This window comes from Jiangella endophytica, from assembly GCF_003427025.1.
GTDB lineage: Bacteria > Actinomycetota > Actinomycetes > Jiangellales > Jiangellaceae > Jiangella > Jiangella endophytica.
The window spans coordinates 226,912-337,396 of the sequence record NZ_QVAI01000006.1; the positions used below are offsets into that span (position 1 = coordinate 226,912).

The following is a 110,485-nucleotide window of genomic DNA, read 5'->3' on the forward strand; positions in this document are numbered from 1 at the left end:
CGACGTGGGTGCCGTCGAGGTCGGCCATCGCGTCGTTCATGAGGTTCTGCAGCCAGTCGCGGACCGCGTCGACGCCCTCGATCGCCTCGCCGTGCTCGTCGAGGTGGCGCATGACGGCGAGCGGCGTGTGGCCGGGCAGGACGGCGTCGGCGGCCTGCTTCATCTCGTCGCCGATGCGGTGGAACTCCGACCAGCCGTAGGCGTAGGCGTCCTCGAGGTCGAGGTCGGCGCCGGTCCACCGGCGGGCCAGCGCCGCGTAGCGTTCGCGGCCGACGCCGTCGGGCGTGCCCTCGGCGGCCGGGCGGTAGGTCGTCGCCAGGTAGTCGCGCAGCTCGGCCAGGCCGGCGGTGGCCTGCGCGGCCGCTGCGGTCAACTCGCCGCGCTGCGGCTCCGGCCCGCCGCCGGCGAACGTGGTGTACCAGTCCGTCGACAGCCAGGTACCGAGCTGCTCGACGACGGCGTCGACCTGGCGCGGCGCGGCGTACTTGCCCTGCCGGTCGCCCTCCTCGAGCGCGGCGCGGTACCCGCGGGCGGCGCCGGGGACGTTGCGCAGCCGGCGGCCGATGACCGCCCAGTCGTCGTCGGTCGCGGTGGGCATGATCTGGAAGATCGACCGCAGCGACTGCACCGGCGTGAGGATGTTGCTGAGATCGCGCAGTCCCTCGCCGGCGTCGTGCACGGCCAGCGCCGCCGTCAGCCGCTCGCGCAGCAGCCGGGCCGCACGGCGCTCCTGCGCCGGCAGGCCGCCGTCGGCCGCGGCCGCCCGCTCCGCGGCATCGAGCTCGGCCAGCGTGGCGCGGGCGGCGCCGGCCTCGGCCTGCTGACCCTCCGGCGACAGATCGGGCATCGTGTCGACGCCGGGCCGGATGCCGAGCGCCGTCCCGACGGTCGGGTCGAGGTCGGCGATGGTCTCGACGTAACGGTCGGCGATCTTCCGGGGCGTGTCGGCGTCGTCGTGAGGCACCGGCCCATCATGCCTCGCGTGCCGTCACGCCGTGCGGCAGCCCCGCGGGTCAGCCCGTGACGACGGTTGGTCGCCGGCCGCGAGGGCTGACGTCGGTCTCCGATGTGGGCGTGTCGCCGCGCAGCTGGGCGGCCGCGCCGGGCACCGGCTCGGCGGGGTCGGCGCCGGTGGCGACGATGCGGTTGGCGGCGTCGACGTGCACCACGCGCGGCTCGAGCCGCCGCGCCTCGGCGTCGTCGACCAGGCCGTAGCTGATCAGGATGACGAGGTCGCCGGGCTGCACGAGCCGGGCGGCGGCGCCGTTGATGCCGATGACGCCGGACCCGCGCGGACCGGGGATGACGTATGTGGTGAGGCGGGCGCCGTTGGTGATGTCGACGATGTCGACCTGCTCACCGGGCAGGAGGTCGGCGGCGTCGAGGAGGTCTTCGTCGACGGTGACCGATCCCACGTAGTGCAGGTCGGCCTGCGTGACGGTGGCGCGGTGGATCTTGCCCTTCATCATGGTGCGGAACACGGGTTCACTCCTGGTCTCGCTCGCTCGATGCGGCCGGGGGGCCGTCACCGTCGGCGTGGCCGTCGGGTCGGGGTGCCGACTGCTGCCGGTACCTCGCCATCCATTGTTCTGGAACATCGGTCTTGCGTGCCAATCGAGCCCGCTCGGCCTGTTCCTCGGCGATGGCGCGGGCCTCGTCGGGCAGCCGGTGCGCGATGACCGCGTCGACCGGGCCGGGCGTGGTGTCGATGTGCACGGACGCCAGCCCGAGCCGGCGCTGCACCGGTCCCTGCACGATGCGCACGCTCTGCGTCTTCGCGTGCGGGACGGTGGTGAGGTTGCGGTAGAGCACGCCCTCACGCACGACGACGACGTGGTCGTCGACGCCGTAGGCCAGCTTCTTCCAGCCGAACGGCCGCAACCAGCGGGCCGGCCGCGGGGCGTGCGTCAACGGCACGGACAACGGGTCCGAACCCGGCAACACGTGCCGCAACACCTCGGCCGCCTCCTCGTACGTCGCCACCGGAAGCAGCGTTGACGTCCGCTGGCTGTCGTCGGACGACTCGCCGCTGTACCCCGCGACGTCGACGTCCAGCCGCACCCAGCCCTTCCCTCTCCACAACAACGGCTGGCGCATGGCTACTCCCTGCACCCGGCCGGGCGGGACGGTCTGGTGCTGGGTGTCGAGCAGGCCCTTGCGGATGCGGTAGCCGTCGGGCGACTCGGCCAGGACGAACGCGAAGTTGCGGCCCAGCTGCGCCCACAGCGCGGCGCCGATGGCGATGACGCCGGGCAGCATGGACGACAGCACCCCGACGGTGACGTCGCTGTCGCGGTAGAACAGGAACGCGATGCCGATGCCGGCGATGAACACGACGCCGGTGATGAACGCGCCCGACAGCACCGTCGACCACACGAGCCGGTCCAGCGGCACCTGGTGCACGACCCGCTCCGGCGCCTCCGGCGTGTCTGCGTCGATGCCGGCGGCCCGGGCCAGCAGCTCGGCCCGCAGCCGCACCGCGTCGTCGACGGCCAGGTACTGCAGCGGCGCCTCGGCCTTGCCGCCGCCGGCCACCTCCAGCCGCAGCTCGGAGACGCCGAGCATCCGCCCGGCCAGCGGCCGGTTGATGTCGACGGCCTGCAGGCGGTCCAGCCGGACCCGGCGCGAGCGGCGGTTCAGCATGCCGGAGTCGATGCGCAGCGCGTCGCCGTCGAAGCCGTACCGGGTGAACCACCAGGACAGCAGCCCGGCGATCATGCCGACGACGGCGAACGCCAGGACCGTGAGGCCGAACCGGCCCATCTCGCCGGAGCGCAGCGCGTCCTGCCCGCCGATGCCGATGGCCAGCGCCAGGAAGCCCCAGCCGCGCAGCAGCGGGGTCAGCGGGTGCAGGCGGCGGAAGTGCTCCGGTGTCGGGTCGACCCGGGCGGCCTTCGTGCCACCGGCCTCGCTTCCCGGCGTGGTGGTCACAGACCGGCCGCCTGGGCCTCACCCAGCGCCGACAACCGGTCGCGCAGCCGCGCAGCCTCGGCGGCCGGCAGGCCGGGGATCTTCGCGTCGGTGGCCGGCGAGGCGGTGTGCAGCTGGACGGTGGCCAGCCCGTACCGCCGCTCGAGCGGCCCCGACGCGACATCGACGAACTGCATGCGGCCGTACGGCACCACCGTCAGCCGGCGGTACATGACGCCATGGGTGACCAGCAGGTCGTCCAGCCGCTCGGCGTAGCCCCAGGCGCGCCAGTTGCGCGGGATCAGCCACAGCCCCCAGACCAGCGCGATCAGTCCCGCGCCTACGGCGATGAACACGGCCGGCGGCCCGAAGATCAGCCCCAGCACCACGCCGACGACGGTGGTGAGGACGATGACGGTGATCAGCAGCACCAGCCGGCGCAGGTCGACGAGCTTGCGCGACACCTGCTGCCAGGCCTCGCCGGGTGGCGCGAAGAGCTCCTCCTGGTCCACGGCGTCGAGGCTACCCCGCCTGGTCGCGACCGGCGCCGACGCTCGCTGCCGACACGGCCGGCGCGGGCCGCCGAGTGCGTTTCGGGCCGACCGTCGCCTCGACGTCACCGGCCGCCGCAGGCCGGCGCGGGCCGGCGCGGGCGGCCGAGTGGGTTTCTGGACGTTGGCCTGGCGTGTGACCGTTGGCCGTCCCCCTGCTGCCCATTCTCTTAGCCGCGTGGCCGCGCCTCAAGCGGACCTGCTGGGCGCTTCGCGCCGACGATGACCGCTTGACCCGCGGCCGTGCGGCCAAGAACTGGCAGCTATCAGGGGGACGGGGCGAATCTGGGCACAGCTCAGGCCCCGCAGCCGACGCCACCCTCCAACCGGCGACAGTGAGCCGGCCTCCGGCGACCGTCGCCTCGACCCCTGTCCGCCGCCGTGGGCCGGCGGACAGCGGTGATCATCAACCATCGCGTACTTCACCAGGCGTTCTCCCGCTCCACCAGGCATGCATGCCTCGCAGAGCGAACACAGTCCTAGGTAAGGCCCCCGATTCGCCGGGAAATCTCACCCAGTGGATGCCACACGCGCGACGACAGCCACGGCCCAGCGCCCTGGACCCACGGCCCCACGGCGCCACGGCCCCACTGCGCCACGGCGCCACGGCCCCACTGCGCCACGGCCCCACGGCCCCACGGCCCCACGGCCCCAGGAGCGTCGTCGGCGGTCGGGGCCACCGTTCCTGGGCCGGCTGACCAGGTCGGTGCAGCTCACGCGATCCGCCGGGCCACCTCAGTGCGCCAGGCCCTCGGGGCACCTGGGCGGCTGGTTGGTTCGGTCCGCCCGGACGGGCCGGGCGCACCGTGCTTCGAGTCTGCGCCGTTCGCCGTTTCGCGCCGTTTCACAGCTGCGTGTTGGCACACCACCTCGCCGACCTGCAGGACGACGACGCCGTCCGGGACGTCGCTGACACGTCGAAAGCGGATCCTGGATCGCGGGGTCCCAGCCGGAAACAGGAACGGTGTCCGCGAACGCGAGGGGAACCTGATCAGGGCGAGCGCCTGCGCTCAGCCGTACGCCGGCGGAACCAGTTCGCCGGCCGCCACCGCGACGCCGAGGGTGTTGCCGGGCGGCGCCAGCGGGCACGTCCACGCGGGGTCGTAGGCGCAGGACGGGTTGTAGGCGAAGTTGAGGTCGACGACGAGCGCGTCGTGGACCGAACCGCCGAGGTCGGCACCCTTGACGGTGTCGAGCAGATAGCGCCCGCCGCCGTAGGTGGCGCGGCCGGCGCCGGCGTCCTTGATCGGCACGAACACCCCGCCGCCGTAGGAGTCGAGCCACCAGACGTCGAGGTCGCCGATGGGTAGGTGCAGCCGCCCGGCCAGCTCGAACGGCACGATGCCGTCGGTGGCCGTCGGCACCTCGATCCGCTGCGGCTCGACGTCGGGGTCGACCGGCAGCACGAAGCGCAGGTCTGGGTCGTACGGCGCGTGCCGCAGCCCCGCGTACCCGTCGCGCGCCTCGGGCGGGACGGGTGACGCGGGATGGCTGCGGACCAGCTCGTCGCGGCCGGCGGCCCAGATCTCGTGGGCCCGCGCCGGGTCCGTCTCGCTCTCGGCCCGCACGCGGGCGTAGAGCGCGTGGACCCGGCGCCGCCAGTCGAGGACGTCGAGCGCGCTGATCGAGGTCAGAGCAGCCCCTTCTCCTCGAGGTACGCCTGCGCGACGTCGGCGGCCTGCTGCCGCTCGGCGTCGACCTGGGCGTTCAGCGTCGCGAGGTCCTCGGTGGTGAGCACCTCGGCCAGCTGGTTGAGCACCTCGGCGATGGCGGGGTCGCCCGCGCTCTCGGTGTTGACGACCGGCACGAGGTTGTCGGCGGCCTGCAGGCCCTTGTCGTCCTCGAGGGTCACCAGGTCGAACTGGTCGAGCGTGCCGTCGGTGGTGCCGACCAGGCCGAGCTGCGCGTCGCCCCGCTGGACCGCCTGCTTGGTCTCGCTGGTGCTGAACCCGGTGGCCAGCGGCGGGTCGACGATGTCGAGGCCGTAGACCGACTCGAGGCCCGGCTCGCAGAACGGGCGGTCGGGGCACTCCTCGACCGCGGCCAGCGTGATGGGCTGGCCCAGCGCCGCGAGGTCGGACAGCGTGGTCAGGTTGTTCTGCTGGGCGAACTCCTTGGTGACGGCGAACGCGTTCTGGCTGGCGGCCTGGGCGGGGTCGAGGATGGTCAGCCCGCGCTCCTCGGCCAGCGGCCGGGCGGCGTCGACCGTCTCCTGCGCGTCGGACGTGGCGATGGGCGCGTTGGACGCGGCGTCAGGCCCGTTGATGGCGCCGTTGAGGAACTCGGCGAACGTGGCCAGGTACTCGGGCACGACGTCGATCTCGCCGCTCTCGAGCGCCGGCTCGTAGATCTCGCGGGCGTCGACGGACTGGATGTCGACGTTGTAGCCGGCGTTCTCGAGCAGCGCCGCGTACATCTCCTGCATGATCACCATCTCGGTGAAGTTGGCGCCGCCGACGGTGAGGTCGCCCCCACCGCTGGCGGTGGCCGTCGAGTCGCCGCCACCGTCCTCGAACGGGTCGTCGTCGCCGCCGCACGCCGTCAGCGACAGCGCCAGGCCGGCCGCGGCCGCCAGAACGGCCGCTCGTCTCCGCATGGTCATGACAATCACCGGTGTCACCTTCTGTGTCCCGTGCCGGGCATCGGCCCCAGCACGCGTGTCCGGCGAGCACCTTCACAGCGCCCGCGTGTGTACCCAGTCAACTACGCGCCACTGACAACCTCGTCCTGGACCAGCGGCATTCCCCGATCACGATCGGGTCTCGACCGGCGCCGCCGCGCCCGGCGCATGGGGTCGACGGCGCGCTGCAGCCACGCCATCAGGCCCTCGACCACCAGCGCGAGCAGGCAGACGATGATCGCTCCGCCGATCAGTTCCGGTACGTCCTGACGGCCGAAGCCGCTGGTGATGATGCGGCCCAGACCTGGTCCGGAGATGACCGCCGCGAGGGTCGCGGTGGCCACGATCTGCACGGTCGCCAGCCGGATGCCACCCATGATGAGCGGGATGGCGAGCGGCAGCTCGACGCCGCGCAGCAACTGCGGGCCGCTCATGCCCATGCCGCGGGCCGCCTCGACGGCGTCGCGGTCGACCTCGCGCATGCCCACGTAGGCGTTGGTGAGGATCGGCGGGATGCCGAACAGCACCAGCGCGATGATCGTCGTCCAGTACGACAGCCCCAGCGGCGTCATGTAGAGCAGCGCGAGAATGGCGAACGTCGGCACCGCGCGGCCGACGTTGCTGATGTTGATGGCGAGCGTGCCGCCGCGGCCGAGGTGCCCGAGCCACAGCCCGATCGGCAGCGCGATGAGGCAGGCGAGCAACACCGACACCGCGCTGATCCACACGTGCTCGACGAGCCGGGCGCCGACCCCCGTCGGGCCGGCCCAGTTCTCTGCGTCGAGCAGCCAGGTCAGGCCGTCGAGCAGCCCGTTCATGCGGTCACCGTCCGTCGCCAGGGCGTGAGCCAGCGTTGCAGGCCGAGCAGCAGCGCGTCGGCGATCAGCGCCAGCACCACGCAGAGCACCGACGCCGTGAGCACCTCGGCGTGGAAGTTGCTGCTCAGGCCGCGGTTGATGAGGTTGCCCAGACCACCGTGGTTGACGATCATGCCGATCGTCGTCAGCGCCACCGTCGACACCGTCGCCACGCGCAGCGCCGCGAAGATCGACGGCATCGCCAGCGGCAGTTCCACCTGGCGCAGCAGCCGCAGGCCGTCGTAGCCCATGCCGACCGCCGCCTCACGGACGTCGGCGGGCACCGCGTCGAGGCCGGTCAGGATGCCGCGGACCAGGATCGTCAGCGAGTACAGCACCAGTCCGACGACCACCGTGCTGGTCGAGATGCCGGTGAAGGGCAGCAGCAGCGAGAACATCGCCAGCGACGGCAGCGTGTACAACGCCGTCGAGGTGCCGAGGATCGCGCCGCGCAGCCAGCGGACCCGGCGCGCGACGACGGCCAGCACCAGGGCGACGACGAATCCGATGACCACCGAGATCACGGTGATGGTGACGTGCTGGACGAGCGCGTCGGTGATGTCGTCGCGGCGGGTCCTGAGGTACTCACCACACACCCAGTCGTTGCGCACGAGACAGTTGTCGGTCAGGGTTGCGGTATGAACGGGCCCGGAGAGCGCCATTCCGTTGACGCTACCGAAGAACCGATGATTCGTCTCGACCGCGTCTCCAAGAGGTACCCCGACGGCACCGTCGCGGTGCAGGAGCTGACCCTCGAGGTCGGGCGCGGCGAGCTGGTCGTCCTCGTCGGGCCGTCGGGCTGCGGCAAGACCACCACCATGAAGATGGTCAACCGCCTGGTCGAGCCGACCGGCGGGCGCATCGTGGTCGACGGCGTCGACGTCACCGACGCCGACCCGGTCGCGCTGCGCCGCGGCATCGGCTACGTCATCCAGAACGTCGGGCTCTTCCCGCACCGCACCATCGAAGAGAACATCGCCGTCGTGCCCGAGCTGGTCGGCTGGAAGCGCTCGCGCCGCCACGAGCGGGCCCGCGAGCTGATGGAGCTGGTCGGACTGGACCCCGCGGTGCACGGCAAGCGGTACCCGCACGAGCTCTCCGGCGGCCAGCGGCAGCGCGTCGGCGTGGCCCGGGCGCTCGCCGTCGACCCGCCGGTCCTGCTGATGGACGAGCCGTTCAGCGCCGTCGACCCCGTGGTCCGGTCGCAGCTGCAGGACGAGTTCCTGCGGCTGCAGGACGACGTCCGCAAGACCATCCTGTTCGTCACGCACGACATCGAGGAGGCGGTCCGGCTGGGCGACCGCATCGCGGTGTTCAAGCAGGGCGGCCTGCTCGAGCAGTACGACACGCCGGCGGCCATCCTCGGCGCGCCGGAGACGGACTTCGTGGCCGATTTCGTCGGCGCCGACCGCGGCCTCAAGCGGCTCTCCGTCACCGCCATCACGCCGGCCGACCTCGAGCACCCGCCGGTGGTCCGCGTCGACGACGAGCTCGCCGCGGCCAATGTCGCGCTCGGCGACGATCGCTGGGGCGTCGTGCTCGACGGCGAGGGCGGGCTGGCCGGCTGGGTCGGCCACGACATGCTGACCGGCTCCGGAAAGGTCCGCGAGCGCGCGCGGCGCATGGAGGCGTGGGTGCAGCTCGACGACACCCTCAAGGTGGCGTTCGCGGAGATGCTGCAGTGGAACGCCGGCTGGATCGCCGTTCTGGACGACGACGACCACTACGTGGGCGTGCTGACCCCGGCGACGCTGCATGCGGCGCTACGGCGGTCGGTGGAGGCCGAGGCGAAGGACGTCGCCCGGGCCGAGGTGGTGCTCGAGACGGTGCAGAACGCCTGACCGTCCGGGAGGCACTCCCTAGGCGCTGCGCTCCTGGCGCTGCACCGGAGCGGACTTCTTGTGGTCGGCCTCGGGCAGGAGGTCGGTGTTCTTGTCCTCCCACTTGATGAGGTCGACCACCGTCGGCGCCTCGGAGAGGTCCGGCCACAGGTCGTTCCACTCAGCACCCTCGGCCAGCCGAGCCAGCTCGACGCTCGGGGTGGAGGCGCCGGGACGGGCGCTGCGGGCGGCCGCGATCTCGGCCTCCAGCAGGTCCAGCTTGGACCGCATGACGTCGATGCGCTCGGACGCGACGTCGAGCAGGCCGACCATGTGGTCGGTGAACTCGCGGTGCTCGTCGGAATAGCGGGCGTGCGCCTCGGAGTACTCCGCCGCCTGCTCGGCGCGGACCGTGGCCACCTCGATGCGCAGCCGGCGCTCGAGCCGGAGCACGAACGCCCCCAGGACCGCCGCCCCGACGGCGCCCACGGCGGCCGCGATGCGCGGCCAAGGCCCGTCGAGGACCAGGGCGGCTGCCGTCAGCGCGATGGCCGCCGCGGGCGCGGCGACGGCGAGCAGACGGACAGCGGTGAGACGACGGCGGTGACGGACGGAGGCCATGGGCGTCACCGTACCTTCTTGTACGGCGCGAATCGGACTTCACACGCCGCGCCACACCGGGAACTTCAGTCCCGCGTTCACCAGCGTTCCTGTCGTCGGTCGCGGCCGGCGACGCCCGGCGGTCCGGGTGATCTCGGGACGCGAAGCCGGGGTGTCACCTGGGCTACGGTTCCGGCATGCCGAGCCTTCTCGTCAACGGGGTCGACCTCGCCTACGACGACGCCGGGTCCGGGCCCGCCGTCGTGTTCTCGCACGCCGGGCTGACCGACCGCCGACTGTGGGACCACCAGTTCGCCGCGCTCGCCGAGCGGCATCGGGTGGTCCGTTACGACTGGCGCGGCCACGGCGAGTCCGGCGCCGCCGCCGGGGAGTTCGCCCACCACGCCGACCTGCTGGCGCTGCTGGACGCGCTGGGCATCGAGCGGGCGGCCCTGGTCGGCTGCTCGATGGGCGGCGCCTACTCCGTCGACGTCGCGCTGGCGGCGCCGGAGCGGGTGACGGCACTCGCGCTGATCGCATCCGGACTGTCCGGGCACGAGTGGCCGCCCGAGATGGGCGCGCTGGCCCGCGAACTGGTCCTCGCCGCGGTCCCGGCCGACCGGCTGCAGCAGTACCGCGAGCACACCGCCACGCACATCGACCCGGCGGACGTCGCGGCGATGGCCGAGGCGCAGCTGCGCCTCACCGCCGTCGGGCCGGGGCGCGAGCCGTCCGATCTGGACCCGGACGTGTGGGAGCACATGGTGCGTATGTGCCGCCTGGTGTTCGAGCGCGAGTGGTCCGCGCCGGCGCACACCGAACTGGCCGCCGACCCGCCGGCGAAGGCGCGGCTGCACGAGATCGCGGTGCCGGCACTGGTCGTCAACGGCCTGGCCGACCTGTCGTACATCCAGGACGTATCCGGCCTGCTCGCCGACGGGATCCCCGGCGCGCGGCGGGTCGACCTCGACGACACCGGCCATCTGCCGCCGGTGGAGCGGCCGGCCGAGGTGACGAGGTTGCTGACGGAGTTCCTGGCCACCCGCACCCCGTAGTCGCCGGGTCTCGCGGGTGGTCTGCCGCCGGGAGAAACTCAGGTGCCCCCGCCCGCGCCGCCTGGGTAGGGTCGGGTGGTGCCCGAGCTGACGCCGCTGCACGCCGGCCACGCCCCGGCGGTCCTGGCCTTCGAGCTGGCGAACCGCGCCTACTTCGCCGCCTCGATCCCCGACCGCGGCGACGAGTACTTCGACCGGTTCACCGACCGGTTCGACGCTCTGCTGGCCGAGCAGCAGGCCGGTATCTGCGCCTTCCACGTGCTCGTCGCCGACGACGGCTCGGTGCTGGGGAGGTTCAACCTGGTCGACATCGAGGACGGCGCAGCGGAACTCGGCTACCGGGTCGCCCAGCACGTCGCCGGCCGCGGCGTGGCGACCGCGACCGTCCGCGAGCTGTGCGGGCTGGCGGCGTCGCGGCATGGGCTGCGCACCCTGCGGGCCGCCGCCGCCCTCGGCAATGCCGCGTCCCGGAAGGTGCTGACCAACGCCGGGTTCGTCCCGGCCGGACCGGCCGACCCGGCGCACCTCGGCGGCAAGCCGGGCACCTGGTACCAGCGCGACCTGGTGCCCGAGCTCTAGAACTAGGCGGGGTGGGCGCCGTTCTCCTCGTCGGACGGGGGCGGGACCTCGCCGGCACGTTCCAGCCGGACGGCCGCCACCGTCAGCACCACCGAGGCCACGACGACGATGGCGGAGAGGATGGCGCGGTTGCGGCCCATCGGGGAGTCGAGCAGGCTCAGGGCCAGCAGCCCGAGCCCGGCGTAGACGCCGACGAGCAGGGCGCCGAAGTAGGCCGACGCCTTGGCGAGGGCCACCGAGCGGGCCACCCGCAGCGCGTCGATACGGCTGTCGAAGCGCCGCTCGGTGATCCAGCCACGCACCGCCCTGGCTCCGGCGAACATGCCGAGGGCCAGGAACAACAGCAGCAACGGCAGCACCCACGGAACCGGCGGGAGCGCGCCCGACGCGGCGTCGACGATGCGGCCGATCGACCAGCCGATCGGGACCGCCACCAGGGCGACCCAGATCAGCGAGCCGATCCTCGTTCGCTGCACGGTTGCCGCGACTCGGGCGTCAGGCCGGGATCTCGAGCGCTTCGTCCAGCCGGCGCACGCCGGTGGCGTCGACGGCGGAGCTCAGCTCGACGACGCGGCCCAGTCCGGGCACGGAGAAGTCGGGGTCGATGTCGGCCCACGGGATGAGCACGAACGCCCGCTCGGCCAGCCGCGGGTGCGGCACGTGCAGGTCTTCGTCGTCGGAGGTGACGTCGCCGACCGCGAGCACGTCGATGTCGAGCGTGCGCGGGCCGTTGGGGACGTCGCGGGTGCGGCCGTAGGCGGCCTCGGTGGACTGCGAACGCTCCATCAGCGAGCGCGGCGACAACGTGGTGTCGACGACCAGGACGGCGTTGAGGAACTTCGGCGAGCCCTCCGGGGTGTCCACCGGCTCGGACTCGTAGACGGGCGACACCGCCACCGGCACGATCTCGGACGAGTCGGTGAGGGTGTCGACGGCCGCCTGGAGGAACTCGAGGCGATCGCCGAGATTGCTGCCCAGCGCGAACGCCGTGCGCCGCAGCGGGCGCAGATCACCCGTCAGGGTGTCGGCGTCGACGACGTTGGGGTTGGGGACATTGGTCACGTTCGGGCCCTTCGGATCGTCACGGTCACGTCGTCGAACGGCACCGTCACCGGCGCCTCCGGCTTGTGCACGGTCACTTCCGCTGCCTCCACCCTGGAATCGTCCAGGCAGAGGTCGGCGATGCGCTGGGCGAGTGTCTCGACCAGCCGGACCGGCTCCCCCGAAACGAGGCCGACCACCCGCTCAGCAAGACTGCCATAGTCCACGGTGTCGGTCAGGTCGTCGCTTTCGGCTGCCGCACGGGTATCGACGCTCAGCGCGACGTCGACGCGGAACAGCTGGCCGTTCTCCCGTTCATGGGCGAACCAGCCATGTCGTCCGCGCGCGGTCAGGCCACGCAGCTCGATGCGGTCAGTCACCCGATGACCCTAGCCCCCGCACCGGGTCGTCGTGCACCTGGACCGGGTGGGATTGGCCACGACGGCTCACCCTTGCGCGAGCCGTGCGGCCACCCGCACCGCGTCGAGCGTCGCGGGGACGGTGTGCACGCGGACGCACCAGGCGCCGGCCAGCGCGATGGTCGTCGACAAGGCGTCGGTGGCGGCGTCGCGGCCGGCCGGCGGGCGGCGTTCGCCGGTCCGCGGATCGGCCAGCAACTCGCCCAGGAACGTCTTGCGGGACGCGGCGACGAGCAGCGGCAGCTCCAGCGCGTGCAGCTCGGCCAGCCGGGCCAGCAGCGTCCAGTTGTGGTCCCAGGTCTTGGCGAATCCGAGCCCCGGGTCGACGGCGATGTGTTCGGGCCGCACCCCGGCGGCCAGGGCGGCGTCGACCCGCGGCCGCAGCTCGGCGAGCACGTCGGCGACGACGTCGGCGTAGACGGTTTGTTCCTGCATGTGGTCGGAGTGGCCGCGCCAGTGCATCAGGACCACCGGCACGTCCGCGTCGGCGACGACGCGCAGCATGTCGGGGTCGGCCAGCCCGCCGGAGACGTCGTTGACCAGCCGCGCGCCGGCCTCGAGCGCGGGCGCGGCCACCTCGGCGCGCATGGTGTCGACGGAGACGACGGCGCCCGCGGCGGCCAGTTCGCGGATGACCGGCAGCACCCGGCGGCGCTCCTCGTCGGGCGACGGCCGCTCGGCGCCGGGGCGGGTGGACTCGCCGCCGACGTCGACGAGGTCGGCGCCCTGCTCGATCAGCTGCAGTCCGTGCTCGATCGCGTCGCCGGGCTCGTACCAGAAGCCGCCGTCGGAGAAGGAGTCGGGCGTGACGTTCACGACGCCCATGACGAGGGAGCGCGGCGGTCGCGGCAGCCCCGCGACATAGCGCACCGGGCGGCCGTCGCTCATCGGCGCTGCAACGCGATGTCGGTGCGGTAGTGGCTGCCGTCGAGCGCGATGTGCCCGGCCGCCTCGTACGCCCGGGCTCGTGCCTCGTCGATGTCCGTACCCACGGCCGTGACCGACAGGACCCGGCCGCCGCTGGACACCACGCTGCCGTCCGGGCCCAGCCGGGTGCCGGCGTGCAGCACCTCGACGCCCTTGACGGCGGCCGCCTCGGCCAGTCCGCCGATGGGGTCGCCGGTGCGCGGCGCGGCCGGGTAACCGTGCGCCGCGATGACGACGGTGACCGCGGCGCCGTCCTGCCACACCGGCTCGGGATGCTGCGCCAGCGTGCCCGTCGCCGCTGCCCGCAGCAGCCCGCCCAGACCGGACCGCAGGCGGGCCAGCACGGCCTGCGTCTCGGGGTCGCCGAACCGGGCGTTGAACTCGACCACCCGCACGCCGCGGGAGGTCAGCGCCAGCCCGGCGTACAGCAGCCCGGCGAACGGGGTGCCGCGGCGCAGCATCTCGTCGATGGTCGGCTGGACGACACGTTCCATGACGTCGGCGACCAGGCCCTCGGGCGCCCACGGCAGCGGCGTGTAGGCGCCCATGCCGCCGGTGTTGGGACCCGCGTCGCCGTCGTAGGCGCGCTTGAAGTCCTGGGCCGGGGTCAGCGGCACCGCCACGCGGCCGTCGGTCACGCAGAACAGCGACACCTCGGGGCCGTCGAGGAACTCCTCGATGACCACGCGGCCGCAGGCCTCGGCGTGCGCCAGCGCGGCCTCGCGGTCGTCGGTGACGACGACGCCCTTCCCGGCGGCGAGGCCGTCGTCCTTGACGACGTACGGCGCGCCGAAGCGGTCCAGCGCGGCCTCGGCCTCGGCGCGGGTCTCGCAGACGACGGCCATGGCGGTGGGCACCCCGGCCGCGGCCATGATCTCCTTCGCGAAGGCCTTCGACCCCTCCAGCTTCGCCGCCCGCCCGGACGGCCCGAAGCAGGCGATGCCACGCGCCTTGACGGCGTCGGCGACGCCCGCGACCAGCGGCACCTCCGGGCCCACCACGACGAGGTCGGCGTCGAGCCGGGCGGCGAGGTCGGCCACCGCTTCCGGCTGGTCGGCGACGACGGAGTGGACGGCGGCGTCCGCGGCGATGCCGGCGTTGCCCGGCGCGGCGTGCACCTCGGAGACCTCGGGGTCGCGCAGCAGGCAACGCACCAGGGAGTGCTCGCGGGCCCCGGAACCGATGACGAGTACCTTCACGGACGCCGACCCTATCGGGCCAGTCGTGCCGCCACCTCCAGTGTCCGCGTCTGGTCCTTGTCCGGGCCCACCGGCAGCACCTGCAGCTCGTCCACGCCGGCGTCGGCGAGAGCGCGGAACGCCCGGTGGACGGCCTCCTCGTCGCCGGCGATCACCGTCTCGGCCGGCGTCCGCACGCCCTCGCGGTCCAGCTGGGTGCGGTAGCTCGGTAGCTCCCCGGCGATGCCGAAGTGCCGCTGCACCCAGTCACGAGCGCCGTCCGGGTCGTCCGTCACCGCGACGCACACCCCGGCGACGACGTCCGGCCGCGTCCCCCGGCCCGCGTCGTCCGACGCGGCGGTGAGCGTCGGGACGACGTGCTCGCCGATCGACCGCGGGCCGGCCCACGTGGTGACGACGCCGTCGGCCAGCTCGGCGGCCACCCGCAGCATGGCCGGGCCGAGCGCCGCCAGCAGGACCGGCGGCGGCTCCGCGCCGGCGGCAGTGACCTGCCCGTTCACCGTCACCAGGTCGCCGGAGTACGTGACCGGCTCGCCGCGCAGCAGCGGCCCCAGCGCGGTCAGGTACTCGCGGGTGTGCCGGGCCGGCCGGTCGTACGACAGGCCGTACTGGCCTTCGACGATCGGCGCGTGGCTCGGGCCGACACCCAGCACCAGCCGCCCGCCCACCGCCGCCTGCGCCGTCACCGCCTGGGCGGCCAGCGCCAGCGGGTGTCGCGGGTGGGTCCGGACGACGGCGGTGCCCAGCCGCACCCCCGGCACCGCGGGGCCGATCGCCGTCAGCAACGTCAGCGGATCCCAGCCGGACCGCTCCCCCAGCCACACCGTCTCGTATCCGGCCGCCACCGCGGCCCGGGCCCGTTCCGCCACGGCCGCGACGCTCACGCCGTCGTCGTCGATCCACACTCCGACTCGCAGGTTGTCCATGCCTGTGAGTCAAGCCGCCGGAACAGCCCGGACCAAGGGCCGGTTGTGCTGTGCAGCGATCACGCCCGGTGATCGGTGCCGGGAGGTCGAGCGTGGAGCTGCGCCAACTCAGGTACTTCGTGACGGTCGCCGAGGAGCTCCACTTCGGCCGCGCGGCCGTCCGGCTGCACATCGTCCAGCCGGCGGTGAGCCAGCAGATCGGCCGGCTGGAACGGGAGTTCGGCGTCCGGTTGTTCGACCGCTCGTCGCGCCGGGTCCGGCTGACCGACGACGGCCGCCGGCTGCTGGAGCACGCCCGGCGGGTGCTGGCCGCGGCCGCGGAGACGACGGCGGTGGCCGCGGAACTGGCCGGACGGTCCGACGTGTTGCGGCTGGGTGCGGGCGCCGGGCTGGAGCGGCGGGTCGAGCGCGGGCTGGCGGCGCTCCGGGCGGACCGCCCCGAGCTCGCGGTGGAGTTCGCCGACGGCCCGGTGAGCACCCATCTCGACGCACTGCGCCGGGGCGAGCTGCACGCCGTCCTGGTCCGCGGCGCCGTCGCGAGCGACGACGACCTGGTCGCCACCCAGGCATGGTGCGACGAGGTCGTCGCGGCGCTCCCGGCGGGCCACCCGCGGGCCGGCGCCGAGACCGTCCGCGTCACCGATCTCGCCGGTCACCCGGCCCGGCTGCCCGCGCCGCAGTGCGACGGGCCGTTCCACCGGCTGCTGGTCGGTTCCGGGGTGCGGCCGCTGCCGGACCGGCCCGCGGGGACCGTCGAGCGGACCCTGCTGGAGCTGGCCGGAACCGCCGACCAGTGGGCCCCGGTCCCTGCCGGCGGACCGGCGCCACCGGCCGGTGTGCGCACCCTGCGGTTCGACCCTCCGCTGCCGCTGCCGGGCGTCGTCGTGACGCCGGCGCGGACGCCCGCGGACTGCCGGGCCGGGCTGGTGGCGGCCTTCGGCGGGCCCGACATCATCGACTACGGTGGACGCTGATGAGCGAACGATGGATCGACCTCGTCGGCGCGGTCAACGTCCGCGACCTCGGCGGGCTGCCCACCACCGACGGCGGCGTCACTCGGTTCGGCCAGGTGCTGCGCTCCGACAACCTGCAGGACCTCATCGACGACGACATCGGCCGGCTCACCGGCGAGCACGGCCTGCGCGACGTCGTCGACCTGCGCACGACCTACGAGGTCACGTCCGAGGGGCCGGGCCCGCTGACCCGCGTCCCCGAGGTCACCGTCCACCACCTGTCGCTGTATCCCGAGGTCGGCACCACCACCGACGTCGAGGCCGACAGCGTGCTGCCGTGGACCGGCAAGAGCGGCGACGACGCCATCTGGGTGAACGCCGGCGTCTATTACACGAACTATCTGCGCCACCGGCCCGGCAACGTGGTGGCGGCGCTGCGCACCATGACGACGTCCGGCGGCGCCACCCTGGTGCACTGCGCGGCGGGCAAGGACCGCACCGGCGTCGTGTGCGCGCTCGCCCTCGCCGTCGTCGGGGTCGACCGGCAGTCCGTCGTCGACGACTACGTCCAGACCGGCGAGCGCGTCGACGCCATCATGAGCCGCCTCAGGGCCACGGCCACGTACGCCGCCGACCTCGAGCACCGGTCCAACGACAGCAACATGCCTCGTGCGGAGTCGATGCACACGTTCCTCGACTTCGTCGACACCGAGTTCGGCGGCCCCGCGGGCTGGCTGCAGCAGCACGGCTGGACCGCCGACGACACCGTCGCGCTCCGCGCCCGCCTCGTCGGCTGAGCTCAGTGGGCGGCCAGCGCCGCCTCCAGCCGCGTCCGCATGCCCGGCCACTCCTCGCGCACGATCGAGTAGTAGACGGTGTCGCGCCAGCTGCCGTCCGGGCGTCGGACATGGTGGCGCAACACGCCCTCACGCACCGCGCCGAGCCGCTCGATCGCGCGCTGCGACCGGACGTTGAGGTGATCGGTCTTCAGCGCGACCCGCTCCAGCCCCAGCGTCTCGAACGCGTGCCCGATGACCAGCAGCTTCGTCGCGGTGTTGACCTCGGTGCGCCACCACGCCGGCCCGATCCACGTGGCGCCCACCTCGACCCGCCGGTTCGCCGGGTCGATGTCCAGGTAGGACGTCGACCCGACCACCCGGCCGTCGGCGCGGCGCCGGATCGCCCACGCCACGACGTCGCCGCGGGCGGCCGCCGCCAGGGCCCGGTCCAGCCCGCCGGCCAGTCCGTCCGGGCCGATGCGCCACAGCGACAGCCAGCGGAACAGCTCGTCCGGCTCGGACACTGCGGCGTCCAGCCCGGCCAGGTGCGCGGACGACAGCGGCTCCAGCTCGATCCAGGTGTTGGTCAACGGCAGGGGAGCGATGGTGGTCACCGGTTCATCATCGCCGACTTGCCAGCCGTGGTCGTCGCCCACCAGGGTGGTGGCCGAGCCGCCGAGAAGGGACCCACCGCGTGATCATCCGGCCGTACGAGCCCGGCGACACCGACGCGCTCTACGACATCTGCCTGCGCACCGGCGACAACGGCGGCGACGCCACGGACCAGTTCGCCGACCCGCGGCTGCTCGGCGAGATCTTCGTCGGCCCCTATCTGCGGTACGAGCCTGATCTGGCGTTCGTCATCGACGACGGCGGGCCGGCCGGCTACGTGCTGGGCGTGCGCGACACCGCGGCGTTCGAGCGGGTCTGCGAACGGGAGTGGTGGCCGCCGCTGCGGGAGAAGTACCCGCCCGGCTCGTTCCCGGCCGGCTCCCGCGACGCCTACTACGTCGAGCGGCTGCACGAGTCGCGCACAGCCGACCCCGCGATCGTCGCGGACCACCCCGCTCACCTGCACATCGACCTGCTGCCGCGGGCGCAGGGCCGAGGCATGGGCCGGGCGCTCATGGAGCGGCTACTGGAGGCGCTGTACGTCGCCGGCGCGCCCGCCGTCCATCTGGGCGTCGGCGCGGCCAACACCCGCGCCATCGCCTTCTACGAGCGCCTGGGTTTCCGGACGCTGCGGCAGTCGCCGAACGGCCGCACGATGGGCCGTCCGACGACCTGAGCGTTCCGCGTCAGCGCACGAGGTCGCGGATCGCGACGATCTGCTCCCGGCCCGGCCCGACACCGACGGCCGAGATGGGCGCCTTGCACATGTCCTCGACGGCCTCGAGGTAGCGGCGGGCGGCCGGCGGCAGGTCGGACAGCGTGCGGGCGCCGGTGATGTCGTCGTCCCAGCCCTCGAAGTACTCGAAGATCGGCACGGCGTGGTGGAACTCCGTCTGTGTCATGGGCATCTCGTCGTGCCGGACGCCGTCGATGTCATAGGCGACGCAGACCGGCACCGGGTCGTACCCCGTCAGCACGTCGAGCTTGGTGACGACGAGATCGGTGGTGCCGTTGATGCGGGTGGAGTAGCGGCCGATGACGGTGTCGAGCCAGCCACAGCGCCGCGGCCGCCCCGTCGTCGTGCCGAACTCGCCGCCCGCCTTGCGCAGGCGGTCACCGTCGGCGCCGAAGAGCTCCGTGGGGAACGGGCCCTCGCCGACGCGGGTGGTGTAGGCCTTGAGCACCGCGATGACGCCGTCGATGCGTGTCGGCGGGATGCCCGAGCCGGTGCTGGCGCCGCCCGCCGTCGCGTTCGACGAGGTGACGAACGGGTAGGTGCCGTGGTCGACGTCGAGCAGGGTGGCCTGGCCGGCCTCCATGATGACGACCCTGCCCTCGGTGAGCGCCTGGTCGAGCAGCAGCGCGGTGTCGGTGACCATGGGTCGCAGCCGGTCGGCGTAGCCCAGGAGCTCGTCGGCCACCTCGTCGACGCTGGCCGCGCGTCGGTTGTAGACCTTCACCAGCAGCTGGTTCTTCTGCTCCAGCGCGCCCTCGACCTTCTGCCGCAGGATCTTCTCGTCGAAGAGGTCCTGCACCCGCAGCCCGACCCGCGACATCTTGTCCGCGTAGGTGGGGCCGATGCCGCGCCCGGTGGTGCCGATCTTCCGCTTGCCGAGGAAGCGCTCGGTCACCTTGTCGAGGGTGCGGTTGTAGGACGGGATCAGGTGCGCGTTGGCGCTCACGACCAGCTTCGAGGTGTCGACGCCGCGGGCCTCGAGCCCGTCGAGCTCCTCGAACAGCACGCCGAGGTCGATGACGACGCCGTTGCCGATGACCGGCGTCACGCTCGGTGTCAGGATCCCCGACGGCAGCAGGTGCAGCGCGTAGGTCTCGCCGTCGATGACGACGGTGTGGCCGGCGTTGTTGCCGCCGTTGAACTTCACGACGTAGTCGACCTGGCTGCCGATGAGGTCGGTGGCCTTGCCTTTGCCTTCGTCGCCCCACTGGGCGCCGACGAGCACGATGGCGGGCATTGCTGGAGCATCCCCCTTGGCTGGACGGACCTGAACGCGCGCGGGAACCGCCGTTGACGTGACGGATCCCGCGCCGCGCTCAGCGGAGCGTGTCGGCGGCCTCTTCGCTGGAGTCGCGCAGGAACTGGGCGCACCGGGTGGCCTCGTCGGTCTCGCCGATGGCTTCGGCGGCCCGGCCCAGCGCGTTCAGCGAACGCAGGAACCCGCGGTTCGGCTCGTGCGCCCACGGAACCGGCCCCTGGCCACGCCAGCCGGCCCGCCGCAGCTGATCGAGTCCGCGGTGGTAGCCGGTGCGCGCGTAGGCATAGGACGTCACCGCGTCTCCCGCTGAGAACGCGCGGTCGGCGAGGTCGGCCCAGGCCGCCGAGTAGGCGGGATGCGACGCCGCAACCGTGGCGGCGTCGACACCTGACGCCAGGGCCTCGCGGGCCTCCGGCTCGTCGGGCAGCAGCGTCTCGGGCGGGCCGGACAGCAGGTTCTCGCCCGGCATCAGCGAATCTTCTGACCGGCCGACCGCAGCTGCTGGCTCGCCTCGACGACGCGCGCGGACAGCCCGGCCTCGGCCAGCTTGCCCCAGGCGCGCGGGTCGTAGGCCTTCTTGTTGCCGACCTCGCCGTCGATCTTCAGCACGCCGTCGTAGTTGGTGAACATGTGCGACACGACGGGACGCGTGAAGGCGTACTGGGTGTCGGTGTCGATGTTCATCTTGATGACGCCGTAGTCGACGGCCGCGCCGATCTCCTCGGCGGTGGAGCCGGAGCCGCCGTGGAAGACGAGGTCGAACGGCTTGTCCTTGCCGTAGCGCTCGCCGACCGCCTGCTGGATGTCGCGCAGGATCTCAGGGCGCAGCTTGACGTTGCCCGGCTTGTAGACGCCGTGCACGTTGCCGAACGTCAGCGCGACGATGTAGCGGCCGCGCTCGCCCAGGCCGAGTGCCTCGGCGGTGGCCAGGCCGTCCTCGACGGTGGTGTAGAGCTTCTCGTTGATCTCGTGGGCGACGCCGTCCTCCTCGCCGCCGACGACACCGACCTCGATCTCGAGGATGGTCCTGGCCTCGGCGGCCAGCGCCAGCAGCTCCTCGGCGACCTTGAGGTTCTGGTCGAGCGGCACCGCGGAGCCGTCCCACATGTGCGAGTTGAACAGCGGCGCGCCGCCGTTCTTCACCCGCGTGGTGGACAGCTCCAGCAGCGGCTTCACCCAGTGCTCGACGGCGTCGAGCGGCGCGTGGTCGGTGTGCAGCGCGATCTGGACGTCGTAGCTCTGAGCGACCTCGTACGCGAACGCCGAGAACGCGACGGCGCCGCGGACGCGGTCCTTGACCGTCGGCCCGGAGATGTACTCGGCACCCCCGGTGGAGATCTGGATGATGCCGTCGCTCTCGGCTTCGGCGAACCCGCGGATCGCCGCGTTGATCGTCTGCGACGACGTCACGTTGATGGCGGGATAGGCGAACGAGCCGGCCTTGGCCCGGTCGATCATCTCGGCGTAGACCTCGGGAGTGGCGATGGGCATAGACGCTCCGTTCCGGTCGGACGGCAGTACCCAGCCGCCCGGGCTCAGCCCCACGTCTACGGGGGGCACGCATGTCAGGCCCAGTATTCACCGTAACCGGTTGGTAACGCGAAACCGTCCGTACCTGCGCCGCGCACGGCATGCTCCCTGGGCCGGCCGATAGGCTGAGGGCCGCACTACCCACGACCTCAGCAGAGGAGACGCCGTGCCCGAGCGCACCGCAGTCGTCGCAAGCAAGGCCGGTCTGCACGCCCGGCCCGCCGCGGTCTTCGTCAAGGCCGCCGCGGAACAGCCCACCAAGGTGTCGATCCGCAAACCCGACGGAGATCCGGTCGACGCGTCCAGCATCCTGTCGATCATGACGCTCGGGGTCGAGCAGGGCGACCAGGTGATTCTGTCCGCCGAGGGCGAGAAGGCCGACGCTGCCCTCGACACCCTCGTCGCGCTGCTGGAACGCGATCTCGACGAGTAGCCGGTGGCTCCCGGGTCTCGGCCGTAGCGAGCTGGGCCTCGCCCGGTAGGCCAGGAGCCCGGAACACCCTCGCGACGACGCTGCAGGTGGCCTGTCCACCTGCAGCGTCGCTGTTTATCGGTGCTTGTGGTCCCGGACATTACTCGGTTATCCTACAAATCAACGCCATGCTGGGAGGAGTTCACGTGGCTCAGGGGGACCAACTCACGCGACTGACGGCGCTGCCGCGCCCGCCGAGCCTGCACGAATCCGTGCAGACGGCGCTGCGCGACTACATCCTCACCAACGGACTGCGCGCCGGCGACGGCCTACCGGCCGAGGGCGCGCTGGCCCAGCAGCTCGGCGTCAGCCGCAACTCCGTCCGCGAGGCGGTCAAGGGGCTGGTGTCCCTCGGCATCCTCGAGACCCGGCGAGGCAGCGGCGTGTTCGTCAAGGACTTCTCGCTGTCCCTGCTCATCGACAACCTCCCGTTCAACCTGCTCTTCGACCTCAGCGAGCTCGACGACCTGCTCGAGGTGCGCCGCGCCGTCGAGAACGACCTCATCGAGCGGGCAGTCCGCAACATGACCGACCGCACCCGGTCCGAGCTCGAGCAGATCCTCAGCGAGATGAAGGAGAAGTCCGACCGCGGCGCCGACGTCCTCGACGAGGACCGCCGGTTCCACCGGACGTTGTTCGCCGACGCCGGCAACGCGGTCGCGCTCAAGCTGCTCGACGCGTTCTGGCTGACGATGAGCCGTGCGGTCGCGCAGCGCGCCGAGATCGCCGACGACCGCCCGTCCAACACCTACCGGCAGCACGACGCCATCTATCGGGCCGTGCTCGGTGGCGACGTCGCGGCCGTGCTCGACGCTCTGTCCGACCACTACGACCCGATCCTGAGCCGCCTGGACCGCACCAAGCCGCTCTAGAACCACCCGCACCCTTCCCGGGCGCCGACCCGTCGTGGTCCGCGCTCGGCTTCGCCCTGCTCTCTTCCGTTCGCATCGATGCATTCGAGGAGTGGCCATGTCCGTGTCGCCGATGACCCGACGTTCATTGCTGGGGGCCGCCGGAGCGGGAGCGGTGGGAGTGGCGGCCGCCGGTCCCACCGTCGCCGCCGACCCCTCGGGCGCCGAGGCGGAGACGGTGTCGTCGCGGGCGGTGGCCGAACAGCGGCTGGTCAACGGGCGGGTGCGAGCATTGCGCACCTGCGGCTACGCCGAGGCCGGCGACGGCGGTGGTGCGCTCTACCGGCGGCTCGACGCGGCGCCGGACGAGCCGGAGCGCTGGCACCTGCGCACCCGCGACGGCTCGTGGTGGGAACTGGCCGACGACGTCGTCTCGGTGAAGGCGCTCGGCGCGGTCGGTGACTACGACCTGTCGACCGGCGCCGGGACGGACGACACCCTCGCGCTGCAGGCGGCGGCGCGGCGCGGCGGCACGGTGTACGTGCCGGGGGTGGACGGCGCCTATCTCACCACCGACTCGATCAGCCTGCTCACCGACGGCACGCACTGGTTCGGCGACGGGCTGCGCTCGCGCATCACGCTGGTGTCGGGGTCGGGTGGGGCGGGTGAGCTGCTGGGCATCCACGGCTCCGCGCCGTCCACCCCCGCCGGGCCGCCGCAACGCTACGTGCAGGGTGTGCGGGTCAGCGGGCTGCACCTCGACACCAGCGACGGATCGAACGACAACGGGCTGGGCGGCTCGTTCTGCCGCGACGTGCAGCTGGACAACCTCTACTTCTCCCGCGTCGGGCGCAAGGCGCTGACGTTCCAGTACCACTGCGCGAACATCCGCTGCCGCGACGTGACGGTGTACGAGGCTGCCACCGAGCCCCGGTCGACGTTCGCCGTCATCAGCATCGAGGGCCAGACCGCCGGCGTCGACCTCAGCTACTACCCCGGCGGCACGACGAGCACCGAGGACCTCGGCGGCGCGGACGTCCACGACATCACGTTCAGCGACATCACGTGCCACTCGACCGGCTACAACTACGTGGTCGTCTCCAACGCGCACCGGATCCGCATGGAGAACCTCGCGCTCGGCGACACCGGCGGCGCCGGGTCGTTCATCATCTTCACCCGCAAGGTTTGGGACAGCCACGTCCGTGGCGTGCGCGGCGGCGACACGGCGCGGCGCTTCCTCGAGATCGGCGAGCTGGCCGACTCGTGCACGTTCGAGGACTTCCGGTTCGGCGCCACCACCGGCACCGGCGCCGACGGCCGGGCGATCCGCATCGGGGGCACCCGCATCCGCCTCTCCGACGGCTCGTTCCGGCACGGCAACGCGACGCCGCCGGAGGCGATCCAGGTGGCCGGCGCCGACGCGACGATCACCGGCCTGCACGTCACCGAGTGTGCGTCGCAGTACGTGCTGAACGCGCCGCCGGCCGGGGTCCGGCTCAAGGTCACCGGCTGCACGTTCGTGTCATCGGCCGGTGCGGCGTTCCGCGTCAAGGGCGACCACGCGCAGCTGTCGGGCAACCACTTCCGCACCCCGGCCGGGCCGTTCGCCGGGCGGTTCGAGGGCCCCGGCAACGTGTTCACCGGCAACGACGTCGCCGGCGCCGCACCCGGCCGGCTGGTGGTGACGGCCGAGGGCTCCGTCGTCGCGACGCTGAACACCTTCGAGACCGGCGCGACCATGACGTTCGACGGCGCCAGCCTCTACGCCAGCGCCGCGTTCGGCAACATCGGGCTCACCGGCGCCGCACCCAACCTGGTGCCGCTGGCCGGCGGCGCGCTGCACGCCGACGGCTCCGGCGTCCTTCGCGTCAAGGGGTCCCGGTTCACGTCCGACACCGACGGTGTCGTGGTGGGTGGGCAGGGCTAGCACGCCACACGGCTGCCGTCGCCGGCCGACGGGCAGGGCGCCGCGGTAGGCCGGCGACGCCCAGCCCATCCCGAGAGCAGGCATCACGAGCGGCCGGGCGCCGCGATCCGCGGCAGCCGCAGCGCGGCCAGCAGCCCGATCAGCCCGGCCGCGGCGAGCACGACCATCGCCAGGCCATAGGCGCGGTCCGGAGTGGCCGTCAGCCCGGCGACCAGGACGGTTCCGGCGATCGCCGTGCCCAGCGTCGAGCCGAGGTTCGACACACTGCGCGACAGGCCGGAGATCTCACCCTGCAGGTCCTCGCCGAAGCTGGACTGGACGATGTTGACCGACGGCGTGAGCATCAGGCCCAGCCCCAGGCCGATCACCAGCAGGCCCGGCGCGAACGCCCACACCGACGGAGAGCCGATCACCAGCGCCAGCAGCACACCGATCCCGGCGATCGTCAGCACGAACCCCGCGACGACGAGCGTGCGCTGCGCCCGTCGCCGCGCCAGTCGCTCGGCTGCCAGCGACGACACCAGCAGGCCGGCCGTGGCGGCGGTGAAGATCACACCGGTCTCGATGGCGTCGTACCCGCGCACCACCTGAAGGAACGTCGCGACGACGAACGACGTGCCGAGCAGCATCAGCCACTGCATGCTCTGCGTCACCAGGCCCAGGTTCGCCGTGCGGCTGCCGAACACGGCCGTCGACAGCAGCGGCTCCTCGCCGGAGCGCTCCTTCGCCCGGATCGACAGGACGAACCCGGCGAGCAGCACCGCGCCGACGGCCAGCAGCACCAGCATCAGCACCGCACTGTTGTCCGCCGCCAGAATGCCCATGACCAGCGCCGTCAGCCCCGTCGCCGACAGCACCGAACCGCGCACGTCGAACGGCCGGTCCGGGTTCGGCGGCAGTGGATCGCGCAGGTCGCGGCTGAGCCAGATGATCACGGCGATCACCAGCGCCTGGAAGACGAACGCCGCCCGCCAGCTGATCGCCCACGTGATCAGCCCGCCGATCAGCGGCCCGGCGGCGCCGCCGATCCCGCCCATCGCGCTGATCAGGCCGAACGCCCGCGCCCGCGACGTCACCTCGGTGAACAGCAGCGTCGCCAGGATGTAGACCGGCGGGATCAGCAGCGCCGTCCCGACGCCCTCGAGGATCGAGTTGCCCAGGATCAGGACACCGAGTCCCGGCGCCGCCGCACTCAGCAGCGCGCCGACGCCGTAGATCGTCAGGCCGACGCGGAAGCAGCGCTTGCGACCGTATTTGTCGGTCAGTTTGCCGCCCGGGATCATCAGCGCGGCCATCACCAGCAGGAAGACGGTGATCGCGACCTGGACGCCCTGCACGGTGGTGTCCAGGTCGGTGCTGATGTCGTTGATCATCACGTTCATGTTCGAGCCGGCGAAGCTGCAGATGAACTGCGCGAGCGCGAGCGGGACCAGAACCCGCCGCAGCGCCTTCGACGGCCGGTCCGACGACGTCGTGTGCTCGGCCACGGTGCACCCCTGCCATCGATGCTGGCACGGCGGCCCGGCCGCGACCAGAGGTCAGCGGCGATCGGTGACGATGCGCGGCTCGGCCGGATCGGTGTGGTCGACGACCAGGACGGCGCGCTCCAGCGGCCGGTCCCGCTCGCGGTACAGCGCCTGGGCGGGCAGGTAGCGGCGGGTGTACCGCTCGACGACCTGTCGCTCACCGCCGAACAGGTCGCGGTCGCGGACCAGCGCGCGACGCAGTGTCTCCTCCGGTTCGACGTGCAGGTAGACGCTGAACTCCCAGTGGTCGCGCAGCTCCGGCCGCAGCAACAGGACGCCGTCGACGATCATGACGGCGTCAGGCGGCGCCTCGGCGGTGGCCCGCGCCGTGGGACGTCCGGCCCGGTGGTCGAACGTCGACAGCAGGTAGCGGCGGTCGCCGCCGGGGCCGAGCGGTCGCAGCACCCCGTCGCGGATCGCGTCCAGGTCGAACGCGTCGAGGTAGTAGCCCTCGGCCGACAACCCGCCCCGCCGGGACCGCACCTGCGGCGGCTGGTGGAAGTCGTCGATGCCGAGCCGCAGCACGGGGCGGCCGGTGCCGAGCGCCGCCGCGAGGTCGTCGGCGAACGTCGTCTTCCCGGCCGCATCGGGCCCGTCGACGGCGACCCTGACCGGATGGCCCGGACGCAGACCGCCCAGCGTCGTCGCGACCGAGTCGAGCAACCGCCGCCGTTCCACGTCGCGCCCCTCTCCTCGGTGTTCGGCGATTGTCTCCTGGGCCGTCGCCGGCGCGTGCTAGCCTGCCGCGCGGTTCTGCCACCTCTTGCTGGGACGTCCCCCATGTCGTTCTCGTTCGTCCGCCGCGCCGCCGTGCTGTCCGCCGGTGTGGTCCTCGCCCTCACCGTGTCAGGCTGCGGCTCCTCCGACGACGACGATCCGTCGGCGGGCGGGACGGACACGTCGGCCCCGAGCACGTCCGAGCCGACCGCGGAGCCGACGGCGGAACCGTCGGAGCCGGCGCCGTCGGAGACACCCGCTCAGACCCCCACACCGACGCCCACGGCCACCGAGACGCCGGCGCCGCCGCCGGCCGGTGGGGCCGGGTCGCCCGAGACGACCGAGGCGGCGGTCACGCGGTTCGAGACGTTCCTGCACGCGCTCGGCACCACCGACGTCCCCACCATGTGCGCCATCGCCGGGCCGGCCGCCGCCCAGGCCGAGGCGGACGGCTTCGGCCCGTGCGAGTCGACCATGGCGATCATGGCCGGCATGGTGTCGGCCGAGCAGTCGGCGGCCCTCGAGACCGCCACCATCGACCCCGAACTGGTGGACGACAGCGCCCCCGGTCAGGTGACCATCCCGGTCGAGGCGATCGTCGCCGACGCCTCGTTCACGTCGCAGGAGCTCGGCGACACCACCCTCGCCTACCAGGACGGCGACTGGTTCATCGTCGACTGACGCCGCGAGCGTCCTTGCGCGCCAGGAAGTAGGCGAACGACCGCCCGGCGCCGTCGGGGCTGGGCTCGTCGAGCCGCGCGACGACGGTCAGCCCGGCGTCGTCGATCAGCGCGGCGATGCGCTCGCCCGGCACCAGGTACGACTCGTAGGAGACCGGGTGACCGCCGTAGCCCACGGTCGGGCGCAGGTGCTCGTCCTGGCCGAGGTGAGTGCCCAGCAGCAGGTGGCCCCCGGGCGCGAGCGTGCGGTGGAACTCGGCGAACACGCCCGGCAGCTGATCGGGCGGTGTGTGGTGCGTCGAGAAGTGCGCGAGCAGGCCGCCCAAGCCGCCGTCGGGGAGGTCGAGCGCCGTCATGGAGCCCACGGCGAACGGCAGCTCCGGATGTGCGGCGCGGGCCAGCTCGATCATGCGCGGCGACAGATCGATGCCGGACGCGTCGAGCCCGTGGCCGGCCAGCTCCGCCGTCAACCCACCCGGCCCGCACCCGACGTCGGCGACCGGGCCCTTCCTCTCGGCCAGCACGACCTCGGCGAACGCCCGCAGCATGGCGTGCCCCAGCGGGCCCAGCCGGGAGACGGGGAAGCGCTCGACGTAGGTGTCGGCGACGGTGTCGTAGGACGTGCTGACGGCGGCGAGGAAGGCGGGTTCGGTCACGCGGCCGACGCTAGCCGCTGCCTCCGACAGCCTCGCCCGGCAGGAGAGCCGGGAGCAGCCGCGCAAGGGCGGCCGCCTGCTGACGCAGCCGCTTGCGGGTGAGGCCGGGCGAGTGTGCGTTCCGCGGGACGTCGTTCAGCGGCCCGCACCCGGCGGCGAGCAGGAACGCGAAGATCGCCGGTCCCTCGTCCTGGACCAGCTCGATCAGCCGCGGCCGGCCGTGCATCTGCCCATGATCCAGCAGAATGTGCCCATGGTGCGCGACGGTGCGCCGGATCCGGGCGGCTGGGCTTCTCGGAGATCAACGAGGACATCGCGCAGCAGACCCGGTTCCTCCTCTGCGCTCGCGCTGGACCGAGGGCGCGTCTCGCCTCGCGAGGGAGCCGGTTGACTCCGCTGACACCCGGCACGGTGGAGAAATCTCCACGCCAAGGCGGGGGTTGGCCGCCGATCGGAGGGGAGCCAGCAGGAGTGCCCACGGCACCCCCGCCGCCGGACGATGAGGGCATGAACCCGACTCCCTCTCGCCGCAACCTCATCGCCGGCGGCCTGGCCGCCAGTCTGCTGGGCGTCGTCGCGCCGCGGGCGGCCGCGAGCCCGGCCACCGCCGCGACGCCGCCCGGGGCGCCCTCCCGAGGGGTCGCCTTCACCCATGCCACCGTCATCGACGTCGAGCGGGGCCGGCGGCTGCCGGACACCACCGTCGTCGTGCGCGGTGATCGGATCGCGCAGGTCGGCCCGTCCACGCAGGTCCCGATCCCGCCGGGCGTCCGCGCCGTCGACCTGCGCGGCGCGTTCCTGATCCCGGGTCTGGTCGACGCGCACGTGCACAGCTCGTTCGCGACCATCGACCCGGCGCTGTACGTCGCGAACGGCGTGACGACCGTCCGCGAGATGTCCGGCCGCGAGGAGCTGCACGACTGGCGCGACCAGGCCGACGCGGGCGAGCTGCTGGGGCCGCGGTGGGTGATCGCGAGCCGGATCATCGACGGCGCGCCGACGCTCTGGGACCCGAACCTGCTGCCCGTCGTCGAGGTCGCGACCGCCGCCGAGGGGCGTGCGGCCGTCCGGGACGCCGTCGCCGAAGGCGCGGACGCCGTCAAGGTCTACTCCCGGCTCGCGCCGGACGTCTACCGCGCGATCGTCGACGAGGCGCGCCGGCGCGGTATCGCCGTCGTCGGGCACACGCCGGACGAGCTCGACGTCGCCGAGGCGTCTGACCTGGGCCAGGCCAGCATCGAGCACACCTTCACCGTCTCCGTCGCGACGTCGCGGGACGAGCGGGAGCTGCGCCGGCGGATCGCGGCGATCCGGCTCGACCGCGGCGACTACAACGGCTGGTTCAACGCGCTGCACCCGATCGACGTCCAGGCGATGCGCACCTACGACCGCGACAGGGCTGCCCGGCTGTTCGACCGGTTCGCCCGCAACGGCACCCATCAGGTCCCGACGCTGGTCATGCACGACGCGCTCAACCACGCCCGCACGCTCGACCTCACCGACCCGCGCCGCCGCTACCTGCCCCAGCCGATGCTCGACTTCCTCGACGGCCTGCTGCAGACGCTGTACCTGAACGGCCGCGCGCCGGAGCAGGACGCGGACTGGGCGGCGAAGTCGGAGCACCAGCTCGCGCTCGTCGGCGCCATGCACGCGGCCGGCGTCCCGCTGCTGGCCGGCACCGACTACGGCACCTGCGGCCTGTTCCCCGGCTTCAGCCTGCACGACGAGCTGCGGCTGCTGGTGCGGGCCGGCCTGTCGACGGCGGCCGCCCTGCGCGCCGCGACGGTCGAGCCGGCCCGATTCCTCGGCAACCGGCGAGGCGGCCGTATCGCCGCCGGCGCACCCGCCGACCTCGTCGTCCTGGCCGCCGATCCGCTCGCCGACATCGCCAACACCCAGCGCATCGACGGCCTCGTCACCCGCGGCCGTTACCTCGACGCCGCGGAGCGCCAGGCCGTCCTCGACCGCGTCGCCGACGAGGCCGCCGCGATGTCTCCGGACACCGTCGTCGCCGCCGGGTGTGCCTGTCACGGCCCGGTCGATCCGCCATCCGTCTGAATGCAGTGCGGCAATGGGGCGAACTCATGGGCAAGCGCTTGCTGACGAATTGTCATGCCTGCTTGACTCCTAGCTGCCTGGTTCGCACCTTCCGAGGAGAATATGTGGAGATCACCCGCCGCCATCTGCTGTCTCTCCTGTCCGCCGCCGGCGTGCTCACCGTCGTGTCACCGCCACGATGGGCAGGCGCGTCCGACCCGGGTACCGGCACGACGGGGCTGTTGGCCAATACCGTCGACGTCTTCGCCGGCACGGCCGAGTCCAATGCCCGCCCCGAGGTCGCGGCCAAGTTGTCCGCCATCGATCAGACCGCACGCACCTGGCTCGCCGCGCTGGACACGGCCCGCGACGGCGAGCTGTTCAACGGGCTGCCCCTCGGCACCAGCGACCCCAACCTGAACGCGTCGTTCCAGCACCTCTACGAGATCGCCCTCGCCACGCGCACGCCGGGCGGGGCCCCGTCAGACCTGGACGGCGACGTCGACACGCAGCGGCGCGTGATCGACGCACTGGTCTGGCTGCACGAGAACTACTACGGCGACCAGGCGCAGGGCTACTACGGCAACTGGTTCACGTGGGAGATCGGCATCTCCGCCCATGTCGGCAAGACCCTGGCGCTCCTCGACGAGCAGGTCCGCGCCTACCGCCCGGACCTCGTCGGCACGTACGTCGCGTCGATGGACGCCTACCTGCGCAACGGCATCGACGGCGACGTGAACCTGGACTCGCGCTTCCACACCGGCGCCAATCTCGCCGACATCACGACCAACCGGATGCTCCAGGGTGCGCTGCTCGGCGACGAGGCGCGCATCCGCAAGGCGGTCGAGGACCAGCTCACCGTCTTCGCGACCATCGACCCCTATGCGCTGCGACACGGCAACACCGACGGCTATTACGCCGACGGCTCGTTCATCCAGCACCATTCGGTGGCCTATACCGGCTCGTACGGGAAGGCCCTGCTGACCCGGGTGGTCCAGACACTGAAGATCCTCGACGGAACCGGTCTCGCCAACACCGAGGCCCTCGTGCCGGTCGTGCAGGGCTGGGTGACGAACGGGTTCGCGCCGCTGATCTTCGAGGGCTGGATGATGGAGATCGTCAAGGGACGGGCCGTCTCGCGGACGACGTCCGGCTACACCGACGTCGCGGCGGTCGTGGAGGCCGTCGTCGACCTGACCGGCTACGCGACCGGCGCCGACGCGGCGGCGTTGAAGAGCTACGTCGCGTTCATCCGGTCGACGTCGCGGGCGGCGCTGAACCCGACGACGTTCGTGTCGCCGGTCACCATCGCGCGCTACACCGACATCGTCGACGACGACACCGTGCAGCCCGCGGACCTCGGTCCGGCTCACCGGAGGGTCGCGTTCAACGCCATGGACAAGAACGTGCATCGCCGGCCCGGCTTCGCATTCGCGCTGTCGCGCAGCTCGGACCGGATCAGCAAGTACGAGTACATGAGCGGCGAGAACCTCATGCCGTGGTTCCAGGGCGACGGCGCCCACTACCTCTACCTGTCCGGGCAGGACCAGACGGAGGCGTACGGAGTCGACTACTTCACGACGGTGTCGCCGTACGCCCTGGCCGGTGTCACCGCTCCGGTGGAACACCGGCAGACCATCCCGCAGCTGTACGGCACGCCCTTTTACGACAACCCAGGCCACCCGCTGGAGTTCACAGCCTCGTCGGAGTCGCAGAACACCTACGTCTACTTCCCGCGCGGCACCAACGGGCACTCCGGCGGCGCCGCACTCGGCGCATACGGCGCGGCCGGCATGGTGCTGTCCAGCGACGCCGCCTATGCCGCGAAGCAGACCGGGATCCTGCCCGACGACTTCGTCGTGTACCAGAACGTCACGGCCATGAGGTCCTGGTTCATGCTCGACGACGAGATCGTCGTGCTGGTCGCCGGCATCGACGACGGCGCCGGCCGGGCGGTGACGACGTCGGTCGACGCCCGGATCTCGGCACCGTCCGACGACGTCTCGATCAGCGGCTCGGCACGGGACGGCAGCGCGTGGTCCGGCCCGGGCACCGGCGACCCGCTCTGGCTGCGCTACGCCAACGAGAGCAAGGGCACCGCCGTCGGCTACGTGTTCCTCACCTCCCAGCAGGCACGGGTCGCCCTCGACCCCGTCACCCGCAGCCGCCGCGTCGTGCGCACGGCCAACCCGGACACGGCCGTGACCAAGAACGTCTTCGACGTCTCGGTCAGCCACGCGGCCGGGGCCGAGCCGGGGCCGCTCGCCTACGCGCTGGTGCCGAACGCGACGGAGGCGCAGCTGCGCGGGTACTCGCCCGCCGGCCCGATCATCGTGCTGGCGAACGACACCCGGGTGCAGGCTGTCCTTCACGCGGGCCTGGGGCTGGTGGCGGCCAACGTGTTCCACGCCGGCTGGCACGAGTCGGTGGGCATGCGCATCGAGGGCCCGGCCTCGGTGATCGTCCAGAACCGGCCGCGGTTGACCACCATCGCCGTCTCCGACCCGACCATGGGGCGCGACACGGTCAGCGCGACGTTGCTCGGCCGCTCGCTGACCAAGGTCGCCGGCGACCGCGGCGTGCGGGTGAACCGGTCCGACGGCAACACCCACCTGGAGTTCCCGACCCGGCAGGCGTACGGACGGAGCCTGACGGTCACCCTTCGCGGCTGACCCGCCGTGATCGGCAGGGAGCGCTCACCCCGTGGTGGGTGGCGACTCCCTGCCGATCACTGGGCGATCTTGGCGGCGACGGCGAGTTCGTCGACGAGGTCGTTCATGGGATGGCCGGAGTGGCCCTTCACCCAGTGGAAGACGACGTCGCCGCGCTCTTCGACGAGGTCGACGAAGGGCTCCCAGAGGTCGCGGTTGGCCACCGGCGACTTGGTCGACGTGACCCAGCCCCGCGTGCGCCAGTTGCGCCACCACCCGTCGCGGAAGCAGTTGACGACGTAGGCGGAGTCGCTGACGACGACCAGCGGGCCGGCCAACGCCTTGACCGCCTCGAGCGCCGCCGTGATCTCCATGCGCTGGTTGGTGGTGCTCGGCGCGGACCCGGACGCGAACCGCTCGCGCGAGATCGCCCACGCCCAGCCACCCGGGCCGGGCGTGCCGGAGCAGGCGCCGTCGGTGTAGACCTCGACCGCACCCTCGGGCGCCACCATGGCCGGCGGACGGGGCCGCTTGGCGCGGGCCGGTTTCGCCGCGGGCGCCTCGGTGTCGCCCGGGACGGGGATCAGGGCCGGCGCGCCGGCACAGGCCGCGTGCACCCAGGCGCGGTTGCGGCCACTGCCCGAGCTCTCGAGCTCGTCGCCCGGATGGATGTCTCCACCACACGCACCACACCGGCCGGCGTACTTCGCGAGCACAAGCACTCTCCTCGGATGACGAACGAACTCCCGGCACTTTACCGGCGGTCGCCGAGAAGACCGTGGATCACGCCCGGTGCCGCAGCAGGACGGTCGCGAGGGCGACGTCAGCGGGGTCCAACGCCACCTTGCCGTCCTCGACCTCCCAGAGCGCGTTCTGCAGGACGCGGCCCAGCGTCCAGCTCGCCGCCCGGCCGCGGTCGAGGCCGACCAGCTCGCTGAGGAGGTCGAACCGCCGCAGCACCACCCGCTCGACCCCGCCGGCGACGACGGCGTCCCAGCGGCTGTTCAGCGCCGGCCAGAGGTCGAATCCGGGGTCGCCGGCCAGCGGCACCGGATCGATCGCCAGCCACGGCTCGCGCTCCCCGGCCAGCACGTTCTCGTCGTGCAGGTCCCAGTGCAGCAGGCGGTCACCGGCCTCGGGCAGCAGCTGCGCCACGGCCGCCGCGCAGGTCTCGACCAGCCGGCGCTCGGCGGGGTCGGACAGCGCGGGCACCGCGTCGGGCACGGCGGCGATCATCGCGGCGGCGACGTCGCCCAGCCGCGGCAGGCCGTCCGGCGCCGGACGCGCAGCCAGCCGGGCCAGCAGCCCGCCCAGCACGGCCATGGTGGCGTCGTCGTCGGCCACGGACGAGAGCGGCCGGCCGGCGTCGAGCCGCTCCAGCAGCATGGCGCCGGTGCCGGCGTCGTGGTCGAGCAGCCGCACGACGCCGTCGCCGTCCCACGTGCGCAGCCCGAGCACGGCCACGGTGTTCTCGTCGCCGACCGGCTGCAGCCGCAGCACGGCGGGCGTGCCGTCGGCGCGCACGACCGGCTGCACCAGCGCCGCCATGCCGTTGCCGGCCGGGCCGTCCGGACGCAGCCCCCAGTGCTCCGCCGTCCGGACGAGCAGCCGCGGCAGCCCGTCCAGCCAGGCCCGGCCGGCGTCGTCGCGTCCGTACGACGCGACGAGGGCGTCCGGGACCTCGGTGTGGATCATCACCGCCATCGTAGGAGGGGCGCTATCGCAGCGCCTCCGTCAGGACGCGCCCCTCGGCCCGTCCCGGTGCGGGAATGCCCAGCAGCGCGGCGATCGTCGGTGTGACGTCGATGTGACGCGCGCCGTCGAGCCGGGCGCGCGGGCGGACCCCCCGGCCGGCGATCAGCAGCGCGGCCTCGCGCTCGCCCGTCCGGCCGTGGTAGCCGCGCGGGCCGTCCGGGTCGGTCAGGCCGAACGACCAGCCGGCGGCCGGCTCGGCCACCAGCTCGCCGAGCAGCGGGCTGGCCCCGAACGCGTCGAGGCCGGCGCGGTCGTGGACCCGTTCCACTGCCTCGACCGACTCCAGCGCGGCGCGGGCCCGTGCGATGCCGGCCGGCGTCCGGGCGGCGCCGAGCAGGTGGACACTGGCGACCCCGCCGACCACCATCGCGACGTCGGTCGACGGCGCCGGCGCGGCACCGGGCGCCACGAACTCCGGCGTGAACCCGGCCTCGGTCAGCGCGGCGAGCACGAGGCCGCCGAACGCGCGGGTGAACGTCGTCATGCCGTGGTCGCCGAGGACCACGAACGCGGTGCTGCCGTAGATCCCGACGTCCTTCGTGGCCTGCACGAGGCGGCCCAGAGCGGCATCCAGCCCGGCCAGCCGGCCCGCCATGCCGGGCGACTCCGCACCCTCCGCGTGCCCGAGCGCGTCGAGGTCGTCGGCGTACACGGCGAGCAGCGTCGGCGGCTCCTCGACGACGACCGTCTCGGACCCCGACCGGATCGGCCGCCCGTGCAGCAGGTCGACGGCCAGGTCCAGTCGCGACGGGCCGGTGCCGCCCGGCTGGACGTACAGGGCCCGCGGGTCGCCGAAGACGACGCCGTGGTTCTGCAGGATGAAGAACTGCACCGAGGCGACCGTCCCGCCGGCCGCCGTCACCGCCTCGGCGATGGTCTGCGCCTCGAGCGTCCGGCTCTGGCTCACCGCACGGCCGGTGGCCGGGTCGAGGAAGTACGGCGTGTTGAGGTGCGTGTGCGGCCAGGCGCCCGAGACGACGGTGGCCCACGACGTGTTCGTGATGGAGGGGAAGCACCCGGTCGTCGTGCCGATGACGCCGCGGCGAGTCAGCGCGTCGAGGTGCGGGGTGCCGACCAGGTCGAGGTAGGCGGGGTCGAACCCGTCCCACCCGACGAGCACCACGTGCCGGGCCCGGTCGCCACCGCCGGCGGTGCCCTCCGCGGCGGCCACGGAGGGCAGCGCGACCGCGGCGGCGGCACCGGCGCCGGCGGCGAGCACCGCGCGGCGGCTGACGGAACGTCCGGACAGGGGCGCGGCGGTCGGCTTCGTCATGGAAGCCGACCCTTCCGGATCGGGATGAACGTGGCGAGGACGCGCTCAGTCGGCGAGATAACGGGCCAGGTACCGGCCCGTGTACGTCGACTCGTCGGCGGCCAGGGTCGCGGGTGTCCCCTCGAACACCACCCGGCCGCCGTCGTGGCCGGCGCCGGGCCCCAGGTCGACGACCCAGTCGGCCGCCGCGACGACGTCCAGGTTGTGCTCGATGACGATCAGCGTGTTGCCGTCGTCGACCAGCCGGTGCAGCAGCGCGATCAGGTGCTCGACGTCGGCGAGGTGCAGGCCCGTGGTGGGCTCGTCCAGCACGTACAGCTTGCCACCGACGACCAGCTCACTGGCCAGCTTCAGCCGCTGCCGTTCGCCGCCGGACAGCGTGGTGAGGGTCTGGCCGAGCGTGAGGTAGTCGAGGCCGACGTCGCTCAGCCGCCGCAGCACGGTCCTGATCGCCTTCTCGGTGAAGAACTCCAGCGCCTCGGCGACGCTCAGCTCGAACACGTCGGCGATGGACCGGCCGCGGACGAGATGCCGCTGCGCCTCGTCCTTGAACCGGCGGCCGCGGCACACCTCGCAGATCGTGGTGACGCCGTCCATGAACGCGAGGTCGGTGAAGATCACCCCGGTGCCCTGGCACTCCGGGCACGCGCCGCTGGAGTTGGGGCTGAACAGCGCCGCCGGCGCGCCCGTCGTGCGGGCGAACAGCGACCGGATGGGGTCGAGCATGCCGGTGAACGTCGCCGGGCTGGACCGCCGCGACCCGCGGACCGGACTCTGGTCCAGCATGACGGCGTCCGGCCGGATCGCCGGCAGGTGGCCGCGGATCAGGCTGCTCTTCCCCGACCCCGCCACCCCGGTGACGACGCTCAGCACCCCCAGCGGCAGGTCGACGGTCACGTCGCGCAGGTTGTGCGTCGACGCCTGCTCGATGCGCACGTGTCCCGACGGCGTCCGCACGGCTGCGTCGTCGCGCGAGACCCGCGGCGCCCGCAGCCCGAGCCCCGTGCGCGTCTCGGACTTCACCAGCCCGTCGTAGGACCCCTCGTACGTGACGGCGCCACCCGCCCGCCCCGCCCCCGGCCCCATGTCGATGCAGTGATCCGCGATGGCCATGATCTCCGGATCGTGCTCCACGACGACCACCGTGTTGCCCTTGTCGCGCAGCTCGATCAGCAACTCGCCGAGCCGGTGCACGTCGCGCGGGTGCAGCCCGACCGTCGGCTCGTCGAACACGTAGAGCAGGTCGGACAGGCTGCTGCCGAGGTGCCGGACCATCTTCACCCGCTGCGACTCGCCACCGGACAGCGTGGACGTCGCGCGGTCGAGGCTGAGGTAGCCGAGGCCGAGGATGCCGAGCCGTTCGACCTGCTCCGCGGCGTCCTGGACGAGTGGCGCGACGCTGGGGTCGTCGATGGCCCGGATCACGTCGACGAGGTCGTCGGCCTGCAGGGCGTTGAGGTCGGCGATGGAACGTCCGCCGATGAGCGACGAGCGGGCCGCCTCGGCCAGCCGGGTGCCGCCGCAGTCGGGACACACCCCGCGCGTGACGATGCGCTCGAACGCCTCGCGGGTCTTGCCCTTGTAGGCGTCGGCCTGCTTGTGCAGGTAGAGCCGGTTGAACCGGGCGATGACCCCCTCGTAACTGGTGACCTCGGGCTCGGGCGCCTTCAGCTCGCCCTGTTCGGCGTACATGAGGATGCGCCACTGCTCGTCGGTGTAGTCGCGCAGCGGCATCGACGGGTCGAAGAACCCGCTCCTGGCGTAGGACCGCCAGAACCAGTGCCCGACCCCGAATGCCGGCCAGGTCAGGGCGCCGTCCTCGAGTGACCGGTCGCGGTCGACCAGCTGCGACTCGTCGACCACGCTCACGACACCCAGGCCCTGGCACGCCGGGCACATGCCCTGCGGGTCGTTGAACGAGAACGCGTTGGAATACCCGGCGAACGGCCGGCCGGCCCGCGAGAAGATCAGCCGCAGCCGGGCGCCGATGTCCGTCGCGGTGCCGACGGTGGACCGCGCACCGCCGCCGAGCCGCTTCTGGTCGACGACGGTGACGGCGCACAGGTGCGCCAGGCGGTCGACGTCGGGCTGGCCGTAACTGGGCAGCCGGCTCTGCGCGAACGCGCTGAAGGTGGCGTTGAGCTGGCGTTGCGACTCCGCGGCGAGTGTGTCGAAGACCAGCGACGACTTGCCCGACCCGGACACGCCGGTGACCACCGTCAGCTGGTGCTTCGGGATGTCGACGTCGATGTTCCTGAGAGTGTGTTCACGGGCACCACGGACCTCGATGACGCCGTTGCGCCGATGCTGTCGGTGCCCGCCCGTAGGGTGGGCTTCCCTCCCAGCCGGGCGGGCTGCGTCTTCGCCGTGCTCGGCAGCGCTCGGCATCTGGGCACACGTCATCGGTTCAGCCTCCGGTAGGCGACGGCGGACAGCGGCGCGAACACCGCCACCATCAGGATCGGCCAGATCACTGACAACTCCTGTCCGTGATCGGCCGGCCAGCTCCCGCCGGTCACGCCGGGGTTGCCGAACAGCTCGCGCACCGCGTCCGCCGTCGCCGACAGCGGGTTCCACTCCGCGACGGCGCCCAGCCACGACGGCATCGTCGCCGGGTCGAGGAACACCGTCGACAGGAACCCGACCGGCCAGACCATGATCTGCACGGCGGCGACGGCCTCCAGACCGGGCGCTCTCAGCCCGGCCCAGACGCCCAGCCACAGCAGCCCGAGGCGGAGGAGGAGCAGCAGCCCGTACGCCGCCAGCACGTCACCCGGACCGCCCGACCATCGCCAGCCGAGGGCGAACCCGGCGGCGGTCATCGCGGCCAGCGCGGCGACCGACGCGGCGAGGTCGGCCAGGCAACGCCCGGCCAGCACCGCGCCACTGTGCAGCGGCAGCGACCGGAACCGGTCGGTCACGCCGCGCTGGGCGTCCGTGGTGATCGCGATCATCGTCGTCTCGAGCCCGAACAGCATGGTCAGCGCCAGCACCCCGGGCACGACGAACGGGACGTAGTCGCCCGCGCTGCCGGCGACGGCGCCGCCGAACAGGCCGCCCATCATCAGCACGACGAGCACCGGGAACAGCAGCGTGACCAGGAACGGCACCGGCTGCGCCCGCCAGTGTGCGAACGTCCGCCCGGCCAGCAGCAGAGAGTCGTGGACCAACGAGCTCATCGAACCTCCTCGACCGTGTTCACGTGCACGAAGACGTCGTCGAGCGTGGGCCGGCGCACCGCGACGTCGAGCGGTGCCGGACCGGTCGCGGCCAGCGCCGCGCAGAACCCGGTGACGGCGCCCGCGTCGGCCACCGGGACCGCGACGGCCACCCCGTCGACGTCGACCGGGCCGACGGCGTACGGCCCGGCCGCCCGTCCCGCCGCGGCCGCGTCGTCCGCCGTCGCGAACCGCACTTCCACCCGCGTCTCGCCGACCAGCGACGTCAGCTCGGCCGGGCTGCCCTCCAGCACGACCCGGCCGTCGCGGAGCATGGCGACGTGGTCGGCCAGTTCGTCGGCCTCCTCCAGGTACTGCGTGGTCAACAGCACGGTGACGCCGTCGTCGACCAGCCGCCGGACCGTGGCCCACACCTCCCGGCGGGCGTCAGGATCCAGGCCGGTCGTGGGCTCGTCGACGAACAGCACCGACGGCGGCACGACCAGGCTCGCGGCGAGATCGAGCCGGCGCCGCATGCCGCCGGAGTAGGTACCGACCGCGCGCCCGGCCGCGTCGTCCAGCCCGAACCGGGTGATCAGCTCGTCCGCGCGGGCCCGCGCCGCGGCCTTGGCCAGCCCGCGGAGCCGGCCGAAGAGCACCAGGTTGGCCCGGCCGCCCAGGACCTCGTCGACGGCGGCGTTCTGCCCGACCAGCCCGATGGCCCGCCGCACGCCGTCGCCGTCGGACCGCACGTCGCACCCGGCCACCGCCGCCGTGCCGTCGTCCATGGTCAGCAGCGTGGTCAGGATCCGCACCGCCGTCGTCTTGCCCGCGCCGTTGCGGCCCAGTAGTGCGCACACCGACCCCGCCGCGACGCGCAGGTCGAACCCGTCCAACGCCGGCCGCCGCGCCCCGCGGTAGTGCTTACGCACCGCTCCCGCCTCGATGGCTGCGTCCACTCGCCCTCCTCCGTCTCGATTGCCCGTACAGTGTACGGTACAACGTACGGAGAGTGAGAGGATATTTCCGTGCCCTCGAACGCGCCCCGCCCGTCCGACCCGACCCGGCTGGTCTCCCTGCTCTGGGAGCCGTCGGACCGGCCCGGCCGCACCGGGCTGACCAAGCGGGCCGTGGTCGAGAACGCCATCGCGATCGCCGACGCCGAGGGCCTGGGCGCGCTGACCATGCGGCGGGTCGCCGACCGCCTCGGCGTCGGCGCGATGAGCCTCTACACGCACGTGCCCGGCAAGCCGGAGCTGGTCGAGCTGATGCTCGACGCCGTCGCCGGCGAGGCCTACGCCGACGGCGCGCTCCCGGGCGAGCAGGGCGGCTGGCGGGCCGGGCTGCGGCACATCGCCGAGCGCAACTGGCGGCACCACCTGCGCCACCCGTGGACGGTCGAGGTGGTGCCCGGCCGGCCGGTGCTCGGGCCCGGCGTGTCCGCCAAGTACGAGCTCGAACTCGCGCCGCTCGACGGCATCGGGCTGTCCGACCTCGAGATGGACCAGGTGCTGTGCGGGGTGCTGGCGCTCGTCGAGTCGACGGCGCGGCAGCAGATCGGGCTGGACCGCGTGCGGGCCGGCAACGGCGACCTCGACTGGTGGGCGACGGTCAGCCCCGTGCTCACGCGGGCGATGAGCGGGCATCGGTTCCCGCTGGCCGAGCGGGTCGGCGCCGCGGCCGGCGAGGCCGTCGAGGCGGGCGACCCGCTCGCGATCATGCGGCTGTCGCTCGACCTGCTGCTCGACGGCGTCGCCGGCCGGTTGCGCTGACGCTCACCAGGGCGCCGGCGCCCCGTCGGCCAGGAACCCGGTCTGGGTGAGGTGGACCCGGGTCCCGCCGCGCTCCGGGACCAGCGCGAACGTGACCAGCAGCGGCGGCCCGCCGCCGCCCGGCTCCGGCGAGGTCGAGCGGTACGCGATCCGCCGCGGCGGATCGGCGTCGACGACGGCGAGCGCGACCGTCGCCGACCCGCCGGTGGCCGTGTTGCGCCACATGAGTTCGCCACGCGCGCCGACGACCGGCTCGAACCGCGCGTCGTCGGGCCACCACCGCCGCAGGTGCTCGGGCCGGCTGAGCACCTCGTAGACCACGTGCGGCGGCGCCTCGACGTGGATGACGCGTTCGATGGAGCCCTGCTCCATCACGTCGATCACGGGCTACTGCGCCGGCGCCGGGAAGGCGGTGCCCTGGTCGTAGATCGAGAGCCAGCGGCCGCGCTCGAACGTGTAGGTGACGACGGTGAGTGCACGCGACTTGAACCCGATGCTGGGCAGCTCGTACGTGGCGTCGTACTCGATGGTCGCGGTCTTGCAGCCGTAGACGTGGCGGTCGATCTCGGTCCACGTCCAGATCGCCTCGCGGTTCTCGAAGTGGCTCTTCTGCGCCGCCATGATCGCGTCGATGCCGGCGAACCGGTGACCACTGGCGAAGACGCTGACGGCGTCCTCGTGGTGGCCGTCGCGCCAGGCCTCGGCGTCGAAGTCGCGGAACGACTCCATGTCGATGCGCTGCGCCTCGTCGAACTTGGCCGCGCAGTCGCGGTGGTGGCCGCCGCCACGCGCGTCGTCCCCGCCCGCCGCGGACGTGGCCGCGATGCCGGGCAGCGCGAGCGCGCCGGCCGCCAGCACGCCCAAGATCGTCCGAACCGTGTTCTTGCGCATCGTGAACCCTCCTGACCAGTATGTTTCTCCCCTGCCGTCGTCACGCTAGCCGCGACCGGACGGTCTCCTCTGGGCCACGGCAGCGGGTTCTGCACTGGGCCGGTCACGGGCGAGTCACCGGCGGTCCTAGGCTCGGCACACATGGACCTGCACGTGCGACTGGACGGGCGCAGCGACCTGTCCGGGCAGCTGTACCGGCAGGTCCGGGCCGCGATCCTGGCCGGCCGGCTGCCGGCGGGCCAGCCGCTGCCGCCGTCGCGCGAGCTGGCCGGCGACCTCGGCATCGCCCGCAACACCGTCAGCATGGCCTACGACCGGCTGGCCGCCGAGGGATTCCTCACCGCCCGGCCCGGGGTCGGCACGTTCGTCGCCGACGGCCTCGCCGGCGACGGGCGCGCCGACGACGACGGCGACCAGGTCGCCCTCGCGCCACGCGCGGTCTGGGCCGGGCTGTCCGAGGCGACCGATCTCGCCGCGGCCTCCGCCGAGTTCGACTTCCGTCCCGGTGTCCCTGACGCAGCGTTGTTCCCGTACGCCGCGTGGCGCCGGGTGACGGCGCGCCAGTTGCGTGCGACGGCGGTCGGCAGCGGCGCGCACATCGCGGCCGCCGGTCACCCGCCGCTGCGCGCGGCCGTCGCCCGGCACGTCGCCGTCGCCCGTGGCGTCCCGGCGGCCGCCGACGACATCATCGTCACCAGCGGCAGCCAGCAGGCCGTCGATCTCATCGCGCGGGTGCTGCTGGCGCCCGGCGACGTCGTGGCGGTCGAGGATCCCGGCTACCCGCTCCCCCGCAAGCTGCTGGCGTCGTCCGGCTTCGACGTCGTGCCGGTGCCGGTCGACGGCGAGGGCCTCGTGGTCGGCGCGCTGCCGGAGGCCGCCCGGCTGGTCTACGTGACGCCGTCGCACCAGTTCCCGCTCGGCACGCCGATGTCGCTGGGCCGGCGGCTGGCGCTGCTCGAGTGGGCCCGGCGGACCGGCGCGCTGATCGTCGAGGACGACTACGACAGCGAGTTCCGCTTCGCCGGCCGCCCGTTCGAGCCGCTCGCCGGACTCGGCGCCGCCGGCCACGTCGCCTACGTCGGCTCGTTCTCCAAGACGCTGCTGCCCACGCTGCGGCTGGGCTTCGTCGTCGCGCCGCGGTCGCTGCGCGACGCCATGCACAAGGCCAAGCAGCTGCTCGACTGGCACACGGCGGTACCCACGCAGGCGGCGCTGGCCGAGCTGATCGACGAGGGCCTGTTCGCCCGGCACCTCAAGGCGATGCGCCGGGTGTACGCGCGGCGGCACCACCTGGTGACGTCGCTGCTGCGCCGCGACTTCGCCGGCGTCCTCGAACCGGTCCCCTCGCTGGTCGGCCTGCACGTCACGGCCCTGCTCGCCGACCCCTCCGCCGACGACGTCGAGGTCGCGGACCACGCCCGGGCGGCCGGGGTCGAGACGCTGCCGCTGTCGCCACTCGCGCTGGCGCACCCGGTCCGCGGGCTGGCGCTCGGCTACGGCGCCATCACCGAGGAGCGCATCCCCACCGGCCTCGCCCGCCTCCGCACCGCCCTCCGCAGTTGATCTTGGAGTTGTTCGGCCATCGCGGGCGAAATGTCCGATGGATACCCGAAGAACTCCAAGATCAACTTGGTTTGTGACGGCGGCGGGACGGGGCTAGGGCTGAACGGCGGTGAGCTCGAGGATGAGGACCTGGGCCGGGTTCAGCGGCGGTGCCTGCAGGCCGACCGTCGCGAGCACCCGGCCCGGGAGCTGCACCTCGCCGGCCGCGAGCCAGGCGGCCGGCCGGGCCCAGCGCGGCAGCGCGCTGCTCAACCCGGCGATCGGCGTCACCCGGTACGTGACCGAGGGGTCGAGACCGGGCAGCCGCAGCCGTGGCGGGATGTCCGCGGTCATGGTCTCCAGCGCGACGTAGCCGAACACGGCGTGACCGTCGCCGACGACACCGTGCAGGACGTGCGCGTCGTCGGTGTCGGCGCGGACGACGCGGCCGGTGTGCAGCAGCGGCCGCAGCCGCTTGTACGTCGCCGCCCACTCGGTCAGCAGGGCCAGCTCGTCGGACGAGCACTCGGTGATGTCCCACTCGATGCCCGCGTGGCCGAACAGCGCGGTCGCGCAGCGCAGCTGCAGCTCGGTGACCCGGCCCGAGACGTGGGTCCGCGACGGCCCGACGTGCGCGCCGATCAGCTCCGGCGGCAGCAGCAGCGAGGTCCATCGCTGGATGGCCTGGCGGTCCAGCGGGTCGTTGCTGTCCGACGCCCACACGCGGTCGGTGCGCTGGAGGATGCCGAGGTCGACCCGGGCGCCGCCGGACGAGCAGGACTCGATCTCCAGCCGTGGGTGCCGCGACCTCAGCTCGTCCAGCAGCCGGTACACGGCGGCGGTCTGCTCGTGCACGCCGGCGTGGCCGTCGTGGACCGCCTCGAGCAGGTCGCGGTTGTGGTCCCACTTGAGGTAGTCGATGCCGTACTCGCTGACGAGCGCGTCGAGCCGCTCCAGCAGGTACGCGTAGGCCTTCGGGTTCGCGACGTCGACGGTGTGCTGGTTGCGCCACTCGCGGGGCAGCCGGTCGGGGTCGTTGAGCAGCCAGTCGGGGTGCTCCTCGACCAGCCGTGAGCGCGGGTTCGCCATCTCCGGCTCGACCCAGAGCCCGAACTGCATGCCCAGCGACTTCACGTGGTCGACCAGCGGGTGCAGCCCCTGCGGCCACAGGTCGGGGTCGACGTACCAGTCGCCGAGCCCGCCGAGGTCGTTGCGCCGGCCGAGGAACCAGCCGTCGTCGACGACGAACCGTTCCACCCCCACGGACGCCGCGACGTCGGCCAGTCCGCACATCCGGTCGAGGTCGTGGTCGAAGTAGACCGCCTCCCAGGTGTTCAGCACCAGCGGCCGCGGCGTCGACGGGTGTGACGCGCGGGCCCGCAGCGACGCGTGCAGCCGGGCCGACAGCCCGTCCAGGCCGTCAGCCGAGTACACGAAGTAGACGTCCGGTGTCGCGTAGGACTCCCCCGGCGCCAGCACGATCTCGCCGGGGGCGAGCAGCTCTCCGGCACCCAGCGTCGACCAGCCCTCGGCCACCCGCTCGGCGTCGTGCACCGTCCAGCCGCTCCAGCCGGCGTGCACGCCCCACACCTCGCCGGAGCCGAAGCCGAAGCCCTCGGCGCCGGCGACCAGCAGCCCGGTGTGGGAGTGCCCCGTGCGACCGCGCCGCGTCTCCAGCGACCGGATGCCTGGCAGGAACCGCTCGCGCTGCGGGATCTTCTCCAGACCCCAGCGGCCGGTGAAGTGCAGCAGCTCGGCCGCGTGGTCGGGCACCGGCAGGACGGCGCGCACCCCGCCGACCGACCACGCGGTGCCGCCGTCGTTGGTGAGCGTGTGCCGCACCAGCAGCACGCCGGCCTCGTCGAGGGTCAGGGCGCTGACGACGGAGACCGCGGCGACCTCGTCGCGCGACGCGACCTCGACGCTCCCGCCGTCCGGCGCGATGGACACCGAGACCGGAGCCAGCCGCAGGTGCGGGTGGGCGCGGTCCCGGACGCCGTCGACCCCGGCCCGCCCGGCCCAGCCGTCGGCCTGGGCCGGCAACAGCGACGGCGCCGCCGGGTCGGCCGGTGCACCACCGCGCCGGCCCGGGACCGCCACGGCCCGCAGCGCCGCGGGGTCGACCCCGGGACCGAGGTCGGCGCCCCAGTGCAGCACCCGCGGCAGCCACGGCGTGTCCAGGTCGAGCACCAGGCTGGCACCGGCCCGGGCCAGCACCACCAGCGACAGGTCCATCGGCGATCCCCTCACGCAGCGACACGTCCGGGACAGCCTGTCAGACCGCCGGGAGCGGTCAGGAATCGGCCGCCTTGAGCTCCTCGACCAGCCCGTCGACCGCGGCGATCGCGTCGGCGTTGAGCCGTCCCCACGGCGCCCGCGCCGACCCGGCGTCCGGGCCGAACCGGTTGATCAGCTCCTTGACGACCGGGATGGATCCCCACCGGTCGGCGACGGCGGCGATCTGCCGGAACGGACGGTGCAGCGCGAGCGCCGACTCGACCTCGCCGGCCAGCATCCGGGTCCGCACCTCACGGGCGACCGGGGCGAGCACGTTGTACAGGCTGCCGATGGCGCCGGTCGCGCCGCAGGCCACACCGGCCGGCAACAGCTCGTCCCTGCCGAAGTAGACCCGGATGCCGTCAGCGGCCTCACGGGTGCGGATGAACTCCAGCAGGTCGCCGTCGGTGAACTTGACGGCCCGCAGGGTCGGCACCCGCCCGGCGGCCTGCTCGACCACCGCCGAGGGCGCCGCGCGCAGCCCCGTCATCGAGGGGATGTGGTAGTAGCACAGCGGCACGTCCGGGGCGGCCTCGGCGAGCGCGGCCAGGTAGTCGACGATCGCGGTGACCGACGGCGGCTCGCCGTAGAACGGCGCCACCGCGGCGATGAGGTCGACACCGGCGTCGGCGGCGTGCCGGGCCAGCCGCCGGGCGTCGACCAGGCTGAGGTCGCCCACGTGCGCGCCGAGCAGCAGCCGGTTGCCGCGGTGCTCGGCCCAGGCGCTGATCAGCTCGGCCCGCTCGTCGACCGTCAGCGCCATCGACTCGCCCGTGGTGCCGCCGACGAACGCGCCGTCGATGCCCAGCGCGACCAGGTGCTCGGCCTGTGCCGGGACGACCTCGGCGGCCAGGCTCTCGTCGGGCCGGAACGGCGTCGGCGTGGCCGCCCAGAGCTCGAACGCGTCCGTGGTCTCTGTGCTCATGCGGGTGCTCCTCCAGGGGTGTCTCCCGGGTCTCGGCCGTAGCGAGCGGCGTCCAGGTGGATGCCTCGCAAGGCCGAGGAGGGAGTCAAGCGGGGTTCTATGACGACTGACGAGAACGCAGCGAGGCGCCGCCTGGGCGTCGCGCAGTGGGCCATGGACCCGGGAGACACCCCCTAGCTCTTGGTGGCACCGGCGGTGAGTCCACCGACGATGTAGCGCTGCAGGAAGACGAAGACGACGATGATCGGCAGCGCCACGACGACGGAGACGGCCATCAGGTCGTTCCAGCGGGTCCCGAACGAGTTCGTCAGTCCGGCCAGCACGACGGTGATCGGCTGCATGCCCTCGTCCGAGGCCAGCGCCAGCCCGAACACGAACTCGCCCCACGCGCCGAGGAAGCTGATGACCGCCACGGTGATCACCCCCGGCACCGAGACCGGCAGCGCGACCCGCAGGAACGCCGTCCACGTGTTGCAGCCGTCGATCTTGGCCGCCTCGATGACCTCGCCCGGCACGGACAGGAAGTAGGGCCGCAGGATCGTGATGGCCAGCGGAACCGCCAGCGAGCAGTTCGCCAGGATCAGCCCGACGTAGGAGTTCACCAGCTCGGCCCGGCTGAAGATCACGAACATCGGCAGCGCGAGGTTGACCGCCGGGATCATCTGCACGACCAGGAACAGCAACATCAGCAGCGCGACGAACCGGACCCGCAGCCGGGCGAGCGCGTACGCCGCCGGCACGGCGACCGCCAGCGTCACGACCGTGGTCCCGACGGCGATGACGGTGCTGTTCAGCAGCCCGCGGCCGATGCCGACGTGGTTGACGACGGTCTCGGTGTACGACGTCAGGCTGATCGGCGACGGGAACAGGTCCGGCGGCGAGGAGAAGATGTCCGAGGACTGCTTCAGCGACGTCGCCAGCATCCAGTACACCGGCAGCAGGTAGGCGATGGTGATGAGGACGCCACCGACGCTCAGCCAGCCGCGCCGTCGCCTGGTCGCCGTCACGACAGCTCCTCACGGCGCAGCGAGCGGAAGTAGAAGACCGACAGTCCGAGCGGCACGACCAGCATCAGCGTGGTCGCCACGGCGCCGGTGTCGAACCGGAAGAACTCGAACGCCTCGTTGTAGGCGTAGATCGGCAGGATCATCGTGGCCTCACCCGGACCGCCGCGGGTCATCAGGAACACCGTGTCGAAGGTCTTGAAGGTGGAGATGAAGCAGAGCAGCAGCGCGGTCAGGTTGACCGGCTTCAGCAGCGGCAGCGTCACGCTGGTGAATCGCCGCCACGCGCCCGCGCCGTCGATGGTGGCCGCCTCGTACAGCGTGTCCGGAATGCCCTGCAGGCCGGCCAGCAGCAGGATCATGATGAACGGCGTGAACGACCACGCCGTCGCGATGACCACGGCGAACAGCGCCGGCACCGGCCGGGCCAGCCAGAACACGTCGCCGTCGACCAGCCCGACGGCCTCGAGCAGCGTGTTGATCAGCCCATAGCTGCCGTCGAGCATCCAGCGCCAGACGTTCGCGCTGACCACCGTCGGCAGAATCCAGGCGAGCAGCAGCAGCGACCGCATGATGTTGCGACCCGGGAAGCGCTGGTTGAAGTAGACCGCCAGCGCCATGCCGAGCGCGAACGCGGCGGTGACCGCGAGCCCGGTGTAGAGCAGCGAGATGACCAGCGCGTGCCAGAACTCGTCCCGGCCGAGCTGGTCGGTGTAGTTCTCCCAGCCGACCCATTCGGCCCCGCCGCTGACGATCTGCGCGACGCCGACATCGCGGAAGCTGAGGTCGATGTTGAAGATCAGCGGGTACAGCACGGTCGCCGCGACGAAGATGACCGCGGGAACGACGAACAGGTGGTCGCCCCAGCGCCGGGCCCGCCGCGGGGCCCGGGCCGGAGTGGAGCTCGCCGTTCCCGGCGGGGCGACTGTGGTGGTCACTCGACGTTCGCCAGCGCCTCGTCGATCTGGCCCTGCGCGTCGGCCAGCGCGTCCTCGACGCTCGCCCCGCCGCCCGCGGCGGACTGCAGTGCGCCCTGGATGCGGGTGAGCACCTCCGACGACGCCGCGGCGAGGTCGCCCTCGGGCGCCCAGGCCTGCTGCAGCTGCTCGGCGAAGATGGCTCGCACCGGGTCGTCACCGGTGTCGACGTCGTCGCGCGCGGCCAGCTTGTTGCGCTCCGGCAGGTACTCGGCGAGCACCTCGGGCCGCTGCATCCACGCGATGACGTCCCACGCCGCGTCCGCGTTCTCCGTCGACGTGCTGATGGCGAGGTTCTCCTGGCTGAGGAACGTGGCCGCCTCGGTGTCGGCGGGCAGCAGTGCGACGTTCCACTGCAGCTCCGGGTTCTCCTCGGCCAGAACGCTCAGGTAGGTCGCCGAGTTGATCATCATGGCGGCCTGGCCGTTGGCGAACTGGTTCTTGACGTCCTCCTCGTTCCAGGTGAGGACGCCGTTGGAGACCGCGCCGGCCGCGATCATGTCGGTGAACTGACCCAGGGCGACGGCACCGGCCTCGGTGTCGATGTCGGCCGGGTCGCCGCCGGCCGCGAGCAGCCGGATGACCAGCGCCGTGGCGCCCTCGTCGCCCTCGATGCCGCTGAAGGCGAGGCCGTAGCGCTCGCCGTTGGAGAGCTGGGTGGCGTAGTCCTGCATCTGCGCCCACGTGGTGGGCGGCTCCAGGCCGGCCTCGGATAGCAGGGTCTCGTTGTAGTAGACGGCGTACGCGTCGGCGACGTGCGGAATGGCGTACGTGGCGCCGTCGGCCTGCGTGGTCTCCCAGCCGGTCGCGAAGTAGGCGTCGGACTCGCCCCATTCCTCGACGCGGTCGCTGAGGTCCTGGATCACCCCGGCGTCGGCCAGTGCCTGCGTCGAGAAGCCGTTGATCAGCGCGATGTCCGGCAGGTCGCCGCCGGCCGCGGACTGCAGCAGCGTGCGGGTGAAGTCGCCGAACGGGATGTGCCGCGCCTCGATGGTGACGCCGTCGTGCTCCTCCTCGTACCGGTCGAGCAGGCCCTGCAACGCCGCCCCGGTCGGGGTGTCGGGCGTGCCGTAGTAGTGCCACAGCGACAGCGTCGTCTCGCCGCCGTCACCGCCGCCGCTGGTCTCGTCGTCGGAGCCGCCGCTGCCGCACGCGGCGAGCAGCCCCGCCGCGGCGAGCACCCCCACCGCTCGTGCCGTCCATGCGGCCACCGACCGCCCGCCTGTCGTGCCCATGACACCTCCCTGTGTCCGCGAATCGCGCCTCGCGGAGACACTAGTCAGATATCCCATATCCCGTCAATGGGTGGATCTGCGCAGGCAGATCCAGGAGGGTGACGCGCTCAGCCGACCGGGCCGCCGGCTACGTAGATCACCTGCCCGGTGACGAACCCCGCATCGGGGCTGACCAGATATGACGCGGTGTGCGCGATGTCCTCGGGCCGGCCCACCCGGCCCACCGGGATGGACTGCGCGGCGATGCGCTGATGCTCCTCGACGTCGCGCCCGAGCCGGCGCGCGGTGGCCGCCGTCATGTCGCTGACGATGAAGCCGGGTGCGATCGCGTTGACGGTGACCCCGTGGCGGCCCAACTCGAGCGCCAGCGACTTGGTGAAGCCGAGCAGCCCGGCCTTCGCACTGGAGTAGTGCGAGCGGCCCTCGTCGCCGAGCGCGGAGATGCTGGAGACGTTGACGATGCGTCCCCAGCCGGTGGCCACGAGGTGCCCGACGACCGCACGGGTGACCAGGAAGTGCCCGCGCAGGTTGATGCCGAGCAGCTGGTCCCACTGCTCGACGGACATCTCGGTGATGCCGGCGGGCGGACCGAGGCCGGCGTTGTTCACCAGCACGGCCGGGGGCCCGAGGATGGCCACGACCTGGTCGACGGCGGCCGTGACGGCGGCCTCGTCGGCGATGTCGCAGCGCAGGCCGATGGCGCGGCCACCACTGTCGGTGATGGCGGCCGCGGTGTCGGCGGCGGTCCGTTCGTCCAGGTCGAGGACGGCGACGGCGTGCCCGTCGCGGGCCAGCCGGGCGGCCACGGCGGCGCCGATGCCGCGAGCGCCGCCGGTCACGATCGCCACCGGAGTGTCGGGTCGAGTCATGGCCAGCAGCACACACCACAAGCCCCGGACCGCGCCACCGGGTAACGCCGCGGCGCGCCGGCCCGGTGCGGCGGCGCGGCGGCGCGGCGGCGCGGCGATGCGGCGCGGCGATGCGGCGCGGCGATGCGGCGCGGCGATGCGGTGCGGTGCGGCGCGGCGATGCGGTGCGGTGCGGCGATGCGGCGCGGCGGCGAGTGTCGGTGCCCGCCCATAGGGTGGGCACCCTCCCTGACCGGGCGGGGTCCAGCCGGCGCCCGAACCGTTCGACTGGTGCGCACCGGGCGTTTCGGGGCCATACTCGGACCGTCGATCAACTTCTGGGGGGAAGTCATGGGACCGAAGCACGGTGACGTGAAGATCGAGGACGGCCTGACCTGGCAGTACCAGGATCCGCCGGGTACGTGGGTCATCGTCACGCCCGAGGGGCCGCTGCTGCGGCCGACCGAACCCGACGACGTCGCCGGCGCATGATCACTGATGGGACCCCCGGCGGTGGGCCGGCGGGCTCCTGGCAGCTCACCGCCGAGCTGACGCCCAAGACGGCCGAGGCCGAGGCCGCCGCGACGACGGGCCCCGCCGAGCCCGCGGCGCCGGCCTGGGACGACGCCGCCGCCGACCTGCGCACGACGGTCAAGTGGATGGTGGCGGCCTTCGCCGCGGTGGGCGCCGCCATGTTCGCGAAGGGCTTCGTCACCACCCCGGAGCTCAGCTGGGCCGACGACACCTGGCAGCTGGTCCTCGCCTGGATCGTCGGCGCGGCGGGAGTGGTCGGGGTCGGCGTCCTGATCTACCAGGCGGTGCAGCTGCTCCGCCCGACGGCCTACGAGCTGGGCACGCTGCCCGCGGAGTACGTCGCGGAGATCGACGCGAACCCGCGGTTCCACCTGCCCTCCGACGTCGACACCCTCGCCGACTACCTGACCAGGCTGCAGGCGCTGCGCGTCCAAGCGACCCGGACGACGGAGGAGGCCGCGCGGCAGGAGGGCGTGCTGGACGCCGCGACACAGGCCGTGCCGCCCGACCCGGACGCCGTCGCCGCCGCCCGGCTGGAGGTCCGGCGGGCGACGGTCCGCCGCGACTCCGTGCGCATGGCGCTCGCCGTCTACAGCTCGGTGCGCGAGACTCTGCTCGACCGCGCGGGGTACTGGAAGCCGGACCGGGGTCTGAACCGCGGCGGCACGATCATGCTCGCCGCCGGCATCCTGGCCGCGGTAGGCGGCATCGGCTACCAGCTGCTGCTGGCCTCACCCGCCGAGTCCGGCGACGACACCGGCGGGTCGGCGTCCGCACCGTCGATCGGCGAGCTGGTCCGTTCCGACACCGCCGCCGGCGAGGAACTGTGGCGGCAGCTGCGGCTGGCCGAGTGCCAGGCCGACCCGGCCAGCCCGCGCATCGCCGTCGTCGTCGCCTCCGGCACGGGCACCGCCGCCGACCCCTACGTGGTGTCGACGGTGCCCAGCGCGACCTGCCGGGCGGCGACGTTCAGCGTGGTCGACGACGTCGCCAGGGTCAGCGTGCCGGAGCCGGCGCCGATCACCTACGAACCGGCCGAGGCGGTTCAGAGCCCGTAGCCGCCGGAGATCTCGAGGTGCTGGGCGGTGATCCAGCGGCCCTCCTCACCGGTCAGCATCGCGATGACCAGACCCACGTCATCGGGCTCGCCGACGCGGCCGAGCGCGGCCTTCGCGGCGAGCGGCGCGATGACCTCCGGGAACCGCTCGAAGGCGTTGTCGGACAGCCGCGTGCGGGTGGGGCCGGGGGCGACGGCGTTGACCCGGATGCCGCGCGGGCCGAGCTCCTTCGCGAGGAAGCGCGTGGCGATCGCGAGGCCGCCCTTCATCGCCGCATACCCGGAGTACCCGGGTTCAGGGGCGGCGGCCAGCGCGGAGCTGCTGGTGACGTTGACGACGGCGGCACCGTCGGCCAGCAGCGGCAGCAGCGTCTGGGTGAGGAAGTACGGGCCCTTGAACAGGCCGCGGTAGAGCCGGTCGAAGCGGTCCTCGGTCATGTCCGCGAACGGCACGGCCTCGGCGAAGCCGGCGTTGTTGACGAGGACGTCGAACGTGTCCCGCTCCCAGCGCTCACGCAGCGCCGCGGCGACGGCGTCGCGGAAGGCCGGGAAGGTGGCCGTGTCGCCGACGTCCAGCGGCAGCGCGACGGCGGTGCCGCCGTCCTTCTCGATGCGCGCGACGGTGTCCAGCGCGCCCGCCTCGTTGCGGCGGTAGGTGAGGATGACGCCGGCGCCGCGCGCGGCGATCTGGACGGCCGCGCTCTGCCCGATGCCCGAGCTCGCGCCGGTGACGATGGCGACTCGCATGATCGACCTACCTGCTCTCTTGACGGTGGATGCTGACCCGTCCATCAGAGCAGCTCAACCAGTACCTCCGGTAGATCGATCCTCGTCAAAGCTTGCCCGATCCTCTTGGTCTGGAGAGAATCGGTTCATGTCGCTCGATGAGCTGCGCGCGTTGATCGACCGCCATGCGCGGCCCGACACCACCACGGCCATCGACGACGTGCTGATCTCGAAGGTCGACCGCTCCGACCCGCCGTCGGCGTCGATGAGCAGCACGGTGGTGGCGCTCATCGCGCAGGGCGAGAAGCGGCTGGCGCTGGGCGACCGCGTCTACGACTACCGCGCGGGCCAGTACCTCGTGGCGTCGGTCGACCTTCCGGTCACCGGGCATTTCGTCGGGGCCGCACCGGAGCGGCCGGCGCTGGGGTTCGGCCTGGTCCTGCGGCCGGCCGCCGTCGCCGAGGTTCTCCTGCAGGCCGACCCCGGCGACGTCCCGCGCGGGGTGGCCGGCGCACCGTCGGCCCTCGCCGTCAGCGACGCGTCCGCCGAACTGCTCGACGCCGTCGTCCGGCTGGTGCGGCTGCTCGACCATCCGCGCGACCGCGGCGTGCTCGCTCCGCTGGTCCGGCGCGAGATCCTCTGGCGACTGCTCAGCGGCCCGCAGGGTGGCCTGGTCCGTCAGCTCGGCCTCGCCGACAGCAGCCTCAGCCACGTCGCGCGGGCGGTCCGGTGGATCCGCGACCACTACCGCGAGTCGTTCCGGGTCGAGGACGTCGCACGGCTGTCCGGCATGAGCGTCTCGGCGTTCCACCGCAACTTCCAGGCCGTCACCGCGATGAGCCCGATCCAGTTCCAGAAGCAAATCCGGCTCCAAGAGGCCCGGCTGCTGCTCGCCACGCACCCGGGCGACGTCACCGGCGTCGGCCACCGTGTCGGCTACGACAGCCCGTCGCAGTTCAGCCGCGAGTACCGCCGGCAGTTCGGCATCCCGCCCAGCCGCGACGCCGCGCTGCTGGTGGCCGTCACCTGAGCGGTGCGGCCGGGAAGGCCAGCACCACCTGCAGCGCCTCGGCCGGACGCTGGTCCAGCAGCTCGAACGCGCCCGCCACCTGACCCACGGGCGTGACGTGCGAGATCAGCGGCGCGACGTCCACCTGGCCGGACGCCACCAGCGACATGAACACCGCCAGCAGCCGGTCGTGGTTCCACCGGTCGCCGAGCGCCCGCGGCGTGCCGCTGATCTGGCTGGCGACGATCTCGACCCGGTTGTGGTGGAACTCCTCGCCCAGTCGCAACCCACCCGCCTCACCCTGGTAGAAGCCGGCCGCGACGACCCGGCCCGCCGGGCGCACCGACCGGATCGCCTCGTGCAGGGCCCGGTAGCTGCCACTCAACTCGATCGCCGTGTCGGCCCCGACGCCGGTCGCGGACCGCACCGCCACCGCCGCCCCGCCCGGCACGTCCGCCGGCACCGCCTGCACGGCCCCGAACCGCGACGCCAGCGCGACCCGGTCGGCCAGCCCGTCGACCGCCGTCACGGAGGCGCCGTTCAGGCCGGCCAGCCGGGTGGCCAGCAGCCCGATGACGCCCTGGCCGAAGATCGCCACGTGCTCGCCGAGATGCACGTCGGCGGCGAGCACGGCGTTCAGCGCGATGGCGCCGACGCGCGCGAAGACGCCGTGCACCGGGTCGACGCCGGCCGGGAGCAGCCGCCGGGCGGCGATGACGGCCGGGACGACGGTCTCGGCGCGGTGGCCCCAGATGCCGTAGACGACGTCGCCGACGCGGGGCGACGTGACGTCCGGCGCGACGTCGGTGACCTGCCCGACCTCCTGGTAGCCCCAGCCGGAGACGGGGTAGGTGAACGCCGGCGCACCCTCGGTGAACAGCCGTGCGCCCGCGTCCCACGTCTTCGTCAGGTACGGGTTCGAGCCGCGATAGGCGGTCAGCTCCGTGCCGGCGGAGATGCCGGAGTACCACGTGGCGATGCGGACCTGCCCCGCACCCAGCGGCGACGACGGTTCGTCGGCCACGCCGACCTGACGGGGTCCGGTGAACTGCACGACGAGCGGCATGGGCCCACCTTCTAATTTGGTCTAGCAATCGGGCAGATTATGTCTTGTCATCGGACATTATTGGGTGTTTCATGACCGTAACCCAAGAGGCTGTCACCCCAAGAACTTCCACTCTCGACGATGAGAGGTTCGCATGAGAGCAACCAGCATCGGCCGCGGGGCCGCCGCCGTCCTGGCCGGGTCCGTCGCGCTCGCCGCGTGCGGCGGTGGCGACGACAGCAGCGGCGGGTCGCAGGACGCCGACACCATCACCGTGTGGGTGGTCGAGGACATCGCCGACCGCGTCACCGCCATCGAGGCGATCGCCGACGCCTTCAGCCAGTCCTCCGGCGTCGACGTCGAGCTGGTCTCGGTCGGCGAGAACGACTTCGACCAGCTCATCACGTCGTCCGCGGCGGCCGGTGACCTGCCCGATGTCATCGGCGCGACATCGCTGGCCGGCGTCCAGTCGATGGCGGTCAACGAGCTGCTGGACACCGAGACGCCGGCGACCATCGTCGACGACCTCGGCGAGGACACCTTCGCCCAGGCCGCGCTCGAGCTGACCCGCGACGGCGACTCCCAGCTCGCGGTGCCCAGCGACGGCTGGCCGCAGCTCATGGTCTACCGCAAGGACCTGTTCGAAGCGGCCGGTCTCGAGCCGCCGACGACGTTCGACGCCATCACGACCGCCGCCGAGACGCTCGACGGCGACGGCGTCGCCGGCATCGCCGCGCCGACCATCCCGGGCGACGCGTTCACCCAGCAGAGCTTCGAGTACTTCGCGCTGGGCAACGGCTGCGAGCTGGTCGACGACGACAGCACCGTCACGCTGGACTCGCCGGAGTGCGCCGAGACGTTCGACTTCTACGCCGGCCTCGTCCGCGACCACTCCGTCGCCGGCAACCAGGACGTCGACACCACCCGGGCGACCTACTTCGCCGGGCAGGCGGCCATGGTCGTGTGGTCGTCGTTCATCCTCGACGAGCTGGCCGGGCTGCGGAACGACGCGCTGCCGACCTGCCCCGAGTGCCGCGCCGACCCGACGTTCCTGGCGCAGAACAGCGGCGTCGTGACGGCGGTCCAGGGGCCGAGCGGCGACGAACCGGCGTCGTACGGCGAGATCACCTCGTGGGTGCTGACGGCCGGCTCCGCGACCGAGCCGTCGTCGGAGTTCGTCCGGTACGTGATGTCCGACGGCTACGTCGACTGGCTCGCCGTCGCTCCCGAGGGCCGCATCCCCACCCGCCAGGGGACGGCGGACGACGCCGAGGAGTACGTCACCGCCTGGGAGGGCCTCGACGCCGGCGTCGACACCCTGGCGCCGCTCGGCGACTTCTACGACGCGCAGACGCTGGAGACCGTGCGCACCAGCGCCGAGACGATCCAGCGCTGGGGGTTCGAGCAGGGCCAGGGCCAGCTGGTCGGCGCCACGCTCGGTGAGCTGCCCGTCGCGGCCGCGCTGAACGAGCTGGTCAGCGGCAGCGGCACCGGTGAGGAGGCCGCGCAGCAGGCACAGGACGCCGTCGCCGAGATCCAGCAGAGTCTGGAGTGACGCGCGTGCCGGCCCGCACCGACACGCTGGCCCGCCAGGAGTCCCGGCTGGCGTACCGGCTCATCTCGCCGACGCTGCTCATCGTGGTCGTCGTCGTGGTGCTGCCGGTGATCTGGACGATCTCGCTGGCGTTCCAGGACGTCAGGCTGATCAACCTGCGCGACGCAGGGTTCTTCGGCGAGTACGTCCTGGACAACTTCGCGACGGTGTTCGGGTCGTCCGGGTTCTGGTCGTCGCTGTGGACCACCGTCGTCTACACCGTCGGCGCGACGCTCGGCTCGATCGCCATCGGGCTGGTCGCCGCGCTGGCGCTGCGCAAACCGTTCCGCGGCCGCGGCGTGCTGCGGGCGGCGATGCTGCTGCCCTACGTCGCGCCGGTGGTCGCGGTGACGTTCGTCTGGTCGGTCGCGCTGAACCCGCAGTTCGGCATCGTCAACGCCTGGGGCACGCGGTTCCTCGGCTGGGACGAGCCGGTGCCGTTCCTGTCACAGCGCGACTACTCGGTCGGGCTGTTCGGGGTGGACGTGACGGTGCCGCTGGCGCTGCTGACGGTCATCGCGTTCGAGGCGTGGCGGTACTTCCCGTTCGCGTTCCTGTTCATCATCGCCCGGCTGCAGGCGCTGCCCGGCGAGCTGGACGAGGCCGCCATGGTGGACGGGACGTCGATCTGGCAGCGCTTCCGCCACATCACGCTGCCGCAGCTGATGCCGGTGATCGCGCTGCTGACGATCCTGCGGTTCATCTTCACCTTCAACAAGTTCGACGACGTCTACCTGCTGACCGGCGGTGGCGCCGGCACCGAGGTGGTGTCGATCCGGGTGTACGAGTTCCTCACCGCCCGCACCGACATCGGCGCGGCGGCCGCCCAGTCGCTGGTGCTGGCCGGCGTGCTGGTCGTCTTCATCGCCGTCTATCTGCGGACGGCCGCCGCCCGAGGGGAGACGTCGTGAGCGTGGACACCGTCGCGACCGCACCGTCCGCGGCGCCGGCCCGCCCGCCGTCGCGTCGGCGCCGCCCGCGCAGCCGCGAGGAGCGGGTCTGGGGTGCGCTGCGGGTAGCCGCGATCGTCGTGCTGGCGCTGGTCACGATCGTGCCGTTCGTGTACATGCTGGTGCTGTCGGTGCGCCCGATCGCCGAGGTGCTGCTGGAGCCCGGCCGGCTGTGGGTGGCGCCGTCGGAGGTCACCACCGACACCTACCGCGAGGTGCTGACGCCCGTCGACGACGGAGGTCAGGGGTTCCTGCGGTACATGGGCAACAGCGCGCTGGTCGCGACCGTCACCGTCGTGGTGACGCTGGTGGCGTCGATCCTCGGCGCCTACGCCGTCAGCCGGCTGTCCTTCCGCGGCCGCGGCGCGTCCGGCTTCCTGTTCCTGATCGTGTACCTGTTCCCGCCGATCCTGCTGGCGATCCCGCTGTTCGTGCTGTTCTCGCAGCTCAGCCTCCGGGGGAACCTGCTGGCGCTGGCGATCGTGTACGTGGCGCAGACTGTGCCCGTGGCGATCTACATGCTGCGCAACTACTTCGCGACCATCCCGGTGTCGCTGGAGGAGGCGGCGCTGATCGACGGGTGCACGCGGCTCGGCGTCATCCGGCGCATCAGCCTGCCGCTGTCGATGCCGTCGCTGATCGCGACCGGGCTGTACGTGTTCATGATCGCGTGGAACGAGTTCCTGTTCGCGCTGCTGTTCCTGGTCGAGCGGCGCGACAACTGGACGGTCAGCCTGGGGCTGTCGAGGCTGTCCGGATCGATCGAAGTGCCGACGACCGTGCTGATGGCCGGCTCGGTGGTGCTGACGCTGCCGATCATCGCGTTGTTCTTCCTGGCCGAGCGGATGCTCGTCGAGGGCCTCACCAGCGGTGCGGAGAAGGGATGACGGGGACGACGGCGGGCCAGATCCTCGAACTGGTCCGCTCCGGCGAGGTCAGCACCCGCCGCGAGCTGCTGGAGCAGACGGGACTGTCGCGGTCGACGCTGACCCAGCGGCTGGCCATGCTGACGGCCGCCGGGTACCTGAGCGAGGCGGCGGCCATGCACTCCGGCGTCGCCGGGCGGCCGGCGAAGGCGCTGTCGTTCGTCGACACCGACAAGTACGTGCTGACCGCCGACCTCGGCGCCACGCACGCGCGGCTGGCACTACAGGACGCCGCAGGGGCGATCCTGGCCGAGAGCACCGACCGCATCCACATCCAGGACGGGCCCGGTCCCGTCCTGACGGCCGTGCTCGACGGATTCACTGCCCTGCTCGCGAAGGCCGGTCCGGCGGCGCGCGAGCGGCTGTGCGGCATCGGGATCGGCGTGCCCGGCCCGGTGAACGTCGCGACGAAGCGGCTGCAGCAGCCGCCGATCATGCCCGGCTGGGACGACTACCCGGTGACGACGGTGTTCGAGGAGCGGTTCGGGGTGCCCGCCCTGATCGACAACGACGCCAACCTCATGGGGCTGGGCGAGGCGCGGCGCTACCACCCGGACGTGCCGAGCCTGCTCTACGTCAAGGTCGGCACCGGCATCGGCGCCGGGCTGATCATCGGCGGGCGGCCCGAGCGCGGCATCGCGGGCGGCGCCGGCGACATCGGGCACATCCGCATCGCGCACCCCGTCGCCGGTGCGGTCTGCGCGTGCGGCGCCAACGGCTGCCTGGCCGCGCACGCCAGCGGCGGCGCGCTGGTCCGGCAGCTGACCGACCGCGGCATCGCGGCCGAGACGGCCACCGACGTGGCCCGGCTCGTGCAGGCCGGCAACGCCGACGCGATCGCGCTGGTGCGCACCGCCGGCCAGCTGGTCGGCGAGGTGCTGGCGACGGCGGTGGCGCTGCTCAACCCCGGCGTGCTGGTGATCGGCGGGTCGATGGCACTGACGCACGAGCACTTCCTCATCGGCGTGCGCGAGTCGCTCTACGAGCGGACGGTGCCGCTGGCCACCAGCGACCTCACCATCACCGCGTCGGCCCTGCAGGACCGTGCCGCCATCGAAGGCGCCCGCATCATGGTCGTCGACCACGTGTTCTCCGCCACCGCCGTCGACGCCCGCCTCGGCACCCCCTGACCCCCCTTGGAATGATCACGTTAAGTGGGGGTGCTCCCGCCCTAACAGGCATGCATGCCTAGTGGAGCGAACGGACACCTGGTGAAGCGAACGGACACCTGGTGAAGCGAACGGACGCCTACTGAAGCGAACGGACGCCTACTGAAGCGAACGGACGCCTGCTGAACCAGGCGTTCTCCCGCTTCACCAGGAATGCATGCCCCTGGAAGCGGGAGCACCCCTACTCAACGTGATCATTCCCGGGTCAGGCGAGGGGTGGGAGTTCAGCGTGCACGGCGGCGCGGGCGGACCGGGCGTCCGGCGCGGACAGCGCCAGCTCGGCCAGCCGCACGCACTCGTCGCGGGTGACGGAGAGCAGCGTCGCCGCGACCTCGGGGATGGCCCGCGCCGTCATCGACAGGCTGGTCACACCCAGCCCGACGAGGACGACGGCGAGGGCGGGGTCGGCCGCGGCCTCACCACAGACGCCGACCGGACGATCGGCCTGCAGTCCCGCCTCCGCCGTCAGGTGCACCAGCCGCAGCACGGCGGGCTGCCAGCCGTCGCTGAGCTCGGCCAGCTCGCCGAGCAGGCGGTCGGCGGCCATCGCGTACTGGGTGAGGTCGTTGGTGCCGAGGCTGGCGAACGCGACCCGCGCCATCAGTGCGTCGGCGGTCAGCGCGAGCGCCGGCACCTCGACCATCACGCCGGCCGTGGCCAGGCCGAACGTGCCGGCCCGGGCGACGAAGTCGGCGGCCTCGCCGGGGGTGGAGATCATCGGCGCCATCACCCAGACGTCGGCGCCGGACGCCTCCGCGGCCCGGGCGATCGCCTCCAGCTGGTGGTCGAGCACCTCCGGGTGCTCCCACGCGGTCCGGTAGCCGCGCACGCCCAGGGCCGGGTTGGCCTCGGAGGTGTCGGTGAGGAACGGCAGCGGCTTGTCCGCACCCGCGTCGAGCGTGCGGACGACCACCTTCTTGCCCGCGAACGGCGCGAGCACGGCCGTGTACTGCTCGGTCTGCTCGTCGACCGTCGGCTCCTCGGCGCGGTCGAGGAAGCAGAACTCGGTGCGGAACAGCCCGACGCCCTCGGCGCCGGTATCCGCGGCGGCCTCGGCGCCCTTCGGGTCGCCGACGTTGGCCAGCAGCTGGACGCGGTGCCCGTCGGACGTGCGGCCGGTGCCGTCGAACGTCCACTCACGGGCGGCGGCGGCCTGGACCTGCGCGACGACGTCGGCCGGCGGGTCGGGCTCGACCGTCCCGGCGCCGCCGTCGACCAGCACGACGGCGTCCTCGGCGACGTCGAGGATCCCGCGCGCCGCGACCACGGCGGGCAGCCCCAGCGCCCGCGCCAGGATCGCGGTGTGCGACGTCGGCCCGCCGCCCTCGGTGACCAGCGCCAGGCAGGTCGCCGGGTCCAGCGTCGCGGTGTCGGCCGGGGCGAGATCGTGCGCCACCAGGACGAACGGCGTTTCGCGCTCGGGCACGCCGGGCGCCGGTCGGCCGTCGAGCACGGCCACGATGCGATCGCGGACGTCGGCGACGTCGCGGGCGCGCTCGGCCATGTAACCGCCCAGCGACTCCAGCATCGCCTGGACCTCGGCCGCCGCGTCCCACACCGCGCGGGCCGCCGACGTCGCGTCGGACAGCTTCTTCTGCGCGGCCGTGACCAGCGCCGGGTCGGCCGCCATCAGCGCCGTCGCCTCCAGCACCGCGGCGCCGTCGCCGTGCGCAGTCGACGCCCGCCGTTCGAGGTCGGCACGGACCTGCTCCGCGGCCGCGGCGATGCGGGCGCCCTCGGCCTCGACGTCGGCGGCCGGCGTCGCACCGGCCGCCGGCTCGGCCACCGGGTCCGGCATGCGGACCACCGGCCCCACCGCTCGCCCGGAACTGACACCCACTCCGCTGATCACTGCCACAGCGCTCCTCCTTGCGTCTTCCTCACACGATCATCGGCACTTCCCGGTCCGTGTGGGACCGGAAAGTGCCGATGCTCACAGTGTTCTCGGTTACTTCGGCTCTCCGTTCGAGGACGGCGCCGCCGGCGGCTCGGGCGCCGGTGGCGGCGCTGCCACCGGCCCGTTCTCCGACCCATGGCCGTCGACCGAGACGGCACGCTCCGCCGGCACCGTGCTGCCGACCGGTGCCGGCGCGCCGGCCGGAACCTTCTCCTCCTCCTCGACGATCGCCGCGGCCTCCTCGCCGAGCGAGGCCTCGACCGCCGCCTCGTCGTCCTCGCGGCCCGGGGTCCGCAGGTTCCACTTGGTGATCACCCAGCGGAACAGGAAGTAGTAGACGACCGCGTAGCCGAGGCCGATGACGATCAGCAGGAGCGGTTTCTCCGCGATCCGGAAGTTGATCGCGTAGTCGATGAAGCCGGCCGAGAAACCGAACCCGTCGCGGATGTCCAGCGCGTTGGTCAGCGCCAGGGCCGTCCCCGTCAGCACCGCGTGGATGAAGTACAGCGGGAACGCGACGAACAGGAAGGAGAACTCCAGCGGCTCGGTGACACCCGTGAGGAACGAGGTCAGCGCGGCGCCGAGCATGATGCCGCCGACGATCTTCTTCTGCGCGGGCTTCGCGGTCTGCCAGATCGCCAGCGCCGCGGCCGGGAGGGCGAACATCATGATCGGGAAGAAGCCGGTCATGAACGCGCCCGCCGTCGGGTCGCCGTTGAGGAAGCGCAGGATGTCGCCCTGGACCGCCTCACCACCCGGCGGCGTGTACTCACCCAGCTGGAACCACGGGAACGAGTTCAGGATGTGGTGCAGGCCGAGCGGGATCAGCAGCCGGTTGAAGAACCCGTACAGCCCGCCGCCCAGCACGTCGTTCTCGGTGACCCACTCGCCGAGGTTCGTCAGCCCGTCGTTGAACGGCTTGTAGAGGAAGCTCATGCCGACGGCGATGAAGATCGCCACCAGGGCGGTGATGATCGGCACGAAACGCCGGCCGCCGAAGAACGCCAGGTACGGCGGCAGCTTGATCCGGTAGAACCGCTGCCACAACAGCGCCGCGGTGAGACCCATGATGATGCCGCCGAGCACGCCGAAGTTGATCAACTCCTGCGTCGCACCCTCGGCGGGCTCGCCGAGGACGTGCGGCGACATAGCGTCGGTGACGCTCTTGTAGACCAGGTAGCCGACCACCGCGGCCAGCGCCGTCGAACCGTCGGCCTTGCGGGCGAAGCCGATGGCGACGCCCAGTGCGAAGATCAGCGGGAGGTTGTTGAAGATGCCGGCTCCGGCGGCCCCCACCACCTCGGACACGGGCTGCAGCCAGTGCAGCCCGTCGTACTGCGCCAAGCCGGAAGGGAGACCTTCGGGGACGGTACCCGGCTCGCCACCCAGCATGTCGTTGGAGCCCAGACGCAGCAGCAGCGCCGCGGCCGGCAGGACGGCGATCGGCAGCATGAGGCTTCGGCCGATGCGCTGCAGCACCGCGAGGCCGGGGAAGCCGCGCTTCCCGGTCGCGGTGGCGGTGACCGCGCTCATCCCGTCGTCCCTCTCGTCGTCATGGGGAGGTGAGGGTTCACGTGCGTTCTCCTCTACAGGTGATGGCCTGGGCCGGAGCCCAGATGGGGGGTTCGTTCCAGCGTCATGTGCACCTGGTACCGGTCGGCGCGGTACCACGAGGTGACGTGCTCCATCGGCCGTCCGGAGGCGTAGGAGGTCTTGCGGAACACCAGCAGCGGCGCGGCTGGTGGGACGCGCAGGAGGCGGGCCCGCAGCGGGTCGGCACCCTCGGCCCACACCGTCTGCGCGGCGGAGTCGAGGACCCGGCCGTAGTCGTGGGCCAGGATCGAGTAGACGGAACTGGTGAGGTCGCGCTCGAGCAGCCCGGGCAGCGGCGCGGCCGGCAGCCAGGACACCTCGTGCGCCATCGGGGCGCCGTCGGCCGACCGCAGCCGCTCGATCCGGTAGGCACGGTCGGTGACGTCGAGGCCGAGCGCGGCACGGGCCGGCGGCGGCGCCGCGGTCTCGTCGGCGCCCAGGACCACCGTCGATGGCTTGTGCCCTCGGCGGCGCATGTCCTCGGTGAACGAGGACAGGTGCATCTGCGACTCGATGCTGGCCGCCGCGACGAACGTGCCCTTGCCGCGGACGCGGTAGAGCCGGCCCTCGGCGACCAGCCGCCCGACGGCCTCGCGTACGGTGGCTCTACTGACCTTGAACCGGGCCACCAACTCGCGTTCCGAGGGCACTGGCGCATCGGGCACCAGTTCGCCCTCGATCATCGCGAGCAAGATCTCTCTCAGCTGCCGGTGTTTGGGCACCGGTCCGTCGACCACGTTCACGGAGACCCTCTTTTCCGACATCTCGGACACTGGTAGGAACTGGTCTAGATGACTTGACCAGTGGCCCATACAATGTGGCTGCGCCCAAGACTTGTCAAGGGGTGTGTGTCCCGAATCAGCCGGCCGGCCGGATTTCCGACGGCCCCGACCCGATGCGAGTCCTGTGCTCTCCTTGCGCCGATCGACGCTCAAGTACCTCCAGGTGCGCGACTACCTGCGCAGTCTCGTCGTCAGTGAGCTGCGCCCCGGCGACCCGGTCCCGTCGGAGCGCATGCTGTGCGAGCGGTTCGGAGTGTCGCGCATGACCGTCCGCCAGGCCGTCGACGCGCTGGTCGTCGAGGGCGTCCTGGAACGCGTGCAGGGCCGCGGCACCTTCGTCGCGCCGCCCAAGGTCGACCTGCAGGTCCGGCTCGCGTCGTTCACCGAGGAGATGACCCGGCGCGGCATGTCGGCCGGCGTCAAGGTGCTCGCGTCCGAGCTGGTGGCGGCCGAACCGGACATCGCCGAAGCGCTCAAGGTGGCGCCCGGCGACCGCCTCATCCACCTGCACCGGCTGCGCTACGCCGACGACGAGCCGATGGCCGTCGAGCACACCTGGCTGCCCGCCGACCGGCTGCCCGGCTTCCTCGACGGCGGCACCCCCGACAGCGTGTACGTCGAACTGGACACCCGCGGGCTGATCCCGGACTGGGGCGAGGACACCATCGACGCCGGCGAGGCCGATCACGAGGAGGCGAAACTCCTGATGATCAAGGCGGGCAAGCCGGTGCTGCGGATCTCGCGGCGCGCGTTCACCGGCGACTCCGCCATCGAGTACAGCCGGTCGGCGTTCCGCTCGGACCGCTACACGCTCTGGGTGCCGGTCGCCCGGCCGCAACCGCCGGTCGTGCCGCGCAAGCGCACCGAGGCGCCCGGCGCCACCCCCTGACCCGACCCCGTCACCGACCCACCGACAGGAGAGACCGCCCCGTGACCCACACGATCATGGCCCGTGAGATCGCCGAACAGCCGGAGGCGCTGGCCCGGACCCTCGAGTCGCTGCTGCCACTGCGGGCGGAGCTGAAGGCGCTCACCGAGGACCGCCGCGTGGTGCTGTTCGTCGCCCGCGGGTCGTCGGACAACGCCGCGATCTACGGCCGGTACCTGCTGGAGGTGCATGCCGGCAGGCCGGGCGGGCTGGCCGCGCCGAGCGTCGCGACGCACTACCACTCCGACCTCGACCTCTCCGAGGCCGTCGTCGTGTCGGTGTCGCAGTCGGGCGAGACCGAGGAGATCGTCGAGACGCAGGCGTGGGCCGCCGCGCACGGCGCCCGCACCATCGCCGTCACCAACGACGGCGGCAGCTCGCTCGCCGGCGCCGCCGACCTCGCGCTGGTCACCCAGGCCGGCGCCGAGCGCGCGGTGCCCGCGACGAAGTCGTACACCACGCAGCTGGCCGCGATGGCCGTCCTGGCCGACGCGCTCGCCGCCAAGCCGGGCACGCTCGACGCCGAGCTCGACCGCGTCCCGGGCGAGGTGCAGCGGCTGATCGAACGGCGCGAGGGCGTCGACGAAGCGGCCGAGCGACTCGCGTCGACACCGGAGACGCTGGTCAGCGGCCGCGGCCTGACGTTCGGCACGGCGCTGGAGGCGGCGCTGAAGCTGGAGGAGACCTGCCTGCGGCCGGTGCGCGGGCTGTCGTACGCCGACCTGCGGCACGGGCCGATCGCGGTCGTCGACGCCGAGCACGTGGCGCTGCTGGTGTCCGCGGCCGACGGCCCGATGGTGGCGGGCATGACGGAGCTGGCGCACGACCTGCGCCGCCGGGGTGCCGCCGCGACCATCGGCATCGGCGGCGACGCCGGGTTCGCCGGCGCCGTCGACGTCTGCGTGCCCGGTCCCGCGCTGCGCGAACTGGTGGCGCCGCTGGCTCTCGTGGTGCCGGCGCAGTTGACGGTCGAGGCACTGGCGCGCAAGCTCGGGCTCGACCCGGACGCGCCCCGCGGGCTCTCGAAGGTCACCCAGACCGACCCGGCCGGCAACTGAGCCGGCCGCACACTCGTCACACGGAGGGGACATCCATGGACAAGGCCGAGCAGATCCTGGCGGCGCTGGGCGGCGCCGACAACATCGTCGAGATCGAGCCGTGCGCCACGCGGCTGCGCACCGAGGTGCACGACTCGTCCAAGGTCGACGAGAAGGCACTGAAGGCCGCGGGCGCGTTCGGCGTCATCTCGGCGGGCCAGGTCGTGCAGGTCGTCGTCGGACCCGAGGCGGACACCATCGCCACCGACATCGAGGATCTGATGTGACCCAGCTCGATGTGCTGTCGCCGGTGCCGGGGCGGGTGATCGAGCTGGCGGAGGTGCCGGACCCGGTCTTCGCCCAGGCGCTGGTCGGTCCCGGGCTGGCGGTCGACCCCGACCGGTCCGGCCCGGTGACCGCGGTCGCGCCGGTGCCGGGCCGGCTGGTGAAGCTGCACCCGCACGCGTTCGTCGTCCAGACCGACGACGGCGCCGGCGTGCTCACCCACCTCGGCATCGACACCGTCCAGCTGTCCGGCGAGGGCTTCCAGCTGCACGTCGCCGAGGGCGACGTCGTGGCCGCCGGCGCCGCCGTCGTGACCTGGGACCCGGCCGCCGTCGAGGCCGGCGACCGGTCGCCGGTCGTGCCGGTGATCGCGCTCGAGGCGATGCCCGGCGACCTCACCGGGCTGCGCGCCGCCGGCCCGGCCGAAGCGGGCGACGTGCTGTTCGCGTGGAAGCGGTGAGCGCCGGGCTCGACGCGGCGCTCACCGGCCGGAGGGCCGCGCTGCTCGATCTCGACGGCACCCTGGTCGACAGCGAGCCGGCCAACCAGGCCGCCTACCGGTCGTACTTCAGCGCCCGCGGCTGGGACCTCGGCCCGGAGGTGCTGCGCGAGTTCGCCGGCCGCCGCGGTTCCGAGGTGTTCGCGCAGCTCCCCGGGCCGTGGACCGGCGAGGACGCCGTCGCCCTGGTCGACGGTGTCGTGGCCCACCTCGACCACGACGCGTACCCGCCGCGGCCGGTGCCCGGCGCGGCCGAGCTGATCCGCCGGCTGCACGCGGCTGGCATGCGGGTCGCGCTGGTGACGTCGGCCGGGCGGGCCTGGGCGGAGCTCGCGGTGGGCGACGTCCTCGGCGTCCGTGACCTCTTCGCCGCCATGGTCACCGCCGAGGAGACCGAGACCGGCAAGCCGGACCCCTCCCCATACCTCGCCGGAGCCGCCGCCCTCGGCGTCGCGCCGGCCGACGCCGTCGCCCTGGAGGACACCGTGGCCGGCCTGCGGTCGGCGCTCGACGCGGGCGTCGGGCTGGTCGTCGGCGTCGCGACCGGAACGTCGCCCCGCGCCCTCCTCGACGGCGGCGCTCATCGGGTCGTCGCCGGGCCGGCGGAGCTGCTGAGATCCTGACCACGCGGTTTCGCCGGGCTCCGGAGGGGTACGTAGCGATGGCAGACTCCGGAGGAGGTCAGGAGCCATGTTGATCGTGCTCGCACTGCTGTTGTTCGCGGTCGCCGGCGCCGCGGTGTACGTGGTCGCGGCGGACGGGACCGGCCAGGTGCTGCTGGACTCGCTCGGCCTGAACACGGACATTCCGGTGTGGGGTGTGTTCGTCGCCGGCGCCGTGACGATGCTCGTGGTGCTCGCCGCGGTGGCCGCCTTCGCCTCGGGCATGCGTGCCGCCCGGGCGCGGCGGACGGAGATCAGGTACCTGCGCCAGAAGGTGGCCAACCAGGAACTGGCCGAGGACCGCGCCGCCACCGACCGCCCGGCGGCCACGGGGACGCCGGTGGCCGGTACCGGGACGGGCACCACGGATCGACCTGCCGCCGAGGCACCGGCGGACGAGGACGGCAGGCACGGCCGGCTGGGCCGCTGGCGTCGTCAACGCGCCGACGAGAAACCACCGGCCGAAGCCGCCCACTAGCAGGGGGTGATGACCATCGGCCGCCGGCACCGTCGCCGGCGGTCGATGATCGTTGTGGGCTGTCTAGGGCCGGGGTGCCGGCTGCAGCCCCGCGGGCAGGTCGTAGCCGTCCTCCCAGGGGAAGCGCCCACCGGCGTCGTCCCAGAAGAGCTGGAGGGCGGGGACCGCGTCGGTGCCGCCTCGGGTGTAGTAGCGCTGTGCCGACCCGAGCACCGGCTGGTCGGCGTCGTCGCGGAAGGGGAACAGCTGCAGCCGGTGCGACCAGCCGGCCAGCCGCATGGGCCGGCCGGGGCCGAAGTGTTCGCCCTCGCGGATCTTGTCGCCGAACTGGTTCAGCACCCAGGCGCTGGCCTGCAGGTCGAGCCCGTAGACCAGCAGCTCGGGATGGCCGAGACCGTACAGCCCGACGGTGTAGGCGAACGGCGGGGCGCCGGCCGCGTACTGGACCGCCCAGCCGTGCCGGCGGACGGTGTCGCGCAGCCACGCGTCCTCCTGGTCCTGCCATTGCTGCAGCTGAAGCGGCGTGCACGCGCTCAACGCCATGGTTCGACCTCCGGGGAAACCTCAGGGGAACAGGAGTTCGAACACTAGCAGCGGCCACCGACAACGTCAGGTCGAATCGGACCTACATGTCGCGGTACCGCTGCGCTGCGGCGACGTCGGCGCGCAGCTCATCGGCGGTGCGTCGCTGGACGTAGCCGGGGGTGTCGCGCTGGATGCGCCAGCCCTCGGCGAGCGGGCCGATGTCGACGGGGTCGAAGCCGAACGTGTCGATCACCTTCGCCACCCGTGCCTTGGCCTCGGCGTCGTCACCGGCGACGACGAGCGCCCGCCGGCCCGGCGTGCCCGGCGGCCGGCCGTCGGTGGTGAGCTCGCCGGCGATGATGTGGTTGAACGCCTTGACGACGTGCGACTGCGGCAGGTGCGCCTGCAGCAGCTCGGACGTCGTGGTGGACTCGTTCTCCAGTTCGGCGATGCGGCCGTCGCGCTGCCAGTAGTAGTTGTTGGCATCGACCACGGTCTTGCCGGCCAGCGGTTCGACCGGCAGGTCACCGACGGCCCGCAGCGGGACCGCCACCACGACGACGTCGCCGTCGCGGGCCGCCTCCTCAGCCGTGCCGGCCCGGGCGCGGTCGCCCAGCTCGTCGACCAGCCCGACCAGCGTCTCGGGCCCACGCGAGTTGCTGATGACCACGTCGTAGCCGTTCTCCACGGCGAGCCGCGCGAGCTGTCCCCCGATGTTGCCCGCGCCGATGAACCCCAAAGTCGTCATGGTCTCTGCAACACCGAACCGGTCGCCCGGCATCCCGGACGCCGGCCCCGCCCCCCTGCGGGAGGGATCTCACCCTAGCGGTGCGCACCGACACCCTCCGCCGGCATGTCGAGAACGCGATGCCGGCTCCGTCCCCGGGGTACGAGCGGCCCTGACGGGCCTCGCCACGAGAGGACGACCATCATGCGGCAGCACGAGATCACCGAGATCCTGAACCGCCCGCTGAGCCAGGAGCTGCTGGCCCGCGACATCACCCGGCTGGCCTACGTCGCGGCGGACGGCACGCCGCGCACCGTCCCGATCGGGTTCACCTGGAACGGCACCGAGATCGTCATGTGCACGACGACGAACGCCCCGAAGCTCGCGGCCCTGCGGGCGAACCCGGCGGTCGCCCTGACGATCGACACCGAGGTGCACCCGCCGAAGATCCTGCTCATCCGCGGCCGCGCCGAGCTCGACCTCGTCCAGGGCATCCCGGAGGAGTACCTGCAGATGAACGGCAGCTACGAGATGACGCCCGAGCAACGGGTCGAGTGGGAGGCCGAGGTCCGCTCGCTCTACGACAGCATGGTGCGGGTCGTCGTCAGGCCGACGTGGGCGAAGCTGATCGACTTCGAGACGACGCTGCCGAGCCCCGTCGAGGAGCTGATCCGGCAGCGCGCCGAGCGTCAGAACGCCTGACTCACTCTTCGCCGGCCAGTGAGAGCACCCGCAGCCGCTGGCCGGCGTACCAGGTGGCGCCGACGATCACGACGGCCAGCAGCACGCCGGCGACCGCCAGCCGCACGTCGGACGACACGAGGTCGCGGGTCGTGATGGCCTCGGTGAGCGACAGCGACCACTGCTGCACGCTCAGCGTCCGCGCGCCGGGGACGAACGAGCCGAGCAGGCCCTCCCAGATGAGCGCGTACGCCAGCCCGTACACCACCGCGTGCCGGGTGACGACGGACAGCAGCAGGAAGATCGCGCTGTAGGCCACCGACGCGACCAGCGCCGCGACACCGAAACCGAGCGCGATGCGGTCGGCTGTGCCCGACATCACCAGGCCGGCGACGAACGTCGGCACGGCGGCGAACAGCACCGTCCCGGTGGCAGCGACGGCCAGCTTGCTGAGGATGATCCTCGGCCGGGAGATCGGCTTGGACAGCAGGTAGACGATGGAGCCGTCGTCGATCTCGGGACCGATGACGCCGGTGCCGACGATCAGCCCGAACAGCGGCACCAGCGCGGCCACCGAGACCGCGCCGAGGAAGTCGGCGGTGACCTGGTGATCGACACCCACGGTGAGGCGCAGCAGCACCGCCATGGCGAGCAGCACCACCGACATCAGCAACAGCAGCCAGGCCCGCCGGCCTCCGAGCAACGCCCGGTAGGTCAGCCGGACAACGGTCCCGTTCATGCCTTGTACCCCTAACTCTTCACCAGGTAGGAGAAGACGCTCTCGAGCGACTCGTCGGTGGGCGAGACCTCGTAGAGCCGAATGCCGGCGTCGCGGGCGACGCGCGGCAGCAACTCGGTGAACCGCAGGAACGACACCGCCTCGACGCTCAGCACGCTGTCGTCGAGCTGGACGCCGGCGGTGGAGCCGTCGGCGATGAGCGCCGACGCGAGCCCGCGGTCGTCGGAGGAGCGGATGACGTACTGGTGCGGCCGGTCGGTCATCAGCCGCCGGATCTCGCGGAAGTCGCCGGACGCGGCGTGGCGGCCGGCCACCATGACCTCGATCTGCTGCGCCAACTGCTCGACCTCTTCGAGGATGTGCGAGCTGAACAGCACGGTGCGGCCGTCGGCGCCCATCTGCCGAAGCAGGTCCATGAGGTGCAGCCGCTGCCGTGGGTCCATGCCGTTGAACGGCTCGTCCAGCAGCAGGACGGCGGGGTCGTGGACGAGCGCGGAGGCCATCTTGACCCGCTGCCGCATGCCCTTGGAGTACTCGCCGACCTTGCGGCCCTGGGCGAATTCCATCTCGACGGTGGCCAGCGCGCGCTTGGCGGCGGCGCCCGGGTCGGACAGGCCGTGCAGCTCGGCGTTGGCCAGCACGAACTGCCAGCCGGTGAGGAAGTCGTAGGCGGCCTCGCGCTCGGGCACCAGCCCGATGGTGCGGTAGACATCGGGGTTCTTCCAGACGGTGACGCCGTCGAGGGTCACCGAGCCGGCCGACGGCGCCAGGAACCCGGCCAGCATGCCGATCAGCGTCGACTTGCCGGCGCCGTTGGGCCCGAGCAGTCCGGTGATGCCCGGCCCGATGGTCATGGTGACGTCGTTGACGGCGACGACGTTGCCGTACCACCGCGACACGGTGTCGACGGAGAGGACCGAGGGGCTCATGAGACGGCGACCTTCCGGTAGCGCAGGTTGAGCAGTGCCCAGCAGGCGCCGATGACGGCGAACGTCACCAGCACGTACACCACTCCGCCCGCGGCGCCCGGCGGCGGCGCGACGGACGACGAGGACGCGTCGAGCACCCAGGTCTGGAAACCGTCGACCAGCGTGGCCGGCGACAGCAGCCCCAGCCAGCCGGCGAGGTCGGCGTCGCCCACCTCGTAGCGGATGATCCCCTGGAGGGCGCTGACGGCCGCGAAGCTCAGCGCCAGGACGGTGATGATGGCCGCGACGCCGAACCCGCGCCGGGGCGTCAGCGACGCGATGACCAGGCCGATGCCGGCGAACACGACGGCGAACACCGCGGCGCCGAGCAGCGCCAGCAGCAGGTCGCCGGTCTGCTCGCCCGCCGGCAGCTCGGCCAGCAGCGCACCGACGTACATGATCAGCAACGGCAGCGTGAGCAGCAGGAACACCGCGGTCGCCAGCGCGCCGTACTTCGCCAGCACGTAGTCGGAGCGCTCCATGGGCCGGGAGAAGTACAGCGGGACGGTCTTGAACCGCAGGTCGCGCGACAGCGACGCGGGCGCCTGCGCGGCCAGGAAGATGGCCAGGATCGGCATGGTCACCATGACGTAGCGCGAGTACGGCAGCGGCAGCCCGCCGGTGATGTCGGACGTGACGTTCGTGATGACCGCGATGATGAACGCCGGCAGCGCCATGACGCCGAGCAGCAGCATCGGCAGCACCTTCGCCCGGGCCGACCGGCCGAGGCCGTAGGCGCCGCGCAAGCTGTGCGCGTACAGCGCCCGAGTGACCCGCGCCCGGCCGAGCCGGGGCCCGTCGTACTTGCGGTAGCCGATGTCGTGAATGACCCCCGACGGCTGCTCGGTCATCGGCCCACTCCCCCCTGGTCCTCGCCGAAGATCTCCGAGATGTGGTGCCGGCCCTGCTCCAGCCGGATGAGCCCGACGCCTTCGGCGGCGACGGCGTCGCGCACGAGGTCGTAGACCTCGTCGTCGTCGAGCGGCAGCACCAGCTGCGCGCCGTCGCGCTTCACCGTCAGCCCGGCCGACGTCAGCGTGGCGGCGACGGCGTCGGCCTCGGCCGAGACCTCGATGAGCAGGGTCTGGCTGGTGCGGGTGAACTCCGACGTCGACGACGACCGCAGCAGCGTGCCGCCGTCGATGACCACCACGTGATCGGAGATGCGCTCCAGCTCGCCGAGCAGGTGCGACGTCACCAGCACCGTGATGCCGAACTCGGCCCAGATGCGCCGGATCAGCAGCAGCATGTCGTCGCGGCCGACCGGGTCGAGGCCGTTGGTGGGCTCGTCGAGCATGACGATCTCGGGGTCGTGCACCAGCGCCTGCGCGAGCTTGACCCGTTGCTTCATGCCGGTGGAGTAGCCGCCGATGGGGCGGTACCGCTCCTCGTAGAGGCCGACGTGGCGCAGGATGTCGGCGGTCCGTTCGCGGGCGGCGTCGGGCGGCAGCCCGGACATGCGGGCCATGTGCACGACGAACTCGGTGGCGGAGACGTCGCCGGGCAGGCAGTCGTGCTCGGGCATGTAGCCGACCCGCTCGCGGATCTGCGGGCCGTCCTCGGTGACGTCGAGCCCGAAGACGCTGGCCCGCCCCGACGTGGCCGGCGACAGCCCGAGCAGGATCTTGATCAGCGTGGACTTGCCCGCGCCGTTGGCGCCGACCAGGCCGACGACGCCCGGCTCGACCTCGATGCTGAGCCGGTCGAGCGCGGTGGTCGCCGGGAACCGTTTCGTCAGTTCCTCGGTCTGGATGACAGGCACGGATCGACGCTACCGCCGCGATGCGGCATCGCGCGTCCGGCGGTGGTACGACACGCGAGATCGTCCCCGAGCACGATCATCCCGGAGGTGCCGGCGCGGGCGACCCTGAGGTCGTCCTCAGGGTGACCCCTCAGAGCCGGTCGGCGGCCTTGCGAGCGGCGATCTGCACGGGATCCCACACCGACGAGAACGGCGGCGCGTAGGCGAGGTCGGTCATCGCCAGCTCACCTACCGTCAGCTCGGTCCAGAGTGCCATGGCGCACACGTCGATGCGTTTGGCCGAGCCGTCGCGGCCGACGATCTGGGCGCCGAGCAGCCGGCCGGTGGGACGCTCGGCGACCATCTTCACGGTGATCGGCTGCGTGCCCGGGAAGTAGCCGGACCTCGTGGTCGACTCGATGGTGACGGCGACGTGGTCCAGCCCGGCCTCGACGGCGTCGCCCTCGGTGAGGCCGGTGCGGGCCAGCTCGAGGTCGCACACCTTCGTCAGCGCGGTGCCGACGATGCCGGGGAACCGGGCGCTGCCGCCGCCGAGGTTCGTCCCCAGCACCCGGCCCTGCTTGTTGGCGTGCGTCCCCAGCGGCACGTGCACCCACTCGTGCCGGACGCGGTCCCACGACTCGACGCAGTCGCCGGCGGACCACACGCCGTCGATCACCCGCTGGGTGTCGTCGGTGCGCAGCCCGCCGGACGGGCCCAGCGGCAGCCCGGCGGCGCGAGCGAGGTCGGTGGCCGGGCGTACACCGGTGCCGAGCACGACGATGTCGGCCGGGTACGTGCCGGCGTCGGTGACGACGGCCGTGACGGCGCCGCCGGGCCCGGTCTCGAACGCCGTCACCGCGGCCGACGTGACGACGTCGATGCCCATGCGCTCCATGGCCGCGTGCACCTGCGTGCCGAGGTCGGGGTCGAGGGTGTTCATCGGTTCCCGGCCGCGGTCGACGACGGTGACCGTCAGGCCGCGGCGGACCAGCGCCTCGGCCATCTCCAGCCCGATGTACCCGGCGCCGACGACGACCGCGCGGCGCACCTCGCGGCCGAGATGGTCGATGACCTCGCCTCCGTCGTCGAGCGTCTGCACGCCGTAGATGCCGGACGCCTCGGCGCCGGGGACGTCGGGCCGCACGGGCGCCGCGCCGGTGGCGATGACGAGCTCGTCGTAGCCGAGCCGATCGCGCCGGCCGGCCGCGTGGTCGACGACCTCGACCCAGCCGGCGTCGGTGTCGATCTCGACCGCCTCGGTCACCAGACGGACGTCGATGCCGTTGGCGCGGTGCTGCTCGGGCGTGCGGGCCACCAGCGCGCCGGGCGAGGCGACGTCGCCGCCGATCCAGTACGGAATGCCGCACGCGGAGTAGGACGTCCAGTGCCCGCGGTCGACGGCGACGACGTCGAGGTCGCGGCCGGCCGCTTTCGCCGTCCGCAACGCCTGCGACGCCGCACTCATACCGGCGGCGTCCGCCCCGATCACCAGCACACGGTCAGCCATCGGCACCTCCGGGCACGACGTGCCGGCGGATCCAGGCGTGCATGGCGATGGCCGCCGCCGCGCCGGCGTTGATGGAACGGGTGGAACCGAACTGGGCGATCGACAGGACGGCGCCGACGTGCTCGCGGGCGGCCTCGGACAGGCCGGGCCCCTCCTGGCCGAACAGCAGGACGCAGCCGCGAGGCAGGTCGTAGGTCTCCAGCGGGACCGCGCCGGGCAGGTTGTCGATGCCGATGACCGGGAGTCCCTCGCCCTGCGCCCACGAGGCGAGCGCGGCGAGGTCGGCATGGTGCCGGACGTGCTGGTAACGGTCGGTGACCATCGCGCCGCGGCGGTTCCAGCGGCGCCGCCCCACGATGTGCACCTCGGCCGCGAGGAACGCGTTGGCCGTCCGGACGACCGAGCCGATGTTGAAGTCGTGCTGCCAGTTCTCGATGGCGACGTGGAAGGGGTGCCGGCGCCGATCGAGGTCGGCGACGATCGCGTCGTTGCTCCAGTAGCGATAGGCGTCGACCACGTTGCGGCGGTCGCCGAGCTCGAGGAGTTCGGGGTCGTACCGCGGGTCGTCGGGCCACGGTCCCCGCCACGGCCCGACGCCCGGCTGATGGTCCGCCGCGGGACCGGTCGCGGAGTCCGCCGCCGGGGCCGCCTGGTCGCTCACGAGACCCACCGTAGTTCGTGCCGGGCGGCCGGACCGGTCAGCCCCGCGCGGCGCGCAGCTTCTCCAGCGCCTTCGCCGTCAACGCGTCGAGGTCGAACACCGTGGAGTCGGGGGTGACGGCGACGAACATGCCCTCGCCGCCGTCGATCAGGTAGACGACGTGGTTCACCGCCTCCGGCGCACCGGCCGCGGCCGTGGTGCTGTCCAGCGCGATCACGTGGTCGGCGTCGACCGGCGGCCCGTCGGAGAGCTCGGTCGTGATCGTCAGATCGACGGTCTGGCCGGCCATCTCGCCGCTGACGGTGACCTCGTCGCAGCGCTGGTAGTACTCCTCGATGGCGGCCAGGTCGTCTGTGGAGGCGCCGGTGTAGACGGCCTGGACGAAGACGTCCTCGCCGGACACCGCCGTCATGCCCGCGGACTCGGCGCCGTCGCGGCGCAGCGGGTCGGCCGCGGCGTCCTCGCAGCCGGCCGGCTCGTACGTGACGTTCTCGAGCAGCTGCGCCATGCTCTGGATGGTCCCGGTCAGCTCGATCGCGTCGACGGGCATCACCTCGACGCCGCTCGGCAGGTCGTCCGCGGTGAGCAGCGCCGCCTGCAGGTCGACGCCGGCGCCGCCACACGCGCTGAGCAGCCCGGCGGCGGTCAGCGCGGTGACGGCGGCTCGGCGCGTCCTGAGGAGGTCAGCCCGTGGCGGCACGCAACTTCTCCAGTGCGGCCGTCGTCAGCGCGTCCAGGTCGAACTCCGCGGAGTCGGGGTTCCCCGCCACGTAGACGCCGTGGCCGCCGTCGATCAGGTAGACGACGCGCGTCACCGTGCCCGGCAACCCCGACCCGGCCATGGTGGTGTCCAACGCGATCATGTGGTCGGCGTCGACGGACGGGCCGTCGACGATCTCGGTCGTGGTCGTCAGCTCGATGGGCTGCTCACCCATGTCACCGCTCACGGTGACCTCGCCGCAGCGCTCGTAGTACTCCTTGACGGCCGTGAGGTCGTCCTCGGTGGCGCCGGCGTACACGGCGTGCATGAGGACGTCGGTGCCGGACATGGCGGTCATGGCGGCGGCCTCGACGCCGTCGCGCCGCATCGGGTCGTCCGAGTTGTTCTGGCAGTCGGCCGGCTCGTAGGTGATGCCCTCGAGCAGCTGCGCCATGCCGTCGGTGGCCGCGGCGAGTTGGGCGACGTCGAGCGGCATCAGCTCGGCGCCGTCTGGGAGGTCCGCGGCGGTGAACAGCGCCGCCTGCAGGTCGGCGTCGCCACCGGCGGGCTCGTCCGTGGCCGGCTCGTCCGCCGGCTCGTCCGCCGGCTCGTCCGTGGCCGGCGCGTCGGTCGCGGTGTCGTCGCCGCTGGGCTGCTCGGCCGTGGCGGTCGCGTCGGCAGCGGGGTCGTCGTTACCGCCGCACGCGCTCAGCAGCACAGTGGTGGCGATCAGTGCGGTCATGGCCGTCTTGCGCATGATGGAGCCGGCTCCTCGTTCACTGGGGTGGTCGTGGTTCGGGTCGACACCACCCGTCCGTGCCCCACCAGTGGCGATCGGCCAATCTACCGGCCGGGCCGGGCCGCCCGCACGGCGGCCCGGCCCGGAACGACTGCGTCAGCCCTGCGCCTTGAGCTTGTCGAGAGCGGCGACGGCCAGCGCCTCCAGGTCGAAGGTCGCCGATTCCGGGTTGCCGGCCACGTACACGCCGCGGTCGCCGTCGATCATGTAGATGATCCGGGTCGGGACCGCCGGCATGGCCGCGGACTCGGTGACCGTCTCGACCGCGAGGACCTCGTCGGCGTCGACGTCCGGCGCGTCCACCGTCGACGTGCGGACCGTCATGTCGAGCGGCTGGCCGGCCGCTTCACCGCTGATGGTGATCTCGCCGCAGCGGTCGTAGTACTCCTGGACGTCGGCGACATCGTCGGCGCTGGCGTTGGTGTAGACCGCGTTGACCAGCACGTCGGTGCCGGAGGTCGCCGTCATGCCGGCCGCGTCGGCGCCGTCCTTCTGCAGCGGGTCGGCGTCGTAGGCCTGGCAGTCGGCCGGCTCGTAGGTGACGCCCTCGAGCAGCTGCGCCATGCTCTCGCCGGCGCTGCTCAGCTGGGCGACGTCGAACGCGGACACCGTCGCACCGTCGGGGAGGTCCTCGGCCGCCAGCAGCGCGGCCTGCAGGTCGGTGGCGCCGGCATCGCCGCCCTCGTCCTCGGCGGCGGCGTCGTCGGTGGCGTCGTCCGCGGGGGTCTCCTCCGCGGCGGCGGTCTCCTCGCTCGTGGCGGTCGCGTCGTCGCCCGACTCGTCGTCACCCCCGCACGCGGCGAGGAACAGGGTGGCGGCCACCAGCGCAGAAATTCCGAGCTTTCGCATGGTTCGTCTGATTCCTTGACAGAGGGGTGTGCATAGGACATCCCCTGACATGAGCAGTCGTATGTGCTGTCACGCAGGGGAACGGCGGCAAATTTACCGACCACGGGGCGCCCGCGTGGGCGGTGTGCGAGATTCGCGCCGTACGGACGATGCAGCGGATCGGCCGCCCCGCTACGTCTGAGAGACATGGGCGTGGACTTCCACGAGTACGTGGTCACCCGGCGGCAGCCGCTGCTGCGGCTGGCCTACCTGCTCACCGGCGACACCCACCTCGCCGAGGACGTCGTCCAGACGGCGCTGCTGCGGGCGTTCCGGCAGTGGCGGCGGGTCAGCCGCGCGGACCGGCCCGACGCCTACGTGCGGCGCATGGTCGTCAATGCCTACGTCGACGGCAAGCGGCTGCGCAGTTCCGCGGAGGCCCCGACGGCGCCGGCCGACCTGCCCGGGGTGACGGCCGGGCCCGACCACGGCGACACTCACGCCGAACGGTCGGTCATGTGGACCGCGCTGGCGGGGCTGCCGCGGGTGCAGCGGGCGGTGCTGGTGCTGCGGTTCTACGAGGACCTCGACGACGCCCGCATCGCCGAGTTGCTGGGCAGCACGCCGTCGACGGTCCGGTCGAACGCGTCCCGGGCGCTGGCGACGCTGCGGAAGGAGTGGACCCGTGTCTGACGCCGACCTCGAGACCGCGCTGCGGGCCACGTTGGCCGGGCGCGCTGCGGACGCCCCGGCGGGCGACGAGCTCGCCGACACCGTCACCCGGGTGGGCACCGCGCGACGACGCCGGCGCCGGGTCGCGGGTGCGGTGGCGGTGCTCGCCGTCGGCGCCGTGGCCGGGCTGGCCGGACGGGGTCTCGTCCCCGTCGCCGGCGACGGGGATCCCCAGCCGGCGGGCACCCCGCCAGCCGCGGTCACCGATCTCGTGACCTGCAACATGTACAACGAGTGGCCGCCGTTCGACCCCGTGCTGCTCACGGAGCGGCCGGCGCTGGACCCGGAGAGCGATCTCGGCATCGCCGTACGGACCACAGCGCGGCCATCCATCGCGGCCCGGCTGATCGACCACTGGACGCTGATCGACCAGGTGGGCTCGACGGCCTATCTGCTGATCTGGATGAAGGACACCGAGGAAGCACGGAGCCTAGGCGGCGAACTGGCGACAGCCGTCTACACCCAGGCGGCGGACGGCAGTTGGGCGTACCAGGGCGGCGGCGGCGGCTGTGAGCCGCAGCGCTACTTCGATGACGGCCTCATGCCTGGATGGTGGTCGCTGCGCACCGTGCCGAGCCCCGACGACACCTCGGTCGACATCGAGGTCAACTCAGACGAGTGCTCCAGCGGCCAGTCGCCCGCGGACCGGTTGACCGAGCCGATCGTGGAGTACCGCGCCGACACCGTCCTGATCACCACCCGCGTCGAGCCGCTACCGCCCGGCGGGTACACCTGCCCGGGCAGCCCGTCGGCGCCGTTGACCGTCCACCTCGACGAGCCGCTGGGCGACCGGCAACTGCTGGACGGGCAGTGGTATCCACCCCGACCGGCGACTCCGGAACCCTAGAGGCCGAGGTCGGCCTGGGAGTAGGCGGCGCGGTACTCCAGCCCGGCCGCCTCGATGCGCTCCCGCGACCCGGTGGCGCGGTCGACGATCACCGCGACCGCGACGACGTCGGCGCCCGCCTCGCGCAGCGCCTCGACCGCCGTCAGCACGCTGCCGCCCGTGGTGGACGTGTCCTCGACGGCCAGCACGCGGCGGCCGGTGACGTCGGGGCCCTCGATGCGGCGGCGCAGGCCATGCTGCTTCGCGTCCTTGCGGACGACGAACGCGTCGAGGGTGTGCCCGGCGGACGACGCGGCGTGCAGCATGGACGTCGCGACGGGGTCGGCGCCGAGAGTGAGCCCACCGGCGGCGGCGTAGTCGAGGTCGGCGGTGAGGTCGCGCATCACCTGACCGACCAGCGGCGCGGCGGCACCGTCGAGCGTGATGCGCCGCAGGTCGACGTAGTAATCGGCCTCCTTGCCCGACGACAGGACGACGCGGCCGTGCACGACGGCCTTCTCGACGATGTGGCGGCGCAGCTCATCCCAAGCACTCACGAGGCACGAGCGTACGGCAGGCTGTTCGGCGTGCAGCCCGGAGCCGTCGTCGTCGTGTCCGGCCCGCTCGGTCCGTGGGACGGCGGGCCACCGGCCGCGAGCACGCCGTACCCCGTCGTCGTCGCGGCGCCGGTCGCCGAGCGCCGCCCGTACGCCGTCAGCTGGCTGGCCGACGCCGCGCGGCGACTGCTCGCGGTCGCGCCCGCGCCGCCGCTGGTCCTGGTCGCGCATGGCACCGCCGGGCCGCTGCTGCCGGCGCTGGCCCGGGCCCAGCGGGCGGCCGGCCGTCGCGTCGGGGGCTACGTGTTCGCCGACGCCACGCTGCCGCGACCGGGGGCTCCGTCCCACCTGGACCTGCTCCGCGCCGCCGACGGAGCGGCCGCCGACGCCGCCCACGACGCGCTGCACGCGAGCGACGCCGGCTGGCCGTCCGACGCCGCGCACCCGGGCGACCACGACTTCTGGACCGAGCGGCTGCCGCCGGCGCCGGACTGGCCGGACGCGCCGTGCGCCTACCTGCACACCGGCGCCACAGTGCCGGGCGTCGGGCCGGTCGACTTCTGGGCACGCTCGGCGGCGGCCCGCGGCTGGCCGGTCCGGACGCTGGCTGACGGCGAGGACGTGCCGGCCGCACTGGCCGCGACGATCGCCGCACTGCCCGGATGACCGATAGTCACGCGAACGCCTGACCTCTGGCCGCAGAACCACCAGAATGTGCCCGTGATCGACGCCTGGACCTGGCCCGCCTACGTCGCCGTGCTGTTCGGGACCGTCACGTTCGTGATGTTCTTCGCGCCCATCGTCGTGATCGAGTCGCGCACGTACGGCCGGCTCAGCCCGCTGCGGCTGGCCGGCGCCGCGCTGTTCGCGATCTACGGCATGGCGTTGGTCGCGTACACGTTGCTGCCGTGGCCCGATGCGGACTGGTGCGCCGCCCAGGAGTCGCCGCCGGCGCAGTGGCGGCCGTTCCACTCGGTCGACGACATCGTCGGCGACACCGCCGGCCTGTCGCTCATGGCCCGGCTGGAGAGCGCGGCCGTCCTGCAGGTCGTCTTCAACGTCGTGCTGTTCGTGCCGTGGGGGCTGTACCTGCGCCGGTTCTTCGGCCGCGGCCTCGGCCTGACGGTGCTCAGCGGGGCCGCGGTGTCGGTGCTGATCGAGGTCACTCAGGGCACCGGCGTGTTCGGCCTGGCCGGCTGCGTCTATCGGGTGGCCGACGTCGACGACGTGCTGACCAACACGACCGGCGCGGCGATCGGCGCGCTGCTGGCGCCGGTGCTGCTGCGCTGGATGCCCGGCCGGGAGCTGCGCCGGACCCGCCGGGAGCCGCGCCCGGTGACGCGCACGCGGCGGCTGCTCGGCATGGTCGTCGACCTCGCCGCCTACACCGCGGTCGCGGCCGTCGTGGCGACCGCGTACCGGGCCTACGTCTTCTACGGCCGCGGGGACGAGCTGCCCACCGACTCCGACTGGGGCAACCACGCGGTGCCGTCGATGGTGGCGTTCGTGCTGGTGGTGCTGGTCCCGGCGATGTCCGGGCGGGGAGCGTCACCGGGTCAGCGCGCGCTCTGGCTGACGCCGCGCTGGCCCGGCGGCGCCGCCCGACGCTCGCGGGCGCTCGTCCGGTCGCTGTGCGGGCTCGGCCTCTACGGGGTGCTCGACGTGATCAGCGCGCTGCCGCCGCTCGGCGACGGTGTGACCGACGCCGCGGAGTCGCTGACGAACGTCGTCATCCTGGTGGCCGGGCTGGCCGTGCTGTTCGGCGGGCCGCGCGGGCTGTCGTTCCGGCTGGCCGGCGCCGCGGTGGCCGACGCCCGGGAGGAGGTCGCCGTCGCTCGCTGATCAGCGACGGCGACCGGCGGGGTGCCGCTGCCCGAGCCCGAGCACCAGCCGGCGCGGCAGCCGCGGCAGCATGGCGGCGGCCACCTTGTACACGGGCCCCGGAACGGACACGACCTTCTGGCGGCGCAGGTCCTTCAGCGCGGCGGCGACCACCGCGTCGGCGTCGAGCCACATCCACGACGGCAACGCGGACATGTTGATCTCGGCGCGGTCATGGAACTCGGTGCGAACGAACCCCGGCGCCAGCGCCATCACCTGGACGCCGGTTCCGCGCAGCTGTGGCGCGAGACCCTCACTGAACGCCGTCACCCAGGCCTTCGCCGCGCTGTACGTGCTGCGCGGCACCCAGCCGGCCACCGAGCTGACGTTGACCACGGCGCCGCGGCCGCGCTCGACCATGCCGGGCAGCGCGGCGTGCGTCAGCCGCAACACGGCCCGGACCAGCACGTCCAGCAGGTACTCCTCGTCGGCGACGTCGTTGGTGAGGAACCGGCCGCGCAGCGTGAAGCCGGCATTGTTGACCAGCAGGTCGACCGGGCGCACCTCGTCGCGCAGCCGCTTCTCGACCAGCTCGGGGTCGGTCGCGAGGTCGGCCGGCAGCACCTCGGCGCCCACGCCGTAGGCGCCGCGCAGTTCGGTGGCGACGGTCTGCAGCCGGGCCTCGTCGCGGGACACGAGGACGACGTCGTGGCCGCGCGCCGCGAGCGCCCGGACGAAGGCCAGGCCGATGCCCGCGGTGGGTCCGGTGACGAGTGCCGTAGCCATGGGCCGAACCCTACGCCGCCGACCACGATGCGAGACCGGCGGCCGAATCGCCTTACATCGTGACGATCATGGTCACACTTCGCTCATTGCGGTCGATAAGGTCATGATTCGTGAGCGATCTCCCCCACCCCGCCGTAGCCGACGCCGCCCGCTACTTCGACACGTGGATCGCCTTCCGGCAGCAGTACGACCACGTTCCCGGCATCCAGGCCGCCGTCCTCCACGAGGACAAGCTGCTGCTGTCCAGCGCGCACGGACTCGCCGACGTCGAGGACGGCGTCGCGCTGACCCCGCAGCACCTGTTCCGGATCGCGTCGCACTCGAAGACGTTCACGGCCACCGCGGTGCTCCAGCTGGCCGAGCGCGAGCAGCTGCGCCTGGACGACCAGGCGGTGCACTGGCTGCCGTTCCTGCGCGGCACGCCGCTGGCCGTGGTGACGGTGCGCGAGCTGCTCGGGCACGGCGGCGGCGTGGTCCGCGACAGCCGCGACGGCGACTTCTGGCAACTGGCGCACGCGTTCCCCGACGAGGACCGGCTGCGCGCCATCCTGCTCGCCGACGGCGCCGACGTGCTGCCGGCGAACGAGCGGTTCAAGTACTCCAACATCGGCTACTCGATGCTCGGCATGATCGTCGCGACCGCGTCCGGGCAGCCGTACCACGCGTTCGTGCACGAGAACATCGTCGAGGCGCTGTCGCTGGAGAACACCGGCCCCGAGTACGACCCGGTCCGGGCCGGCGACTACGCCACCGGCTACACCGCACTCTCCTACGCCGACCGGCGCATCCCGATCGACCACGTCGACACCGCCGCGATGGCCGCCGCCACCGGGTTCTTCAGCACCGCCGAGGACCTCGTCCACTACGTGGCGGCGCATTTCCACGGCGACACCCGGCTCGTGTCGGACGCGTCCAAGCGGCGCATGCAGCGGGCGGAGTGGAAGGTCCAGGGGCGCGGCGACGCGGAGTACGGCCTCGGCTTCGGCCGGGCGATGATCGGCGACCGGCTGGTGTTCGGCCACGGCGGCGGCTACCCCGGCCACATCACCCGGACGTCGTTCGACCCGGCCGGGCGGCTGGCGGTCTCGGTGCTCACCAACACCATCGACGGGCCCGCGCAGATGCTCGCCGACGGGCTGATCCGGCTGGTGAACCTCGCCCAGACCACGGGTCCGCAGCTGGCGCCGTCACCGGCCGACCTGTCCCGGTTCACCGGGCGCTTCGCCAGCATGTGGCGGGTGTTCGACGTGGTCGACCTGGCCGGACGGCTCTTCCTGCTCGATCCGACCGAGCGCGACCCCACGGAGGAACCCATGCGGCTCGCCGTCGTCGACGACCACACGCTGCGGATCACCGGCGGCACCGGCTACGCGCCCGTGGGCGAGACGATCCGCTTCCACTTCGGCGTCGACGGCGTCGACTCCGTGCAGGCGTTCGCGATGACCGCGCACCCGATCGACCGGGTGGCCCGGGCGGTGCGCACGCGCGACCGCGTCTCCCCGGGCACACCGCTGGTCACGAATGGTGCCGGCGACGTTCCCGCGAGATGAGCTCGCAGACGGCCCACAGGAGGGGCAGGGCAAGGACGACGAGGGTCGAGGTCATCTCTCTCACCTGGTTCAGAACCGCGGGCGCGGTTCGGTACGGGTCACGCTGTGGCTCCACTGGCCGGCCCATGCCGCCGCGGGGCAGGGCCAGCTCTCTCCGCACTCGCGGCACGACGAGGAGCGGTGCGGCACCCAGCGCCGACCCGGAACGTGGTCGCGTAGCAGCCGGGAGGCGTAGGCGTCGAGCTCATCGGCGCTCCAGTCGACGAGGCCGTACCCGTGCGCTCGGGCCGTGAAGCGGGCCATCTCTCCTCCGTCGTGCCGCGCCTGTCGAAGGTCCGTGCTCCGGGCTCGGCCACACCCCGTTCCAAGCGGGCGCGAACCTGTGCCTGGCATCGCTTCGCCACGGCTCGGATCAGCCGAAACGCTGCGCCGTAGCCCTTGGCGAAGTATCGTGCATGAACTGAGCCACCCGCGGGAACAATTTCGGTGTCACGCCCCCCACTTGTGACGCTGCCCGCGACTTTGTGACATCGCCTGGAGATGCCGTGACAGACCATGATCCGGATTCCGCGGCCGCCTTTTTCGGTGGTGAGCTGGCGCGGGCGCGTCACCGTGCTGGCCTGACCCAAGAACAGTTGGCAGAAAAGCTCAACTACTCCCGCGGGGCCGTCGCTAATGTGGAAACCGCGCAGCGGCCTCCGCAGCGAGAGTTCGCGGAACGTTGCGATGAGATCCTGGGAACCGACGGCCTCCTCGTCCGCGCTTGGAAGATGGTGAGCCGCGAGTCGGTGCCCGCGAAGTATCGAGGGTTCATCGAGGAGGAAGAACGGGCAAAGTCGATCCACACGTACGAGCAGACCTTTCCGCCCGGACTCCTGCAGACACAGGCGTATGCACGCGAGCTCCTGGCGGGCGTCAGGATGGCCTATGACAACCATGTCGACACACAGGTCGAAGCCCGGATCCGGCGGCAGGAGATCCTGCGCCGCGACGATCCGCCGAGGCTGCGAGCGGTGATCGACGAGGCCGCGCTCCGTCGGATGATCGGCGGGCCGGACGTCATGAGAGATCAACTTCAACACCTGCTCAAAATGGGCGAGATGCGGCATATCACCATTCAGGTGATGCCATTCGGCGCGGGAGCACATGCCGCACTGAACGGACAAATGACGATCTTCGACCGCCTGAACGGGCAGCCGGTGTTGTACTACGAGGGCCCCACAGGGGGTCACCTCATGACGGACAGCGGAGTCGTGGGCGACGCCGTGGACCGGATGGATGTGCTCCGGGCCCAGGCGTTGTCACCAGATGAATCGGCGGATCTGATCCGCCAAGTCATGGAGGAATTATGAGCGAGGTGTCGGAGCTGGCCGGCGCCGTGTGGCGCAAGTCCAGCTACAGCAACGGCGACGGTGGACAGTGCGTCGAGGTCACGCCGCTGTCGGACGGTGGCATGGCTGTGCGCGACAGCAAGAATCCCAACGGTGGAATTCTCAAGTTCACCGCTGGCGAGTGGTCGGCATTCGTGATGGGCGCGAAGGCCGGCGAGTTCGGCTGAGAACCGAAGGACTCCGACCGCCCCTGCAGCCGACCGGCTGCGGGGGCGGTCTTACGATGCGGGGATGACCGCCGGACCCGCACCCGCCCGCGGGACGACCGGCCGGCTCCGGGTCACGGCCGTCGCGCCGCTCACCCCGGCGATGCTGCGACTGACGGTCGAGGTCGAGGAGCCGCACCTGCCGCTGGACCCGTCCTGCCCCAACCAGGTGCTGCGCTTGTCGGTGCCGGACGGCTCCGGCACCGACGCGCTCAGCGGTGCGCGTCCGGCCAGTCGCACGTACACGATCCGCCGCGCCGACCCCGGGACCGGGCTGATCGACCTCGACGTCGTCATGCACGGCGATGGCCTGTTCGTCCGCTGGGCCCGGTCCGCGGTGCCCGGCGACACCCTGGACTTCACCGGCCCGCGGCCGCATGCCGTGCCGTCGTTCACCGCCGACGCGGTGATCATGGCGACCGACGAGACCGGCCTGCCGGCGCTCGCCGCCGTCGCCGACGCCGCACCTGCCGGCCTGCCGATCCACGCCGTGGTCGAGGTGGCCGGCGCGGCCGAGGAGCAGCCGCTGCCGTCGTCCGCCGACCTGCGCGTCACCTGGCTGCACCGCGACGGCGCGGCGGCCGGGACGACCGGAGCGCTGGAGCGCACGGTCCGGTCACTCCCCTGGCCGGCCGGCGCCGTCGACGTGTGGGTCGCGGGCGAGGCGGGCGAGGTGCGGGCGATCCGCCGGTACGCCTCCATCGAGCGCGGCGTCGAGCGCGAGCGGCTGCACGCCTTCGGCTACTGGCGCCTGGGCCGGGCCGGCTCCCCCTCCTGACTCGGAATGATCACGTTGAGTAGGGGTGCTCCCGCTTCCAAGGGCATGCATTCCTGGTGAAGCGGGAGAACGCCTGGTTCAGCAGGCGTCCGTTCGCTTCACCAGGTGTCCGTTCGCTTCACCAGGTGTCCGTTCGCTTCACCAGGTGTCCGTTCGCTCCACTAGGCATGCATGCCCGGTAGAGCGGGAGCACCCCCACTTAACGTGATCATTCCAAGGGGGGTAGGTCGCCGGGAGGAGATCAGGCGCGGCGGACGCTGAGCTTGTCGGCACCCTCGTCGAGGTCGACGACGACGGTGTCGCCGTCGCGGACCTGGCCGGCGAGGATCTCCTTCGCGAGCTGGTCGCCGATGGCGGTCTGCACCAGCCGGCGCAGCGGCCGGGCGCCGTAGACCGGGTCGTACCCGGTCAGGGCCAGCCACTCCTTCGCGCTGTCGGTGACCCGCAGCGCCAGGCGGCGATCGGCCAGCCGCTGCGCCAGCTTCGTGACCTGCAGGTCGACGATGCGGGCGAGCTCGTCGGTGCCGAGCGCCTCGAACATGACGATGTCGTCGATGCGGTTGAGGAACTCGGGCTTGAACGACGCCCGCACGACCTCCATGACGGCGTCGCGCTTGGCCTTCTCGTCCAGCGCCGGGTCGGCGAGGAACACCGAGCCGAGGTTCGACGTCAGGATCAGGATGACGTTGCGGAAGTCGACCGTGCGGCCCTGGCCGTCGGTCATCCGGCCGTCGTCGAGCACCTGCAGCAGGATGTCGAACACCTCGGGGTGCGCCTTCTCGACCTCGTCGAGCAGCACGACGGAGTACGGACGGCGGCGGACCGCCTCGGTCAGCTGGCCGCCCTCCTCGTAGCCGACGTAGCCGGGCGGGGCGCCGACCAGCCGGGCGACGCTGTGCTTCTCGCTGTACTCGCTCATGTCGATGCGGACCATGGCCCGCTCGTCGTCGAAGAGGAACTCCGCGAGCGCCTTGGCCAGCTCGGTCTTGCCGACACCGGTCGGGCCGAGGAAGACGAACGAGCCGGTGGGGCGGTCGGGGTCGGAGATGCCGGCGCGGGACCGGCGGACGGCGTCGGAGACCGCGGTCACGGCCGTCCGCTGCCCGATGACCCGGCTGCCCAGCTCGTCCTCCATGCGCAGCAGCTTCTCGGTCTCACCCTCGAGCAGCCGGCCGGCCGGGATGCCGGTCCAGGCCGCCACGACGTCGGCGACGTCGTCGGGGCCGACCTCCTCCTTGACCATGGTGGTGGCGGCGGCCTGGGCATCGGCGACCTCGCTGGCAGCAGCCAGTTCCTTCTCCAGCTCAGGAATGCGGCCGTACAGCAGCTCGCTGGCGCCGGCGAGGTCGCCCTCACGCTGCGAACGCTCGGCCTGGCCGCGCAGGTCGTCGATCTGCTCCTTCAGCGCGCCGACGCGGTTCAGCCCGGCCTTCTCCTGCTCCCAGCGGGCCTCGAGCGCACGCAGCTCCTCCTCGCGGTCGGCGAGCTCGGCCTGCAGCGACGCGAGCCGCTCGCGCGACGCGGCGTCGTGCTCCTTCTCGAGGGCCAGCTCCTCCATCTTGAGACGGTCGACCTGGCGGCGCAGCGTGTCGATCTCGACCGGCGAGGAGTCGATCTCCATACGCAGCCGGGACGCGGCCTCGTCGACGAGGTCGATGGCCTTGTCGGGCAGCTGGCGGCCGGTGATGTAGCGGTGCGAGAGCGTGGCGGCGGCGACCAGCGCGGCGTCGGCGATCTGCACCTTGTGGTGCGCCTCGTAGCGCTCGCGCAGCCCGCGCAGGATCGCGATGGTGTCCTCGACGCTGGGCTCGCCCACATAGACCTGCTGGAACCGGCGCTCGAGCGCGGCGTCCTTCTCGATGCGCTCGCGGTACTCGTCGAGCGTGGTGGCTCCGACCATGCGCAGCTCGCCGCGGGCCAGCATCGGCTTGAGCATGTTGCCGGCGTCCATGGCGGAGTCGCCGGTGGCGCCGGCGCCCACGACGGTGTGCAGCTCGTCGATGAACGTGACGACCTCGCCGTCGCTGGCCTTGATCTCGTCGAGGACGGCCTTCAGCCGCTCCTCGAACTCGCCGCGGTACTTCGCACCGGCCAGCATGGCGCCCATGTCGAGCGCGACGAGCCGCTTGCCGCGCAGCGACTCGGGCACGTCGCCGTCGACGATGCGCTGGGCCAGGCCCTCGACGACGGCGGTCTTGCCGACGCCGGGCTCGCCGATGAGGACGGGGTTGTTCTTGGTGCGCCGCGACAGCACCTGGACGACGCGGCGGATCTCGGAGTCGCGCCCGATGACGGGGTCGATCTTGCCCTCGCGGGCCCGCTCGGTGAGGTCGACGCCGTACTTGTTCAGCGCGTCGTAGCTGCCCTCGGGGTCGGGGCTGGTGACCCGAGCGGTGCCACGCACCTCGGTGAACGCGGCGCGCACCTTCTCGGCCGTCACCCCGTGCTTGGCCAGCAGGTCGCGCACGGGCGACTGCACGTGCGCCAGGCCCACGACCAGGTGCTCGGTGGAGACGTACTGGTCGTCCATCTCACGGGCGACCTCGCCGGCGTGCGACAGCACGGCGTACGTGGTGCGGGCGAGGTTGGGCGACGCGACGGTCGAGCCGGCCGCCTTCGGCAGCCCGTCGAACGCGGTGTCGACGTCGCGGCGGACGGCCGCGAGGTCGGCGCCGGCGGCCTCGAGCAGCGGCCCGGTCAGCCCACCGGACTGGATGAGCAGCGCACGCAGCACGTGCACCGGCTCGACGGCCGGATTCCCTGCGGTCGCGGCGCTGCGCACGGCGACGGACAGCGCCTCCTGAGCCTTGGTGGTGAGCTGGTCGGACATCGATCTCCCCGGTGTTCAGTGTGTTCAGTCTCTTGTCGGAGACAACCGCGACAGAGTTGAGCCTATTCCACTCAACTCTGCGAGACCAGTCGGAGGTCTGGAACGATGTCGGCGATGTCTCGTCGCCTTGCGGCCGCCCTGGCCGCCGCTCTCACCGTCGCCGCCCTGGCCGGCTGCTCCGTGCTGGGCGACCGCTCGGTGCCCCGCTCGGATCTCGAGGGCGCGGTGAAGCAGCTGATGGAGGAGCAGTCCGGCCAGGCGGTCGACTCCGTCACCTGCGACGGCGACCTCGCCGGCGAGGTCGACGCGTCGGTGCGCTGCACGGCGACGGTCGCGGGCGAGGAGGTCGGCCTCACCGTCACGGCCACCGACGTCGACGGCGACGACGTCCGGTACGAGGTGCGGAGCGACACCGCGAGCCCGGCACCAACGCCAACACCGACGCCGACCGCCGACTAGCGGTCGCCGGGCGCGGACGGGCTCGCTGATCACCCGGGCGGAGCGAGCGCCGCCCAGCCGGTGACGTTGGCACGCACGGCCGTCTCGAAGACGCCGGCCGGGTCGCCGGCCGCGGGCGGCAGCATCTCACCCAGCTCGAGCGACACCAGACCGTGCACGTTGGCCCACAGCGCGGTGGCGATGGACTCCGGCGGCGGCGAGGCCGGGAACGCCCCGGCCCGGACCGCGCGGCGCACGGCCTCGAGCAGCGGCTCGAACGTCCGGGCACCGGCCCGGGCCACCTCCGGGTCGACCTGGGACGGCGGCCGCACCTCGTCGCCGAACATGATCTGGTAGCCGTTCGGGTCGGCCAGCGCGGCTTCGCGATAGGCCAGGCCCAGCCGGACGACATCCTCGACCGGATCGTCGCTCACCCCGGCCGCGGCCAGTTGGTCGGCCAGCCGCGCGAACGCTCGCTGGTAGATCGCCGTGACCAATCCTGACTTGCCCCCGAAGAGCGAGTACACCGCCGCCGTGGACGTCCGCGCCTGGGCCGCGAGGGTCCGCAGGCTCAGCGAGCGGACGCCGGTCGAGGTGACGGTCGCGGCGGCGCTGCGCAGCAGCCGGTCGCGCAGCGCCTCGTCGTGCAGTCGTGGCCTACCCACTTGACGAGCATAACCTAACGTTGTTACATAACAGTGTTAGAAAACTGCCTCGGAAGGTCACCATGCTCGAGCTCAGCTCCGAAGCCAGCGTCCTGGCGGGCATCCTGCTGCTCGCCGCCATCACCGTGGAGTCCGGCGGCTTCTTCCTGACCCAGATCGCCCGCGGCGGCGTGCCGGCCACGCCGTTCCAGCAGTCCTTCGCCCGCGCCGGCCACGGCCACGCGGGCATGTTCATCACGCTCGGCCTCATCGCCATCGTGCTGACCGACGCCACCACTCTCGACGGAGCGGCCGCCTGGGTCGCACGCGGCGGAATTCCGGCGGCCGCCATCCTCATGCCGGCCGGCTTCTTCTTCTCGTCCATGGGCAAGGGCCGCACGGAGCCCAACCGGCTCATCGCGCTGGTGTGGCTCGGCGCGCTGTCGCTGACAGCGGGCCTGGCGACCCTGGGGATCGGCCTGCTGACCGCCTGACGCCGGCCCGACCGGCCACGAAATGGCGCGCCCGGAGATTTCGAATCATCCGGGTGTGCCATTCTCGGCTGCATTCGTGACGCAATTCTCGACGGCCACACTAATGAGCCGGAAAATGCCGCCTTCACCTTTCATTTACCGGACTGTCACGCGCCAGCATATTGACCCGAGTGGGCTCGGATGATTGGCTTGAACCAGCACTATCCAGCGCTCATTCGGCGCATCATGCTGATTCCCGTTCCCCGGCGGAGGCCACATGCGGAAGAATGGTCGGCGAGCACTCGTCATCGGCGCCGGCATCGGTGGCGCCGCCGCGGGCATCGCACTTCGGCGAGCTGGTTTCGAGACCGTCGTCTTCGAACGCGCGCCGTCGCTCGGAGCCGCTCAGGTCGGCGGCTGCTACGTGCTCTGGTACGCCGGCGTGCTGTCCCTGGGCCAGTTGGGTCTGGGTGACGCCGCGGCGAAGATCGGACACCCGGTCGAGCGGTTCGAGATGTGCGACGCCCGCGGCCGCGTGCTCAACGGCCTGGACGTCGGAAAGCGCGGCCAGGCCCTCGGTGCGATGCCGATCGCGGTGCGGCGCACCGAGCTCATCGCCGCACTCCACGACGAGCTCGGTGCCGGCAGTCTGCGGCTGGGCTCCACGCTGACCCGCGTGGAGCAGGACGGCCGCGGCGTCACGGCGGTCTTCGCCGACGGCAGCACCGAGCGAGGTGATCTGATGGTCGGCGCCGACGGCCTGAAATCCGTGGTCCGCTCCGGGTTGCACCCGAAGGCGGCGCCCCGGCACCCCGGCTACGCCCACTGGTTCGGCATCGCCGACGGCGACGGCGGCGCCCCCGACGGGGTCTTCCGGATCCTGCACGGCAAGGGTGCCCGGTTCGCGTTCTTCCACCTCGGCGGCGGCAAGGTCTGCTGGTGGTTCGTCCGCAACGCCGCCCAGGGCCAGGATGGCGACGTCCTCGGCGACCCAGCCGCCATCACACGATTCGTGAACGGTTGGCACCCCACCGCGGCGGCGCTGGTCGAGGCCACCCCGGCCGGCGGAATCCGCCGACGCGACACCTACGACCAAGCACCTCGCCGGCGCTGGGGCGCCGACCGGGTCACCATGCTCGGCGATGCCGCGCACGCCATGACGTTCAACCTCGGCCAGGGTGCCGGCGCTTCGCTGACGGACGCGGTGGTGCTGGGCCGGCAACTGGGCGCTGGCGGCGGCCTGCTGGCGTCGCTGCGCGGCTACGAGCGGATCCGCCGCGCGCGGACCCTGCTGCTGGTCTGGGCGTCGCGTCAGGTGGGCGACTCCGCGGCGTGGGACAGCCGGATCGGCGCCGCGGCGAACGCCACCATCCTGCGGACCGTCGGCGCGCTGGTGACGCCGTCGCTACTGGAGCTCGACACCCGCCGGCATCCCGCGCTGGCGGCGTCCTGACGTTCTCACCCGGCCACCGATCGAAAAGAGGAAAACCATGAGCCCTGAACAGAACAAGGCCATCGTCACGCATTACCTGGAGCAGGCCTGGGGAAAGGGAAATTGGGCGGTGGCCGAAGAGGTGGTCGCCGAGGACGTCGTTTTCCACGATCAGGTCCGCGAAGGCGACCTGCCGCCCGGCCGGGAGGGAATGCGCGAAGCCATGCGGCGCATCAGCACCGGGCTCCCGGATTTCACCATGGACGTTCACGAGATGATCGCCGAAGGTGATGTCGTCGTCATCCGCTGGAGTTCCACCGGCACTCACAATGGCTTCTTCAACGGCTTTCCGGCCACCGGCCGCTCGGTCACGCTGGAGTCCATCAGCATCGTGCGGATGAAGGACGGGCGCATCGTCGAGGGCTGGCAGGAGTCCGACCAGCTCGGCGCCGCCCGCCAGCTGGGCATGCTGCCCAAGGGCAGCATGCCCAAGCCACTTGCCAGACTGGTGGTCGCGGGCATCCGGCTCAAGGACCGGCTCACCCGCCGCGGCCGCTCCGCCTGAGCGCCGCGCCGGCGGCGCCACCCGCCGGAGGTGGCGCCGTCAGGCCGCCGTCGCCGCCCAGGTGACCAGCACGAAGCTGAGCAGATACATCCAGGAGCGGAACCCCTGGAACCACTCCCAGCGCGACCGGGTGTGCTGCCAGGACTCGGGCGGCGCGTCCGGATCCCACCGCAGCGTGGCGAGGTTGATCGGCACGTTGACCAGCACCGTCGACACGATGCCGAGACCCCAGGCGACCGCAGCCGCCACCCGCAGCCACAGCGGCCCGCCCTCGGTGCCGCCGCGTGCGGCGTTGGTGATGGCGAGCACCAGGCTGGCCGTCATCAACGGCGGCATGACGATGCCGAACGTGCGCAGCAGACCCTGCTCCACCCGGACATGGTGCTCCGGTGGCAGCCGGCGGATCACCGGATGGACGAACGCGTACGAGCCGAACTCCGCGGCGGCGGTGAAGCCGACCACCACGATCACGACGAACCCCAGGACGTCCATGATCACTCCTTCCGGCGGAAGGGTATGCCGTGGACGAACGCCCGCACCTCGGCGGCCACCCGTTCGGCGTCCTCGACGTGCAGTCCGTGGCCCAAGCCGTCCAGCCGCACGTGACCGGCCTCGGGCAGCAGTTTCAGCGCGTCGGCCACGTCGTCGTCACCCATGAGTGCGCCGCGGCCCGGGTCGCCCTGCAGCAGCAGGGTCGGGCACTCGACCCGTGCCAGCAGCTCCTGCGGGTCGTAGCCGGCCAGCATCCGGCCGGCCCAGTAGGCGGCGAGCACCTCCTGGTCGAGTTGATCCAGCGACGGCGCCAGCGAGCGCAACGCGATCGGCCGCTCCGCCAGGTAGGCGACGACGAGTCGCGGGTCGAGCCGCTCCGGGAAGATCGCGGAGTCGGCGACGACCAGCGCCCGCACCAGCGACGGGTACGCCGCGGCCAGCACCAGGCCGACCCAGCCGCCCAGCGAGTGGCCGTAGACGACCACCGGCCCCGACGCCGTCGCGCGCAGGAACCGGGCGGTGTCGGTGGCGAAGTCGGCAACACCGTAGAACGGCGTCCGGCCGGAGCGGCCGTGCCCGCGAAAGTCCGGGGCCAGCTGGTCGACGTCGTCGTGCAGCCGGAGCATCAGCGGCGCGAAGACCTGCCACCGAGCCCCGAGGCCGTGCAGGTACACGACCGTGGGCCCGGCGCCGGGCAACCGTCCGTAGCCCAGCGCCGGGACGCCGTCGTCGAGCAGGTGCTCGGCCGGGCGCACCCGGGCCATCAGGTGGCCGGGGCGAGCACGATCGACACGTGCGTCCCGCCCAGCGACGAGCTGTTCACCAGCACCGGGCCGACGTGCTCGTCACGCGCCCAGGCCTCGACGGCCAGCGCGAGGTTCAGCGCACCGCCGGCGCCGAGCGGCTCACCGAGCAGGGTCTTGGGCGCCAGCACGGCCGGGCCACCGCCGAACAGCCGCGCCAGTGCCGCCCGCTCGGCGTCGTCGGCGCCGCGCAGCCCGGTCATCGACGACCAGACCGCGACGACGTCGGACGGCGCGAGCCCGGCGCCGTCCAGGGCCAGCCGCATCGCCCGTTCCAGGCCGCGGCCCCCGGGGCTCCAGCGGCCGACCCCGAGGCCGTCGCCGGCGATTCCGTACCCCAGCACCTCCGCGACCGGAGCCGCGCCCCGCGCCAGCGCGGCCGAGCGCCGCTCGAGCAGGACCGCGATCCCCGCCTCGGCGAGGGCGTAACCGCCGGACGGAAGGCCGCGATAGGCGTCGACGACCGCGTCGGTGAGCGTGTCGGCGGCGATCGCCAGCATCGCGTCGGCGCGGTTCAGCGCGGCCAGGTCGGCGGCGTAGGTGATCGCGGCCGCGCCGGCGGCATGCCCGGTGGTGACGGTCGACGTGGGGCCGAGCGCCCCGACGTGCATGCAGACCTGGCCGGTGGCGGCGTTGTAGACGGTGTTGGGGAAGACGGCCGGGCTGGCCGCCCGCGGGCCCTCGTCGAACAGCGGCCGCGAGAACGCCTCCATCGCCTCCATCGGGCCGACGCCGGTGCCCAGCACCGTGCCGACCGCGGCGGCGTTGTCGTCGTCGAGCTCCAGGGCGCCGTTCTCCAACGCCAGCCGGGACGAGATCACCGCGAACATGCCGATCCGGTCCATCCGCCGGCGCTGCTTGGGCGTCAACCGGGCGGTGACGTCGACGTCGGCGCGCGCCACCCGGATGCCGTTCTCGTCGGCGCCCAGGTCGCGACCGGCGGCGAAGGCGTCCCACAGCGAGCCGGTGCCGACGCCGGCCGCGGACAGCGCGCCGATCCCGGTCACCACCACCCGGTCGCGCGCCGGTGACGGCGGCACCGCGGCCCGGCCGCGGGTGAGCACGAGCGAGGCGTTCGCGCCGCCGAAGGCGAAGTTGTTCGACAGCGCCACCAAGGTGTCCAGCGGGCGCGACACGTTCGGCACGTAGTCCAGGTCGCACTCGGGGTCGGGCTCGGTGAAGTTCGCGGTGGGCGGCGCGGTCTGCTCCTGCAGCGCCCCGACGGTGACGATCGCCTCGACCGCACCGGCGGCGCCCAGCAGGTGCCCGATCATCGACTTGGTGCTGCTGACGGCGACCGATCCGGCGGCCTCTCCCAGGCCGAGCTTGGTGGCCCGGGTCTCGGCCGGGTCGTTCTTCGCGGTCCCGGTGCCGTGGCTGTTGACGTAGCCCACCTCGTGCGCGTCCACCCCCGCCGTGCGCAGCGCCGCCTGGATGGCCCGCGACGCGCCGCGGCCGTCCGGGTGCGGCGCGGTGGCGTGGTAGCCGTCGGCGGACAGCCCGTAGCCGGCTACCTCCGCCAGCACGGGCAGCTCCAGGGACCTTGCGACCGCGTCGCTCACCAGCACGAGCATCCCGCTGCCCTCGCCCAGCGACAGGCCCCGCCGATCCTTGGAGTACGGCGCGGCCGGCTCCGGCGACAGCGACTCGAGCGAGTTGAAGCCGGCCACGAGCACATCGGAGAGCGCGTCGGTGCCACCGGTGAGCACCGCGTCGGCCTGGCCCCACCGGATGAGCTCCGCCGCGTAGCCGATGGCGTTGGCCCCGGCCGCGCAGGCGGTGTTGACCGACAGCGCCGGACCCTTCATCCGGTACACGCCGGCCAGCGCCTCCGCGATGGCCTGAGGCGGGACGAACATCGGCAGCCGCGGGTCGGGCGCGCCGCCGCGCAGCTGCTCCAGGTACCAGTGCCGGCCGCTGAGCAGTCCGGCGTTGCAGCTGCCGACGACGATGCCCCACCGCTCGGCCGGAACCGAACCCGTGGCCGTTCCGACACCGACGCCCGCGGCCGCCATCGCCTCCTCGGCCGCGGCCAGCGCGAACTCCAGGGCGCGGTCACGGTAGCCGGACGGGTAGCCCGCCCGGTGCCGTGGCCGCCGTTCGTCCCGGATCTCCCCGGCCAGAGTGGTGCGGTAGCCGTCCATGGGCAGGTGCCGGACCGGCACGATGGCCACGCGGCCCTTCTGCGCGCCCTGCCACAGGTCGGTCGCCGTCGGGCCCTGGGACGTGATGGCGCCGAGGCTCACGACGGCGACACGGGCCGGCCGGCGCGGCGATGCGTTGGTCACGATGGTCTCCTCGTCCGTGGGGGTCGCGGGTGGTCGTTCGTGGTCTCTCGGGATCGCCGGTGGGGCGTCACCGCGGCGCACGCAGCGCGATCGCGACGTTCTGCCCTTCCATGCCTCGGCACAGCGCCAGCGCGTGCCCGACCGGTATCCGGCGCGCCTCCCGCGGCACCCAGTCGATGCCGGCGCAGGCGGGGTCGACGTCAGTCAGGTTCAATGTCGGCGGCACGGTGGCGTGGTGGCTGGCCAGCGCCGCGACGGCGACGTTGAGCGCACCGGCACCGGCGACCAGGTTCCCGACGGCCGGTTTGACGGTGCTGGCGGCCACCGTCGCCGCGGCGGCGCCGAGAGCGTCGCGCAACGCGGCCGCCTCACCCGCGTCGCCGTCGGGTGTGGCCGTCCCGTCGGTGGCGACGTAGTCGACGTCGGCCGGGTCGGCACCCGCCTCGTCCAGCGCGGCCCGGATGGCGTGCGCCAGCCCGCGGCCGGACCGGCTCGGCTCTCCCAGCACGCCGGAGTCGAACCCGGCGCCGAAGCCGCACACCTCCGCGTACACCGTCGCGCCGCGACGGCGGGCCGCCTCCAGGTCTTCGAGGACGACGAACGCCGCGCCTTCACCCATGACGGTGCCGTCGTGGGCGCGGTCGTACGGGCGGCAGGCCGCGGCGCCGAGGTCGTTGCTCGGGGTCAGCAGTCCGAGCGGGTCGAGCTTCGTCATCGACCACCAGGACGTGGGGTCGTCGAACCCGCCGGCGACGGCGACCGTCGCCTCGCCCCGGCGCACCGCGCGGAACGCGCGGCCGACGGCGGTGCCGCCGACGTCACCGGTCCCGGCGAAGTACGTGTTGGCACCGCGCAGGTGGTGCGCCTGGGAGATGTAGAAGAGCGCGGCGGCCTGCAGGCCTTCGACGTAGAACAGCGGATAGAACTGGGCGGCGCCCTCGGTGCCCATGCGCCGCACGTCCGCGGTGCCGTCCTCGTTGCGGGCCAGCAGGACCGCGTCGAGCACCTTCGACGGTTCGGAGATCTCCTTGTTGCCGCCGATGAACAGGCCCAGCCGGTCCGGATCCAGCGAGGTGCCGGCCACCGGGTCCAGGCCGGCGTCGCGGACCGCGAGCGCCGCTCCGGCGACCGCCAGCTGGTCGTTGCGGGTCATGTTGCGCAGCGCCCGCCGCTGGGCGACGTATGGGGCGGGGTCGAAGCCGGCGATCTCCGCGCCGAGCCGGGCGTCCAGCGTCGACGCGTCGAAGCCGCGCAGCTGGTCGACGGCGCTCTTGCCGGCCACGACGGCCTGCCAGGTCTCGTCGGTCCCGACACCGAGCGCGGTCACCAGGCCGATGCCGGTGACGGCTACCCGGCGCACGGCGCACCTCCCGCCACGCGGTCCAGCAGCAGCCGGCGCACCGTCGTGACCCGCCGCTCCTCGACGGCCGCGACCGCCGAGCACGTCGCCGTGCCGTCGTCGTGCGTGATCAGCTCCACGGTCAGCCGAAGCAGGTCGCCCGGACGGACGAAGTGCCGGTAGCGCACGCCGCTCGCGCCGCCCAGCCGCCAGCTCGACCGGGTGGTGTCGCGCATCAGCAGCTCGGCCAGCGTCCCGAGGGTGCCGAGGATCAGCACGCCGGGCAGCACCGGGAACCGGGGAAAGTGACTGTCGAAGAGGTCGAGCGTGCCGGGCACGGCGCGGATCGCCTCGGCCCGCCGCCCGGACTCGACGTCGACGACGCGGTCGAGGCTCATCAAGGACGTCATGACGTGGTCAGCTCCTGCACGATCAGGCACGCGTTGGTCCCGCCGAAGGCGAAGGCGTTCACCATCGCCGTGCGGGTGTCCACCGCCGCGGAGGTGTTGGGGACGTAGTCGAGGTCGAGCTTCGGGTCCGGCTCGTCGAGGTTGATGGTGGGCGGCGCGACCTTCTCCCGCAGCACGCCGAGGGCGCCGACGAGACCGACGCCGGCCGCCGCCGCGGTCAGGTGGCCGACCATCGACTTGGCCGAGCTGATGGCCACCTTCGAGGCGTGGCCGCCGAAGACGTCCTTGATCGCCCGCGTCTCGCAGATGTCATTGCCCGGCGTGGACGTGCCGTGCGCGGCGATGTAGCCGACCTCGTCCGGCGCGACCCCGGCGTCCTCGAGCGCCTGCGCCATCGCCAGCGTGACGCCGCCTCCGTCCGGCGGCGGGTCGGTCATCCGGTAGGCGTTCATGGTGGCGGCGTAGCCCGTGATCTCGGCGTGCACCGTGGCACCGCGGGCCAGCGCCGAGTCCAGATCCTCCAGCACCACCATCACGGCGCCTTCGCCGAGGACGAAGCCGGACCGGTCCGCGCTGAACGGCCGCGACGCGCGTTCGGGCTCGGCGGCGTGATCGGTCGTGAGGGCGCCGAGCAGTGAGAAGCCGAGGACGTCGAGCCAGGTGATGAGCGAGTCGTAGCCACCCGCGACCATCATCGACGCGTCGCCCTCCTGGATGCGCCGGTACGCCTCGCCGATGGCGTGGCCGGATGCCGTGCACGCGGTGGAGACGCCGACCACGGGACCCTCGCAGCCGGCCAGCTGGGCGATGGCGGCGGCCGGGACGTTCTGGTCGCGCTCCCAGACGTGATCCGGCGGGTGGCGGTACAGCGGCAGCGCGCCTTTGATCCGGTGGAAGATCTCGGCCAGCTCCGCGAGGGCCGGTCGCCCGGCCGTCGCCCCGACGCTGACCCCGCGCAGGTGCGCCGGGTACGTCGTGTCGTCGATCCCCGCGTCGGCCAGTGCCTCCGCGGCCGCCGCGACGCCGAAGGCGCCCGGCCGGGACAGGTGCCGGCGCAGCCGTTCGTCCGGGATGCGGGCCTCGGCGTCGAAGTCCTTGACCATGCCGGCGATCCGCACCGCGAACGTCGAGGCGTCGAACGTGGTGATCGGGCCGACTCCACTCCGGCCGGCCACCAGCGACGCCCACGTCGTCGGCGCGTCGTTGCCCACCGGCGTGACCGCGCCGACGCCGGTGATGACGACCCGGCGGTCCAGCGTCCTCATGCGCCGGTCAGCTGACGCAGCATGCGCTCGCTGTCCTCGGGTGCTTCCAGGTCGTCGGCGTCGATCAGCGCGCACATGATGTCCGTCGCCTCGACCACCGGCTTCCCGGCGACTCGCGCCGTCCCGGAGAGCACCGCCGTCTCGTCGTTCATCGACTCCACGACGCCGTCGACGATGACGACGTCACCGGGCCGGGCGTCGCCGACGAACCGCACGCCGCCGATCTGGAGCAGCGCCGCCCGCTTGCGGCGTTCGGTCGACAGCATGATCAGCCACGTGCCGGCCTGGCAGATCGCCTCCAGCACCAGAGGGGGCGGCAGCACCGGCCCGTCACCGAGGTCGACGACGGCCGGCGATGCCGCCGACACCACGGTGCGGCCACGGACGCTGCGCCGTGGCTCGTACTCGTCGATGCGGTCGATCAGATGGAAGCGCACCCGGAGTCCCTTCTCTCGGTGGAGCCGGTCTCGATCCGGCTGACGACGACGGCGTGGGCCAGCGCCATGCCCGCGGTGTGGGTGAGCGAGACGTCGACGTCACGGACGCCGCGGTCGCGGGCCCGGGCCGCCACGGCGCCGTCCAACCGCACGACCGGCCGGCCCAGCGGGGTGTTCACGATCTCGACGTCGGTCCAGCGCATCCGGCCGGACAGCCCGGTGCCGAACGCCTTGAGGACCGCCTCCTTGGCGGCGAAGCGGGCCGCGAGGTGCTCCCCGCGGCGCCGCTTGCCGCCGCAGTAGGCCCACTCGGCGGCGGTGAACAGCTCGCCGGCCGCGCTCGGGTTGTCGTCGAGGAGGCGTTCCAGCCGGGCCACGTCGACGATGTCGACGCCGACCCGGACGCGGAACGGCGCGGCCTCGACGGCCGCTTCAGGCGGAGACCGCCGCGGCACGGGCGGCCACCAGGTCGGTCAGGTTCTGGACGGTGAAGTAGCTCATCACGTTCTCCGGCTGCAGCTTGCCGTCCAGGCCCATGCCGGCGATCTGCGGCATGACCTTCTTCAGCTGCGCCATGCCGACCGGGGTGATGACGTCCTTCTCCTCGTCGCCGAACTCCTCGTCGGGGATGCCGCCCTGGACGTGCTCGGACAGGTCGGCGGCCTGGATCTTCACCCCGGTGGAGCGCTCGAGCCGGAACAGGATGTCCAGCAGGTCGATGGACTCCGCGCCGAGTTCGTCCAACAGCGTGGCGTCGGGCGTGACCTCGTCCTCGTCCAGGCCGAGTGCCTCGGCCACCGCCGGCCGGACCGCCAGGTAGAGCTCCTCGTTCGTCATCGTCTCGCTCCTCGTGAGTGGTGGGTGTGCGGGTCGTGGATGGTCAGTCGGGTCGGCCGATGCCGAGCTGGGCGCTGCCTCCGCCGTCGACGGTGAGGGCGGAGCCGGTCATGTAGCGGGAGTCCGGGCCGGCCAGGAACGCGACCGTGGCGGCGACGTCCTCCAGCCGGGCGAAGTCGCGCATGGGCAACTGCTTCTTGATGCCCTTGCCGCCCTTCTCGACCAGGCCGGACACCAGGTCGGTGGGGGCGAAGCCGGGCAGCACGGCGTTGACCCGGATGCCGAAGCGGGCCAGCTCGACCGCGGCGGTCCGGGTGAAGGCGTTGATCGCGCCCTTCGACGCGGCGTAGTTGGACTGGCCGACCCAGCCACGCTCGCCCATCACGGACGAGACGTTGACGACGACGCCCTCGCGCTGGGACATGAAGTGGTTCAGCGCGGCCTTCGTGCAGTTGAAGACGCCACCGAAGTTGGTCTCCATCACCGAGCGCCAGTCGTCGGGCTCCATGTTGAAGATCAACACGTCCTTGGCGATGCCGGCGTTGTTGACCAGGATGTGCATCCCGCCGAGCTCGGCGACCGTCTGCTCCACCATCGCGGCCGCGTGGTCGGGGTCGGAGACGTCGCCGGCGACGGCGATGGCCTTGCCACCCGCGGCGACGATCTCGGCCACCACCTCCTCGGCCTGGTCACGCCCGGCGCGATAGTTGACGGCGACGTAGGCGCCCTGGGCCGCGAGCGTCAGGCAGACGGCGCGGCCGATGCCCCGCGACCCGCCGGTCACCAGCGCCACCTTGGTGGAAAGCTTCATCGGTCATCCCCTCGCAGCTGGTTCAGGAAGGACGGGCCACCCAGGTCGGGTACGGCGCCGGGGCGGCCGAGGTCGCCGGCCACGAGCGCGGCGGTGGCCCGGCCGGAGGTCAGCACCCGCAGCGACGATGTGCCCTCCTCCGACCACTGACCGGAGAGGAACAGCCCGTCCACGGGCGTGCGGTGCGCCAGCCGCTTGCTGGCCGTCTGGGCCGGGATGTTCTCCCAGCCGTAGATGGCACCGCCGGTGCTGTTCGTGTAGCGGTGCAGGGTGTCCGGGGTGGCGATCTCGACGATCTCGAACGCGTCCCGCAGGCCGGGCACGAGACCGTCGGCCGTGCGCAGCATCTCCTCGGCGGTGGCGTCGCGGACCGCCCGCCAGGACCCGTCGGCCCGGGCCGGCACCAGGCCGGTGACCACGCTCAGGTGCTCGCCGGTCGCCGCCAGCGACGGGTCGAGCAGCGTCGGGACGCTCACCCAGATACCGCCCGGCCGGCCGGCCCGCAGGTCGCTCCAGGTGCGGCCGTGGTCCCAGCTGGGGAACACGAAGTTCTCGTGCACCAGGCCGAGCTCGGCCGGGTCGGCGCGCAGGATGCCGTAGAGCGCGACCGCCGACGGCGACAGGTGGTAGCGGCCGATCCGCCGCCGCAGCACGCCCCCGGCGTGCTCCCAGCCCAGCAGTTCGCCGAACGTGTGCTGAGGGTCGGCGTTGGAGACGACCGCCCGGGCGGTGAGGATGGTGTCGCCGGCGACCTCGACGCCGACGGCCCGCCCGTCGCGCACCAGGATCTTCGTCGCGGCGCCGCCGAGCAGCACGTCGCCGCCGTTCTCCACCACCGCCGCGGCCAGCGCGTCCACCAGGGTCTGGAAGCTGCCGACGGCGTAGTAGCAGCCCTCGTGCAGCGACTCGAGCATCTGGTTGAACAACAGGAACGACATCCGGGCCGGTGGCGAGCCGACGTAGGGCCAGATGCTGGCGACGGCCGCCGCCGTCCGCGTATCGCGCAGGTACTCCGCGAGCACCTCCTCCACCGACGACATCCGGTGCCGGAAGACCAGCGGCGCCGTCTCCATCGCCGCCGCCAGGCCGTCCGGCCCCAGCTTCTGCGGCAGCGCCGCCAGTTGGGCGAAGATGTCCTGCCGCATCCGGAACAGCCGGGCCAGGCCGTCGGCGTCGGCCGGGAACAGCTCCTGGTGGGTGGCGAGGAAGGCGTCGCGGCCGCGCTTCGCGTCGACCGTCAGGCCGGGGAAGAACGAGCGGTAGGTGTGGTCGGAGGCGACGAACCGGACCCGGTCGGCCACCCCGAGGTGCGCCAGCATCTTGGGCGTGAACCCGCGCGGCCCGGCGTCCAGGGTGAAGTGGATGGCCGGGTCGAACAGGTACGGCCCGCGCCGGAACACCTGGGCGTAGCCGCCGGGGTGTTCGTTGCGCTCGACCACGGCGACGTGCAGCCCGGCCCGGGCCAGCAGGGCGGCCGCGGACAGCCCGCCCAGCCCGCTGCCGATGACGACGACGTCGTACTCGGTCATGCCGGTGCCTCCGCGGTCCAGTCGCAGGCGATCCCGGCGTAGATCCACTTGGTGGCCTCGACGCCGATGAGCAGCACCTTCTGGCCCGGCTTGACCATGCCGGTCCGCCACGCGTGGTCGAGGAAGAGCGGCACCGCCGCGCAGCCGCAGGCGCCGGTCCGGTCGAGGTTGTCGAAGATGCGGCCCTGCAGGGCCAGCCACTCGGGGGTCAGCAGTCCGGCCTCGTTCAGTGAGTCCAGCATCCAGCCGACGTTGCCCTCCGGGATGAGGCACCAGTCGGTCTCCTCGGCGGTCAGCTCCGCCGTGGCCAGGCTGTCGGCCAGCGCCTTGGTCACCATCACCGGTGTGAAGTCGCCGGCGCCGACCACGTCGACGCGCAGGTCGACCAGGCGCTTCGAGCGTTGCTGGGTCAGGATCGGCGCGTGCGTACCGCCGCCGATGGCGTGGATGCCCGGCTTGCGGGTGCCGCCGATGGCCCGGGTGGTGCCTGGTCGCAGCCCGTCGCCGTCGCCGGCGCGCACGACGATGGCGCCCGCGCCGTCGCCGAACATGTAGAGCGGCACGCGGTCGCGCATCCGGATCCGGCCCGGGTCGGTCTCGAGGAACACCGGCGCCAACGCCGGCGAGATCGCCTCCGAACCGATCACGAGGGCGGTCGTGATGCGGCCCTGCTCGATCCACGTCCGGGCGATGTCGAGGCCCTGCACGGCGCCGGACCCGGCCGAGCGGAGTTCCATCGTCGCGCACTCCTCCAGGCCCAGTCGTTCCTGGACGAGGTTGGCGACCGGTGGCAGCGGGTAGTCCGGCGTGCCCGTCGCGACGATGATCAGCTCGATCTCGTCCGGCTCGACCCCGGCGCTCTCCAGGGCCGCGCGGGCCGCCTTGGTCGCCATCCCGGAGTTGCTGTCCAGGTGCTCGCCGGTGGCGGGGTCGATCATCCAGAACCGCTGCTGGATCGACACGCCCTCGAGGATGTCGTCAGGCAGCGGTCCGACCAGGCGCTCGATCATCGCGTTGTCGATCGGCTCGCCCGGCTGGAAGCCACCGGTGCCGGCAATCTGCGCTGTGGGCATGGGTCTTCTCCCTTGTCGTCGTCAGTGGGCGGTGGCGGGCCGCAGCGCTTGGATCGTGCGGTCGACACGGCGGCCGTCGGCCGTCGCGTGGACCGCCAGGTCCGGGTAGGTGGTGCGGCACAGACCGGACAGCACCCGGCCGGGGCCGACCTCGACGAACGTGTCGACGCCGTGGTCGACGACCGTGGTGAGGCTGGGCCGCCAGCGCACCGAGCCGGCCAGCTGGGCGCGCAGCGCCGCCCGGGCCTCCTCGCCGCTGGTGACCGGCCGCGCGGTGGTGTTGGCGACAACCGGGAGCTTCGGGTCGGCGAACGTGACGGCGGCCAGGTCGACGGCGAACTCGGTCTCGACCGGCTCCATCAACGAGCAGTGGAAGGGTGCGCCGACGTCGAGCGGTACCAGTCGCGGCGCCGGCTCCAGGCCCCCGGCGTGGTCGTGGAAGGCGGCGATCCCGGCGACCGTGCCGGAGACGACGGTCTGGGTGTCGTCGTTGTAGTTGGCCACCTCGACGACCTCGCCGCTGGCTTCCTGGGCGATCGCGCAGATCTTCTCGACCTGCTCCGGCGCCGGCCCGATGACGGCGAGCATGGTCCCGGCCGTCGTCGCCTGGACCGCGGCCATCAGCAGGCCGCGGCGGCGCACCAGCCCGAGCGCCTCGACCCAGTCCAGGACCCCGGCCGCCACCAGCGCGGTGTACTCGCCGAGGCTGTGCCCGGCGACGACGCTCGGCCTCAGCCCGTGCGCCTCGAGCACCCGCAGCGTAGCGAGGCTGACCACGTAGACGGCCGGCTGTGTGATCTCGGTGCGCCGCAGCTCCTCCTCCGGGCCCTCCCAGCACAGCCGCGACAGCTCGATGCCGAGCGCGTCGTCGGCGGTGCGGAACAGCGGCCCGACGATCTCGGGGTACCGCTCGGCGAGGTGCCGGCCCATCCCGATCCGCTGCGAGCCCTGGCCGGGGAAGAGGAATGCGGTCGTCATGGCAGCTCCTCGGGGGTGTGCCGGGTCAGGAAGTCGGTGCGCACCTCGCCGGCGCGGAACTCCGGGTGGCCGATCACCCAGCGGTGGAAGCCGATCGTGGTGCGGACTCCGGGCCCGGTCACCTCGAACTCGGCGAGGGCGCGGCCCAGGCGGTCGATGGCCGCGTCCCGGGTCGGTCCCCAGACGATCAGCTTGGCCAGCATCGAGTCGTAGAACGGCGACACCAGATCGCCCGGACCGCAGTGCGTGTCCACCCGGGTCCACGGGCCGGCCGCGGGCCGGAACACCTCGAGCCGGCCCGGCGTGGGCGCGAAGTCCCTGGCCGGGTTCTCCGCGTTGATCCGGCACTCGATGGCGTGCCCGTCCAGTCGCACGTCCTCCTGCTTGACCGACAACGGCTGGCCGGCGGCGATCGAGATCTGCTCGGCGATCAGGTCGACGCCGCTGAGCATCTCCGTCACCGGGTGCTCGACCTGGATGCGGGCGTTCATCTCCATGAACCAGAACCGGTTGTCGTCGTCGAGCAGGAACTCCATGGTGCCGGCGCCCCGGTAACCGACGGATCGGGCTCCGGCCAGCGCGGCGGCGCCCAGCTCCTCGCGCAGCTGCGGCGAGACCCCGGGCGAGGGCGCCTCCTCCACCAGCTTCTGGTGCCGGCGCTGCACCGAGCAGTCGCGCTCGCCCAGGTGGACCGCCTCACCGTGCGCGTCGCAGAGGACTTGGATCTCCACGTGCCGGGCACGCTGCAGATAGCGCTCGATGTAGACGTCGCGGTTGCGGAACACCGCCTGCGCGGTCGCGCGCGTGGTCTGGTAGGCCTGGCGCAGGTCGTCCGGCTGGTGCACGACGGTGATGCCACGCCCGCCGCCGCCGGCCGCGGCCTTGATGACCAGGGGGTAGCCGATCTCAGCGGCGATCTCGCGGGCCTCGTCGAACGTGTGCACCGGATCGACCGTGCCGGGCAGCAGCGGCAGGCCCGCCTCGGTCATCAGGCGCCGCGCCACGGCCTTGTCGCCCATCGACTCCATGACCTCGGGCGGCGGCCCGACGAAGGCGATGTCGTGGTCGGCGCAGATCTCGGCGAAGTAGGGGTCCTCGGAGAGGAACCCGTAGCCGGGATGGATGGCGTCGGCGCCGGTCTTCAGCGCCGCGCCGATGATGTTCGGGATGTTGAGGTAGCTGGCCGCCGCCGCGGCAGGGCCGACCAGCACGGCCTCGTCCGCGAGCCGCACCGGCAGGCTGTCCGCGTCGGCCGCCGAGTGGACGGCGACCGTGCGGACGCCGAGCTCGCGGCAGGCCCGGATGACGCGCAGCGCGATCTCACCGCGGTTGGCGATCAGGAGCTTCTCGAACACGACGCCCTCACCTCCGGCTGCTCAGTCGTCCGCGGTCAGCTCGACGAGGATCTCGTCGAACTCGACCATCTGGCCGTTCGCCGGATGGATCGCGGCGACCCGTCCGGCGCGGTCGGCCTTGATCTCGTTCATGAGCTTCATCGCCTCGACGATCGCCACCGTCTGCCCGGCCTCGACCCGGTCGCCGACCTCGACGAACGGGTCCGCGTCCGGTACGGGGCTCCGGTAGAACGCGCCGATCAGCGGGGCCCGCAGCGCGTGCGTGTCCGGCCGGAGGTCGCTGCCGTCGGCGGCCGCGACCGCGTCACCGGCGGCGTCGAAGGGTTCGGCCCTCGCGACCGGCTGCCCGGCGACGAGCGCCGGCTGCGGCTGCGGTTGCACCCACTCGACGGCGATCGAGCAGTCGCCCGCCGACACCTGGACCCGCTGCACCCGTCCGGTCAGCGAGCCGACGAGAGCGGCGGCCTCCACCCGCAGGTGGCTGACCAGCGCGGCCCGCTCGCTGTCGGGTTCGGTGTCGTGGGGTCCCTGCGGCCGTGCCGGCGCCGCCGTCATGCCGCGCCCCAGCGTCGTGTCTCCAGCTGGTCGTCGAGCCGGCCGAACGCCCGGAAGCGCTGAAAGCGCTCGTTCACCAGCTCGGTGTCCACGAGACCGGTCAGCTCGTCCAGGCCCGCCTCGAGGGCACGGCCCAGAGCATCGGCGCTGGCCACCGGATCGGTGTGGGCGCCGCCGGCCGGCTCGTCGACGATGCGGTCGACTATGCCCAGTTCCAGCAGATCCGGCGCGGTGAGGCGGAGCGCGTCGGCCGCGGCCGCGGCCCGGGAGGCGTTGCCCCAGAGGATCGTCGAGCACCCCTCCGGCGAGATCACCGAGTAGTAGCTGTTCTCCAGCATCAGCACCCGGTTGGCGACGGCGAGGGCCAGCGCTCCGCCACTGCCGCCCTCGCCGGTGACGACGCTGAGCACCGGGACCCGCAGCCGCGACATCGTCGCGATGCACTCGGCGATCGCCCCGCCCTGACCGCGCGCCTCGGCCTGCAGCCCCGGGTAGGCGCCGGCGGTGTCCACGAGCGTGATCAGCGGCAGCCCGAACCGGTCGGCATGGCGCATGAGGCGCATCGCCTTCCGGTAGCCCTCGGGGTGCGGCATGCCGAAGTTGCGGCGCACCATCTCCGCGGTGTCGTGGCCCTTCTGATGCCCGATCACGACGACCGTGCGTCCACGGAACCGGGCGATGCCGCCGACGATCGCGGGGTCGTCGGCATGCGTACGGTCGCCGTGTAGCTCGACGAAGTCGTCGCACAGCTGGCCGATGTAGTCCAGGGTCGTGGGGCGGCCGATGTTGCGGGCCAGCGTGACCACCTGCCAGGCGTCTCGCCGGGCCGGCGACCGGGTGGCGGCCGGCGTACCCCGTGTCGCGGTACGGGCCGGGGCCAGGGCGGCCGGCCGCGCCGTCACGTCGACGGCCCCCTCCGCATGTGCCCGCAGGAGCCGGGCGACGGTGTCGCGGACGTTCTGGCGGGGCACCACCATGTCGACCATGCCGTGGTCGAACAGGAACTCGGCGGTCTGGAACCCGGCCGGCAGCTCCTCGCGGATGGTCTGCTTGATCACCTGCGGCCCCGCGAAGCCGATCAGGCTGCCGGGCTCGGCGATGATGATGTCGCCCAGCGACGAGAACGAGGCCGTCGCACCGCCGAACGTCGCGTTGGTGTTGAGGTTGAGCACGAGAACGCCCGCCTCGCGCAGCCGAGCGATCTCCTGCGAGGTCCGGGCCAGCTGCATCAGCGAGAGGCAGCCCTCCTGCATGCGCGCGCCGCCGGAGGCGGAGACGATCAGCAGCGGCACCCGGCGGGCCAGCGCCGTCTCGGCCGCCCGGACCAGCGTGTCGCCGACCGCCGTGCCGATGCTGCCGCCCATGAAGGCGAAGTCGAGCGCGGCCACGACGAGCGGCTCGCCGCCCACGGACGCCGATCCCGCCACGATCGCCTCGGGCCGGCCGGTCTTCCCGCGCGCGGCCGCCAGCCGCTGCGGATACGGCCGGGAGTCGACGAAGCCGAGCGGGTCGGCGTCGGCGTGCGCCGGTGGGAACGGCGCCAGCGAGCCGTGGTCGAGCAGCTGCTCCAGGCGCTCGTCCAGGCTCAGCCGCAGATGGTGTCCACAATCGGGGCACACCTTGCCGTTCCGGTCCAGGCGTTTTGCATAGAGATAGGTCGAGCAACTGGGGCAGCGGCTCCACACGCGGCGGTCGGCCGATTCAGCGACGGTGTCGGTCATGGCACAGCACTTCCTTATCGCGTCAAGCGCGTCGCGTGGGCAGGGCAGCACGATTGATGCCACTACCGCACACAACGCAACTCATCGAATGCACGCCGGGGAGAACTCGCATTCGGCGTCGCGTGAATTCCGCACCGGCGAAGGATGTCGTCCTCGTGCCCAGGACGTGGATGAGGCCGGTGCCGAGCGCCTCCGTCGCCGGCGACGGTGCGTCGGCGCACCACCGGCGGACCCGGAGCCTATGGGATGAACTGGGCAAACACGGCGACCCCCCACACGTTGCAACCGTCGCTCTCAGTTGACTGGCAAACGCGAACTTGTTGCTGTTTGTCGGATTTGAGTAAACCTGCCTAGCGCGCGAACGTCAACGACTTTCTTGGGGTGACTTGGGTTACATGTATATGACGTCGACAAGACATCCAGCTTGTTGCCGGGTCACATTAATGCTCCGTTAAGGGCGGAAAACAAAGCTTTACAGGCGTCGGGGGCACTGCTAGCAATCAGTTCATAAGTATGTCGACCCGATGCATATGGCACCATTATTCACGTGCGGGACAATGATGGACGAAAACTGGACCACAAGCTGCTGGAAGAACTGCGTCTGAAGGCCGTGCGCGAGGTCGTCGAGGGGGCGCACCCCGAGGAGGTGGCGCTCGCCCTCGGCCTGCACCGCAAGACGGTGTACGGCTGGGTGGCGCGCTACCGCGCGGACGGCCCGGAGGCCCTGCGCGCCAAGCCGCCGCCCGGACGTCCGCCCAAGCTCACCGACCAGCAGCTACGCCGGCTGTTCGCGGTCATCGTCGACGGCGACCCCCGGGACCTGCGCTTCGATGCGGCGTTGTGGACCCGTCAGGTGGTCCGCGTGGTGGTGCGCCGCGAGCTGGAGGTCGCCTTGAGCGTCGCCTCGGTCGGCCGCCTGCTGGACCGGATGGGCCTGTCGCCGGAACGTCCACTGGCCCGCGCCACGCGCAGCACCCCGGACGCGCTGGCCCGGTGGAAACACGAGGAGTTCCCCAACATCAGGATCGCGGCCGAGGTGAGCGGAGCGACGCTGTACTTCTGCGACGAGTCGGTGGTCGGCTTCGACGCCGAGGCGGGCGGGGCCGGCGAGGCGGCCACGCACATGATCTCCGTCGTCACCACGAAGGGCGCGCTGCGGTTCGCCGCCTACGGTGGCGAGGCGGGCGCGGAGACGTTCGTCGACTTCTGCCGGCGGCTCCTGCACGACGCGCGCCGGCCCGCGTACGTCGTGGTCGACGGCGGACCCGCGCAGCGGTCGGAGGAGGCGCAGCGGTTCGTGGAGTCGACCTGCGGCCAGCTGAGGCTGTTCTTCCTGCCGTTGCCGGCCGGGCTCAGCTCGTCGGGCCGGGCCGATACACCGCCAGAGCCGATCGATACGCCTGCACCGGCAGGTAGCCGGCGGATTCCGGGACAGCGCCGGTCAGCAGCGCCAGTTGATCGCGCAGGGCGTGCACCTCGGCTTCGAGCTCCAGGATGCGCTTGATGCCCACGAGGTTGACGCCGTCCTCCTGGGACAGCCGCTGCACCTCGCGGAGCAGTTCGACCTCGCGCAGAGAGTAGCGGCGACCGCCGCCGGGGGTGCGCCGAGGCGACACCAACCCGAGGCGGTCGTACTGACGCAGCGTCTGCGGGTGCATGCCGGCCATCTCGGCCGCCACGGAGATGACGTACAGCGGCTCGTCGTCGCTGACCAGCCGGGCGGCGCCGGACATCGCCACGATGAACCGTCCTCCGGCCTCCATGGTCACCCCTCCTTCGCCGCCAGGCCCATCAGTTCGGCTCGGACGTCCTCGCCCGAGGTGGCCGTCTGGAACTCCTCGAGCGCCTGCTTCGCGTCGCCCTTGAGCGACGGCGGCACCGTGACCTCGACGGTGACCAGGAGGTCGCCGCGAGTGCCGTCCTTACGGGGCGCGCCGCGACCGCGGACCCGGAAGGTGCGGGCGTTG

116 protein-coding genes and 1 pseudogene (2 of these 117 running past the window's edge) are annotated in these 110,485 nt (G+C 72.6%); 41 read left to right on the top strand and 76 right to left on the bottom strand.

The window, feature by feature from the left end; all coding sequences use genetic code 11:
- The 8 genes from DZA62_RS14970 to DZA62_RS15010 all read right to left on the bottom strand — a co-directional run.
- A protein-coding gene (locus DZA62_RS14970; protein WP_116949692.1) for a DUF885 domain-containing protein crosses the window boundary here: on the bottom strand, nt 1-964 show its 5' portion. The gene continues 722 nt to the left of window position 1, outside the view; 964 of the gene's 1,686 nt are visible here — the first part of the coding sequence; the start codon lies at nt 962-964; its stop codon lies off the left edge, out of view.
- 49 nt (nt 965-1,013) lie between these two features.
- Nucleotides 1,014-1,481 (bottom strand): aspartate 1-decarboxylase, encoded by a 468-nt coding sequence (gene panD, locus DZA62_RS14975; protein ID WP_116949693.1) that lies wholly within the window; start codon nt 1,479-1,481, stop codon nt 1,014-1,016.
- Nucleotides 1,482-1,485: 4 nt separating this feature from the next.
- Nucleotides 1,486-2,931 (bottom strand): PH domain-containing protein, encoded by a 1,446-nt coding sequence (locus tag DZA62_RS14980; RefSeq protein ID WP_116949694.1) that lies wholly within the window; start codon nt 2,929-2,931, stop codon nt 1,486-1,488.
- Complete coding sequence (locus tag DZA62_RS14985) at nt 2,928-3,422, bottom strand: PH domain-containing protein (protein WP_198663784.1); 495 nt, start codon at nt 3,420-3,422, stop codon at nt 2,928-2,930. Before DZA62_RS14985 ends, DZA62_RS14980 begins: the two co-directional genes overlap by 4 nt.
- Nucleotides 3,423-4,471: 1,049 nt before the next feature.
- Nucleotides 4,472-5,029, bottom strand: a complete 558-nt coding sequence (locus DZA62_RS14995; RefSeq protein ID WP_198663785.1) for a DUF1684 domain-containing protein — start codon at nt 5,027-5,029, stop codon at nt 4,472-4,474.
- 62 nt (nt 5,030-5,091) lie between these two features.
- On the bottom strand, nt 5,092-6,057 hold the full coding sequence (locus DZA62_RS15000; RefSeq protein ID WP_232827504.1) for an ABC transporter substrate-binding protein: 966 nt from the start codon (nt 6,055-6,057) through the stop codon (nt 5,092-5,094).
- Between the two features lie 107 nt (nt 6,058-6,164).
- Nucleotides 6,165-6,899, bottom strand: coding sequence for an ABC transporter permease (locus DZA62_RS15005; RefSeq protein WP_116949696.1), 735 nt, complete (start codon nt 6,897-6,899; stop codon nt 6,165-6,167).
- Nucleotides 6,896-7,600, bottom strand: coding sequence for an ABC transporter permease (locus DZA62_RS15010; protein WP_116949697.1), 705 nt, complete (start codon nt 7,598-7,600; stop codon nt 6,896-6,898). The genes DZA62_RS15005 and DZA62_RS15010 overlap by 4 nt, the downstream gene beginning before the upstream one ends.
- A gap of 24 nt (nt 7,601-7,624) precedes the next feature.
- Here DZA62_RS15010 and DZA62_RS15015 point away from each other — a divergent pair, with 24 nt between their 5' ends.
- Entirely contained in the window at nt 7,625-8,779 is a 1,155-nt protein-coding gene (locus DZA62_RS15015) for an ABC transporter ATP-binding protein (protein ID WP_116949698.1), read from the top strand.
- An 18-nt stretch (nt 8,780-8,797) separates the two neighbouring features.
- Here the strand turns inward: DZA62_RS15015 and DZA62_RS15020 are convergent, their stop codons facing one another.
- Nucleotides 8,798-9,379 (bottom strand): hypothetical protein, encoded by a 582-nt coding sequence (locus tag DZA62_RS15020; RefSeq protein WP_116949699.1) that lies wholly within the window; start codon nt 9,377-9,379, stop codon nt 8,798-8,800.
- 176 nt (nt 9,380-9,555) lie between these two features.
- On the opposite strand from DZA62_RS15020, the gene DZA62_RS15025 reads away from it, so the two are divergent.
- Both DZA62_RS15025 and DZA62_RS15030 read left to right on the top strand, forming a co-directional pair.
- Complete coding sequence (locus tag DZA62_RS15025) at nt 9,556-10,413, top strand: alpha/beta fold hydrolase (protein ID WP_116949700.1); 858 nt, start codon at nt 9,556-9,558, stop codon at nt 10,411-10,413.
- A 78-nt stretch (nt 10,414-10,491) separates the two neighbouring features.
- Nucleotides 10,492-10,992 carry a GNAT family N-acetyltransferase gene (locus DZA62_RS15030; protein WP_116949852.1) on the top strand — a complete coding sequence of 167 codons (501 nt, stop codon included), beginning with the start codon at nt 10,492-10,494 and terminating at the stop codon, nt 10,990-10,992.
- A 2-nt stretch (nt 10,993-10,994) separates the two neighbouring features.
- On the opposite strand, the gene DZA62_RS15035 is transcribed toward DZA62_RS15030, so the two are convergent.
- The 6 genes from DZA62_RS15035 to DZA62_RS15060 form a co-directional block, all read right to left on the bottom strand.
- Nucleotides 10,995-11,468: a DUF3180 domain-containing protein gene (locus DZA62_RS15035; protein WP_116949701.1), complete on the bottom strand. Its 474-nt coding sequence runs from the start codon at nt 11,466-11,468 to the stop codon at nt 10,995-10,997.
- A gap of 19 nt (nt 11,469-11,487) precedes the next feature.
- Nucleotides 11,488-12,054, bottom strand: a complete 567-nt coding sequence (gene folK, locus DZA62_RS15040) for a 2-amino-4-hydroxy-6-hydroxymethyldihydropteridine diphosphokinase (RefSeq protein ID WP_116949702.1) — start codon at nt 12,052-12,054, stop codon at nt 11,488-11,490.
- A complete protein-coding gene (gene folB, locus DZA62_RS15045; protein WP_116949703.1) occupies nt 12,051-12,413 on the bottom strand; it encodes a dihydroneopterin aldolase in 363 nt (120 codons plus the stop codon). Before folB ends, folK begins: the two co-directional genes overlap by 4 nt.
- Before the next feature lie 66 nt (nt 12,414-12,479).
- Entirely contained in the window at nt 12,480-13,340 is an 861-nt protein-coding gene (gene folP, locus DZA62_RS15050; RefSeq protein WP_198663787.1) for a dihydropteroate synthase, read from the bottom strand.
- Nucleotides 13,337-14,578, bottom strand: a complete 1,242-nt coding sequence (gene purD, locus DZA62_RS15055; RefSeq protein WP_116949704.1) for a phosphoribosylamine--glycine ligase — start codon at nt 14,576-14,578, stop codon at nt 13,337-13,339. Before purD ends, folP begins: the two co-directional genes overlap by 4 nt.
- A gap of 11 nt (nt 14,579-14,589) precedes the next feature.
- Complete coding sequence (locus tag DZA62_RS15060) at nt 14,590-15,504, bottom strand: TIGR03564 family F420-dependent LLM class oxidoreductase (RefSeq protein ID WP_198663788.1); 915 nt, start codon at nt 15,502-15,504, stop codon at nt 14,590-14,592.
- Nucleotides 15,505-15,596: 92 nt separating this feature from the next.
- On the opposite strand from DZA62_RS15060, the gene DZA62_RS15065 reads away from it, so the two are divergent.
- A complete protein-coding gene (locus tag DZA62_RS15065) occupies nt 15,597-16,478 on the top strand; it encodes a LysR family transcriptional regulator (RefSeq protein ID WP_116949705.1) in 882 nt (293 codons plus the stop codon).
- Nucleotides 16,478-17,254 (top strand): tyrosine-protein phosphatase, encoded by a 777-nt coding sequence (locus DZA62_RS15070; RefSeq protein ID WP_116949706.1) that lies wholly within the window; start codon nt 16,478-16,480, stop codon nt 17,252-17,254. Before DZA62_RS15065 ends, DZA62_RS15070 begins: the two co-directional genes overlap by 1 nt.
- Nucleotides 17,255-17,256: 2 nt before the next feature.
- Here DZA62_RS15070 and DZA62_RS15075 read toward each other — a convergent pair whose 3' ends face one another.
- Nucleotides 17,257-17,850: a GNAT family N-acetyltransferase gene (locus tag DZA62_RS15075; protein ID WP_198663789.1), complete on the bottom strand. Its 594-nt coding sequence runs from the start codon at nt 17,848-17,850 to the stop codon at nt 17,257-17,259.
- A gap of 80 nt (nt 17,851-17,930) precedes the next feature.
- On the opposite strand from DZA62_RS15075, the gene DZA62_RS15080 reads away from it, so the two are divergent.
- On the top strand, nt 17,931-18,524 hold the full coding sequence (locus DZA62_RS15080) for a GNAT family N-acetyltransferase (RefSeq protein WP_116949707.1): 594 nt from the start codon (nt 17,931-17,933) through the stop codon (nt 18,522-18,524).
- Nucleotides 18,525-18,534: 10 nt separating this feature from the next.
- Here DZA62_RS15080 and DZA62_RS15085 read toward each other — a convergent pair whose 3' ends face one another.
- The 3 genes from DZA62_RS15085 to fbaA all read right to left on the bottom strand — a co-directional run bounded on the left by DZA62_RS15085 (nt 18,535) and on the right by fbaA (nt 21,333).
- Entirely contained in the window at nt 18,535-19,821 is a 1,287-nt protein-coding gene (locus DZA62_RS15085) for an adenylosuccinate synthase (RefSeq protein WP_116949708.1), read from the bottom strand.
- A gap of 79 nt (nt 19,822-19,900) precedes the next feature.
- A complete protein-coding gene (locus tag DZA62_RS15090) occupies nt 19,901-20,311 on the bottom strand; it encodes a DUF3151 domain-containing protein (protein WP_198663790.1) in 411 nt (136 codons plus the stop codon).
- Nucleotides 20,311-21,333 (bottom strand): class II fructose-bisphosphate aldolase, encoded by a 1,023-nt coding sequence (gene fbaA, locus DZA62_RS15095; protein ID WP_116949710.1) that lies wholly within the window; start codon nt 21,331-21,333, stop codon nt 20,311-20,313. Before fbaA ends, DZA62_RS15090 begins: the two co-directional genes overlap by 1 nt.
- A 205-nt stretch (nt 21,334-21,538) precedes the next feature.
- Here fbaA and DZA62_RS15100 point away from each other — a divergent pair, with 205 nt between their 5' ends.
- The 3 genes from DZA62_RS15100 (at nt 21,539) to DZA62_RS15110 (ending at nt 24,622) form a co-directional block, all read left to right on the top strand.
- On the top strand, nt 21,539-21,805 hold the full coding sequence (locus DZA62_RS15100; protein WP_116949711.1) for an HPr family phosphocarrier protein: 267 nt from the start codon (nt 21,539-21,541) through the stop codon (nt 21,803-21,805).
- 185 nt (nt 21,806-21,990) lie between these two features.
- A complete protein-coding gene (locus DZA62_RS15105; RefSeq protein WP_198663791.1) occupies nt 21,991-22,716 on the top strand; it encodes a FadR/GntR family transcriptional regulator in 726 nt (241 codons plus the stop codon).
- Nucleotides 22,717-22,813: 97 nt separating this feature from the next.
- Nucleotides 22,814-24,622: a pectate lyase family protein gene (locus tag DZA62_RS15110; RefSeq protein WP_157987690.1), complete on the top strand. Its 1,809-nt coding sequence runs from the start codon at nt 22,814-22,816 to the stop codon at nt 24,620-24,622.
- A gap of 83 nt (nt 24,623-24,705) precedes the next feature.
- Here the strand turns inward: DZA62_RS15110 and DZA62_RS15115 are convergent, their stop codons facing one another.
- Nucleotides 24,706-26,004, bottom strand: a complete 1,299-nt coding sequence (locus DZA62_RS15115; RefSeq protein ID WP_116949856.1) for an MFS transporter — start codon at nt 26,002-26,004, stop codon at nt 24,706-24,708.
- 156 nt (nt 26,005-26,160) lie between these two features.
- On the bottom strand, nt 26,161-26,826 hold the full coding sequence (locus DZA62_RS35740) for a nucleoside/nucleotide kinase family protein (protein WP_157987691.1): 666 nt from the start codon (nt 26,824-26,826) through the stop codon (nt 26,161-26,163).
- Nucleotides 26,827-26,928: 102 nt separating this feature from the next.
- On the opposite strand from DZA62_RS35740, the gene DZA62_RS15125 reads away from it, so the two are divergent.
- Complete coding sequence (locus DZA62_RS15125; protein ID WP_116949714.1) at nt 26,929-27,546, top strand: hypothetical protein; 618 nt, start codon at nt 26,929-26,931, stop codon at nt 27,544-27,546.
- On the opposite strand, the gene DZA62_RS15130 is transcribed toward DZA62_RS15125, so the two are convergent.
- Nucleotides 27,533-28,201 (bottom strand): class I SAM-dependent methyltransferase, encoded by a 669-nt coding sequence (locus DZA62_RS15130; RefSeq protein ID WP_116949715.1) that lies wholly within the window; start codon nt 28,199-28,201, stop codon nt 27,533-27,535. The two genes, DZA62_RS15125 and DZA62_RS15130, sit on opposite strands and share 14 nt — an antisense overlap.
- A gap of 10 nt (nt 28,202-28,211) precedes the next feature.
- Complete coding sequence (locus DZA62_RS15135; protein WP_116949716.1) at nt 28,212-28,427, bottom strand: hypothetical protein; 216 nt, start codon at nt 28,425-28,427, stop codon at nt 28,212-28,214.
- A gap of 281 nt (nt 28,428-28,708) precedes the next feature.
- On the opposite strand from DZA62_RS15135, the gene DZA62_RS15140 reads away from it, so the two are divergent.
- Nucleotides 28,709-30,259, top strand: coding sequence for an amidohydrolase family protein (locus tag DZA62_RS15140; protein ID WP_116949717.1), 1,551 nt, complete (start codon nt 28,709-28,711; stop codon nt 30,257-30,259).
- Between the two features lie 104 nt (nt 30,260-30,363).
- Nucleotides 30,364-32,910, top strand: a complete 2,547-nt coding sequence (locus DZA62_RS15145) for a polysaccharide lyase family 8 super-sandwich domain-containing protein (protein ID WP_116949718.1) — start codon at nt 30,364-30,366, stop codon at nt 32,908-32,910.
- A gap of 56 nt (nt 32,911-32,966) precedes the next feature.
- Here the strand turns inward: DZA62_RS15145 and DZA62_RS15150 are convergent, their stop codons facing one another.
- The 6 genes from DZA62_RS15150 to DZA62_RS15175 form a co-directional block, all read right to left on the bottom strand.
- Nucleotides 32,967-33,605: a ribonuclease H family protein gene (locus DZA62_RS15150; protein WP_198663793.1), complete on the bottom strand. Its 639-nt coding sequence runs from the start codon at nt 33,603-33,605 to the stop codon at nt 32,967-32,969.
- A gap of 67 nt (nt 33,606-33,672) precedes the next feature.
- On the bottom strand, nt 33,673-34,584 hold the full coding sequence (locus DZA62_RS15155) for an aminoglycoside phosphotransferase family protein (RefSeq protein WP_198663794.1): 912 nt from the start codon (nt 34,582-34,584) through the stop codon (nt 33,673-33,675).
- Between the two features lie 22 nt (nt 34,585-34,606).
- Nucleotides 34,607-35,917, bottom strand: coding sequence for an alkaline phosphatase family protein (locus DZA62_RS15160; protein WP_116949719.1), 1,311 nt, complete (start codon nt 35,915-35,917; stop codon nt 34,607-34,609).
- Between the two features lie 45 nt (nt 35,918-35,962).
- Nucleotides 35,963-38,122 (bottom strand): ATP-binding cassette domain-containing protein, encoded by a 2,160-nt coding sequence (locus DZA62_RS15165; RefSeq protein ID WP_232827505.1) that lies wholly within the window; start codon nt 38,120-38,122, stop codon nt 35,963-35,965.
- A 194-nt stretch (nt 38,123-38,316) separates the two neighbouring features.
- Nucleotides 38,317-39,096 carry an ABC transporter permease gene (locus DZA62_RS15170; RefSeq protein ID WP_116949721.1) on the bottom strand — a complete coding sequence of 260 codons (780 nt, stop codon included), beginning with the start codon at nt 39,094-39,096 and terminating at the stop codon, nt 38,317-38,319.
- Nucleotides 39,093-40,034: an ABC transporter ATP-binding protein gene (locus DZA62_RS15175; protein ID WP_116949722.1), complete on the bottom strand. Its 942-nt coding sequence runs from the start codon at nt 40,032-40,034 to the stop codon at nt 39,093-39,095. The genes DZA62_RS15170 and DZA62_RS15175 overlap by 4 nt, the downstream gene beginning before the upstream one ends.
- 69 nt (nt 40,035-40,103) lie before the next feature.
- Here DZA62_RS15175 and DZA62_RS15180 point away from each other — a divergent pair, with 69 nt between their 5' ends.
- Entirely contained in the window at nt 40,104-40,847 is a 744-nt protein-coding gene (locus tag DZA62_RS15180; protein WP_198663795.1) for a TetR/AcrR family transcriptional regulator, read from the top strand.
- 3 nt (nt 40,848-40,850) lie between these two features.
- Here the strand turns inward: DZA62_RS15180 and DZA62_RS15185 are convergent, their stop codons facing one another.
- A complete protein-coding gene (locus DZA62_RS15185; protein WP_198663796.1) occupies nt 40,851-41,231 on the bottom strand; it encodes an SRPBCC domain-containing protein in 381 nt (126 codons plus the stop codon).
- 3 nt (nt 41,232-41,234) lie between these two features.
- A complete protein-coding gene (locus tag DZA62_RS15190) occupies nt 41,235-41,738 on the bottom strand; it encodes a Cif family virulence factor (RefSeq protein ID WP_116949725.1) in 504 nt (167 codons plus the stop codon).
- A gap of 141 nt (nt 41,739-41,879) precedes the next feature.
- Here DZA62_RS15190 and pdxR point away from each other — a divergent pair, with 141 nt between their 5' ends.
- A complete protein-coding gene (gene pdxR, locus DZA62_RS15195; protein WP_116949726.1) occupies nt 41,880-43,301 on the top strand; it encodes a MocR-like pyridoxine biosynthesis transcription factor PdxR in 1,422 nt (473 codons plus the stop codon).
- Nucleotides 43,302-43,394: 93 nt separating this feature from the next.
- Here the strand turns inward: pdxR and DZA62_RS15200 are convergent, their stop codons facing one another.
- From DZA62_RS15200 to DZA62_RS15225, 6 genes are all read right to left on the bottom strand, one after another.
- Nucleotides 43,395-45,515 (bottom strand): alpha-galactosidase, encoded by a 2,121-nt coding sequence (locus DZA62_RS15200; RefSeq protein WP_198663797.1) that lies wholly within the window; start codon nt 45,513-45,515, stop codon nt 43,395-43,397.
- A 58-nt stretch (nt 45,516-45,573) separates the two neighbouring features.
- Complete coding sequence (locus DZA62_RS15205) at nt 45,574-46,482, bottom strand: dihydrodipicolinate synthase family protein (RefSeq protein WP_116949727.1); 909 nt, start codon at nt 46,480-46,482, stop codon at nt 45,574-45,576.
- 173 nt (nt 46,483-46,655) lie between these two features.
- Entirely contained in the window at nt 46,656-47,489 is an 834-nt protein-coding gene (locus DZA62_RS15210; RefSeq protein WP_198663798.1) for a carbohydrate ABC transporter permease, read from the bottom strand.
- Complete coding sequence (locus DZA62_RS15215) at nt 47,486-48,424, bottom strand: carbohydrate ABC transporter permease (RefSeq protein ID WP_116949728.1); 939 nt, start codon at nt 48,422-48,424, stop codon at nt 47,486-47,488. Before DZA62_RS15215 ends, DZA62_RS15210 begins: the two co-directional genes overlap by 4 nt.
- A complete protein-coding gene (locus tag DZA62_RS15220; protein WP_116949729.1) occupies nt 48,421-49,698 on the bottom strand; it encodes an extracellular solute-binding protein in 1,278 nt (425 codons plus the stop codon). Before DZA62_RS15220 ends, DZA62_RS15215 begins: the two co-directional genes overlap by 4 nt.
- Before the next feature lie 107 nt (nt 49,699-49,805).
- On the bottom strand, nt 49,806-50,567 hold the full coding sequence (locus tag DZA62_RS15225; RefSeq protein ID WP_116949861.1) for an SDR family NAD(P)-dependent oxidoreductase: 762 nt from the start codon (nt 50,565-50,567) through the stop codon (nt 49,806-49,808).
- Nucleotides 50,568-50,897: 330 nt separating this feature from the next.
- On the opposite strand from DZA62_RS15225, the gene DZA62_RS36380 reads away from it, so the two are divergent.
- The gene (locus tag DZA62_RS36380; RefSeq protein ID WP_198663799.1) at nt 50,898-51,038 is read left to right on the top strand and encodes a hypothetical protein; all 141 of its coding nucleotides are present in this window, start codon (nt 50,898-50,900) and stop codon (nt 51,036-51,038) included.
- Complete coding sequence (locus DZA62_RS15230) at nt 51,035-52,138, top strand: hypothetical protein (protein WP_116949730.1); 1,104 nt, start codon at nt 51,035-51,037, stop codon at nt 52,136-52,138. The genes DZA62_RS36380 and DZA62_RS15230 overlap by 4 nt, the downstream gene beginning before the upstream one ends.
- Here DZA62_RS15230 and DZA62_RS15235 read toward each other — a convergent pair.
- The gene (locus DZA62_RS15235) at nt 52,126-52,884 is read right to left on the bottom strand and encodes an SDR family NAD(P)-dependent oxidoreductase (protein WP_116949731.1); all 759 of its coding nucleotides are present in this window, start codon (nt 52,882-52,884) and stop codon (nt 52,126-52,128) included. The two genes, DZA62_RS15230 and DZA62_RS15235, sit on opposite strands and share 13 nt — an antisense overlap.
- A gap of 127 nt (nt 52,885-53,011) precedes the next feature.
- Between DZA62_RS15235 and DZA62_RS15240 the strand changes: the two genes are divergently transcribed.
- Nucleotides 53,012-53,893, top strand: coding sequence for an AraC family transcriptional regulator (locus tag DZA62_RS15240; RefSeq protein ID WP_116949732.1), 882 nt, complete (start codon nt 53,012-53,014; stop codon nt 53,891-53,893).
- On the opposite strand, the gene DZA62_RS15245 is transcribed toward DZA62_RS15240, so the two are convergent.
- Nucleotides 53,886-54,938 (bottom strand): zinc-dependent alcohol dehydrogenase, encoded by a 1,053-nt coding sequence (locus DZA62_RS15245; protein WP_116949733.1) that lies wholly within the window; start codon nt 54,936-54,938, stop codon nt 53,886-53,888. The genes DZA62_RS15240 and DZA62_RS15245 overlap by 8 nt on opposite strands.
- A gap of 133 nt (nt 54,939-55,071) precedes the next feature.
- Here DZA62_RS15245 and DZA62_RS15250 point away from each other — a divergent pair, with 133 nt between their 5' ends.
- The 4 genes from DZA62_RS15250 (at nt 55,072) to DZA62_RS15265 (ending at nt 59,517) form a co-directional block, all read left to right on the top strand.
- Nucleotides 55,072-56,472: an ABC transporter substrate-binding protein gene (locus tag DZA62_RS15250; RefSeq protein ID WP_116949734.1), complete on the top strand. Its 1,401-nt coding sequence runs from the start codon at nt 55,072-55,074 to the stop codon at nt 56,470-56,472.
- Between the two features lie 5 nt (nt 56,473-56,477).
- Nucleotides 56,478-57,422 carry a carbohydrate ABC transporter permease gene (locus DZA62_RS15255; protein WP_198663800.1) on the top strand — a complete coding sequence of 315 codons (945 nt, stop codon included), beginning with the start codon at nt 56,478-56,480 and terminating at the stop codon, nt 57,420-57,422.
- A gap of 98 nt (nt 57,423-57,520) precedes the next feature.
- Nucleotides 57,521-58,348, top strand: coding sequence for a carbohydrate ABC transporter permease (locus DZA62_RS15260; RefSeq protein WP_408618894.1), 828 nt, complete (start codon nt 57,521-57,523; stop codon nt 58,346-58,348).
- The gene (locus DZA62_RS15265) at nt 58,345-59,517 is read left to right on the top strand and encodes an ROK family transcriptional regulator (protein WP_116949736.1); all 1,173 of its coding nucleotides are present in this window, start codon (nt 58,345-58,347) and stop codon (nt 59,515-59,517) included. Before DZA62_RS15260 ends, DZA62_RS15265 begins: the two co-directional genes overlap by 4 nt.
- A 244-nt stretch (nt 59,518-59,761) precedes the next feature.
- Here DZA62_RS15265 and ptsP read toward each other — a convergent pair whose 3' ends face one another.
- The 3 genes from ptsP to DZA62_RS15280 form a co-directional block, all read right to left on the bottom strand.
- Nucleotides 59,762-61,414, bottom strand: a complete 1,653-nt coding sequence (gene ptsP / locus DZA62_RS15270) for a phosphoenolpyruvate--protein phosphotransferase (protein WP_116949737.1) — start codon at nt 61,412-61,414, stop codon at nt 59,762-59,764.
- A 90-nt stretch (nt 61,415-61,504) separates the two neighbouring features.
- Nucleotides 61,505-62,986, bottom strand: coding sequence for a PTS transporter subunit EIIC (locus DZA62_RS15275; protein WP_116949738.1), 1,482 nt, complete (start codon nt 62,984-62,986; stop codon nt 61,505-61,507).
- Nucleotides 62,987-63,039: 53 nt separating this feature from the next.
- Nucleotides 63,040-63,810 (bottom strand): GntR family transcriptional regulator, encoded by a 771-nt coding sequence (locus DZA62_RS15280; protein ID WP_116949863.1) that lies wholly within the window; start codon nt 63,808-63,810, stop codon nt 63,040-63,042.
- 142 nt (nt 63,811-63,952) lie between these two features.
- Between DZA62_RS15280 and DZA62_RS15285 the strand changes: the two genes are divergently transcribed.
- The 6 genes from DZA62_RS15285 to DZA62_RS15310 all read left to right on the top strand — a co-directional run bounded on the left by DZA62_RS15285 (nt 63,953) and on the right by DZA62_RS15310 (nt 67,717).
- Nucleotides 63,953-64,717 (top strand): GntR family transcriptional regulator, encoded by a 765-nt coding sequence (locus tag DZA62_RS15285; protein WP_116949739.1) that lies wholly within the window; start codon nt 63,953-63,955, stop codon nt 64,715-64,717.
- Nucleotides 64,718-64,773: 56 nt separating this feature from the next.
- Nucleotides 64,774-65,814: an SIS domain-containing protein gene (locus DZA62_RS15290; protein ID WP_408618896.1), complete on the top strand. Its 1,041-nt coding sequence runs from the start codon at nt 64,774-64,776 to the stop codon at nt 65,812-65,814.
- Nucleotides 65,815-65,849: 35 nt separating this feature from the next.
- Entirely contained in the window at nt 65,850-66,080 is a 231-nt protein-coding gene (locus tag DZA62_RS15295) for a glucose PTS transporter subunit EIIB (protein ID WP_046767873.1), read from the top strand.
- The gene (locus tag DZA62_RS15300; RefSeq protein ID WP_116949741.1) at nt 66,077-66,538 is read left to right on the top strand and encodes a PTS sugar transporter subunit IIA; all 462 of its coding nucleotides are present in this window, start codon (nt 66,077-66,079) and stop codon (nt 66,536-66,538) included. Before DZA62_RS15295 ends, DZA62_RS15300 begins: the two co-directional genes overlap by 4 nt.
- Nucleotides 66,535-67,200 carry an HAD family hydrolase gene (locus DZA62_RS15305; RefSeq protein ID WP_157987692.1) on the top strand — a complete coding sequence of 222 codons (666 nt, stop codon included), beginning with the start codon at nt 66,535-66,537 and terminating at the stop codon, nt 67,198-67,200. The genes DZA62_RS15300 and DZA62_RS15305 overlap by 4 nt, the downstream gene beginning before the upstream one ends.
- A gap of 67 nt (nt 67,201-67,267) precedes the next feature.
- On the top strand, nt 67,268-67,717 hold the full coding sequence (locus DZA62_RS15310) for a hypothetical protein (RefSeq protein WP_116949743.1): 450 nt from the start codon (nt 67,268-67,270) through the stop codon (nt 67,715-67,717).
- A 63-nt stretch (nt 67,718-67,780) separates the two neighbouring features.
- On the opposite strand, the gene DZA62_RS15315 is transcribed toward DZA62_RS15310, so the two are convergent.
- Nucleotides 67,781-68,260 carry a DUF4262 domain-containing protein gene (locus tag DZA62_RS15315; protein WP_116949744.1) on the bottom strand — a complete coding sequence of 160 codons (480 nt, stop codon included), beginning with the start codon at nt 68,258-68,260 and terminating at the stop codon, nt 67,781-67,783.
- Nucleotides 68,261-68,342: 82 nt separating this feature from the next.
- Nucleotides 68,343-68,990 carry an NADPH-dependent F420 reductase gene (locus DZA62_RS15320; protein WP_116949745.1) on the bottom strand — a complete coding sequence of 216 codons (648 nt, stop codon included), beginning with the start codon at nt 68,988-68,990 and terminating at the stop codon, nt 68,343-68,345.
- A gap of 183 nt (nt 68,991-69,173) precedes the next feature.
- On the opposite strand from DZA62_RS15320, the gene DZA62_RS15325 reads away from it, so the two are divergent.
- Nucleotides 69,174-69,671 (top strand): pyridoxamine 5'-phosphate oxidase family protein, encoded by a 498-nt coding sequence (locus DZA62_RS15325; RefSeq protein WP_116949746.1) that lies wholly within the window; start codon nt 69,174-69,176, stop codon nt 69,669-69,671.
- A 1-nt stretch (nt 69,672) separates the two neighbouring features.
- Here DZA62_RS15325 and DZA62_RS15330 read toward each other — a convergent pair whose 3' ends face one another.
- The 9 genes from DZA62_RS15330 to DZA62_RS15370 all read right to left on the bottom strand — a co-directional run bounded on the left by DZA62_RS15330 (nt 69,673) and on the right by DZA62_RS15370 (nt 77,617).
- Nucleotides 69,673-70,389, bottom strand: a complete 717-nt coding sequence (locus tag DZA62_RS15330; protein ID WP_116949747.1) for an ABC transporter permease — start codon at nt 70,387-70,389, stop codon at nt 69,673-69,675.
- 11 nt (nt 70,390-70,400) lie between these two features.
- Complete coding sequence (locus DZA62_RS15335; protein WP_116949748.1) at nt 70,401-71,318, bottom strand: ABC transporter ATP-binding protein; 918 nt, start codon at nt 71,316-71,318, stop codon at nt 70,401-70,403.
- Nucleotides 71,315-72,208: an ABC transporter permease gene (locus DZA62_RS15340; RefSeq protein WP_116949749.1), complete on the bottom strand. Its 894-nt coding sequence runs from the start codon at nt 72,206-72,208 to the stop codon at nt 71,315-71,317. Before DZA62_RS15340 ends, DZA62_RS15335 begins: the two co-directional genes overlap by 4 nt.
- Complete coding sequence (locus DZA62_RS15345) at nt 72,205-73,119, bottom strand: ABC transporter ATP-binding protein (RefSeq protein ID WP_116949750.1); 915 nt, start codon at nt 73,117-73,119, stop codon at nt 72,205-72,207. Before DZA62_RS15345 ends, DZA62_RS15340 begins: the two co-directional genes overlap by 4 nt.
- Before the next feature lie 130 nt (nt 73,120-73,249).
- Nucleotides 73,250-74,608 carry an FAD-dependent oxidoreductase gene (locus DZA62_RS15350; RefSeq protein WP_116949865.1) on the bottom strand — a complete coding sequence of 453 codons (1,359 nt, stop codon included), beginning with the start codon at nt 74,606-74,608 and terminating at the stop codon, nt 73,250-73,252.
- Nucleotides 74,601-75,269 carry a TrmH family RNA methyltransferase gene (locus tag DZA62_RS15355; RefSeq protein ID WP_198663803.1) on the bottom strand — a complete coding sequence of 223 codons (669 nt, stop codon included), beginning with the start codon at nt 75,267-75,269 and terminating at the stop codon, nt 74,601-74,603. The genes DZA62_RS15350 and DZA62_RS15355 overlap by 8 nt, the downstream gene beginning before the upstream one ends.
- Before the next feature lie 37 nt (nt 75,270-75,306).
- Nucleotides 75,307-75,969 (bottom strand): DUF5642 family protein, encoded by a 663-nt coding sequence (locus DZA62_RS15360; protein WP_116949752.1) that lies wholly within the window; start codon nt 75,967-75,969, stop codon nt 75,307-75,309.
- Entirely contained in the window at nt 75,953-76,726 is a 774-nt protein-coding gene (locus DZA62_RS15365) for a hypothetical protein (RefSeq protein WP_116949753.1), read from the bottom strand. The genes DZA62_RS15360 and DZA62_RS15365 overlap by 17 nt, the downstream gene beginning before the upstream one ends.
- A 138-nt stretch (nt 76,727-76,864) precedes the next feature.
- Nucleotides 76,865-77,617, bottom strand: coding sequence for a DUF5642 family protein (locus DZA62_RS15370; protein WP_157987693.1), 753 nt, complete (start codon nt 77,615-77,617; stop codon nt 76,865-76,867).
- Nucleotides 77,618-77,803: 186 nt separating this feature from the next.
- On the opposite strand from DZA62_RS15370, the gene DZA62_RS15375 reads away from it, so the two are divergent.
- Nucleotides 77,804-78,289: a SigE family RNA polymerase sigma factor gene (locus DZA62_RS15375; protein WP_198663804.1), complete on the top strand. Its 486-nt coding sequence runs from the start codon at nt 77,804-77,806 to the stop codon at nt 78,287-78,289.
- Entirely contained in the window at nt 78,282-79,175 is an 894-nt protein-coding gene (locus tag DZA62_RS15380; RefSeq protein ID WP_116949755.1) for a hypothetical protein, read from the top strand. The genes DZA62_RS15375 and DZA62_RS15380 overlap by 8 nt, the downstream gene beginning before the upstream one ends.
- Here DZA62_RS15380 and pyrE read toward each other — a convergent pair.
- Nucleotides 79,172-79,711, bottom strand: coding sequence for an orotate phosphoribosyltransferase (pyrE, locus tag DZA62_RS15385; RefSeq protein ID WP_116949756.1), 540 nt, complete (start codon nt 79,709-79,711; stop codon nt 79,172-79,174). The genes DZA62_RS15380 and pyrE overlap by 4 nt on opposite strands.
- Nucleotides 79,712-79,741: 30 nt before the next feature.
- Between pyrE and DZA62_RS36875 the strand changes: the two genes are divergently transcribed.
- A complete protein-coding gene (locus tag DZA62_RS36875) occupies nt 79,742-80,377 on the top strand; it encodes a hypothetical protein (protein WP_116949757.1) in 636 nt (211 codons plus the stop codon).
- A 54-nt stretch (nt 80,378-80,431) separates the two neighbouring features.
- Nucleotides 80,432-81,553, top strand: a complete 1,122-nt coding sequence (locus tag DZA62_RS15395; protein WP_116949758.1) for a VanZ family protein — start codon at nt 80,432-80,434, stop codon at nt 81,551-81,553.
- On the opposite strand, the gene DZA62_RS15400 is transcribed toward DZA62_RS15395, so the two are convergent.
- Nucleotides 81,554-82,318: an SDR family NAD(P)-dependent oxidoreductase gene (locus DZA62_RS15400; RefSeq protein ID WP_116949759.1), complete on the bottom strand. Its 765-nt coding sequence runs from the start codon at nt 82,316-82,318 to the stop codon at nt 81,554-81,556.
- A gap of 110 nt (nt 82,319-82,428) precedes the next feature.
- On the opposite strand from DZA62_RS15400, the gene DZA62_RS15405 reads away from it, so the two are divergent.
- Nucleotides 82,429-83,868: a serine hydrolase domain-containing protein gene (locus DZA62_RS15405; RefSeq protein ID WP_116949760.1), complete on the top strand. Its 1,440-nt coding sequence runs from the start codon at nt 82,429-82,431 to the stop codon at nt 83,866-83,868.
- Between the two features lie 69 nt (nt 83,869-83,937).
- On the opposite strand, the gene DZA62_RS35745 is transcribed toward DZA62_RS15405, so the two are convergent.
- Nucleotides 83,938-84,171, bottom strand: a complete 234-nt coding sequence (locus DZA62_RS35745; protein WP_157987694.1) for a hypothetical protein — start codon at nt 84,169-84,171, stop codon at nt 83,938-83,940.
- Nucleotides 84,172-84,413: 242 nt separating this feature from the next.
- Here DZA62_RS35745 and DZA62_RS15410 point away from each other — a divergent pair, with 242 nt between their 5' ends.
- The 3 genes from DZA62_RS15410 to DZA62_RS15420 all read left to right on the top strand — a co-directional run bounded on the left by DZA62_RS15410 (nt 84,414) and on the right by DZA62_RS15420 (nt 86,243).
- A complete protein-coding gene (locus tag DZA62_RS15410) occupies nt 84,414-85,220 on the top strand; it encodes a helix-turn-helix domain-containing protein (protein WP_157987695.1) in 807 nt (268 codons plus the stop codon).
- Nucleotides 85,217-85,426 carry a DUF397 domain-containing protein gene (locus tag DZA62_RS15415; protein WP_116949762.1) on the top strand — a complete coding sequence of 70 codons (210 nt, stop codon included), beginning with the start codon at nt 85,217-85,219 and terminating at the stop codon, nt 85,424-85,426. Before DZA62_RS15410 ends, DZA62_RS15415 begins: the two co-directional genes overlap by 4 nt.
- A gap of 64 nt (nt 85,427-85,490) precedes the next feature.
- A complete protein-coding gene (locus DZA62_RS15420; protein WP_116949763.1) occupies nt 85,491-86,243 on the top strand; it encodes a siderophore-interacting protein in 753 nt (250 codons plus the stop codon).
- Between the two features lie 241 nt (nt 86,244-86,484).
- On the opposite strand, the gene clpB is transcribed toward DZA62_RS15420, so the two are convergent.
- On the bottom strand, nt 86,485-89,073 hold the full coding sequence (gene clpB / locus DZA62_RS15425) for an ATP-dependent chaperone ClpB (RefSeq protein WP_116949764.1): 2,589 nt from the start codon (nt 89,071-89,073) through the stop codon (nt 86,485-86,487).
- A 114-nt stretch (nt 89,074-89,187) separates the two neighbouring features.
- Here clpB and DZA62_RS15430 point away from each other — a divergent pair, with 114 nt between their 5' ends.
- Nucleotides 89,188-89,532, top strand: a complete 345-nt coding sequence (locus DZA62_RS15430; protein WP_157987696.1) for a DUF4333 domain-containing protein — start codon at nt 89,188-89,190, stop codon at nt 89,530-89,532.
- A 29-nt stretch (nt 89,533-89,561) separates the two neighbouring features.
- Here the strand turns inward: DZA62_RS15430 and DZA62_RS15435 are convergent, their stop codons facing one another.
- Nucleotides 89,562-90,176, bottom strand: a complete 615-nt coding sequence (locus tag DZA62_RS15435; RefSeq protein ID WP_116949766.1) for a TetR/AcrR family transcriptional regulator — start codon at nt 90,174-90,176, stop codon at nt 89,562-89,564.
- 62 nt (nt 90,177-90,238) lie between these two features.
- Here DZA62_RS15435 and DZA62_RS15440 point away from each other — a divergent pair, with 62 nt between their 5' ends.
- From DZA62_RS15440 to DZA62_RS15450, 3 genes are all read left to right on the top strand, one after another.
- Nucleotides 90,239-90,649 (top strand): hypothetical protein, encoded by a 411-nt coding sequence (locus tag DZA62_RS15440; protein ID WP_116949767.1) that lies wholly within the window; start codon nt 90,239-90,241, stop codon nt 90,647-90,649.
- 256 nt (nt 90,650-90,905) lie between these two features.
- Nucleotides 90,906-92,081 carry an FAD-dependent monooxygenase gene (locus DZA62_RS15445; RefSeq protein ID WP_116949768.1) on the top strand — a complete coding sequence of 392 codons (1,176 nt, stop codon included), beginning with the start codon at nt 90,906-90,908 and terminating at the stop codon, nt 92,079-92,081.
- A 37-nt stretch (nt 92,082-92,118) separates the two neighbouring features.
- Nucleotides 92,119-92,625: an ester cyclase gene (locus DZA62_RS15450; protein WP_116949769.1), complete on the top strand. Its 507-nt coding sequence runs from the start codon at nt 92,119-92,121 to the stop codon at nt 92,623-92,625.
- Between the two features lie 39 nt (nt 92,626-92,664).
- Here the strand turns inward: DZA62_RS15450 and DZA62_RS15455 are convergent, their stop codons facing one another.
- The 16 genes from DZA62_RS15455 to DZA62_RS15530 all read right to left on the bottom strand — a co-directional run bounded on the left by DZA62_RS15455 (nt 92,665) and on the right by DZA62_RS15530 (nt 108,518).
- Nucleotides 92,665-93,117, bottom strand: a complete 453-nt coding sequence (locus DZA62_RS15455; RefSeq protein WP_116949770.1) for an anthrone oxygenase family protein — start codon at nt 93,115-93,117, stop codon at nt 92,665-92,667.
- 2 nt (nt 93,118-93,119) lie between these two features.
- Nucleotides 93,120-93,872: an alpha/beta fold hydrolase gene (locus DZA62_RS15460; protein ID WP_157987697.1), complete on the bottom strand. Its 753-nt coding sequence runs from the start codon at nt 93,870-93,872 to the stop codon at nt 93,120-93,122.
- 8 nt (nt 93,873-93,880) lie between these two features.
- Nucleotides 93,881-96,208, bottom strand: a complete 2,328-nt coding sequence (locus DZA62_RS15465) for a beta-ketoacyl synthase N-terminal-like domain-containing protein (protein WP_198663807.1) — start codon at nt 96,206-96,208, stop codon at nt 93,881-93,883.
- Between the two features lie 67 nt (nt 96,209-96,275).
- Nucleotides 96,276-97,568, bottom strand: coding sequence for a beta-ketoacyl-[acyl-carrier-protein] synthase family protein (locus DZA62_RS15470; protein ID WP_116949772.1), 1,293 nt, complete (start codon nt 97,566-97,568; stop codon nt 96,276-96,278).
- Nucleotides 97,556-97,957, bottom strand: coding sequence for a 3-hydroxyacyl-ACP dehydratase FabZ family protein (locus tag DZA62_RS15475; protein ID WP_116949773.1), 402 nt, complete (start codon nt 97,955-97,957; stop codon nt 97,556-97,558). Before DZA62_RS15475 ends, DZA62_RS15470 begins: the two co-directional genes overlap by 13 nt.
- Complete coding sequence (locus DZA62_RS15480) at nt 97,954-99,222, bottom strand: beta-ketoacyl-[acyl-carrier-protein] synthase family protein (RefSeq protein WP_116949774.1); 1,269 nt, start codon at nt 99,220-99,222, stop codon at nt 97,954-97,956. Before DZA62_RS15480 ends, DZA62_RS15475 begins: the two co-directional genes overlap by 4 nt.
- On the bottom strand, nt 99,219-99,659 hold the full coding sequence (locus tag DZA62_RS15485) for a hotdog family protein (RefSeq protein WP_116949775.1): 441 nt from the start codon (nt 99,657-99,659) through the stop codon (nt 99,219-99,221). The genes DZA62_RS15480 and DZA62_RS15485 overlap by 4 nt, the downstream gene beginning before the upstream one ends.
- Nucleotides 99,644-100,114, bottom strand: a complete 471-nt coding sequence (gene acpS, locus DZA62_RS15490) for a holo-ACP synthase (protein WP_116949776.1) — start codon at nt 100,112-100,114, stop codon at nt 99,644-99,646. The genes DZA62_RS15485 and acpS overlap by 16 nt, the downstream gene beginning before the upstream one ends.
- Nucleotides 100,092-100,496 carry an acyl carrier protein gene (locus DZA62_RS15495; RefSeq protein ID WP_116949777.1) on the bottom strand — a complete coding sequence of 135 codons (405 nt, stop codon included), beginning with the start codon at nt 100,494-100,496 and terminating at the stop codon, nt 100,092-100,094. Before DZA62_RS15495 ends, acpS begins: the two co-directional genes overlap by 23 nt.
- Before the next feature lie 43 nt (nt 100,497-100,539).
- Nucleotides 100,540-101,307: a 3-oxoacyl-ACP reductase family protein gene (locus DZA62_RS15500; RefSeq protein WP_116949778.1), complete on the bottom strand. Its 768-nt coding sequence runs from the start codon at nt 101,305-101,307 to the stop codon at nt 100,540-100,542.
- A complete protein-coding gene (locus DZA62_RS15505; protein ID WP_116949779.1) occupies nt 101,304-102,836 on the bottom strand; it encodes a phytoene desaturase family protein in 1,533 nt (510 codons plus the stop codon). Before DZA62_RS15505 ends, DZA62_RS15500 begins: the two co-directional genes overlap by 4 nt.
- The gene (locus tag DZA62_RS15510) at nt 102,833-103,909 is read right to left on the bottom strand and encodes a 3-oxoacyl-ACP synthase III family protein (RefSeq protein WP_116949780.1); all 1,077 of its coding nucleotides are present in this window, start codon (nt 103,907-103,909) and stop codon (nt 102,833-102,835) included. Before DZA62_RS15510 ends, DZA62_RS15505 begins: the two co-directional genes overlap by 4 nt.
- Nucleotides 103,910-103,930: 21 nt before the next feature.
- Complete coding sequence (gene fabD, locus DZA62_RS15515) at nt 103,931-104,887, bottom strand: ACP S-malonyltransferase (RefSeq protein WP_116949781.1); 957 nt, start codon at nt 104,885-104,887, stop codon at nt 103,931-103,933.
- Nucleotides 104,884-106,242: an acetyl-CoA carboxylase biotin carboxylase subunit gene (gene accC / locus DZA62_RS15520; RefSeq protein ID WP_116949782.1), complete on the bottom strand. Its 1,359-nt coding sequence runs from the start codon at nt 106,240-106,242 to the stop codon at nt 104,884-104,886. Before accC ends, fabD begins: the two co-directional genes overlap by 4 nt.
- A 21-nt stretch (nt 106,243-106,263) precedes the next feature.
- On the bottom strand, nt 106,264-106,797 hold the full coding sequence (locus DZA62_RS15525; RefSeq protein WP_116949783.1) for an acetyl-CoA carboxylase biotin carboxyl carrier protein: 534 nt from the start codon (nt 106,795-106,797) through the stop codon (nt 106,264-106,266).
- Entirely contained in the window at nt 106,794-108,518 is a 1,725-nt protein-coding gene (locus tag DZA62_RS15530; RefSeq protein ID WP_116949784.1) for an acetyl-CoA carboxylase carboxyltransferase subunit alpha, read from the bottom strand. Before DZA62_RS15530 ends, DZA62_RS15525 begins: the two co-directional genes overlap by 4 nt.
- 547 nt (nt 108,519-109,065) lie before the next feature.
- Here DZA62_RS15530 and DZA62_RS36880 point away from each other — a divergent pair.
- A pseudogene (locus DZA62_RS36880) lies at nt 109,066-109,845 on the top strand (IS630 family transposase); the annotation flags it as partial.
- Nucleotides 109,846-109,870: 25 nt separating this feature from the next.
- Here DZA62_RS36880 and DZA62_RS15540 read toward each other — a convergent pair.
- Together DZA62_RS15540 and dnaJ are read right to left on the bottom strand one after the other, a co-directional pair.
- Nucleotides 109,871-110,281 carry a heat shock protein transcriptional repressor HspR gene (locus DZA62_RS15540; protein WP_116949786.1) on the bottom strand — a complete coding sequence of 137 codons (411 nt, stop codon included), beginning with the start codon at nt 110,279-110,281 and terminating at the stop codon, nt 109,871-109,873.
- A 2-nt stretch (nt 110,282-110,283) separates the two neighbouring features.
- A protein-coding gene (gene dnaJ / locus DZA62_RS15545; RefSeq protein ID WP_116949787.1) for a molecular chaperone DnaJ crosses the window boundary here: on the bottom strand, nt 110,284-110,485 show its final stretch. 947 nt of this gene lie beyond the right edge of the window; 202 of the gene's 1,149 nt are visible here — the last part of the coding sequence; the start codon falls outside the window, past its right edge — the gene reads right to left on this strand; its stop codon occupies nt 110,284-110,286.

Bases quoted from the DNA above. Each gene is read 5' to 3' on its own strand.
- DZA62_RS15495 (WP_116949777.1), bottom strand. From the start codon at position 100,496: ATGACGAACGAGGAGCTCTACCTGGCGGTCCGGCCGGCGGTGGCCGAG.
- DZA62_RS15525 (WP_116949783.1), bottom strand. From the start codon at position 106,797: ATGACGGCGGCGCCGGCACGGCCGCAGGGACCCCACGACACCGAACCC.
- DZA62_RS15020 (WP_116949699.1), bottom strand. From the start codon at position 9,379: ATGGCCTCCGTCCGTCACCGCCGTCGTCTCACCGCTGTCCGTCTGCTC.
- DZA62_RS15160 (WP_116949719.1), bottom strand. From the start codon at position 35,917: ATGACGAAGCCGACCGCCGCGCCCCTGTCCGGACGTTCCGTCAGCCGC.
- DZA62_RS15340 (WP_116949749.1), bottom strand. From the start codon at position 72,208: ATGACCGAGCAGCCGTCGGGGGTCATTCACGACATCGGCTACCGCAAG.
- DZA62_RS15000 (WP_232827504.1), bottom strand. From the start codon at position 6,057: ATGCGGAGACGAGCGGCCGTTCTGGCGGCCGCGGCCGGCCTGGCGCTG.
- DZA62_RS15115 (WP_116949856.1), bottom strand. From the start codon at position 26,004: ATGAACGTGATGATCAACGACATCAGCACCGACCTGGACACCACCGTG.
- DZA62_RS15230 (WP_116949730.1), top strand. From the start codon at position 51,035: ATGATCACTGATGGGACCCCCGGCGGTGGGCCGGCGGGCTCCTGGCAG.
- fabD (WP_116949781.1), bottom strand. From the start codon at position 104,887: ATGACGACCGCATTCCTCTTCCCCGGCCAGGGCTCGCAGCGGATCGGG.
- DZA62_RS15315 (WP_116949744.1), bottom strand. From the start codon at position 68,260: ATGGCGTTGAGCGCGTGCACGCCGCTTCAGCTGCAGCAATGGCAGGAC.
- DZA62_RS15110 (WP_157987690.1), top strand. From the start codon at position 22,814: ATGTCCGTGTCGCCGATGACCCGACGTTCATTGCTGGGGGCCGCCGGA.
- DZA62_RS15240 (WP_116949732.1), top strand. From the start codon at position 53,012: ATGTCGCTCGATGAGCTGCGCGCGTTGATCGACCGCCATGCGCGGCCC.
- DZA62_RS15430 (WP_157987696.1), top strand. From the start codon at position 89,188: ATGTCTCGTCGCCTTGCGGCCGCCCTGGCCGCCGCTCTCACCGTCGCC.
- DZA62_RS15225 (WP_116949861.1), bottom strand. From the start codon at position 50,567: ATGACTCGACCCGACACTCCGGTGGCGATCGTGACCGGCGGCGCTCGC.
- DZA62_RS15085 (WP_116949708.1), bottom strand. From the start codon at position 19,821: ATGCCCGCCATCGTGCTCGTCGGCGCCCAGTGGGGCGACGAAGGCAAA.
- DZA62_RS15170 (WP_116949721.1), bottom strand. From the start codon at position 39,096: ATGAGCTCGTTGGTCCACGACTCTCTGCTGCTGGCCGGGCGGACGTTC.
- DZA62_RS15420 (WP_116949763.1), top strand. From the start codon at position 85,491: ATGACCGCCGGACCCGCACCCGCCCGCGGGACGACCGGCCGGCTCCGG.
- DZA62_RS15320 (WP_116949745.1), bottom strand. From the start codon at position 68,990: ATGACGACTTTGGGGTTCATCGGCGCGGGCAACATCGGGGGACAGCTC.
- DZA62_RS15135 (WP_116949716.1), bottom strand. From the start codon at position 28,427: ATGCACGGCCGGCCGCGGCTGATCGAGCTGGTCCAGGACGAGGGACCG.
- DZA62_RS15370 (WP_157987693.1), bottom strand. From the start codon at position 77,617: ATGCGAAAGCTCGGAATTTCTGCGCTGGTGGCCGCCACCCTGTTCCTC.
- DZA62_RS15140 (WP_116949717.1), top strand. From the start codon at position 28,709: ATGAACCCGACTCCCTCTCGCCGCAACCTCATCGCCGGCGGCCTGGCC.
- DZA62_RS15090 (WP_198663790.1), bottom strand. From the start codon at position 20,311: ATGCCGGGCGAGAACCTGCTGTCCGGCCCGCCCGAGACGCTGCTGCCC.
- DZA62_RS15125 (WP_116949714.1), top strand. From the start codon at position 26,929: ATGTCGTTCTCGTTCGTCCGCCGCGCCGCCGTGCTGTCCGCCGGTGTG.
- DZA62_RS35745 (WP_157987694.1), bottom strand. From the start codon at position 84,171: ATGGCCCGCTTCACGGCCCGAGCGCACGGGTACGGCCTCGTCGACTGG.
- DZA62_RS15510 (WP_116949780.1), bottom strand. From the start codon at position 103,909: ATGCCCACAGCGCAGATTGCCGGCACCGGTGGCTTCCAGCCGGGCGAG.
- DZA62_RS15280 (WP_116949863.1), bottom strand. From the start codon at position 63,810: ATGTCGGAAAAGAGGGTCTCCGTGAACGTGGTCGACGGACCGGTGCCC.
- DZA62_RS15015 (WP_116949698.1), top strand. From the start codon at position 7,625: ATGATTCGTCTCGACCGCGTCTCCAAGAGGTACCCCGACGGCACCGTC.
- fbaA (WP_116949710.1), bottom strand. From the start codon at position 21,333: ATGCCCATCGCCACTCCCGAGGTCTACGCCGAGATGATCGACCGGGCC.
- DZA62_RS15205 (WP_116949727.1), bottom strand. From the start codon at position 46,482: ATGAGCACAGAGACCACGGACGCGTTCGAGCTCTGGGCGGCCACGCCG.
- DZA62_RS15365 (WP_116949753.1), bottom strand. From the start codon at position 76,726: ATGCGCAAGACGGCCATGACCGCACTGATCGCCACCACTGTGCTGCTG.
- folP (WP_198663787.1), bottom strand. From the start codon at position 13,340: ATGAGCGACGGCCGCCCGGTGCGCTATGTCGCGGGGCTGCCGCGACCG.
- DZA62_RS15440 (WP_116949767.1), top strand. From the start codon at position 90,239: ATGCTCGAGCTCAGCTCCGAAGCCAGCGTCCTGGCGGGCATCCTGCTG.
- DZA62_RS15155 (WP_198663794.1), bottom strand. From the start codon at position 34,584: ATGATCCACACCGAGGTCCCGGACGCCCTCGTCGCGTCGTACGGACGC.
- DZA62_RS15290 (WP_408618896.1), top strand. From the start codon at position 64,774: ATGGCCCGTGAGATCGCCGAACAGCCGGAGGCGCTGGCCCGGACCCTC.
- DZA62_RS15400 (WP_116949759.1), bottom strand. From the start codon at position 82,318: ATGGCTACGGCACTCGTCACCGGACCCACCGCGGGCATCGGCCTGGCC.
- clpB (WP_116949764.1), bottom strand. From the start codon at position 89,073: ATGTCCGACCAGCTCACCACCAAGGCTCAGGAGGCGCTGTCCGTCGCC.
- DZA62_RS15450 (WP_116949769.1), top strand. From the start codon at position 92,119: ATGAGCCCTGAACAGAACAAGGCCATCGTCACGCATTACCTGGAGCAG.
- DZA62_RS15480 (WP_116949774.1), bottom strand. From the start codon at position 99,222: ATGAGGACGCTGGACCGCCGGGTCGTCATCACCGGCGTCGGCGCGGTC.
- DZA62_RS15025 (WP_116949700.1), top strand. From the start codon at position 9,556: ATGCCGAGCCTTCTCGTCAACGGGGTCGACCTCGCCTACGACGACGCC.
- pdxR (WP_116949726.1), top strand. From the start codon at position 41,880: ATGGACCTGCACGTGCGACTGGACGGGCGCAGCGACCTGTCCGGGCAG.
- DZA62_RS15060 (WP_198663788.1), bottom strand. From the start codon at position 15,504: ATGGACAACCTGCGAGTCGGAGTGTGGATCGACGACGACGGCGTGAGC.
- DZA62_RS15335 (WP_116949748.1), bottom strand. From the start codon at position 71,318: ATGAGCCCCTCGGTCCTCTCCGTCGACACCGTGTCGCGGTGGTACGGC.
- DZA62_RS15265 (WP_116949736.1), top strand. From the start codon at position 58,345: ATGACGGGGACGACGGCGGGCCAGATCCTCGAACTGGTCCGCTCCGGC.
- DZA62_RS15010 (WP_116949697.1), bottom strand. From the start codon at position 7,600: ATGGCGCTCTCCGGGCCCGTTCATACCGCAACCCTGACCGACAACTGT.
- DZA62_RS15310 (WP_116949743.1), top strand. From the start codon at position 67,268: ATGTTGATCGTGCTCGCACTGCTGTTGTTCGCGGTCGCCGGCGCCGCG.
- DZA62_RS15455 (WP_116949770.1), bottom strand. From the start codon at position 93,117: ATGGACGTCCTGGGGTTCGTCGTGATCGTGGTGGTCGGCTTCACCGCC.
- DZA62_RS15190 (WP_116949725.1), bottom strand. From the start codon at position 41,738: ATGCGCAAGAACACGGTTCGGACGATCTTGGGCGTGCTGGCGGCCGGC.
- DZA62_RS15275 (WP_116949738.1), bottom strand. From the start codon at position 62,986: ATGAGCGCGGTCACCGCCACCGCGACCGGGAAGCGCGGCTTCCCCGGC.
- DZA62_RS15415 (WP_116949762.1), top strand. From the start codon at position 85,217: ATGAGCGAGGTGTCGGAGCTGGCCGGCGCCGTGTGGCGCAAGTCCAGC.
- DZA62_RS15530 (WP_116949784.1), bottom strand. From the start codon at position 108,518: ATGACCGACACCGTCGCTGAATCGGCCGACCGCCGCGTGTGGAGCCGC.
- DZA62_RS15330 (WP_116949747.1), bottom strand. From the start codon at position 70,389: ATGAACGGGACCGTTGTCCGGCTGACCTACCGGGCGTTGCTCGGAGGC.
- DZA62_RS15235 (WP_116949731.1), bottom strand. From the start codon at position 52,884: ATGCGAGTCGCCATCGTCACCGGCGCGAGCTCGGGCATCGGGCAGAGC.
- DZA62_RS15295 (WP_046767873.1), top strand. From the start codon at position 65,850: ATGGACAAGGCCGAGCAGATCCTGGCGGCGCTGGGCGGCGCCGACAAC.
- DZA62_RS36380 (WP_198663799.1), top strand. From the start codon at position 50,898: ATGGGACCGAAGCACGGTGACGTGAAGATCGAGGACGGCCTGACCTGG.
- DZA62_RS15250 (WP_116949734.1), top strand. From the start codon at position 55,072: ATGAGAGCAACCAGCATCGGCCGCGGGGCCGCCGCCGTCCTGGCCGGG.
- DZA62_RS15375 (WP_198663804.1), top strand. From the start codon at position 77,804: ATGGGCGTGGACTTCCACGAGTACGTGGTCACCCGGCGGCAGCCGCTG.
- DZA62_RS15070 (WP_116949706.1), top strand. From the start codon at position 16,478: ATGAGCGAACGATGGATCGACCTCGTCGGCGCGGTCAACGTCCGCGAC.
- DZA62_RS15245 (WP_116949733.1), bottom strand. From the start codon at position 54,938: ATGCCGCTCGTCGTGCAGTTCACCGGACCCCGTCAGGTCGGCGTGGCC.
- DZA62_RS15350 (WP_116949865.1), bottom strand. From the start codon at position 74,608: ATGGCTGACCGTGTGCTGGTGATCGGGGCGGACGCCGCCGGTATGAGT.
- DZA62_RS15540 (WP_116949786.1), bottom strand. From the start codon at position 110,281: ATGGAGGCCGGAGGACGGTTCATCGTGGCGATGTCCGGCGCCGCCCGG.
- DZA62_RS15200 (WP_198663797.1), bottom strand. From the start codon at position 45,515: ATGGACCTGTCGCTGGTGGTGCTGGCCCGGGCCGGTGCCAGCCTGGTG.
- DZA62_RS15505 (WP_116949779.1), bottom strand. From the start codon at position 102,836: ATGACCGAGTACGACGTCGTCGTCATCGGCAGCGGGCTGGGCGGGCTG.
- DZA62_RS15005 (WP_116949696.1), bottom strand. From the start codon at position 6,899: ATGAACGGGCTGCTCGACGGCCTGACCTGGCTGCTCGACGCAGAGAAC.
- DZA62_RS15475 (WP_116949773.1), bottom strand. From the start codon at position 97,957: ATGACGTCCTTGATGAGCCTCGACCGCGTCGTCGACGTCGAGTCCGGG.
- DZA62_RS15220 (WP_116949729.1), bottom strand. From the start codon at position 49,698: ATGGGCACGACAGGCGGGCGGTCGGTGGCCGCATGGACGGCACGAGCG.
- DZA62_RS15445 (WP_116949768.1), top strand. From the start codon at position 90,906: ATGCGGAAGAATGGTCGGCGAGCACTCGTCATCGGCGCCGGCATCGGT.
- DZA62_RS15325 (WP_116949746.1), top strand. From the start codon at position 69,174: ATGCGGCAGCACGAGATCACCGAGATCCTGAACCGCCCGCTGAGCCAG.
- DZA62_RS15500 (WP_116949778.1), bottom strand. From the start codon at position 101,307: ATGAAGCTTTCCACCAAGGTGGCGCTGGTGACCGGCGGGTCGCGGGGC.